Here is a 114,463-nt window from a genome sequence, read left to right as displayed (position 1 = left end):
GCGCGGCGATCTGCGCGCGGCTCAGAGACTGCGTCGGCATGCCGAACGCGTCGCCTAGCGCGAGCCCGTAGAACGCACCACGTGCGCGTTCGGCGCGTTCAGTAAGAGAAGAATTGAACGTCGACATCAGAATTCCAGGTGCAAGGCAAAGTGAGCCGGATCGAGCAGGCTCACGACGTATTCGATGATGCGTTCATCGCGATCGCGCGTGAGGCGCCGCGAACGCAGGAACGACGTGCCGGTGCGGCGCTTCAGCAGACGGGCATCGGTGGCCTCGAGCGCCACCACTTCGGCCCATTGCTCGCCGTGATGCGGGACCATCCCGTGCTCGACCAGCGTGCGGTTCAGCGATCCGCCGACGAGCCCTTCGAGCGGCAGTGCCGCGAGTTCGTCGTTGAACGGCAGACGGCTGCGCTCGAGCGAAATGCACAGCGCGTCGCGATCGATCAGGCGCATCCGGTCGATCGCGACGAACGTCGCACTATCGAGCTTCAGCTCGCGCGCGAGCGCCTTGTCCTCGACGATCGCGATCTGCAGCAGCCGCGTGCTCGCGTTGCCGCCCGCGCGTTCGAGCGCCGTGTTCCAGCCGAGCGATCCGTCGATCGCCTTGCCGTCGAACGTGACGAACGATCCGATACCGCCCTTGCGCGTGATCAGCCCGCCGTGGAACAGCAGGTCGAGCCCTTTGCGCACCGTATTGCGACTCACCGAGAAGCGCTCGACCAGTTCGCTCTCGCTTTCCAGTTGCCGGCCGAACGGCAGGCGGCCGGTGAGGATCTCGTGCTCGATCGTCGCCGCCACCATATGCGCTTTCGATCGCCCGACCTCGGCCGCTTTTCCCGTTTTTCGTACCATCTCGCGACTCCCATGAAGAAACGTCGTGCACGCTGCCGCGCGGCCATCGGCCCGCGCGGCATTGCGCCTTTTCAAAGGCACAAGTATGCACATGTTTTTGCGATGGTGGCATGAGCGGCGCGAGTGGCGCGATCTGGAGACTTGCATGGGAGGACAGTTCTAGAAGCGGTGCACGATGCCGAGCTGGAAGCCGCGTGCATCGGCGCCGGCATACGCGAGCGGCAGGCCGGCGTTCGCCGAACCGGCGAGCCGGTATGGCGCCTGGTTACGGTTCTGCAGGAACGACAATGCGCTGTAGAGATTCGTGCGCTTCGACAGCGTGTAGGTGTAGAGCGCGCCGAACTGCTGCGCGTTATTGCCGGCGCCGGTCTCGTCGTGCAGATACGTGTAGCCGAGCGCAATACCGGCTGCGGGCGTGATCTGATAGAGCGCGGACAGACCGTACACGTTGACGTCGAGATCGATGTCGCGCCACTTCGACCCGCTCCAGCCCGCGAACAGCGTCGTCTTGCCGATCTGGTACGACGCGCCGACTTCCTCGGTGCGATCGGTCGCGCTGCCGTCCGCGCTCTTCACCGCCTGCGCCGCCGCGATCGCGGAGAACGAACCGTTCGTGTAGGTCACGTCCGCCTGGTAGCTCGAACCGGCCGAGCGCAATCCGCCCGCATCGCCGAAGCCCGCATACACGCTGAACTGCAGTCCGGAAAACGTCGGTGACGTGTACGACAGCGTGTTGCTGGTGCGCACCGTGAACGTCATCATGTTGCTGAAGCCCGACGCCTGGGTCGATGCGCCGAATGCGTCGAGGCCGCCCTGATCGTTGAAGAGCGGCGAGTTCTGCCGCCCTGCCCGCACCTCGCCCCATGCACCCGATACGCCGACCCACGCCTGACGATTGAACATCGAGCCGGGCGACGCGAACGTGCCGTCGTTTGGATTGAAGCCGTTCTGCAGATCGAAATTGACCCGGTTGCCACCACCGATGTCCTCGCTGCCGCGCACGCCGATGCGGCTCGCCCACTGCCCCGACGAACCGATCGCCGGCGTATGGCCGTTGCCGGTGTTCACGTACTGGAAGAACTCGTCGACGATACCGTACAGCGTGACGCTGGATTCAGCACGAGCGGCGAGCGGTATCGAGCACACAGTCAACGCGAGCAGCGCGGCTGGCAAGCGAGGGTTCATCGGTTTCTCTGGACGTTGGATTACCGGGCGATGCGCCCAAACCTTCTTGCACCATTACAAAGGTACAAGTAGGAACATGTTCAGAAGGTTAAGGCGCCGATATTCGCCGGGTCAAGCGGGAACGGACCAGGGGAAACCAGAGGTGCGAAGCGGGAACAAGCGCGGACGCTTATGTGGATCGCGCATCGAGATGCGCGACGCTATGGGTGGCAACCGCGCGATGCGCAACGCTATGGGTAGCAACCGCGCGATGCGCAACGTTATGGGTGGCAACCGCGGCTGCGGTCGCGATCAGGAAGGTTTGTGTTGAAGCGGGTGACAGGCAGCGTCGCTGACTTCATCGAGACCGGTGACGGGTAGATCGTATTCTCGCGGCAGAGCGAGCATGTTGAAGGATGCGATATTGCCGTAGATGTTTTCCTGTACACCAAAGAAATTGGCGGGATTGAACAGCGGCGGGATGTGCCACCAGAGCCGATAGTTCTGGCTCCAGAGCCACTCGATCAAGGCCTGCGACCTATCCACCTGATCGTTCTCCAGATACAACACCGGGCGCGACTCGGCCAGAATGCGGGCAGCCCCCTGGAGGGCGCTGAGTTCGAAACCCTCTACATCGATTTTCATCAGGCCGACTGTCTGGTCCGCCAGTACCTCGTCCAGTCGAACACAAGGTACGGCGATATCCCTTTGATCAGCGGAGTCCACATGCATGGATACGCCACCGAAATTTCCGGAGGCGTTGTAATTTGGGGCAGAGAAATGGAGGGTTTCCGTGCTGGCTCCGCACGCCCATGGCCATGCACGGACATTGGCCAGGCCATTGAGCGCAAGATTGGCACACAGGTTCTGGAAAATGAACGGTTGCGGTTCGAAGGCGAACATCTCGCGTTGCTGCTCCGCCGCGTGCGTCGCGAGTGCAACCGTATGCGTGCCGATATTGGCGCCGATTTCCACGACGGCCCCCGGGCGAACCAACAACTCGCGCAGGAACTGTGCTTCGATCTCGCCATACTCGCCGTACTCGAGTATCGCTTTGCCGATGTAGTGATCGTTGGGGTTCACGAGCATCCATCCGTGCCTGGCGTGAACCAATGTGTACGGGGCGGCCACCTGGATCGCGTTCCTTGCCGACGGTGGCGTATCGGATGATGGATTCACGGCAGCGATCCTCTATGGTTTTGAACTGGAATCGATCGCGCGTCAACATGAAGCGACGCAACGCGGCCTGCCTGTGTCACTGCGGCGTACAGTCGGCCCCCAGCCTGACCGTCTTCTGATCCATCCGCAGCCGGTTGCCGGTTAGCCTGACCTTACCCGAGAAGCGCTCGCTTTCCCACATCACCTTGCAGTCCTTCGCGTCGATCGCGTAGACGATCTGCTCGCTGCCGGAATAGGTGGACACGAGCACATGCTGGCCGTCGGTGTAAATCGGACGCTCGATGATGCTGACGTTCGGATCGACCGAGCACGACTCGCCGCCTTCGCGCGCGATCGTCATCGGGCCGATCCACGCGGTCGGCCTGTCGGTGCCGTCGCTCTGGGCGAGATCGATCGACAGTTGCCGCGCCGTGACCTTGCCGGAGCCGGGATTCACTTCCGAATACCGGCACGTTTGCGCGGCCGCAACGGCGACCGCGGCCTGGCCGGCGAGCAGCACGGCAGCAGCCGTCAATAACGCATTTCTCACGAATTTCGAATTCATGGCCGGATAGCGAAATATTGAACGTTGGCGAGATCCGCATGCTTCCACGAGAAATTGATCGCCGTATTTTTACGCCCGGTGCCGCCAAACCGACCCCAGTAAGCAAGCGGATAAGGTTTCGACTGGCCTGGCATGATAATCACGACATGCCCATGATGAGTTGCTTTCAATCCGGCGACAACGAGATAACCCACGCCGGCGTAATTGACTGCCTTATCGGCGTCGGCGCCCAGTTGAATCCATGAGCTCTGACTCATCGTGTCGATGATCGCATCCGCATCACCGGTCAGCGTCAGTCCGAGATCGGCGGCGACCGCTTTCAGGAATCCGCTGCAGTCGTTCTTCCACTGATCCCATTCGTTTTCACACAGGGTTTTGATACTTTTTTGTTCGGCCATTATCGTGATCCATTATGCAAGCGACGAGGTCCGCTACTCGCCGGGGATGGAACGGAACAACCTGTTACCGCCGGAAACACGCGGATTATAACGGCCGGCGTGCCGCGTTGAATGAACGAATGATTAAAAGAAAAACCCACCAATAACGCACTCGAAGACGGCGAAATACCGGCACGTCGTCGCGCGCCCGTCTGGACAAACGGGCGCGTTGGTGTACCATCCAACAATTACATCAACCAATGTCACATTTAAAAATGCGACGGAGACTGCCATGCCCGATGCCCCGGCCCCTCACACGATCAAGGCCCGCCACGTCCGGTTCGACTGGCGCGACACGCCGATCCAGTGGATTCCCGGCGACCCGTCGAGCACGCACGTGATCAACGTACTGAACCTGCTGTTTCCCGCGGGCGAACTCTGGTTTTGCCGCGTGTACAACAAGACGCTGCCGCTCATAGACGACCCCCGCCTGCGCGAAGAGGCCGAAGGTTTTCTGCGCCAGGAGGCGGTGCATGCGCGCTCGCACGGCGGTGTGCTCACGCACTATTACAAGGTGCATGGGATCGACACGCAGCCGTTCACGAAGAAACTCGACTGGCTGTTCGGCACGCTGCTCGGCGAACGGCCGCTCGGCCTGAAGATCGGCGCGACGCGCTTCTGGCTGCGTCAGCAGCTGGGCATCATCGCGGCGCTCGAGCACTTCTTCGGCTATCTCGGCAACTGGGTGCTCAACGCGAAAGGGCTCGACGCGGCCGGCGCCGATCCGACGATGCTCGATCTGCTGCGCTGGCACGGCGCGGAGGAAGTCGAGCATCGCACGGTCGCGTTCGACATCTTCCGGCACATGGGTGGCAATTATTTCGAACGCTGCTTCCACATGTTCTCGACGATCCTGATCCTGCTGTACTTCATGACGGGCGGCGCGCGCTTCATGCATCGGCGCGATCCGGATGCGGGCCGTTATCGCGGCTTCGTGCACGCATGGCGAACCGGCGCGCGACATGGTTGCCTGCCGTCGTTCTGGAAGATGATCGCCGCGGCACTGCGCTACTTCAAACCCAGCTATACACCGCATCTCGAAGGATCGACCGAGCAGGCCCTCGCCTATCTCGCGACATCACCGGCCGCGCAGGTGGCGGCGCACGGCGGTGCGTGGGTGCGCGATTCTCAGTAGCACGCGCGAGCGCGCACCACACGATCACATCGTCCTCGGTTGCCACGGAAATCGCCATTCGCCGCTCGCGAGCCGCAGCAGACGCCGGCGCGCGCCATCCATCACGTACATCGGTGCCGCGACGAACTGCTGGTCGTACGCGCTGATGAGCGCGGCGAGCGCCGCGCCGTCCTGCTCGTCGACCGCCCATGTGTCGTCGGTCGCACACCGCGCGACACAGTGTTCGAGCACGCGCTGCACGTCGTGATAGAGCGTGTCCGGTACGGCAAAAAAACCCGCCTCACGCAGGAAATAACTAAGGCACGCGACCGCGAACAGTTCGCGCAGCAGCGCGCGGCTACCGGCCCCGCTGCGGCATGCGGCAACGACCATGTGATTGCGCAGCGAGAGTTCGCGCGCCGACTCGGGCGTCGGCGGCAGCAACATCGCCTTCGTCAGCACCTTGCGCGGCGCCTGGCGCGAAGCCGGTTTGTCCGCCCGTCGACTATTCATCGGCGTCGCCTGCGCGATCGCGTCCGCAGTCTTGGCTGAAAGAGAGCGTGATGACACGACTCATGCCGCCATGCGACGCCGACCGCTAATCGGAATCGCCTCGTACAGGATCCCGGTACAGATACCGGCTGGCCGCGTGATGCCCTTTGGACTATTCATCGATTTTCGTTCCACCGGCTGCCTTTTAACGGAATCAACACGCGTTGCAGATCCGCTTCGCGCTTCCATTCAGCAAATATCCAGACGCCGCCGCCGGATTATTCAAAAATGTTAAATCGGTCTGCACTTATTTTGGGATTCGATCTTTGCCGGGCACGCCTGATAATGAACAGCCGGACGCCGTATGCGTCGGACCGCCTTCACCATTTGAATCCACGTGTGGACTTACTGTGCGGCAGGATTACCCACACCTGCGGACAGGCGCAATTATATAGAGCGCTCGCCCGAAAAATTCATTACACGATAAAATTTTGCAAATATCAGGCGTGATTTCACCGCTGAACGTCTCACCCCTGATCGATAAAACGACCTGCGCGAAGACTTTATTAAATCCCTTTGAACATTTTGATGAAATGAGCCATCGAATTTATTACCGGGCGCGCATTTTCAGCGTCATTTTTACTCGATGATGGCAGGCGAGGCGCACATGCCGCTATTCGCAAAACCGCGGTCGGTGATGATCCTCAGATTGCGGTGCGATGCCAACAAGCGGCAGAGCGGGATCAAACGCCATCAACCGCAATCGAATGCGCCCCGCATGAGTTAGCCCACGACACCCAACGATGCCCACCAGCGTCATCGTTTCACTGTAAGTTATCGCAACCTCGCCCCCGCCGAACGTCATGAATCGCCCGAACGACACGACACGAAAACGCCGCTCCCGCTGGTTGATCGCCCTCCCTTGCGTCTTGCTTGCATTGCTCGTAGCCATCGTGACCGGCATCTGGGCGACCGTGCACGCAAGCCTGCCGCAACTCGACGGCACGCGCATCGCCGCGACGTTGTCCGCGCCGGTATCGATCGAACGCGACGCGCTCGGTGTGCCGACGCTGCGCGGCCAGACCCGCGAAGACGTCGCGTTCGCGACCGGTTTCGTCGAGGCGCAGGACCGCTTCTTCCAGATGGATCTGCTGCGCCGCGTGGCTGCGGGTGAGGTGTCCGCGCTGATCGGGCCGGCTGCACTGAAACTCGATCGCGCCAACCGCGTGCATCGCTTCCGCGAACGCGCACACGCGCTGATCGATGCCATGCCGCCCGCGCAGCGGCAACTGCTCGACCGCTATACGGCCGGCGTCAACGAAGGACTCGCGGCCCTCGCCGCACGTCCGTTCGAATACTGGTTGCTCAGCACGCAGCCGGTCGCGTGGCGTTCCGAAGACACGCTGCTCGTCGTGTACGCGATGTACTTCGATCTGCAATGGGAAGAGGCGAATCGCATCCTTTCACGCGCCGCGTTACGCGAGCGCGTACCGGCCGATCTACTCGCGTTTCTGCTGCCCACGACGAGCCACTGGGACGCGCCATTCGATGTCGCGACACCCGCGCAGGACAGGCTCGCGACCCCGCCCGCGACGCGTCCCGACTGGTTGCGTGGACCGCAGGCAGCCAGCGTCGTCGCACAGAACGCCGGCTCGCCGTACGACGACTCGATGGTCGCGCGCTCGATGACCGGCAGCAACGGCTGGGCCGTCGACGGTGCGCACAGTGCGCACGGTGGCGCACTGCTCGCCGCCGACATGCACCTCGGCCTGTCGCTGCCAAACATCTGGTACCGGTTGTCGCTGCAATGGCCCGAAGCCCATGGGCAGGATGGACAGCCTCGCCGCGTGACCGGCGTCGGCCTGCCCGGCACGCCGCTCGTGATCGCCGGCAGCAACGGACACATCGCGTGGGGCTTCACGAACAGCTACGGCCGCTTCATCGATCTGATCGAACTACAGCGCAATCCCGCCGACCCATTGCAATACCGCGTCCCGGGCGGCACGTGGGAACACGCGACTGTTCATCAGGAGCGCATCGAGGTGAAAGGTGGCGCGCCGGTCGAGTTGCCGGTCGTCGACACGCGTTGGGGTCCGCAGATCGACGTCGGTTCGCACGCGTATGCAGTGCGCTGGGTCGCGCACGACCCGTCGGCGATCAATCTGAACCTGCGGCAACTCGAAACCGTCGAGAACGTCGCGGATGCGTTGCACGTTGCGCAGACCAGCGGCATTCCGACGCAGAACTTCATGGTCGCCGATGCCCAGGGCAAGATCGGCTGGACGCTGGCCGGCCCGCTGCCGCGGCGCGACGCGGCGACGGACCCGCAGAGCGGACCGCTCAGCGATCTGCCGTTCGATCCTTCCACGTATCGCGGCTGGCAAGGCTATCTGTTGCCGACTGAATACCCGTCGCGAATCGACCCGCCGCTGGGACGCCTGTGGACCGCGAACAATCGCACGCTGCCGCCCGCCGAAGCGGCGCTCGCGGGCGACGCCGGCTGGGACCTCGGCGCGCGCGCATCGCAGATCCGCGACGATCTGCTCGCGCTGCCGCACGCGACCGAGCGCGACATGCTGGCGGTCCAGACCGACGACCGCGCGCTATGGATCGCGAGCTGGCGCGGCATCGCGCTCGCCGCACTCGATGCGGACGCGCTAAAAGATCATCCGCAGCGCGCGGCCTTCCGTCAGGCGCTCGAAACGTGGAACGGCCGCGCGGATGCCGACGCGACCGGTTACCGCCTGCTACGCGGGTTCTACTTCTCACTGTACGACGCGTGGTTCGGCAAGCTCGATGCGAGCCTCGCGCGCATCGAGCCGCGCCTCGGCTTTCGTGCCGCGAGTTCGCGTTACGGTGTAGTGATGGAATCGCTCGCCGCGCAACGTGCGTGGGTGCCCGACGGCTTCGCCGACTGGCGTGCGTTCATGCTCGACCGGATCGATCACGCGATCGCGCAGTTGCCTGCGGGCACGTCGGTTGAAACGGCCCGTTGGGGCGACCGCAACCGTGCCGCGATCGCGCATCCGTTCGCGCGGATGATTCCATCGTGGCTGCCATGGGTGCGCAACTTGCTAAGCGCCCCGCACGATCCGCTGCCCGGCGACTTCAACATGCCGCGCGTGCAGATGCCTGGGTTCGGCGCATCGGAACGGATCGCCGTGTCGCCGGGACGCGAGCAGGACGGCATCTTCGAGATGCCGGGCGGGCAATCGGGGCATCCGTTGTCGCCGTACTTTCTCGCGGGACACGAAGCATGGGTGCACGGCGAAGCGACGCCGTTCCTGCCTGGCGCGACGGTTCACCGGCTGGAGCTGGTGAAGACCATGCAGTGAAATGCCGAGTCACACAACCCTTAAGAAAATCTTAAGGGTTGCAAGCTGTTACACGTGTGCGCAATATGCAATATGGTTAGCAAACCGAAAGTACTGCTTCATCCCGACGACTTAATCCGCCTGCACATTCACGTCGCTTACGAAATTTTTCGCGACCACTTGAAGAGGACAGGAATGAAAAAGATCAGGAGATGGATGCGTGTACAGACGGCAATCAGCGCGGGTGTAGTCGCACTGACTGCGTTGCATGCAACGGGCGCCGCGGCACGCGACGAACACGACGGACACGACCGTGCGAAGGTGAAGCACGTGTTGCTGATCAGCTTCGACGGCTTGCACGAGCAGGACGTCGCACGCTGCATCGGTTCGAATGCATGCCCGAACATCGCACTGCTCGCGAAAGCGGGCCTCACGTACACGAACGCGCACACGCCGGGCCTGTCGGATTCGTTCCCGGGCCTCGCGGCACTCGTCACCGGCGGCTCGCCGAAATCGGCTGGCCTGTTCTACGACGTGTCCTATGACCGCACGCTGTATGCCCCGACCGACACGAACTGCACGGGCAAGCAGGGCTGGAATGTCGTGTTCGACGAAACCACCGGCATCGATGGGGAGAACGGCGGCGCGCTGATCCACCTGAACGGCGGCGGCGCGTTCAATCCTCAGGCCATTCCGCACGCGCTGATCAACGGCGTCTGCACGCCGGTCTATCCGCATAACTACGTGAAGACCAACACGGTCTTCGAAGCGGTCAAGCAGAACATCAACGGTGCGCGCACCGCCTGGGCCGACAAGCACGCGTGGGGCTACGACTGGCTGAACGGTCCGTCGGGCACGGGCGTCGACGATCTCGCCCGCACCGAGATCAACTCGATCGATCCGGCAACGCAGACCAACTACCTCGACACCTATACGCACACGGAAAAGTTCGACAACATCCACGTGCAGGCATTGATCAACGAGATCGATGGCAAGGATTCGACCGGTCAATCGCAGGCCGCCGTGCCGACGCTGTTCGGCGCCAACTTCCAGACACTGAGCGTCGCGCAGAAAGCCACGGTCGCGAGCGGCGGCGGCTATCTGGATGCGGACTTCACGCCGGGACCGCAGGTCACGGGTGCGATCGCGTATATCGACCAGTCGCTCGGCCGCGTCGTCGCCGAACTCAAGCAGCGTAACCTGTACACGTCGACGTCGATCATCGTCACCGCGAAGCATGGCCAGTCGCCGACCGATCACACGAAGCTCGTGAAGAACGGCGACACGCTGTCGAAGCTGCTCGAAGCGAACAACTATCTCGACCCGAACGGCAACTTCGGCCAGAACGCCACGAAGAGCGGCAACCTGAACGACGGTACGGGCCTCGTCGATACCGGCATGGTGCAGACCGACGACGTCGGCCTGATCTGGCTGCGCGATCAAAGCCAGACGGCCGCGGTCGTGAAGACGCTGAAGGACAACCTGAGCTGCAACGCGCCCGGTATCTGCGCGGACGGTCCGCAAGCGTACATCCTGTCCGGCCCGCGTCTCGCGCAGTGGTTCGGCAATCCGGCGCAGGGCCGCACGCCCGACATCGTCGTGCAGCCGAACCCCGGCGTGATCTATACGTCGAGCACGGCGAAAGACGAGGAGCACGGCGGCAACGCGCCTGACGACAGCCATCTCGGCCTCGTGGTCTACATCCCGGGCGAAGGCCACGCGGGACGCACCATCGACGACCGCGTGACGACGACCCAGGTCGCGCCGACGATCCTGCACGTACTCGGCCTGCAACCCGACCTGCTGCACGCGGTCGCAGCCGAGGAAACGCGGACGCTGCCGGACACGGGCCACTCGCACTTCTAAGACGAAGCGCGTAGCGCCGCCGCGATCTGACGCGGCGCTACGCCCTCTCGAGCGGCAATGAGACACCCCGGCGTAGTCGATCGCGCCGGGGTGTCGCTACGTGGAGGGTCGCTTTCGCGCCGGGTCGGACGAACAGCGACGCACCGCGGACGAAACAGCGCTATAAAAACATCGCCGCATCGTGCCACTTAAACCGCGGCGGGCGCTCCACCCGCTCCGTGCCGCGCGACCGCCCGCGCCGCGAGACCGAGCGCGTCGTAGGCAAGCACTGCGAGCAGCCCGACGATCACCCCGCCCTGCAGGATGAACGCGGTGTTCGACGTCTGCAGCCCGGCGATGATCACGTCACCGAGCCCTTTCGCCGCGACTGTCGAGCCGAGCGTCGCGGTGCCGAGATTGATCACGACCGACAGCCGGATACCCGACAGGATCACCGGCAGCGCGAGCGGCAGTTCGACCGAAAACAGCTGCCGCAGCGGACTCATCCCCATGCCGCGCGCCGCGTCGATGGTCTCGTCCGGAATGTCCTTCAGCCCGGTGATCGTGCTTTCGAATACCGGCAGCAGCCCGTACAGGATCAACGCGATCAGCGTCGGCTTCACGCCGAAGCCGACCGCCGGCACCGCGAGCGCGAGTACCGCGACCGGCGGAAAGGTCTGCCCGATGTTGACGATGGTGCGCGCGAGCGGCAGAAATTCGGCGCCGGCTGGCCGCGTGACGAAGATGCCCAGCAGCAGCGCGATCACCGAGCCAACGATGCTCGCGCCCGCGACCATCGCAAGATGCGCGAGCGTGAGATCGAGCAGACTCGCGCGATCGTAGATCGCCGGTGCGCCGTTGTCGGCGAGCGGTGCGAACAGCGGTGCGAACCACTGCGGCCGGCACAGCAGTGCGAGCAGCAACGCGAGCGCCAGAATGCGGGCGAACGCGGCGGGCTTCATGCGGGCCGCTCCGCGTGCGCGAGAATCGCGGCGAGCGACACCCGCGTACTAACCGTGCCGTCTTCCTGCGCGACCGGCAGACTCTGCACACCGCGCCACAGCAATTCCGACAGCGCGTCACGCAGCGTCTGCGTCGCGGCGATCGGCTCGCCGTCGGTCGTACCCGGCTCCGCGATCTCGCTCACCTGGGTCAGCGACAGCAGACGCAACGGCCGGTCCGTACCCGCGACGAGGCGCTCGACGAAACCTGGCTCGGGCCGAGCGAGCAGTTCGGCGGGTGTCGCGGCCTGCAGCACACGGCCGCTGTCCATCACGACGATGCGATCGCCGAGCCGCAGCGCTTCTTCCATATCATGCGTGACGATCACGACCGTGATACCGAGCCGGCGCTGCAGCGCGAGCAGATCTTCCTGCGCCTGCCCACGGATGATCGGATCGAGTGCGCCGAACGGTTCGTCCATCAGCAGGATCGCGGGCTGCGCAGCGAGCGCCCGCGCGACGCCGACGCGCTGCTGCTGCCCGCCCGACAGCTGATGCGGAAACTTCGCGCCGTACGTATCGGCGTCGAGCTTGAACAGCACCAGCAGTTCGCGTACACGCGCGTCGATCTTCGCCGTGTCCCAGCCGAGCAGCCGCGGCACCGTCGCAATGTTGCGCGCGACGCTCCAGTGCGGAAACAGCCCGTTCCCCTGGATCACGTAACCTATGCCACGCCGCAACGCTTCGGCAGGCACGCTGGCGGTATCGCGACCGTCGATGCGGATCGTGCCCGACGTCGGCGCAATCAGGCGATTGATCATCCGCAGCAGCGTGGACTTGCCGCTGCCCGACGTACCGACGAGCGCGGTGATCGTGCCGGTTGGAATCGCGAGCGACACATCGTCGACGGCGACGATATCGCCGAAGCGGCGGCTGACCTTGTCGATTTCGATCATGTGCGGCGTCCTTTGACGACTTCCGTAACGGCGTCGAACACGACGGCCGCGGTCAATGCGAGCGCGATGGTCGGCGCGGCGCCGAGCAGCACCAGGTCGATCGCGGCCTGGCCCACTCCCTGGAACACGAACGTGCCGAACCCACCGCCGCCGATCAGCGCGGCCACTGTGGCGAGCCCGATGTTCTGGACCAGCACGATACGCACGCCAGTCAGCACGACCGGCAACGCGAGCGGCAGTTCGACCGAACGCAACCGCTGACCCAGCGTCATGCCCATCGCGACCGCGGCCTCGGCGGTCTGCGGCGGAATCTGCGCGAGCCCGACGACGACGCTCGCCGTGACCGGCAGCAGCGAGTACAGAAACAGCGCAATCAGTGCAGGCGCGACGCCGATGCCGCGGATGCCGAGCTCGGCAGCGAGCGGCACGTGTGCTGCGAGCAGGCCGAGCGGCACCATCATCAGCCCGTACATCGCGATGCTCGGAATGGTCTGCACAATGTTCAGCACCGGCAGCGCGACCGCACGCAACGCGGGGAGCTTCGCGCACGCAATGCCGAGCGGCACGCCGACGATCACCGCCGCCGCAACCGACCCAACGACGAGTTCGAGATGCCGCGCGGCTTCCTGCCAGAAAGTGTCAGCATGTACCGCGTATTCCTGCATCACCGACAGACCGTCCCAACGTCCGCTGCCTAGCAATGCCGCGAGCGCGACCAGCGTCAGCGCGAGCAGCGCGACGCGTGCGGCAGGCCCAAGCGCGAGCTTCGCGATCGCGTCGGCGACGAGCATCGCGAACGCGAACGAGAGCACCCAGAAGCCTGCGGCCGGCGATACGCGCGCGAGCGGATGGTCCACAGTGACGAGATGCGCGGGAGCAAGACCAACGACGATCGCGAGCGCGACGAGCAGCACCGCACCGACCGCGAGGCGCCACGCGGCACGGCTGCGCAGCAGCGCGAACAGCGCGGCGCCGACCAGCACCGCGACGATCGCGCGGGCCTCGCCGGCTGTGAAGATGTCGAGCAGGCCGAGGCCTTTGCCCGACACGATGCGGTTCGCGCGAAACGTGACGAATGGTTCGAACGCGAGCGCGAAGCCGATCAGCACCGCGATCAGCGCACCGACCCGATCGATCTGCCAGACCACGCCCGCACGCCGCGCGACGAACGCGAGTGCGCGGCTATCGTGCGTCCGTTGCGTGTGCAAGTCGCCTCCCGCACCCACCGTCGCTTCCCACCGTCACTTAACGAAGCCTTTCGCTTTCAGATAGCTCGCCGCGACCGCCGCCGCCGGCTCGCCATTCACCTGGATGCGGCCATTTAGCGTCTGCAGCGTCTTCAGGTCGAGGCTCGCGAATACCGGCTTCAGATAGCCCGCGATTTCCGGATGCGCTTTCAGCACGGCCTCGCGGATCACCGGCGTGGGTGCGTACACGGGCTGCACGTTATGGTCGTCTTCGAGCACGACGAGACCGGCCGCGGTAATCGCGCCATCCGTGCCGTAGACCATCGCCGCATTCACCTTGTCGGTCTGTTCGGCAGCCGCCTTGATCGTCGCCGACGTGTCGCCGCCCGACAGCACGAGCAACTGGTCCGGCTTCAGCGTGAAGCCGTAAGTCTTTTCGAATGAAGGCAGCGCACCCGCGCTATTGACGAATTCCGCCGACGCCGCGAGCTTCACCTGCCCACCCGACGACACCCACTTGCCGAAGTCCGAGAAGCTCTTGATGTGGTTCGCCTGTGCGACCGTGCCGAGCAGCGCGACCGCCCACGTGTTATTGGCCGGCGCGGGCGTGAGCCACACGATGTGGTTCGCCGCATAGTCGAGCTTGCGCGCTTCCTCGTAGCCCTGCGCCGCGTTCTTCCACAGCGGATCGTTGGCCTTGTTGAAGAAGAACGCCGCGTTGCCCGTGTACTCCGGATAGATGTCGATCTCGCCGGTGGTAATCGCCTTGCGCACGATCGGCGTGGTGCCGAGCCCGATCTTGTCCGTCACCGCGATGCCGTGCGACTTCAGCACCTGCGCGATGAGGTTGCCGAGCAGGTTGCCTTCGGTGTCGATCTTCGATGCGACGGTGACCGAACCGGCCGCGTGCGCGCCGATCGATGTGAACAGCAGCAGCGCGGCAGCGCCCTTGAGTGTCTTTGCGAATGCCATCGGATGCGTGACTCCAGTGGAGAGGAAAAGGATTGGATGTCGTCGAAAGGCCGCACGCCATTATCGCTCACCGTGATGGTTCACGGTTCGCGACTGTCCACGCGACAGAAAATCGGCTGCAATAGCTGCGCAGAATAACGATAGTCGCATACGCGGCAAACCAACAAATTCAGCTTTCCAAATGGGTTCGGGTAAAAACAGATGGCGGTTACGCCCCGTCGGTGGCGATCTCGCGCCACTAAAAAGCATTTCAGTTCTTCATCGTTTGAATCTCGCGGGACCGATCCGATAATCCGCCGACGCCGTGTGGAGCGGCGTGCTTTGTCCACGCGCTTTGTCAACCATTCGTCAACGATTTTCAGAACAACCATAACCCATTACAACGGACACCCGATGAAAAAAAACCTGGCCGCGGCCGTCCCCTTCCTGGTCGCCGCGTGCGCCGCGCATGCACAAAGCGCGGTCACGCTATACGGCATCGTCGAAGACGGCGCCGATTTCGTCAGCAACGTACAGGGCGGACACCTGACCCAGCTCGCGTCCGGCGTGACCGCAGGGAGCCGCTGGGGCGTGCGCGGCACCGAAGACCTGGGCGGCGGACTCGCGACGATCTTCCGCCTCGAAAGCGGCTTCGATCTCAACTCGGGACGTCTCGGCAGCGGCCTCGCATTTTCGCGAAATGCGTACGTCGGCCTGCGCAGTAACACGCTCGGCACGGTGACGCTCGGCCGCCAGTGGGATTCGATCGTCGACTTCGTCGAGCCCTATACCTTGAACGGCAACATCGGCGGCTACTACTTCGCTCACCCGAACGACATGGACAACACCGACAACGGCTTTCCGATCTCGAGCGCGATCAAGTACGCGAGCCCGTCGATCGGCGGCCTGACGTTCGGCGGACTGTATGCGCCCGGTGGCATCGCGGGACAGTTCTCGAACAACGCGGTGGTCAGCGCGGGCGCGAACTACTCGGCCGGTCCGTTCGGCGTGGGTATCGGCTATTTGCGGATCAACGATCCGCAGGTGTCCACCCAGGGCTACCAGAACTACCCCGGCTTCACGAACGCGGTGTACGGTGGTTTTCTCGCGAATGCGCGCGCGCAGAAAGTGTTCGGTGTCGGCGTGTCGTACCGGGTCTTCGAACCGCTGCGCCTGCTCGCCGACTTCACGAACACGATCTTCCAGCAGGGCAGCGCGGGCCACGACGCGACGTTCCAGAACTACGAACTGTCTGCCCTCTACAACCCGACGCCGGCCGTGACGATCGGCGCAGGCTACACGTACACGACGGGCCGCGATCATGCGACCGACGGCGAGCCCAAGTACAGCCAGTTCAACTTCACCGTCGAATACGCGCTGTCGAAGCGCACGTCGGTGTACGTCCTCGGCGTGTTCCAGAAAGCGGCCGGCGACGCGCAGTTCGCGCAGATCGCGGGCTTCAATCCGTCGTCGAACCAGAAGCAGGCGGTGGGGCGTGTGGGGATTCGCAGCGTGTTCTGATGCGGTTATAGCTGCCACGACGCGACGGGTATGCGCGTTCGCGTCAGTCGGGTCCGCGCGGCACGATTAGCGCCGCAAAGCGGTCCGCGAGCGCGGGCCGCGAACGATGCGGCCAGATCGCGCTCAGTTCGAACGACGGCAGCGCATCGCCGTCCGAGACCTCGCATAGCCGCACGCCGGCGAACTGCAGCGTACGGACCGACTGCGGCAGCAGCGACACGCCGCAGCCCGCCGCGACGCACGCGAGCACCGTCAACGAGCGGTTCGCGTCCTGCACGATGTCCGCTTCGCAGCCGGCCTGACGGAACGCACTCAGGATGCCGGCGCGGATCACCGGCAGCTGGTCCTGCGGAAACCACACGAGCCCGCGCTCCGCGAGTTCGCGCAGCGTGACGCGCCCATCCTGCGCGACCTGAAACGACGTCGGCAGCACGGCAATGAGCCGTTCGCGCACGATCAGTTTCTCGCGCATCCGGCCGCCGACCGTGACCGGCGTATGCAGCAGTCCCAGATCGATCTCGCCGCGCTCGAGCGCCACCGCCTGCTCCGCATTGCTCATCTCGCGCAGCGCCAGTTGCACGTCCGGCACCGCTTCGCGCAACGCGGCAATCGCACGCGGCAACACGTCGAACAGCGCCGCCGATGCAAAACCGACCGTCAGACGGCCGCCGCGCTGCGCACCGATTTCGCGCGCGCGATGCGACGCCGCGTCGATGCGCGCGACGCTCAACCGCACGTCCTCGACGATCGCCTGACCCGCGGGCGTCAGTGCGGCGCCCCGTCGCGTGCGTGTGAACAGCTTCACGCCGAGGTCGCGTTCCATCCGCGTCAACGCCTGGCTCAAGGCCGGCTGCGCGACGCCGAGCGTGTCGGCAGCACGCGTCACGCTGCCCGCGTCGGCGATGGCGAGGAAGTATTTGAGGTTGCGCGTTTCCATCATCGCCCGATCGTTGATATACGAAAGACCTATGAAAAATGATCTTTCCCATAATACAACGCTATCCCCTGCGTCCCTAGAATGCGAGGACAAGCTGGACACAATCAAACGGTGCATGGAGACAGGCAATGAACTGGTATCGGGAAATCTCGCCGACGGAAAAGCGCACGCTGTGGGGCTGCTTCGCCGGCTGGGCACTGGATGGCATCGACACGCAACTGTTCAGTCTCGTGATCCCGACGCTACTCGTCACCTGGGGACTCGGCAAGGGCCAGGCCGGACTGATCGGCGGCGCGACGCTCGTAGCCGGCGCGCTCGGCGGGTTGCTCGCGGGCTGGCTGTCGGACCGGATCGGCCGCGTGCGCGCGTTGCAGATCACCGTCATCTGGTTTTCGCTGTTCACGTTTCTCAGCGCGTTCGCGCAAAACTTCGAGCAGTTGCTCGTGCTAAAGGCCTTGCAGGGGCTTGGCTTCGGCGGCGAGTGGACCGCAGGTGCCGTGCTGCTGAGCGAGACGATCCGCGCGCAGCATCGCGGCAAGGCGATGGGCATCGTGCAGAGCGCGTGGGGATTCGGCTGGGCCGGCGCGGTGCTGCTGTACACGGTGGTGTTCTCGTGGGTATCGCCTGAATGGGCCTGGCGCCTGCTGTTCGCGATCGGTGCACTGCCCGCATTGCTGGTGCTGTACGTGCGCCGTTCGATGAAGGAGCCGCCACGTGAAGTGCCTTCGCGCAGCGCAGCCGAACCTCGCGAAGCAGCGACCCATATCTTCGATCGCAGTGTGATCCGCACGACGATCGTCGGCGGGCTGATCGGCGTCGGCGCGCACGGCGGCTATCACGCGATCACCACGTGGCTGCCGACCTACCTGAAAACAGAGCGCCATCTGTCGGTGCTCGGCACCGGCGGCTATCTTGCCGTCGTGATCGTGGCGTTCATCGCCGGGTGCTTCGTCAGCGCGTGGCTGCAGGACCGCATCGGTCGGCGCCGCAACGTGATCCTGTTCGCGGTGTGCTGTGCGGCGACCGTGAACCTGTACACGTTCCTGCCGATGGGCGACACCGCGATGCTGATCCTCAGCTTTCCGCTCGGCCTGTTCGCGGCGGGCATTCCCGCGACGCTTGGCGCGCTCTTCAACGAGCTGTATCCGCAAGGCATTCGCGGTACCGGCGTTGGCTTCTGCTACAACTTCGGACGCATCGTGTCGGCGGGTTTCCCCGTGCTGGTCGGGCACATGGGCAACTCGATGCCACTTGGCGCGGCACTCGGCATCGATGCCGGGATCGCGTACGGCCTCGTCGTGCTCGCGGCGCTGATGCTGCCGGAAACGAAGGGCCGCAAGCTCGCGGCGGTTGAAGCCTCCGCTAACGACACGGCGGCCGACGCTTCCCGCCGGGCTGCCGCGCCGGTCGCGCGACGCGTATGAGCACGCCCGCCGGCCCAGTCATTCGCACGATCCGCTCATGAGCCATACGCCTTCCGTTCCCACCGTCGACGACGACCTGCATGACCCTGCCGCGCGCCGCTGGCTCGACGCCACGCCAACGCACGTCGCCGCAATCGATTCGCATGCGCACGTGTTCGTGCGCGGTCTGCCGCTCGCGGCACAGCGCCGCCATGCACCGGACTACGACGCCACACTCGACGCGTACGCCGCCCATCTGTCCTCGCACGGCGTGTCGCATGCGGTGCTGGTGCAGCCGAGTTTTCTCGGTACCGACAACCGTTTTCTGCTCGACGTCTTGAGACGCTATCCGCAGCGCTTTAGTGGCGTGGTGGTAGTCGATCCTTCGATCGATGCCGCGACGCTCGACTCGTTTGCGCGTTGTGGCGTTGTCGGTATCCGGTTGAACCTGCTCGGCTTACCGCTGCCCGATCTACGCCATGCACGCTGGCAACCGCTGTTCGCGCGGGTGAACGCCCTCGGCTGGCACGTCGAAGTGCATCGCGAAGCGGCGGATCTGCCTGCTGTCGTCGGCGCGCTGCTCGATGCGGGCTGCACCGTCGTCGTCGATCATTTCGGCCGCCCCGATCCGTTGCTCGGTGAACGCGATCCGGGCTTTCGCTATCTGCTGTCGGTCGCGGCGACTGGTCGTGTGTGGGTCAAGCTGTCGGCGGCATACCGCAGCGTGGATGCGAACGACGGTGCGATGCTGGGCGTGCGGCTCGCGCAGCCGCTGCTCGAACGCTTCACGCCGGCGCGGCTCGTCTGGGGCAGCGACTGGCCGCATACGCAGCACCGGCACCTCGTCGATTACGCGGCAACCCATGCGGTGCTCGCGCAGTGGGTGCCGGACGCGGGGCAACGCGCGACGATTCTCGCCGGATCTGCGCGCGAGCTGTTTCGCTTCGGCTAGCCGCGCACGCGATCGGCCTGCCGTACGCGCTGACGACAGCCATCCTCGGCGGCACGATCGAATTCGTAGCGCTGCGCCTCAAGTCGGATGGACACGAGTCGTGGTTCTACTGGTACGTGACGATCTGGGCAGCCGTGTCTCTGCTCGTCTACCCCGGCATGCCGGAGACGCGGTTTCGCGCGGAACGCGACGCGTGAATGTACGGCGACGCACGCCTAACATGATTCGCCGCCCTGGCCTGTGCGAAGGCCTACGATGCCCGCCCCGCCGAATGCGGTTCGTTTCTCGCGCAGCGCGTCACGCAAACAGTCGCGGGCTGCTTATGATGGCTGTTCACCGCTTCGCACAGCCTCATCGTCACCGCTCATGGAATTCGATACCAAAGTCGTCATCGTCGTCCTCGACGATCTCCCGGTCTGGCAAAAACTCAACGTCACCGCCTTTCTCGCTACCGGCATCGTCGACATCGCGCCCGACGCGATGGGCGAGGCACCGTACGAAGACGCGCAGGGTCGCCCGTACGCACGCCTGCTCGGTCAGCCGATGATCATTTACGCCGCGGACTCAGCAGGCTTGCTGCGCGCGTGGCGCAAGAGCATCGAGCGCGAACTCGCGCGCGCCGCCTACGTGCGCGCGATGTTTTCGAGCGGCCACGATGCCGCGAACCGCACGGTGTTCCGTGCCGAACCCGCCGATGCGCCCGACCTCGTCGGTCTCGCACTGCGCGGTCCACGCAACGCGATCGACAAGACCGTCAAAGGACTCGCGCTGCATCCGTGATGCGGCACCGCGCGATTCATTCGGCCGGGCTCGGTCCACGCTCCAGATACGTCGACAGCGCGATATAGCTGCGCGTGCCGGTGAATCCCTCGATTGAATGAATCCGCTCGAGCAGGTCTTCGAGCGTCTGCGTGTCGCGCGTGCGCACCTTCAGCAGCATCGCGCTTTCGCCGGTCACGGTGTGAATCTCCTCGACGTCGGGCCATTCCTTTAACGCCAGCAGATGCCGCGTGACGGCCCAGCTCGTCGTGTCGACGTGCACGAACGCAAGCAGTGGTCGTCCCAGCCGGCCACCGTCCAGCGCGGCAACAGTGCCGCGGATCACGCCGTCGCGTTTGAGCCGCTTCACGCGCTCGTGGACCGCGGGCGGCGACAGATGCAGCGCCTGCCCGAGGTCCGCGTAGCTGCGCGTCGCGTCCTCGGACAGCAACGCGAGCAGACGACGATCCGTATCGTCGAGCTTCGCTGCCGGCGACGCCGGTTTGCGCAACGTGCGCGCCGGCGTCTGCACGATCGGATCGACGGCGCTGGGGGAGGCTTTAACCGGGGATTTCGCGGGAGTTTTCATCGGACGTCGGGTGGGTCAAGGGTGAATCTCGCTGTCGCGTACCGATAAAAATTACCACAGTCCGGGCGTTCGGGATGCGGTCTGCCATACCGGAGGTGTCGCTCCGGGCAGGCAATTCCTGGTAGTTAACATATGTTGCAGAGTTTTTTGTCATGGCAACATATGGTTAAACCGGTTGACCTGACCGGTCATCTCCTCGCCATCCAGGACGCCCGATGAAACGCTTCGCCCCGCCCGCTCTCGTGTTGTGTGCCGCGCTCGCGTGCGCTGCGCTGTCGCCGTCCGCTGTTGCCGAGGACCTCGGTCCGACGCTCATGAAAATCCAGTCGGCCAATCTGATCGCGATCGGTCACCGCGAAACGTCGGTGCCGTTTTCGTATGTGGATGCGAACAATCGCGTGATCGGCTTCTCGCAGGATCTGTGCGACCGCGTGATCGACGCGGTGAAAGCGCGCACCGGCCGCTCGGGCCTGCAGGTGCGTTTCATTCCCGTCACGTCGCAGAATCGCATTCCGCTCGTGCAGAACGGCACGGTCGACCTCGAATGCGGCGTGACTACCAACCTGACGTCGCGGCAAAATCAGGTCGCGTTCTCCGACACGTTCTTCGTGGCGACGACGCGTCTGCTGACACGCAAGGACTCCGGCATCAAGGACTTTCCGGATCTCGCGGGCAAGACCGTGGTGACGAACCAGGGCACGACGTCCGAGCGCATCCTCAGAAAGATGAACGAGGAGAAGAAGATGAACATGCAGATCATCAGCGCGAAGGACTACGGCGAAGGCCGGCTCACGCTCGAAACGGGACGCGCGGTGGCCTACATGATGGACGACGTGCTGCTTGCTGGTACGCGTTCGTTGACCGCGAAGCCGTCGGACTGGACCATCGTCGGTACGCCGCAATCGTCGGAGGCCTACGGCTTCATGATGCGCAAGGACGACCCGGCATTCAAACGGCTCGTCGACGATGTGATGAGCCACACGATGAAGAGCGCCGATATCGCCACGCTATACGACAAGTGGTTCATGAAGCCCGTGCCGCCGAAGAGCCTGAGCTTCGATTTTCCGATGAGCGATTCGCTACGCGCGCTGTACGCGAATCCGAACGACAAGGCGTTCGAATAGCCGCCGGAACTCACAGCGGCGCGCTGCCGAACTTGCGCCGGTATGCGCCGGGGCTCGTCAATGCGATGCGCCGGAAGTGCCGGCGCAACGACTCTTCCGACCCGAAGCCGGCGCGCTCCGCGATGCGCGTCATCGGCATCCGGGCATGCGTCTCGAGCAGCTCGCGTGCGATTGCCACGCGTTCTCGCAGCAACCATTCGTACGGCGCCATGCCGGTCGCGTCGCGAAACTGGCGCTGCAGCGTGCGCGGACTCATCGCCGCTCGCTGTGCCAGCGACGCGAGCGTATGCGGTGCCGCGGGATGCGTACGCACCCAGTCCATCAGTTTCGCGAGACGTCCGCTGTCGTCCGGCGGCAGCGGGCGCGGCACGAACTGCGCCTGACCGCCCTCGCGATGCGGCGGCACGACGAGACGCTGCGCGACGCGGTTCGCGACCGCGCGGCCGTAATCGCGGCGCACCAGATGCAGCAGCATGTCGATGCCCGCCGCCGATCCCGCCGACGTGATGATCTGCCCTTCGTCGACATACAGCGCATCGGGCTGCACGCACAACTGCGGGTAGCGCTTCTGCAGCCGGTCCGCATAGCGCCAGTGCGTCGTGACGGTCTTGCCATCGAGCACGCCCGCGGCCGCGAGCACGAACACGCCCGAACAGATCGAACACAGCCGCGTGCCGCGCCGGTACGCCGAGCGGATCTTGCGCAGCAGCGGCTCGGGCGGCGTTTCGTCCGGATCGCGCCAGCCGGGCACGACGATCGTTGCCGCGCGATCGAGCATCCGCAGCGTGTACGGCGCAGCGAGCGTGATGCCGCCCGCCGCGCGAATCGGCCCAGGCTCGGCCGCGCACACCGCGAAGCGATACCAGTCGACGTCGAGCTCCGGACGTTCGAGCGCGAACAGTTCGGTCACGCAGCCGAATTCGAAAGTGCAGAGCCGGTCGTAAACCAGCGCAACAACTAGATGATCGTTCATGGCGCGATGTTACCGGAGATTGTCGATTGCGCCACTGCCGCGCGAAGCGTTCGGGCACGACAATGAGCCTGTCAATCGCTCAATGGAGACCTCGCATGACCGCCACTGCATTAGCCCAGCACAACCCCGTCACTGCCGTTCCCGCCGCCAGCAGCGACGCCGCGCTCGCGCATTTCCAACGCTCATTGCAGTTCGAAACCGATTGCTCCGACGTCGCCGCGGCGCTCGCCATGCCTTCACCAGGCTTCGTGCTGCTCGACGTACGCGGCCCCGCGCTTTTCGCGCAGGGTCACGTGCCGGGCGCGGTGAATCTGCCGCACGGCAAGATCGTCGTATCGAAGCTCGCCGCCTATTCCGCCGACACGCTGTTCGTCACCTATTGCGCCGGGCCGCACTGCAACGGCGCGACGCGTGGCGCAATCCGACTCGCACAACTCGGGCGACCGGTGAAGATCATGATCGGCGGAATCACCGGTTGGGTCGATGAGGGCTTTGAACTGGCAACGTGACCGGCACCCCGCCACCGATCACATCGCGACAAGTTGCGCGAGCCGTCTTCGCAAATCGTCGGTGACCGATGTCATCGGCGCGCGCAGTTCGTCGCGCAGCAACCCTTGTGCCGCGAGCGCCGCCTTCACCGGCCCGGGGTTCGGCTCCGCGGTCAACGCCTGGATCAGCGGCACGAGCCCGTGATAGATCGTGCGCGCTTCATCGAGCCGCCCTGCCACGACCGCGCGATAGAGCGCGACGAAGCGCTCGGGCCGCAGATGCGCGGACGCCGAGATCGCCCCGCTACCGCCGAGACACAGCGTCGGAAAAATATCGATGTCGTCGCCGGCGAGCACCTTCAGCCGGCCATCGAGAATCAGCGCGAGCCGCGTTTCGAGCGACCCCGCGCAATCCTTGATCGCCTCGATGCGCGGATGCGCCGCGAGCGTCAACAGCGTGTCGGTCTCGAGCCGTACACCGGTCCGCGACGGAATGTCGTACAGCACGACGGGCTTCGTACTCAGATCGGCCAGCCCTGTGAAGTAATCGATCAGCCCGCGCTGCGCGGGCCGGATGTAGTACGGCGCGGACACGAGCACGCCGGCCACCGGCAGTTCGTTCAGATGGCGGATGCGCTCGCGCACGCTCGCCTCGCGGTTACCCGACACACCGGCGAGCACCGGCAACGAACCGGCCGCGTCGAGGACGGTCGCGAGCACCGCGTCCTGTTCGCGCGCATCGAGCGCGGCCGGCTCGCCGGTCGTGCCAAGCGCGACCAGCCCCGACACGCCCGCATCCGCAACTACGCCGACCAGTTGCCGCAGCGCCTCGTGATCGACGGCACCGTCGGCGAACGGCGTGACGATGGGAATCCAGATACCCGAAAAAATGGACATGACTAAACCTCGAACGCGACCGTATCGATTCCGTTCAGCGGTGCGGGGAGAGTGACGAGGCAGGAGAAAAACGCGGGCCCGGCGAGTCGTTCCGTCGCACATCTGACGACGGAACAGCGGGCTCCGGTCAGATGAGCAGCTGTTTTTTGGCTTTGGCCCAAGCGGCTTCGCACGCGCACGCGACGCCGGCCGTGGAGGCGGGCATCGGGCTGCGGACAAAGTCGAGGGCGGTTTGCATGTCGGGCAGTGTAACCGGACTTTCCGCAGACACGCACGCCAAACCGCGCAAAAAGCTTGACTTCCAGCCGCAGCGAACTAATATGCGCAAAGCGTATATATTAACCACCGCAACGACCGACCGAGGTGCCCCGCATGAGCGTCCCGCAACAAGCCTTTCTCCGCGACGCGATGCGCCGCATGAACATGACCCGCGAAGCGTTCGCCAGCCGTATCGGCGTGTCGCGACGGGCGCTCGACACCTGGCTGCTGCCGGACGACTCGCAGGAATCGCGGGCGATGCCGGAGATCGTCGAGCGCTTCGTGTCGGAGATCGTTGTGCATGGCGAGCCGGGCGAAAAGCATACGCAAAGCGTAGACTCCCAGTCGCTCGCGAGCCAGATGCTGTTCGAAGGCAAACCGCAACTGCTGTCGGTCGACCAGTTCTCGCGCGATTCGGTCGAAGCGCTGTTTCGCGTTGCCGACATCATGCAGCCCATCGCGCGGCGCCGGAAAATCTCCCGCGTACTCGAAGGCGCAGTGCTCGGCAATCTGTTCTTCGAAGCGAGCACGCGCACGCGCGTGAGTTTTGGCGCCGCGTTCTGCCGGCTCGGCGGCTCGGTATGCGACACGACCGGCTTTACGTTCTCGTCGATGGCGAAGGGCGAATCGATCTACGACACGAGCCGCGTGATGAGCGGCTACGTCGACGCGCTCGTGATCCGCCATCCGGAGCAAGGCTCGGTCGCCGAATTCGCGCGCGCGACCAACGTGCCCGTGATCAACGGCGGCGACGGCCCCGGCGAACATCCGAGCCAGGCGCTGCTCGACCTGTACACGATCCAGCGCGAGTTCTCGCGGCTCGGCAAGATCGTCGACGGTGCGCATATCGCGCTCGTCGGCGACCTGAAATATGGGCGCACCGTGCATTCGCTCGTGAAACTGCTCGCGCTGTATCGCGGCATCAAGTTCACGCTGGTGTCGCCGCCGATGCTCGAGATGCCCACGTATATCGTCGAGCAGATTTCGCGCAACGGCCACGTGATCGAACAGACGCACGATCTAACGGCGGGGCTGCGCGGCGCGGACGTCGTGTACGCGACGCGCATCCAGAAGGAGCGCTTCGCCGACGAGTCGTTCGAAGGCTATACGCCCGACTTCCAGATCAACCAGGCGCTCGTCGACACCGTGTGCGGCACCGACACGCTGATCATGCATCCGCTGCCGCGCGACAGCCGGCCAGGTGCAAACGATCTGAGCACTGACCTGAATCACGACTCGCGCCTCGCGATCTTCCGTCAGACCGACAACGGCATCCCGGTACGGATGGCGATTTTCGCGACGCTGCTTGGCGTCGAGAAACTGGTCCAGCATTCGATGCGCGATGCGGCGTGGCGTCCGCCTGTTTATCTCGGCCCGGACGATGCGGTTTTTCATGGGATCGATTGAAGCCGACGAAACAGGCAAGCACTTCGGGACTTTGGGCGTTATCTCTAAATGTCGCCGATACAGCAAGTCAGCCTTGTTAGAATAATGAGGTTGATTAAGGTGTCGCGTGAATGATGCCAATCAGATAATGCCCAGGGAGAAGATATGCCATACGTTGCAAACGTGAGTGAAGCGAAGGCTCTTGTCGGTCAGCTTGTAGGGAATGGCCAGTGCGTCACGTTTATTCATGCGGTAACGGCCGCGCCTGCGTCTTCGTTCTGGCAACAGGGGGCGAAAGTAAAAGGCGCCACCGGAATTGCTCCGGGGACGGTTATCGCGACGTTCGATCCGAATGGCAGTTACGGTAATCACCAGGACGGTCGAAGCCATGCAGCGATATATTTAAGTCAAAGCAACCTCGGAATTCGTGTGCTCGACCAGTGGAAAGGACATACTACCCAGCCGGTGCACGAGCGCGTTATCGCTTTCCGGAACGGCGTCGGAGTGAAGGTAAATGACGGGGATCAGTTCTATGTCGTTAAGTAAGATCTTTTATCTCGCGTTGTGTGTCATTCCGGTGGCCTGTGCGGCAAAGGTTTCGTGCCCGACGAGCGTGTCCGACGGCGGTGTTGGTCATGCGCTCAACAACGCATCGCTCTTTGACGGGCCGCCCGATAAATTGGTAAGTCTTGTGCCTGATTCGAGCGGTTCGGTCGATCGATGGGACTTGACCGGCCTCGATCCGTATCTGGTTTGCCGGTTTGAGAATACGACGAAGACTGTCACGCTTCACGCGGCAGCGTCGAAAAGCTGCGTGGCCGGGCATAAGCCGTTTACTGCTTATTGCAAATGAGTGAAGCAGCGTCAAGAAAGCCTCGCATTGCGAGGCTTTCTTTTTGGTGCGTTGCGGATACGTCAGTGACACACCATCACTGCGCAAGCGGTTCAAGCCCGGTCTTGCGGATTACAGAAGCCGCGGCCGGCGACGCAAGAAAACGGATCAGCGCCGCAGCACCCGCCGGATCCTTCGAGCCTGTAGCGATACCCGCCGAAAACATCGTGTACAGCTGCACGTCGTCGGGCAGCTTGCCGACCACCGTCACACCTTTTATCGGCAGCAGTTCGCTAACCTGCTGAAAGCCGATCTCCGCTTCGCCACGCGCGACGACGTTGCCGACCGGCTCGGCGGGAATCATCCGGCTCTTGTCCTTCACCTGATCTTCGATGCCGAGCTTTTTGAACAGCTCGTTGCCGACGTAGACGCCGCTCGCGCTGTCCGAATACGCGATCGACTTCGCATCGAGCAACGCGCGTCGCAGTGCGTCGTCGGAGTGAATGTCGGGCTTCGGCGCGCCGTCGCGCACCGCCATGCCGATCGGCGAGCGCGCGAAGTCGACCTTGCTGCCGGGCACGACCTTGCCGGCCTTGACGAGATCGTCGAGCGCATAGCCGACCATGATCAGCACGTCGGCGGGTTCGCCGCGTGCGAGCCGCACGGGAATCGCGTTCTGCGTCGTGCCCATCGATGGCCCCCACGCGGTGACGAGCGTATCGCCGCTCGTGTGCTCGAACTGCGGGCCGAGCTCGCGATACGCAGCCGCGAAGCCACCGGAAATCATCACCCTGACTTCGTCCGCGTACGCCGCGGCCATCGTGCCGAACCATGCCCATCCCAGTACGCACAGCATCAGCGCGCGTCGGCTTGTGCAGGTCGTTTTTTCGTTGATGTTCACTGCTTCTGTCTCCATTGGTTTATCCGGCCGCTACTCGTGGGCTTGCTTGCGGAAGCGGCGACCCTGTCACTCGCTGCGATGGTAGCCGACCCGGCCGCGACGGGTCGCGAGGCCGGCGTATCCGCGACAACCTCCGCGCAATGCCCTCGTTCGCATGGCACCCCACGCGTCCGGCGCAGTCCTGGTATCCACCTGGTTTAGCAATACCGTTTTGACAGCCCCATACTTTACTTTGCTCCTTTTTAAGCGCAACTTGCAACGCGTCACACGCGCGCGCAACGCATCGCCGATGACGTTGATGACAGTGCGATGTCGCGCAGCCTGCATGATCTTTCACGGAGCAAGCAGAACGTCATGTCCAGTCATTCGAATCGTCAGGGTCCCGCCGACGACACCGGCCCCTCCCCCACGTCTTCTTCGCCGCGTCCCGAGCAACCGTCGCGCCGACGTTTTCTGCAATCGGCGGCTGCGGCGGCCACGGTCGGCGCAGTGCCGTACGCGCATGCGCAGACAGCGACGCCTGCACCGCAAACACCACAAACTCCGCATCCCGTCACGCATCCGCCGGTACCCGCGCGAACAGTAACGCTCAACGTCAATGGCCGCGAATACGCACTGCAACTCGAACCACGCGTGACGCTGCTCGACGCACTGCGCGAATATATCGGCCTCACCGGCACGAAGAAAGGCTGCGACCGCGGCCAGTGCGGCGCATGCACGGTACTCGCCGACGGCCGCCGCATCAACGCATGCCTCACACTCGCGGTAATGCACGAAGGCGAAGCGATCACGACCGTCGAAGGGCTGGCACGCAACGACGTGCTGAGCCCGATGCAGCGCGCGTTCATTGCGCACGATGCATTCCAGTGCGGCTACTGTACGCCGGGGCAGCTGTGTTCCGCGACCGCGCTGCTCGGCGAGTTCGACGCGGGCACCGCGAGCACGGTCACGGCGGACGTGCGTCGCCGTCCGCCGCAACTGAGCGACGACGAAATCCGCGAACGGATGAGCGGCAACATCTGCCGCTGCGGCGCGTACCCCAACATCGTCGCGGCGGTACGCGCGGTGCACGCCGGCAAGATCGGCGAAGCATAAGGAGACCATCATGGATGCGATCTCCTACGAGCGCGCCGGCGACATCGCCGGTGCGTTGCGTGCGGCACAGCAGCCGGGCACGATGTTCATCGGCGGTGGCACGAATCTGCTCGACCTGATGAAGGGCGGCGTCGCTCGGCCCGCAAGGCTCGTCGACATCACGCACATTCCCGGGCTCGACGCGATCTCGACGCTGCCGGACGGCGGCCTGCGCATCGGTGCGCTGGTGCGCAACAGCGATGCGGCCAATCATGCGTGGGTGCGCGAGCGCTACCCGCTGCTGTCGCAGGCGCTGCTCGCCGGTGCGTCCGCGCAGTTGCGCAATATGGCGACGGTCGGCGGCAATCTGATGCAGCGCACGCGTTGCCCGTACTTCTACGACACCGCGTTCGCCCAGTGCAACAAGCGCGCGCCTGGCAGCGGCTGCGCGGCGATCGACGGCCACAACCGTATGCACGCGATCCTCGGCGCGAGCACGCAATGCCTCGCGGTCAACCCGTCGGACATGAGCGTCGCGCTCGCGGCGCTCGATGCGCTCGTGCGCGTGAGCGGCCCCGGCGGCGAACGCGTGGTGCCGTTCACGAGCTTCCATCGTCTGCCGGGCGACCGTCCCGAACTCGATACGACGCTGCAGTCCGGCGAACTGATCACCGCGGTCGATCTGCCGCCGCCGCTCTTCAGCGAACACGCGCACTACCTGAAGGTGCGCGACCGCGCGAGCTACGCGTTCGCGCTGGTATCGGTGGCGGCGGCGCTGCAGCTCGACGGCGATACGGTGCGTAGCGTGCGCATCGCGCTCGGCGGGGTTGCGCACAAGCCGTGGCGCGCAAGCGCGGCGGAGGAGCGTCTCACGAACCGGCCGCTCACCGACGCGACGCTGCACGATGCAGCCGCCGCCGCGCTGCAGGATGCGCGCGCCCAGCGCGATAACGGCTTCAAGATTGCGCTCGCGCAGCGCGCGATTGTCCGTGCCGTCAACCAGGCCGCCGGCCGGCAGGGGGGTGTTGCATGACGACCGCCGCTCCTTTCGTCGGGCAACCGCTCGACCGCACCGATGGTCTGCTGAAGGTCACCGGCGAAGCCCGCTATGCCGCGGAATTTCCCGAAGCGCGGCTCGCGCATGCGGTGCTCGTCACGAGCACGATCGCGCGCGGGACGATCGAGTCGATCGATGCCAGCCGGGCGCAGTCGCTGCCCGGCGTGCTGCTCGTGATGACGTACGCGAACGCACCGCGTCTGCCGAACGGCGGTCGCCCGCCAATCGCGCCGCCCGCCGGACGCAGACTGTCGCTGCTGCAGGACAACGAGGTGCACTACAACAACGAGCCGGTCGCGGTGGTCGTCGCCGACACGCTCGAACACGCGACCGATGCCGCGCGCCAGTTGCACATCTCATACCGCAGCGTCCCCGCGACGCTCGATTTCGCGCAGGCCCGCGCGCACGCGTATGCGCCCGACAGACCGCAGGGCCGGCAGACCGACACGCAGCGCGGCGATCTCGAGGCCGGGCTGCGCGACGCCGACGTGCGCATCGACGCGACGTACACGACGCCGATGGAACATCACAACCCGATGGAGCCGCACGCGACGATGGCCGTATGGGACGGCCCGCATCTGACGCTGTACGACTCGACGCAAGGCGTGAGCGGCGCGAAGACCGCGGTCGCCGCGATGCTCGGCCTCCCGCCCGACGGTGTTCACGTGATCTCGCCGTTCGTCGGCGGTGGCTTCGGCGGCAAGGGCTCGTCGTGGTCGCACGTCACGCTGTGCGCGATGGCCGCGAAGCAGACCGGACGTCCGGTGCGTCTCGCGCTCGAACGGCCGCAGATGTTTGGACCGGTCGGCGGTCGGCCGTTCACCGAGCAGCGCTTCACGCTCGGCGCGCGCCACGACGGCACGCTCACGGCGATGCGGCACGACAGCTTCTCGAACACGTCGATGATCGAGGACTGGACCGAGACCTGCTGCATGGTCACGCGGATGTCGTACGCGGTGCCGAACCAGGTGACGACGCACCGTCTCGTGCAGTTGAACGTCGGCACGCCGACGTTCATGCGTGCGCCAGGCGAAACGACCGGTTCGTTCGCGCTCGAATCGGCGATGGACGAACTCGCGTGGGCACTGCGGATGGACCCGCTCGCGCTGCGCCTGAAGAACTACGCCGAAGCCGATCCGCAGGAACACAAGCCGTGGTCGGGCAAATCGCTGCGCGAGTGCTACCGGCGCGGCGCGGAAAAATTCGACTGGTCGCGCCGCACGCCCGAGCCGCGCTCGATGCGCGCGGGCAATACGCTGATCGGGCTCGGCATGGCAACGGCGACGTACCCGGCAAACCGCAACGAAGCGTCCGCGCTCGCGCGCATCCTGCCGGACGGCACCGCGACGGTCGCGTCGGGCACGCAGGACCTCGGCACCGGCACCTACACCGTGATGACCCAGGTCGCCGCCGATGCGCTCGGCTTCGATCCCGCGAACATCAGCTTCGCGCTCGGCGATTCGTCGCTGCCGCGCGCGCCTGGGTCGGGCGGCTCGCAGTCGGTCGCGAGCGTGTCGCCAGCCGTGCGCGACGCGGCCACCCAGGTGCGCAACCAGTTGATCGCGCTCGCACTGGCGGACCCGGCCTCGCCCGTGCATGGCGCAACCGCCGACGATGTGACCGTCGAGAACGGCTGGGTCGTGCGCCGGTCGGATCCATCGCGCCGCGATCCGGCTGCGGCGATTCTCGCGCGCGCAGGCGGGCGGCCGATCGAAGCGCAGGTCACCGTCAAGCCCGGCGACGAGAAGGCACGATACGCGTTCCACTCGTTCGGTTCGGTGTTCGCGGAGGTGCACGTCGACGCGGACCTCGGCACGATCCGCGTCGCGCGTATCGTCGGTACGTATGGCGTCGGGCGGCTGCTCAACGACAAGACCGCGCACAGCCAGCTGATGGGCGGCATCGTGTGGGGCATCGGCGCGGCACTCGAAGAAGCGACGTTGCTCGATCTGCGCTATGGACGCTTCATCAACGCGAATCTCGCCGAGTACCACGTGCCGGTCAACGCGGACATCGGCACGATCGACGTCGCGTTCATCGACGAAGTGGATCCGCACATCAACTCGCTCGGCGCGAAAGGGATCGGCGAGATCGGCATCACCGGCGTGTCCGCCGCAATCGCGAACGCCGTGTTTCATGCGACCGGCGTGCGCGTGCGCGATCTGCCGATTACGCTCGACAAGGTGCTCGTGCAAACGTAGGTGTGACAAGGTGAGGCAGTCATGCGCAGAGTCCTCGTGCGCGTGACTACCTATGGCGCGGACAGCACGGCGCTTGCCTCGTCGACGCTTGCACCGCACAATCGACGCGTACGTCCGGTTACCCCGGCTCCTCCTCTTCTCAGGGCGCGTCATGACCTATGCATCGCTCGCCACCGGCGTGCTGCTTGCGGCCGGCTACGGGTCGCGCTTCGATCCCGATGGCCTCCACAACAAACTGCTCGCGCGTCTGCCGGAAGGCACGTCGGTCGCGCACGAGTCGGCGCACCGTTTGCTGCGCGTCGTGCCGAAAGTCGTCGCAGTCGTGCGGCCGGGCTCCGACGTGCTCGCCCGCGAACTCAACGACGCGGGCTGCGACGTGGTGTTCTCGGCGGCTGCGGAGCGCGGCATGGGCGCGAGTCTCGCCGCGGGCATCGAAGCATGCGACGACGCCGAAGGCTGGATCGTCGCGCTCGCCGACATGCCGCGTATCGCGCTGGCCACGATCGAAGCGGTCGCGGCCGCGATGGGCGCCGGCGCCTCGCTCGTCGCGCCGTTCTACCGCAACCAGCGTGGACATCCGGCGGGTTTCGGCAGCGTGCATCGCGCGGCACTGCTCGCGCTCGACGGCGATGCCGGTGCCCGCGCGCTGTTCGCGTCGCAGACGGTGACACGCGTCGACGTCGACGATCCGGGCATTCTGCGCGACATCGATACGCCGGCGGATCTCGACACGCTCGACGTCGGGCGCGCGTGATGCAGGCACACGGTTTGCGAAACCACACGCATAACCCTCTCGTCGACACCTCGCACCCATGAGCGAAACCAGTCCGCGCCTGCTCGTTGTCTCCCCTCATTTCGACGATGCCGTGTTCGGCTGCGGCACGTTGCTCGCCGCGCATCCGGACGCCGCGGTCTGCACGGTATTCGCCGCGCCGCCCGAGCGCGACATGCACACCGAGTGGGACACAAAGGCAGGATTTACCGGCGCGCACGCGGCCGTCCACGCGCGCACGATCGAGGACGACCACGCGCTGTCGATCCTCGATGCGATTCCGCTGCGCATGCCGTTCCGCGACGGCCAGTATCTCGACTCGCCTTCGATCGACACGCTCGCGACCGCGCTCGAGGAAGTGATCTACGGCTCGACCGCGAACACGCTGCTGATGCCGCTCGGCCTGTTTCACGCCGACCACATCCTGGTCTATCGCGCGTGCTGCGAAATCCTGCCGCGGCTCGCGCATCTGTCGTGGTTCGCGTATGAAGACGCGCTGTATCGCCGGACGCCCGGCATCGTGCAGGAACGGCTCGTCGATCTCACGCGGCGTCGTATTGTCGCGACGCCCGCGCAGCCGGCCGAACTGCATACGCTCGATCCGGAGCGCCGCGCGCTGCTGAAACGCGAGGCAGTCGACGCGTACGCGAGCCAGTTGCACGCGTTCGGCCCGGATGGCTACGACGATGTGTTCGCCGCCGAACGCTACTGGCAACTCACGGTTTCGCGGTCTGCGGCGCGACGCAAGACGGTCTGACGGCACGTGCGCAGACGCACAGCGCATTCACGCAGGATCGCCTACGCTATCCGACAGGGGCACGAATGCGCGCCTCGTTCGCAGGGGCCACGCCATGAACCTCGAGATGCACACCAGTCCGGTTCCCGATCCGCTTGCCGATCCGACCCGCGATCCGGAGGGCGACCCGCTGACGCCTCCGCCGCCGGGGCATCACAACGACGAGCCGCAACGGCCTGAAGGTCCGCCTGATAAAGATCCGGTGTAACGCGTTTCCCGGTCGTCAGCCCGGCCGGCAGGAATAAAAAAACGCCGGGCGAACCCGGCGCTCACGAACGGGGAGCCGGTGCCACCGGCACACGCTCCCCCGGACCACGACCGGCGCTACTGCACGAATGCGCCGATCGTCAGGAACGGATTTACTTTGCTCACGTTGGCCGGACTGTTCGTCGTGAACTGCTGGTTGAAGCCGTTCATCAACAGAGCGAACACCGGGCCTACCTTGACGATCACACCCGTGTCGCCTGTCTGAAAGATCGGCGTCGTGCCACTCAGGAGGTCTTTGGTCGCGGTGACCTTCACGACGCCGGGCTGCGTCTGTGTGTAGTCGAGCGTGAAGCTGGACGTCACCGTCGCGGTGAATGGCGTGAGCAGCGAGCCGTTCGGATTCTGGAACAGCGTCGCGGTCGAGTTCACGCCTGCGTTAAACGACGCACTGCCGTCGATGCATGCCCCGGCCGATGGATAGATGGTCGAAGACGTGCCGTCCGGGTTAGTGACGAGACGACCTTGCGGCGACTGCCCCGCGTATTCGACGATCCCGCACGCCGACGTGCTGTTCGCACCGATGTAGCCGCCCGACAGCGCGGACTGCGCGATCGTCGTCGCCGGCGCGAGCAGCGAAATGCCAATCTGGTCATCGAGGATCGACGCAAACAGGTTACTCGGATCCGCATGGCCGTCACCGACCCGCACGATCACAGGCACGAGCGTCCCGTTCACCTTGCCGACAATCATCACGCCGTGCGCCGTGTCGCCGCCAAACGACAGCGGCTGGACGCCGATCCCGACCACCGGATACGTCGCCCCCGACGCAATGCCGCTCGTGAACACATTGTCGGCAGAACCGTCGGCATTGGTCCGCAGCTTCCACGGCGCACCCGTCGAACCGCACGAATACTTCGACGTATCAGGCACGCACGAACCATCCGCAGCAAACGTCTCCGACGCCTGAATCGCGTCGGGCTGCCAGCCGATGTTGCCGGCCGCCAGTTGCGCCGGCGTCTCGTTGGGAATGGTCTGGTACTGCGTGCCTTCCGGCGTAACCCGGAAGCCGAGCTCGTTATACGTGCCCGCGATCTGCGAGAAATCGGTCACCGTCTCACTGAAACCGATGAACGGGTACGAATCGAACACGCGGCCCGGCACAACGCCGATAAACAAGCCCGGGGCGAGCTGCACCCCAGCGAACTGGATCGTCGCGCCCGGGATCGAGCCGCCCATGATCCCCTGCCCGACGAACAGCAGCGGCGGATCCTGCGGATTCACCGTGATCTTGTAGCTGCCATCCGCCGACGCGCCGTCCTTCAGCACGATCGCGCAGCGGTTCTGCTCGGCGCTCGGCAACACGAGGGGCGTCGACGTCCCGCCGCTGGCATTCGTGACCTGGTAGAGATCGGGTGTCGTGTACGACCCGGTGATCGTGATGCCCTGGCGCGTGTTGTTCACCTGCCCCGCCGAGGTCGGCACCATCGATTCGACGAAGGTCATCTGGTATTGCTTCGTCGCCGAATTGAACTTCGCCTTGATGTATTCGCCGCTGCCCGAGCCGCCGGTGAAGGTGGTCGTGTAGTCGAGCGCGTCGGGGCACAGCTTGAGCGTCGAAGGTGCCGACGGCGGCTGACCGGACGGTCCACAAGTACTGCCGGAACATTGCGACACGTTGACCGGGCCGGGCGAACCCGGATTACCGCCGCTACATGCAACCACCAGCACGGCAACCGCCGCGATGCCAACCAGGTTTGCGACGGCAAAACCGTCGCGCACGATGCGCGCCATCTTCTGTCTCCTCCGGATTTATCGTTTGAATAATGCAGCTACTCCGTGCCGTCCGGATTCAATCACCGTTCGAAGCAAAACGGGTATGCCGATGAATATCCGGACCGCGCAAAATGCGTACTATTTTATTTATGGCGGTAGAACGAGGCGATATGAATATCGCGAAACGCAGCCTCGCATGAGGGTCTCCATTGGCCTGATATTTACTGCTATGTGGTCGCGCAGAAGTTAAACCGGTTAACGGAGAATGTACATAGAGGCGCCCGTCCAAACCCCGGAGAAAGGCGCTGACGGCCTCCACGCGGGCCGCTCAGGGCGTTTCAAACGGTCGTCCATGCTTAATGGATGACCGTAAATCCGCATGCCGCATTGCACCAGGGCGGCTATTGCGCCGGGTGCAAGCTCTTTATGACCCGATATGGGTCGATTCACTGGTCGCAAAACCTCCGCTGTTAAACGCCAACTCCACCCCGATCAGACGGATTGTCGTGGATCTGGTAAAGCGCGCGATAACGCCGCACCCAATGCCAGTAATCCGGCCGTACAGCCCGGCGTGACATTGAACGCATGCGCGTACGCGTGCAGATCCTGACGCTCGCAGCGCCCATGTAGGGATCGAAGTGTTCGTGGGAGGTGGGATGGCCGCGGCCGCACCGCTAGCGGCGCGCGGCTAGCACTACAACGAAGTCAGCGCGACAGTTCGCCGAATGCCTGCAGCAACCGGTCGATGTCGGCGGCGTGGAGGTCGCCCATCGTCGAGATGCGGAACAGTTCCGCGGAGAGACCGCCCTGCCCCGCGTAGATCACGAAGCCGCGCGCCTTCAGCGCATCGTGCAGCCGCGGGTACGGCACACCGTTCGGCAGGCGATACGCGCGCAGCACGACCGACGACTGTTCCGGCGGCAACGCGCTGCCGATGCCCTGGGCCGCGAGCCCCGCGCGCGCCTGCTCGGCGAGCGCCGCATAGCGCGCATGACGCGCGCGCCAGCCGCCTTCGTCGTGCATTTCGCGCAGCGCCTCGACGAGCGCGTAATACGCGTGCACCGACGGCGTGAACGGCGTATTCCGCTGATCCTGCAGACGTGCGAGCCGTCCGAGATCGAGATAGAACGTGCGACTCGCCGCCTGCTCGAGCGCATCGCGCCGCACGATGACGAACGCCGCGCCGGGCACCCCGTGCAGGCATTTGTTCGCGGTAGCCGCGACGGCAGCGATGCTGCCGTCGTCGAAATCGATCGCTTCCGCGCCGAAGCTGCTCACGCCGTCCACCAGCAGTTGCACGCCGCGCTCGCGGCATGCAGCGCCAAGCGTGCGCAGATCGTTCAGGCGGCCCGTCGTGGTCTCGTGATGAATCACTGCGACGTGCGTGAAGCTGCCGTCCGCGTCGAGCCGTTCGACGATGCGTGCGAGGTCCGGTGCCTCCATCCACTCGTGCGTCACGACTTCATGCGCGATCCGGTACTGCGCCGCGATGTGCGCGATGCGTTCGCCGTACACGCCGTTCTCGACGATCAGCAGCTTGCCGCGCTCCGGCACCAGCGCGGCGATCATGCTCTCGACCGCCGCGGTGCCCGAACCCGTCATCAGCACCGCTGCCCACTGCGCGGGATCGAGCCCGTACACGTCGACGAGCCGCGCACGCGCCTCGTCCTGCAGATCGAAGAATTCGCTCTCGCGATGGCACAGATCGGTTTGCAGCAGGCTGCGGCGCACGCGTTCGGTCAGCGTGACCGGGCCGGGGTTGAGCAGCAGCATCAACGCTCTCCTTGCGCGGCGCCGATGTGGCGCATCAGACGCGTCTTCACATCGGGCGGGGTGATGGTGGGACGCGGCAGGCCGTCGGGCGTGCCGCGTTTGATTGCGAGCCGCACGAAGCGCGGACCGCTTGTCGTCGTGAGCGCAGCAGGTGCATCCAATGCTTCGTCGAGCACCGCGAGGTCGTCGCCTTCGACCGCTGACGCATAGCCGCACGCCGCGGCCACCCCCGCGAACGACACCTGTGGCGATACGGTCGCCTGGCCGCCGGTGGAATCGTGCGCGCCGTTGTCGAGCAGCACGTGCGTGAGGTTCGCCGGACCGTACGCGCCGAGCGTCGCGAACGCGCCCATGCGCATCAGCGCGGCGCCGTCGCCGTCGAGCGCGACCACCCGCAGGTCGGGCCGCGACATCGCAAGCCCAAGCGCGAACGGTGTCACGCAGCCCATCGAGCCGACCATGTACAGCTGGTTCGGCCGGTCGTCGAGTGCATAGAGTTCGCGGCCGCAAAAGCCGGTCGACGCGAGCACGACCGTCGAATCGGCCGGGGTCCGCGCGATCACGCGCTGCAGCGCCTGCTGACGCGTCGGCAGCGCATCGGCCGACAGACCGCGCGACACATCGCGTGCGGCGATCGCGGGCACGCGCACCGGTGCCGCCGTCTTTTTCAGTTCGACCGGCGCGACGCTGCCCTTTTGCATCACGAGCGCGTACGGCCGGCCGGTTTCATCCATGTGCGCGATCGCACGATCGAGCGCGGGACCGATCGCACCGGCCTCGGTCGGGAACGTCTCCCACGGAATCTCCATCGTGTCGAGCATCGCCGGCGTCACGGGACCCATCAGCGCGTGCTGTGGTTCGTCGGGCACGCCGGGCTGGCCGCGCCACGTGACGATCAGCAGTTGTGGCAACCGGAACGTCCATGTGAGCGACGTCAGCGGACTCACCGCGTTGCCGAGCCCGGAGTTCTGCATCATCGCGATGCCGCGCCGACCGTTGCGCGCGCCGAGCGTGACGCCGGCGATCAGCGCGACCGCGTCGCCCTCGTTCGCCGCCGACACGTAATGCAGCGACGGATCCTGCAGCACGTAATTGATGAACGGCGTCAGGTAGGAGCACGGCACGCCCGCATACCAGTCGAAGCCACGCGTGCGCGCGGCCTCGACGAACTGTGCCGCTTCGATCATCGTGCCGCTCCGCTCGCCGCGTCGCCCGACACGAGCGGGGTCTGGGCATGCGCGAAGTCACCTGCGCGACGGAAGTCTTCGAGATCGTTGACGCCGCGCCAGTGACCATGCACGTACTGTACTTCGACTTCCTCGCCGGCTTCGATCAATGCGTTGAGCAGTGCGGGGATGTCGAGCGAATCGAAATCGGGGCGCTGCTGCAGTTGCGCGAGGACCGTCTTCAGCCGTTCGATGCCGGTCCCACGCACGTTCAGAAGACCGATCCAGCGACCGTTCGGTGCTGCGTCGCCCGGGTTGGACACATCATTGGACACGCGGCGCAGCAGCACCTTGTTGCCGAACAGGCCGCGATCATCGGCAGTCGAGCACCATGCAAAATCGCGCACGCTGCTGTTCTCAGCCTGCGTCAACGACGAATCGACGACGACGCTGAACGCCGCTTCGCTCTCGACCAGATCGCGCACGATGTAGCTGCGGAACAGCAGATCGCCATACGAGATCACCGTATCGTTCTGCAGGTTGCCGATCGCGCACGCGAGCGACGCGAGTTCGCCGGTCTGCGCATGGCGCTCGTTGACGACGAGCTTGATGCCGGCCGTGTCGATCGCATCGGCGCGATAGCCGCCGACCACGGTGATGTCGTTGACGCCCTGCTTCTTGAAGCCGTCGACGAGCCAGCGCAGCAGCGGCTTGCCGGCCACCGGCAGCATGACCTTCGGACGTTCTTCGGTCAGCGCTTCGAGCCCGGCGCCGCGGCTCGCGGCGAGCACGATCGCCGAGCCGCTCGCGCGCGACGACGACAGATAGCGGCGCTCGGCTTCCGAATACTCGTCGGCGTCCTGCAGACGGAAAATCTCGTTGACCGAGGCAATGCGGTCCTCGACGTCGACGAGCGTTTCGTTGTCATGGATTTCCTTCACGACGGCCTGCATCGCGGTGGTCGCGGCGCGCAGCAGATGGTTCGCCCAGATCACCGCGCTGATGCCGGCCTTGCGAAACACTTCGGTCGGCGTGCTGTAGTACTTGGTCGGCACGATCACGAGCGGGCCGCGGCCGGCCCATTCCTTCGCGAACGCGAGGATCTCGTCGGGACGCGACAGCTTGCTGTGAATCAGGATCGCGTCCGCACCCGCCTGGCGGTAGGCTTCCGCGCGGCGCAGCGCTTCGTCCATCCCCCAACCCGCGATCAGCGCCTCGACGCGCGCGACGATCGAGAAATTCTCGTCGGTCTGCGAGTCCTTGCCGGCCTTGATCTTGCCGCAGAACTCGTCGATCTCGGCGAGCGGCTGGCGCTCGCCGTTGATGAAGCTGTTGGTCTTCGGAAATACCTTGTCTTCGATGCAGACGCCCGCGATGCCGCGCTGCTCGAGCTTGCGCACGAGACGGCGCATGTTGTTGAAGTTGCCGTAGCCGGTGTCGCCGTCGAGCAGGATCGGCAGGTCGCTCGCGTCAGCCATGAACTCGAGCGTATCGACGACCTGGGTCCAGCTCGCCTCGTTGTTGTCGCGCACGCCGAACTGCGCGGAGATCGTGAGGCCCGACCCCCAGATCGCGCGGAAGCCCGCTTCGCGGACGATGCGCGCGGACAGGCCGTTGTGCGCTTCCATCAGGAATTCGAGCTGGTTGCTGGTGAGCATCTGACGCAGCCGGCTGCTGCGCGAAGCGGTAAGGAGAGCGGTGTCGCGTGCGTTCATCTCGTCGTGTACTCCAGTGGCCGCCGCATCGTCGGCGGCATGTTTGCGGGCCGCGCGGGCGGCCGCTGCGCCGCTCTTCCGCGCGTGTCGCACGGGTTTGGAGAGCGCCAAAAATCGCGACTATAGCGGAAATGAAAGGTCAGCGTCGTCCACGTGCCTTATTTATGGCAATTGATGGAAATGGTGGGAAAAATGTGGTGTCCGACGGGTCATTGACGGGTCGCGGAGCCCCTGTGCATGCGGTTCTTCGATCATTCGCGAGGTGTCGTCCGCGGTCACTTTTATTTTGCTTTTGATGAGGCTTTCGCGGTGCTGGCTGGAGTCTCGAACCCGTCACACCCGTTACGTCCACCGGGCACGCCAAACACCAGAGGAATCAGGGCTTACCCGCTCTGCGCCGCGGACGGCATGCGCCGTAAACGAAACAAGGAACCCCCTTTTTCCGTTTTCCGCTTGCGACTGATCGCCATGACCCTGAACAAGAAACTTGCCTCGATGATCGCCGTGCTGTGGATCGGTCTGATCCTGATCGGCGGATTTGGCGCGTGGCAGAACCGCGCGTCGATGATCGCCGACCGGCGCGACCAGTTGACCGCGCTGATCCAGCAGGCGTCGACGATCGTCAACCGCTACTACGCGCTGTCGCAGCAGCACGCGATGTCCGAAGCGGACGCGCAGAAGCAGGCGCTGGCAACGCTCGAGGCGATGCGCTACGGCAAGGACGGCTACATCTCAGTGAACAATTCGCAGTCGGTGATGCTGATGCATCCGTTCAAGAAGGAGCTGATCGGCAAGAACCTCGCGCAGTTCACCGATCCGGCCGGCAACCATCTGTTCACCGACATCGTGAAGGCCGGCAATCTCCCGGGCGGCGGTTTCGTCGACTATCTGTGGGCGAAGCCGGGCCATGACCAGCCGGTCGCGAAGACGAGCTACTCGCTGCACTTCGCGCCGTGGGACTGGGACCTCGTCACCGGCATGTATATGGACGACGTGCAGCAGGCGTTTTTCGCCAACCTGCTGCGCTGGCTCGCGATCACGGTCGCGCTCGGCGCGGTCGCGACCGTCGTGATGATGCTGGTGCTGCGTAGTGTGCGGCGCACGCTCGGCGGCGATCTCGAAGTCGCGGTCGAAGCGGCGCAGCGGATGGCGCGCGGCGATCTGTCGACCGGCGTGCCACTGCGGCGCGACGATCGCGCGAGCCTGCTGCATGCGCTGCACACGATGCAGCGTGGGCTCGTCGAGACGGTGTCACGCGTGCGGGCAGGCACCGAGAACATCAACGTTGGCGCGTCGGAGATCGCGAGCGGCAACACCGACCTGTCGCAGCGCACCGAGCAGCAGGCTGCCGCGCTCGTGCAGACCGCGTCGAGCATGGACCAGATGACCGCGAACGTGAAGCACAACGCGGACAGCGCGATGCAGGCATCGCAGCTCGCGGGCCAGGCCGCGGACGTCGCGACGCGCGGCAGCCGCGTCGTCGACGACGTCGTGCGGACGATGGGCGAAATCACGACGAGCTCGCGACAGATCGGCGACATCATCGGCGTGATCGACGGCATCGCGTTCCAGACCAACATCCTTGCGCTGAACGCGGCAGTCGAAGCGGCCCGCGCGGGCGAACAGGGACGCGGCTTCGCGGTCGTCGCGTCTGAAGTGCGCAGCCTCGCACAACGCTCGGCGACCGCTGCGAAAGAGATCAAGGCGTTGATCGAAACGTCGACGCACACGGTCGAATCCGGTGCGACGCTCGTCGCGAACGCGGGCTCGACGATGACGGAAATCGTGCAGTCGGTGCGGCGCGTAAACGAAATTCTCGAAGAGATCAGCCACGCATCGCGCGAACAGAGCGCGGGCATCGAGCAGGTGAATCGCGCGGTCGGCGAGATGGATCAGGTCACGCAGCAGAACGCCGCGCTCGTCGAACAGGCCGCGGCGGCCGCGCATTCGCTGAAGGACCAGGTGGACGTGCTGCGCGAAGCGATCGCGAGCTTCGCATTGCCGGCCTGATGTCCAGGAAATGTCAGAGGTGTGTGAGGTGCAAACCTCATACGAACGCGGATAAAAAGAAGGCGCCCGCGGGAGCGCCTTGAAACACGCCGCGTCGGAGACGACGCTCTTATCGAACGATCCGCCGGCACGGTTTTTCAATCAGACCACCCGGATGTGACAGGCGCTTGGCGATGTGCGCTCGGTGCCGCACACGGCATCGCATTCGCGCACGCAGATGAAGCCAAATTTGGCATCAACAAATTCTGCTTAATCCGGTTTCATCGGTAGATGTGCCTGCCGATAATCGCGGCTTTCGATGCACGGCTCCCCGCCGTGCCACCACGAAGGCCGCCTGATGCTGCTCCATTCGCTCTACCTCCTCGCCATCGTCGCCGAAGCGATGTCCGGTGCCCTGATGGGCATGCGCCGCGGCATGGACCGCTTCGGACTCTGTCTCGTCGGCACCGTCACCGCGCTCGGCGGCGGCACCGTCCGCGACGTGCTGCTCGGTCACTACCCCCTTGCGTGGATCGCCCATCCAGATTACGTTCTTATTACAATTGGGGCTGCGTCGGTAGCGGCGGCCTGCGCGAAGCCGCTGCGGCACCTGCAGGGCCTGTTCGTGACCGTCGATGCGATCGGGCTGATCGCGTTCACGGTCATCGGCTGCGACATCGCGTCGACGCTGCAGACGAGCCCGCTGATCGTCGTGCTGGCAGGCGCGATCACCGGCGTATGCGGCGGGATGCTGCGCGACCTGCTGTGCAACGAAATGCCGCTCGTGCTGCGCGAGGATCTGTACGCGAGCATCGCGCTCGCCGCGGGCGCGTTGTACCTCGCGCTGCAATCGGCGGGCATGGGGCGCGGCGCGGCATCGCTGGCGGTGCTCGTCGCGGGCTTCACGGTGCGCATGCTGGCGGTGCGCTTCCGGTGGCGACTGAAGCGCTTCAGCGCCGCCGATACCGATACGGGCGGCCTGCACTGACGCGTTCGCTGCGTCGGTCGGGTGCCGCGGAATGCATTGCGCCACACGCTTGAATTCGTCTTTCCGTCCGTTTCACGTTTTTGTCCGGCATCGCACACATGGCACACAAGAAGCAACCGCAGTCTCACGATTCCTACTCGCCCGTCGCGCGCAACGCCGTGCTCGATCCGCGTCTGCCGATGTGGCGCTCGAAATTCGTCGTACTGCTGGTGTTCGCGGCGTTCGCGGCGCTGGTCGGTCGCGCGTTCTGGGTCCAGGTCGTGAATCAGGATTTCTATGTCGAGCAGGGGCAGAGGCGCTATCAGCGCACGCTCGAACTCGACGCGACGCGCGGCCGGATCGTCGATCGCAATGGCGCGCTGCTCGCCGTGAGTCTCGCGACCTACGAAATCTGGGCCACGCCGAAGCTGCTCGACGACAGCACCTACGCGCCGCTCGCGAAACTGCTCGACGTACCGCTTGCCGAACTGCGGCGCAGGTTGAGTCCGGACAAATCGTTCGTGCTGCTCAAGCGCCAGGTCGACGCCGACACGGCCTCTCATATCGAGAAGCTCGGTCTCGCTGGCATCACGCAGATCGCCGATTCGAAACGTTTCTATCCTGAAGGCGAATCGGCCGCGCACGTGGTCGGCTTCACCGACATCGAGGACAACGGCCAGGAAGGCGTCGAACTGGCGGCGAACACGCAGCTCGTCGGTTTGCCGGGCCAGCGCGAAGTGATCCGCGACCGGCTCGGCCGTGTCGTGTCCGAAACGCGGCCGCTCGTGCCGCCGCGCAACGGCGCGACGATCCACCTGACCATCGATCGCCGCGTACAGCAGCTCGCGTATGCGCAGCTGAAGGCCGCGGTCGCGAAGCACAATGCGCAGGCCGGGAGCGTCGTCGTGCTCGACGCGCGCAACGGCGAAATTCTCGCGCTCGCGAACTATCCGAGCTTCGATCCGAACGATCGCGCGCGCCTCACCGGCCGACAGTTGCGCAATCGCGCGGTGGTCGATACGTTCGAGCCGGGTTCGACGATCAAGCCGATCGTCGCCGCGCTGTCGATCGACCTGGGGAAGGTGCGGCCGCAGACCGTGATCGACACATCCCCGGGGTACTACAAGATCGGGCCTAGCGTGATTCACGATACGTCGAATCATGGACAGATCACCGTCGCGCAGGCGATCCAGAAGTCGAGCAACATCGCGCTCGCAAAGCTCGCACTGAACCTGCCCGCCGAAACGATCTGGACCAAGTACCAGGAATACGGCCTCGGGCATGCACCCGAACTGACGTTCCCCGGCGTCGCCACCGGCCGCGTGCGGCCCTACAAACGCTGGCGTCCGATCGAACAGGCGACGATGGCCTACGGCTACGGACTGTCGACGTCGCTGCTGCAGATGGCGCAGGTCTACACCGCCTACGCGGGCGACGGCACGCTGCATCCGGCGCATCTGCTGATCGACGACAGCGCCGCTGCTGCAACGACAGCCGGCCGCCAGGTGACGACGCCCACGACCGCCGCGGCGATCCGCACGATGCTCGAGATGGCGACGGGCGAAGGCGGCACCGGACGCGCGGCGGACGTGGCCGGCTACCGGATCGGCGGCAAGACGGGCACTGCGCGCAAGCAGGTCGGCGCGTCGTACGCGAAGAACCGCTATCGCGCGCTGTTCGTCGGCATGGCGCCGATGAGCGATCCACGCGTGGTGGTCGCGGTGATGATCGACGACCCGGCGGGCAAGGCGTTTTATGGCGGCACGGTCGCGGGTCCGGTGTTCTCGGCGGTGACGGGCGGCACGTTGCAACTGCTTGGTGTGCCGCCGGATGCGTGATGTTTCATCGATCCACGCGACTGTCGCAAAGCCTTGCCGGGCTGGACCTTCGCAGACGCCCACGTGCACGCCGGTCGCACGTATCGACTGGATCAACTCCTGTTAATCGTTCGCGTTAATGTTGTTAACGGCTGTTTTCAGCTCGCGCTTGAGCGACAACCGCAGCGATGCCGCTCAAGCGCACATTTCACATCCCAGGCTTGCCGTTTCTCTCCCTCACTCGACGTTTAAATTCCCCGTCCTCACCGCACGTTTTTCGCGCCTGTGCTTCAGGCATGCGTTGGCTCGCAAGCCGCGCCACTCCGTCGTTTTAAACGTGCTTCACGCCTAAAGTCCCCCGCCCCCCACGCCGATAACAGGTTCGAGGCTTGCACCTCGCCGGCTTCGACGATCGACCCCGGCCAACGGAATGCCCGGCCGCACGCCTCCATGCGACGGCCCGAAGCAAACCTCCCGAACTGCCCGCATGGCCCGCAAGGCCGTGCCGTTTTATCCCGGCATCGCCGGGGACTGGAGATCTTCCATGCGCAGCGTGCGTTCGAAATCGATGGTTGCATGCGCGGCCCTGCTGTTCGCTGCCGGTCTGGCCGGATGCGGCGGCGGAGGCGGCGGCGATTCCAGCCCCGCCGCCAGCGGCACCGCCAAAGGTACCGACACCTCGACCACCACCGCCGCCACGACAGCGACCACCACGGCAACCACGCCCGCCCTCGCCGACGGCAACATGCACGCGGCCTGTACCGGCTGCGGCGCGAGCGACGATTCCACTTACTCCGGCAGCGGCACCGGCATCTGGCAGGCGCTCAACACGAGCGCGGCCGCGCAGAACGTCCCGGTGTCGATCAAGGGGCTCACGGGGCAGAACCTCACCTTCGTCTTCACGAACGAAAGCACCGCGACGCAGACCCTCGCCTCGCTGAAGCTCAATGCGTCACAGTCGTCGGCTGCGTCGTTGTCCGCCGTGATGCGCGCGCAGTCCGAACCGAATGCCGCAACGGCGGGCACCGGCGAGAACGCGACACTCGCCGCGATCCGCGACTTCAACTATCGCGGCTGGACCGCGTACGCTTCGAGCGCACCGACAGGCGCATCGTCGGTTGCGCGCTTCTCGTCGACAGGCACGCCATCCGCGTCGGTCGCGACGTACGCGCTCGGCGCGCAACGCACGTTTTACTATTCCGACTTCTCGGTCCGTCAGACGACACTCATGAAGACGATGACAACGTCGGACGGCACCACCGTGAACCTGTGGGTCGAAAACGGCGAACTCGGGTCGAGCAAGATTTCGTCGGCGTTGATCAACACGCTGATCACGCGCTACGCGCAGGCCGGCGGCGTGTACGACATGCTGACGCGCATCGGCGGTCCGCTGTACGGTCCAAACTCGCATTCGGAACTGATCGACGGCAACGGCCAGCCGATCGATCTCGTCGTGATGAACTTCGATCACAACGGACAACCGTTCGGACTGCTCGGCTACTTCTGGGCGCTCAACGATTTCAAGACTGGCTCAGGCCAGCTCGCGTACAGCAACCAGTCGATCTCGCTGTATCTGGATTCCGAAACGCTGTATCTCGGCGGCGCCGCGGGACTCCAGCAGATCACGACGACGATGGCGCACGAAAGCATGCACATGCAGAACTTCTACCGGCGCTCGGTGCTGATGGGTTCGCAGTACGCATTCGATTCGTGGCTCGAAGAAATGACCGCGATGATGATGGAAGACTGGGCGAGCACGAACCTCGACCCGAGCTACAACGCGATCCGCGATCTGCGCTTCCCGACCTACCTGGATTACGCAGGCCACGGCAGCTACGATTGCAGTCTCACGAACTGGCAGCCGTTCGGCACCGATTGCGAGAGCTACTCCGTGTCGGGCTCGTTCGGCGGTTTTCTGAACCGGCAGCTTGGCCTGAGTTTCTACAAGACGCTGCTGTACGATAAAAACCAGACCGATTCGCTCGCGATCCTGAATGACGCGATCGGCCAGATCCGTTCGGGCTCCAGCGTGCCGCAGGAACTGCGACACTTCGCCGCGGCCGCGGCCGGCCTCGTACCGACCGGTGCGGCAGGCGTGAGCGATTACCTGTTCGCGGCACGCAGCGAAGGTGGCTTCAATCTGCCGGCCATCGATCCGTCCGCGTATCAAAGCTCGCGTGATCTGCCGTCGACGATGCCGGCCGCACTGCCGACACTCGGCAATTTCCCGGCGCTGCGACCGGCGGTCAACGGGACGTTCAGCGAGACCGTGCAGGTGCCGGCGGGGACGACGCTGTCGGTCGTCGTCAACTAACCGCGGCACAATCGAAGCGGTAGACTCGAAGCGGCGCACTGCGCCGCTTCATCGTTTTCATCATAGTGAATTTGATCGTCGGCCCGGCACCCTCATGCTCAAACGATTTTTTCCGCTCGTCGTACTCGCGACCACATTGCTGATCGAAGCGGCGTGTGCGGTTCAGCCCACCACGGTCGGCCAGGCGATCGAGCTCGCCGGCAAGCTGGTGCTGCGCGGCAACGAGCCGTTCGTGTATCCGGTCGTCTATGACCGGCGTGGCGTGTGGCAGCTCGACGGCGTGCCGTCCGCGCGCGCGTCGGCGCTGCAGAATCAGCAGGTCATCGTTCGCGGCACGGTCGTGCGGCTCGACCCCAGTGGCATCCAGCTGCCGATGGTGCATGTCGAATCGCTGACCACACCCTGATTCACCTCCGGCAAGCGTGATACACGCGGATACATGCCGGCGCCGCGTTTTAAGTCTGGCTTAATTCTTCCCTGCAACCATATGCTCGACATCCCCTGTTGAGCCGCCGGAGTACAGGCGGCACTTTTTTACAGGCCTGTCGCCGCAGCACCGCTGCCATCACACGTATTCCTGCAGGAAAGGAGTCAAACCATGACCGAAAACGCGGTGTTCACCCATCTGCAGGCCATGTCCGGCAACCTCCATGCACAGCAGATCCATTCGTGCACGGTCTCGGCACCGCAGCAGCTTCCATGGGGCCGGTCGTATCGCGTCGTCGAATGGACGTTGAAACACGATCCCGAATGTCGCCGCCGCGCAGTGCCCGCCGAATACACAGCACCCGAAATCGCCGAACTGGTGATCTCGCACGTACCCGGACGACGCTTCTGCCAGTACACCGAAAACGTGTAACCCTCATTTCCCCTTATGCCTGTTTGCGGCGTGCCAGTTCCTCGCGGAACAGCGCGAGTTATTCTGCGAGCGCCCGCGCCACCGCCGGCCATTGGACCGGTCGGCGGTGAGCGCTCCGCTTCCGGCCATTGCGCCAGATCGACGCCGCTGTGCGATGCGCTGTAGAGCACCGTTACCAGGTACGCGTCCACCACACTGAACTCCTCCACCAGAAACGCATGCCCGGTCAGGTGCCGCTGCAGCGCGTCCATCCGCGAGCCGGTCTTGTCGCCCGCGTAGCGCTTCACGTCGTCCGGTGCATGCCGGTCGAGCAGCGGAACGAACACCGCCTTGCGTAATTCCGTGCTGACGAAACCTGGCCATTGCTGCATCTTTGCGCGTGTCGGCGTCGCGATGCTGTGCGATACGGCGTGTGCAGCCACGTCCTCCGAAAGCGAAGAACCGTGGCCTGCTCGACGGAAGACATCCCATCCCCGATAATTCACCGACAACCACAGGAGGAGACCCCAGACCATGAACGACACGCATGCGGCATTGATCGTCCGCTTCTACGAAGCGTTCCAGCGACTCGATGCCGACGCAATGGCCGCGTGCTACGCGCGCGACGTCGTGTTCAGCGACCCCGCGTTCGGCGAACTGCACGGCGACGAGGCCCGCGACATGTGGCGCATGCTGGCGCAACGCGCGCAGGACTTCTCGCTGACGTTCGATGACGTCGTCGCCGACGATACGACCGGTAGCGCGCAGTGGACCGCACGCTACGTGTTCACGCAGAGCGGTCGACGTGTCGTGAACCGGATTCACGCGCGCTTCGTGTTCGCGGACGGATTGATCGCGGAGCACCGCGACACGTTCGACCTGTGGCGCTGGTCGCGCGACGCGCTCGGCGTCAAGGGCGCGCTGCTCGGCTGGACCCCGCTCGTACAGAACGCGATCCGCCGGCAGGCAAAGAAGGGACTTGCCGCATTCCGCGCGAAACGCGGCAACGCGAACTGACCGAAGACGTCAGAGCAGCAGCTTGAGCCTGCGGTCGAGCGGAATCACCACCGTGCACGCTAGCAGGCTCAACACGATCGAGATCGCGAACAGCACCGTTCCCGTATGCATACCCGCGAGCCCCATCAGCGCGAAGACGAAATACGGGTGAATGAAATAGATGACCGTCGATATCTTCGCGTAGCGATCGGTCGCGACCGTGCCCTTGCGGCGCAGGACGAACAGAAAGATCGCCGGGCACGCGATCAGCAGCGAAGCGCAGTTGTCGAAGTGGTCGCGTACCGGGTGCAAGAAGTAGATCGCCGAACTCTCGGCAAGCAACGCGACGATGCCCACGATCATCCATGCGAGTATCGCGCCGTCAGACAATGCAGCCGCGCGGCCTTTAGCGATCAGATAGCCGATCGCGTACATCGGAAAGCCGAGCAGCAGGAAGTTGCGGAACAGCCAGTAGTTGTTGAACAGCTTGTTCAGATAGAGATGGCTGCTGTTCACGTAGTTGAATACGTACTGTGCAATCGCACCGATGACAAACAGCAGCACCGCCACGGTGAGCAGCTTCGCATCGGACCAGCGCCGCACCGCGTAAAGCACGAGGCCCGCGCCGAGCGACCCGGCCAGATACCACAGATGGTGATAGCCGATCACGAGCTTCAGCACGAACTCCGCATCGTCCTTGATCGAGCGCGGATGATGCGGGTAATAGAACGGCAGGTACAGCACCATCCAGACCGCATACAGCATCGCCATCCGCTTGACCCACGGCATCAGCGGCTTGCCCTTCGCGACGATGTTGTAGAAGTAGTAGCCGTTGATGATGAAGAACACCGGCACCGCGACCCGCAGCAGCCCGTTGACGAAAACGAAGCTCAGATAATCCGAGGTTTCCTTGAAGATCTCGGTATGCAGCGCGACCACCATCGCCGCCAGGGCGATCTTGGAGAAATCAATGCTGGCGCTCCGCTGCATACGGCTCCTCGATCGGGTCGGTAGGACGTGCGATCTTAGCCCAGTCGATTCGACGAAATATCGAACAAAAATAGGAAAAAATGCCGAAAGGGGCCTCTGCGGCCCACCGGCACGTCAGGTGCGGAGAGGCGTATGCGTCGACATGCAGCGCGCGAGTGCGTCGTCGAGACGGTCGTTACCCCAGAACATCTCGTCGCCGACGAAGAACGTCGGGGCACCGAAAATGCCCTTCGCCTGCGCTTCTTCTGTCGCGTGACGCAACGCGAGCTTGTTTGCATCAGTGAGCGCGTCGGCGAGCATCCGCTCTGCGGGCAGGCCTAGTTGCGCGAGCACCTCGGCGATGTCGGCCGGCGCTTCGATGTCGCGATCTTCGGCGAAATTGCGCAGCATCACCTGACGACAATACGCACCGATCCATGGTTCACTCGCGCCGAGCGTCGCAACGCGCGATGCAAGCAGCGACGCACGCGGAAACACGCTCGGCCGGACCCACGGCAAACCGTACTTGTGGCATTCGCGCACCATGTCCTGCCACACGTACGCGCCCTTCTCCTTCTGCTCGACGAACGGCGACGTATGTTGGCCAAGTGCGCGAAAAATCGGCCCCAGCAGGAACGGGTGCCAGCGGACCTCGACGTGCTGCCGCGTCGCGGCTTCCTCGATGCGCATCACGCTCAGATAGCTGTAGTTGCTCGCGAAGTCGAACCAGAAATCGATTGTGGCCGGTGCGCCGGATGAAGCGGTCTGCATGAGAAGTCTCCTCGACGTCGTGTGCGGGTCATCGGTTCACGCATGACTATCGTAGACGATGACACACCGCAACGCAGCGTACCGCGGAGAACCGATTAGAGGAGAGAGAGGGGAAAGCGTGACGAACCGGCAGATGAGGAGTCCACCTTCGCCCCCAGCCAGGAGCTAGATTCGTCACGGGATTCATTATCCGGGGCGATGACGGTTTCGTCATCGCCCCGCTTCGCAAGAAACCGTTGCCGGATCCGCAGCAATCGCAACGCAGCGCGAGCCCGTGCAGACGGCTTTACAACGACTGCAACGCCAGCACGATCGCCGCCACCAGCGACACGACGAAAATCGTCGCGCCGATCGTGCGCCGGCGATTCAGTTCGGTCCACAGGATCACGCCCGTCAGCGACAGCAGGATCATCGCGCCCGCGATCGAGTCCGCGAACAGAATCCATCCGACGCCCGCGCCCTGCGAACGATGCAACCCCTCGAGCGTCGCGATCAACCCCTGGTCGCGGCGTTCGACGTCGACGAACGTGCTGCCCTTCCAGTACTCCGCCTGAATCAGATAGCCCGGCGAGACGAAGCGCACTTCCCAACGCTCCGGCTGGATCACCGATTGATCGCCCCACGTCACCGGCTGCGAAGCCTCGCGCAACGTGCGCAGCGGCGGCCGGTCGAGCTTCAGTTCCTCGCGCAGGAATTCGCCGAGCGCCTTCGGATTCTTCGGAGGCGGGCTCGGTAGCGCCACGTGCACCGTCGATACGATCGGCCCGCTGACCTTGATCTTCATCGTCGCGCGATGGTTCTGCAGCAGACCGGTCACGCCGAACAGTAGACCGATCACCGCGCCCCATAGACCGACCCAGCCGTGAATCTTGCGCAGCCATTTGAGAAACTGGCTGCGCCGCGAACGCGTCCGTTCCGCAGCCTGCCTGGATGAAACGGCTTCGCGCGGTCTGGTGTCAACGCGCGTCACGTTGGTGTTCATGCTTCTCTCCTGCAACCGTCCTTGATTAATGAGTCAGTGGCGTGTGTCAGAACGTCAGAACTCGAGCGTCGAACTCAGTTCGAGCGTGCGTCCGAGACCGACGCCAAGCTGGTTCGAACCGGCCGCGCTCCAGTAGCGCTTGTTGGTCGCGTTCTCCAGATTCGCCTGCAGCGACACCTTCTTGCCGTACACACGAGTCGAGTAACGCAGCCCGGCCGTGAACAGCGTGTAGCCGCCGATATACGCCTGGTCCGCGCTGTTCACCGCACGCGGTCCGATGTAGTACATCCCGCCGTTGACCGACAGTCCCGCGAGGGCCGGCACGCGATATTCGGCGAACAGGCTCGCGGTGACGTGCGGCGTGTTTTCGGGCGTCTTGCCGCGCAGCGTCGGGTCCGACGAATCGACCTGCTTCGCGTCGAGATAAACCGCCGACGCGATCAGCGACAGGTCCTTCGTCACATCGCCCTGCGCGGACACTTCGATCCCGCGATAGCGCGCGTTGCCGTCCATCACATACACGTTGTCGGCGTTCGTTTCGGCGGCGGGCTGCCGCAGATTGAACAGCGCCAGTGACAGCAGCATGCGATCGGCGATCCGCGTGCGCACGCCGATCTCTTCCTGCCGGCTCAGCGCGGCGGGCAGGATCTGGTTCGCGTTCGCGGCCGTCGCGGGCGCGCTGCCTGCGGACTCGAGCGCTTCGACGTAGCTCGCGTAAACGCTCGTGTCCTGCGTGAGCCGGTAGCTGAGGCTGCCCGACGGCGACGTGCGGCTGATGTCCTGCTTCGGCGTGCCCGCCTGCGAACTGATGTACTCCGAGCGCCGCACACCCGCGACGAACTGCAGCCGCGACGTGAGATCGATCTGGTCGAACGCATAGACGCCGCTGTTGCGCACGTGCTGCGCGTAGAACTGCTTCGGCGTGCCGCTTGCCGTGAGCCTCGTGATCTCGATCGGGTTGTACAGATTCTGGTTCGCGGTGAAGAAGTACGTCGTGAAATCCGGCTGGAACAGCCAGTTCTGCACGACGCCGGCCGTCAACGTGTGATCGATCGAGCCAGTCTTGAACGCACCGTTTACTTCGAGCCGCACGTTCTTGTTCTCGTACATCTGGCCGTTCTGCTCGCTCGCCTGCAGGCTGCCCGCCCCCGTCGCGACGTTGTACTTCTGGAACACCCATGCCCAGCGGTCGCGTCGCGTGATCGACTGGCCGAGCGTGAAGGTCGCGCTCCAGTTGTCGGAGAACGCATAGTCGGCGCGCAGCAGTTGCGTGTTCGCGCTCGCCTTCGTGGGGTGCGCGTTGCTGACCAGCAGCTTCGACGGATCGGGCAAGCCGGGCAGCGAAATCACGCCGTTCTTCGCCGCGAGCGGCGCGATGCCGGCCTGCTCGACGATGCTCGTCTCGATGTGCTCGAAGTCGTACTGCAGCTTCAGCTTGTTGCTGATCTTCCAGTCGAATGCCGCGCTGATGAACTTGCGATAGCCGCGATCGCCATCGATCGGTGTTTCGACGTGCTCGTCCATCGCGTTGACGCGAATACCGAACTGGTCGTCCTTGCCGAAGCGCCGCGCAATGTCCGCGCTCGTGCCGTACGAGCCGTTCGAATCGCCGAGCACCGATACGCTCGTCACCGGCTCGGCACCTGCGCGCTTCGTGACCATGTTGACGATGCCGGCCGGTGCGCCGAAACCGTAGTACAGCGCGGATGCGCCTTTCAGCACCTCGACGCGCGACTTGTCTTCCATCGGCATCCAGATGTTGTTGTCGATGGGCAATACGCCGTTGAAGTAGAAGCTCGTGCGATTGTCGAGCGCGATGCCGCGCACCGACAGGTTGTCGTACGCGAGGCCACTCAGCTGCTGGCGCGTGACGCCCGCGACGTTGCGCAGCGCGTCGTAGAGGCCAGTGTCCCCCTGCGCGTCCATCACGTCGCGTGTGACGACGTTGACGGTGGCCGGCACGCTGAGCGCGTCGAGCCCGCGATATGGACCGGTTTCGACGGTTGCCGGCGCGAAGCGGCGGGTCTTCTCGCCGGTGATTTTCACGGGCGCCAGTTGCTTGCCGTCGGTGGATTCCGTGCCGGGGTCCTTGCTGGAATCGGCCGGGTCCGTGCTAGATACACCAGCGGCGGACGCCGCCTGCACCGACAAACCGATCACCCCCGCCGCCAGCATCGTCCTGTACGACAGCTTTCGCCGCACGCCCGATGAAGCACCTCGAAAAGCCGCGCGCCGCTGTCTGTTCCCCGCCATGAAACCGATCCCCGATTGAGTGTAAAAGCCGTCAACAGGGCCGCTCGTGATGCGGAACCGGCATTCAGGCAGCCCGAAAGGCGCCTATATTAATGCGAATCATTATTATTTGCATCGAAAATTTACCGACAGAATCCTTTCCGATGTGCGACAGGAATGGCGCCGATGGAAGAATTTCGAAAGCAGCCGCGAGCGCGGCTCTCAACGCGATCTGGAGAAAAACGGGTCTTACGAACAACAGAAACGCGACGCTTCGACGATCGATGCGCCGCGCCCTCCGCTCTTACTTCGACGACTCCAGATATTGCTTCACGTCGTCGAGCGACACCTTGCCGCTACCGCTGCGGTCGATCGCATCGAAATGCTCGGCGACGTAGCCGAGCCCCGCCTGCTTCGCCTGCGCGCGCGTCATCGCGCCCTGTCCCAGCGCGGTGGATTTGAGGCTCGTGGCAAGCCGCGCGTTCGCCTGCTGGTCGAGCGCGTCGCCGGTCGACGGTGTCTGTCTTGCCGTCGCCAGACGCGACGGAAAAAACGGACCGTCGACACCACCGTGCACACCCGCGTTGGCCGGCGCGATCGCCTGCGTATCACCCGCCGCATGCGCGGCCGGCACGGCTGCGGTCAATCCCGCGAACAGGCCCGCGGTCACGCACGCTCTTACCTTCATATGCATCTTCATGCTGTCTCTCCATTGAGCGGCGAATGCGCGACGTCGTGCGTCGATGTGCATTCGCCGATGTTCAGTTCGTCTTCAGTTCGCCGCTTTCGCCGCAACCTGCGTCGTAGCCGGCGTGTTCGCGGGCGTTGCATCAGGCCATGCATTGCCGAGGCCAGCGAGCGTCGTCGCACCCGTTACCGCGCCCTGCTGGTAGTACTGCACCAGGTCGGGCATCAGTTGCTGACGCGAACCGTCGTCGAGATAGATCATGTGACCGCCGGTGTACTCCTTGATCTGCACGTCGGCCTGCAGATTCGCCACCGTTTTCAGGCGTGCGAGTTCGTGCTCGGTGTTGACGTAGGGCGTAGCGAGATCGTGCCAGCCGTGCAGCGTCAGCACCTTGAGCGCCGGGTTGAGCTTGATCGCGGCCAGCAGGTCCGGCACCGTGTCGGGCAACACCTGTCCTGCATGCGAGAAGTCCCACGCGTTGATGATGTCGTTGTTCAACGGGATGTAGGTCGCATTCGGTGCCGTGTACTTCAGCTCGTTGGGCAACTGCGTGGCGAGCACGTTCGTGAACGGCGTCGAGATCAGGATGTCGGACGGATCCGAATCGCTCGTCAGCCGCGGGTCGTTGCTCGGCAGCGATACACGTCCGTCGTAGCGGCCGATCGTCGAGCCCGGCACCAGCGCCGTGCCGAAGAAGTTCTGCCCAAAGTACGCGTCCAGTGCCGACACCGACATGCCGGTCAGACTGCTCCACTGCGTATAGGTGGCCTGATCGGGAAAGACCGGGTTCGACACCAGCGGCGTGCCGTTCAGCTCGAACGTCTGCCCGTACTTCGCGAGCGTCGTGTACTGGTTCGTCACGAACGCGCTCAGCTCCGGCGCGTAGCTGAGCGGATTCGACGGCGCGGGACTCACCTGATTGAAGAACGAGGCCACCTGCGCGAACGACGGAAACAGACCCGCCATCGAATCGGTGCTGTACTTAAGCGCCGAACTGTTGTCGCCGAAATTCGCTGCGAGATTCGGCATGCCCGAGAAGTAGTTGAGGATCGGCGACTGCAGCACGATGCCGGTCAGCGGCACGCCTGCCGTTTCCAGCGCGAGCGCGAGCATCGCGGTACGCGGTCCGCCGTACGATTCGCCGTACAGATAGGCCGGCGAGCCGTCGCGATGATTGACCGCGATATAGCGCTTGATGAAATCGCGCATCACGTTGACGTCCGGGTCCGCGCCCCAGAACGTCTTGTTGGTGTTCGGCTGGATCGCTTCGGACAGACCGGTGCCGGGCGGGTCGATGAACACCATGTCGGTGGTCGCGATCAGGCTTTCCTTGTTCGCCACTTCCGGAAAGTTCGGCCAGCTGGTCAGGTACGGATCGGGCGTCGCGACGCGGGTCGGTGCAAACGAACCGAGACGCAGCCAGATCGATGCCGAGCCGGGACCGCCGTTATAGAAGAACGTCACGGGACGACTCACGCCGTTCTGGGCGGGCGCCGTGTACGCGACGTAGGACATCGTCGCTTCGGGATTGCCGGATGCGTCGCGTGCGATCAGATGGCCGGTCGTCGTCGTGTACGCGAGGTTCTTGCCGCTCGCATCCGTCCATTGCTGGTTTGTGATCGCGACCTGCTCGTTGGCCTGCGACACGCTCAGGCTGTCACCGGCTTTGCCGGAATAGGCCGTGTTGTCGACGGTCGGTTGATCGGTGGACGCGTTGTTCGCCGTCGTCTGGCCGGCGGGCGTATGGACGCCGTCGCCGCATCCCGCGAGCGCGAACAGCAACGCGGCTGCGCCCAGGCTGCCTTGCACGGCTCGCCGCAGTTTCAGGGGGTGTCGCGTCTCCACAGTGCTTCGCTTCACATCGTCTCTCCTCGTTGGCGTGCCTCGATCGCCCGGCACTTCGGCGGGTCCGTGTTTATGGTTTGATCCGGGTTGCCTTGCACGCGCGACGGGCACCATGTTTAGCAACATCGACTAAACCGGTTGCATCGTTGCGCGCATCGGGTCACCCGGCACGGATGGCGCAGCTTAAGCGGGCGTCCAGCGGGAGTGGGTACTTTTGAGCATCTTTGATGAATTGTGCGAATTGGTTTTGCGGTGGGCGGGTTTGCGCCCGGCTTTTACGTCGGGCATTCGTCGCATCGCATACCATTGGACGATACCGAGCCCCTTCCCCAACCCGACATGCCCCACTCACTCGCCGCCCCCACCACCCACGAACTCGACATCCGCAAGAGCCGCTTCATCGCCCATGCGATTCCGGTGGACGACCGCGAGGCCGCGATGGTGGAAATACGCCGGCTGCGCGATACGCATCCGGCGGCGACTCATGTGTGCTGGGCGTTGCTCGCGGGCGGTCAGTCGGGTATGTCCGACGACGGCGAGCCGTCGGGCACAGCCGGGCGACCGATTCTCGAAGTGCTGCGGCATCACGATCTGGAAGGCGTGCTCGGCGCGGTGATCCGCTACTACGGCGGCATCAAGCTCGGCGCGGGGGGCCTCGTGCGCGCGTACACCGACGCGATCGCGGGCGCGTTGCTCGACGCGCAACTCGTCGAGCGCATCGTGCAGGTTCGTCTGGAGGTCGAAGTCGGGTATGCGGATGAGGCGCGCGTGCGCCGCTGGATCGAACAGCAGGGTTATGTGCTGGAAGCCGGTGTGCACGGGATGAACGTGCGCCTGTCGATCCGTCTGCCGGCAACGGCGCTCGATAGCGCCCGCATCGCGCTGCGCGACCTCACGCAAGGCCGCGCGATCCTGCTCGAGCAAGCTTAGATAAGCGCCTGACAAAAACGCGCGACGCTGCGTCACGCTGCGTCGGCGTTGTCGAAGCGATCTCGGTGCGACTACGTCGCCACGCAGCAGACATGCGTCTGCGATGCCGTGGATGATGTTGCGATTGCGTCGGTGTGCCTGTCGGTTCGCTGCCAGGCAACTAAGCCTTCGAAGGCGACGCACCCACCTGCGCATCGGCACGATCCAGATCGATGCGCAACCGCCCAGCCACCGCCCGCACGCGCAGATGCCGGTACTTGACGAGGTAGTGCAACCCCATCCCCGCCGCCCCGAAACCGGATGCGGCACCCACGCACAGTGCCCAGCGCGGCCCTGCGGTATCCGCGATCCAGCCGACGAGCGGCGCGCCGAACGGCGTCGTGCCCACCGCGATCGCGAGGCGCAGCGCCATCACGCGGCCGCGCATCACGGGCTCGGTGGTCAACTGCATCAGGCTGTTCGTCGAGTTGCTGAAGGTCAGTGCCGACACGCCGATCGCGACGAGCGCCGCACCGAACCACCATACGTTCGGCGCGCCCACCGCGAACGCGAAGCCGCCGCCGAACACCGCCGCGCCGACGAGCAGAAAACCGAAGCGCGGCCGGTCGCGACCCGCCGCGAGCAGCGCGCCGACGAGCGTCCCGACCGCCATCGTCGAGGTCAGCAAGCCGTACTGATGCGCGTCGCCGTGAAAGACCTTGACCGACATCGTCGAGATGTAGATCGGGAAGTTGAGCCCGAACGTACCGAGCAGAAAGAGCATCCACAGGATCACCCGGAGATCGGGACGCGACCGCACATACCGGAAGCCTTCGACGAGACCGCCGCGCGCCCGGCTCGCGCGCACACCCGCGTGCAGATCGGCGACGCGAAGCAGATTCAGCGAGCCCAGCACGGCGAAGAACGACACCCCGTTGATCACGAATGCCCAGCCCGACCCGGTCGCGGCGATCACGACGCCGGCCACCGCCGGACCAACCATCCGGCCGAGATTGAACGACGACGAATTCAGCGCAACCGCATTCGCGAGATCGGTATCGCCGACCAGATCGGAGACGAAAGTTTGACGCGCGGGCGCGTCGACCGCGGAGACGCATCCGGACAGAAACGCGAACACATAGACGTGCCACAACTGGACCCATCCGCTCACCGTGAGCAGCCCGAGTCCGAGCGCCAGCACGCCGAGCGCCGCCTGCGTCGCCATCAGCAGCTTGCGCCGGTCGAAGCGATCCGCGGCGTAACCGCTCAACGGCAGCATCAAAAGCTGCGGTCCAAACTGCAGACCCATCACGACGCCGACCGAGGTCGCGCTGTGGTGCGTAAGCTGCGTCAGCACCAGCCAGTCCTGCGCGGTCCGCTGCATCCACGTGCCCACATTCGACACGAGCGCGCCGATCGCCCACACGCGGTAGTTGTAGACGCGCAGCGAGCGGAACAACCCTGTCGCCATCGCTCAGGAACCCTTCGTTGCCGTTATCGAGGTGGGTGCGGTGGGTGAATTGCCGCCATGAAAGCGGCCGAACAGCCGCGCCGCGATCAGCCCCATCGCGAGCAGGCCAAGCCCGGCTGCGGCCGCATCGCCGGGGACGTGCAGATCGAAACTACCCCTGCCAACGAGCAGCACATAGGCGAACACGAGGTTCGCGAAGCCCCACACGATGTTGACCGTCGACGACGAAAGTCCCTCGCCACGCGGATTCGCGAACGGACTCTGAAACGGGCGCCCCATCGTGCCGCTGACGAAATGCGGAATGGCGTTCGAGAGAAACGCGCCACCAAAAAAGTACCCGACTAAATGAAGCCAGTTCATGGTCACGCTCCTTTAGCGAGCAGGTCGAGGATCTGCTGCGTCGTACCGGTTTCGCCGAACTTCGGAAAGATTCGCATGACGCTGTTCGCGTGCGCGTCGGCATCGAGATCGGTCATCGCATCAATCGCCAGCGTGACGTTCAAGCCAAGTTCGAATGCATGGCGCGCCGTCGCCTCGACGCCGCTGCTGGTCGAGACGCCGACGATCACGATCTGCGTGACGCCCTCTTTGCGCAGATACGCTTCGAGATCCGTATGCGTGAACGCACCGGGCGTGCGCTTCGTGACGACGTGGTCCTGAGGCTGCGGGGTCATCTCCGGAATGAAGTCGGCGAAACCGGGCGGCAGGTCGACGATGCGGCGCGGCCGTTCGGTGCGGCCCTTCGGCACATCGATCACGTTCACGAGTACGACCGGCAAGCCGCGACGGCGGAATGCATCGGCAAGCGCAGCGGCGCGCGACACGATTTCCTCGACAGGATGCGCAACCGGCATCGAGACGATGCCCTTCTGCAGATCGATGACGACGAGCGCGGTCTTTGGATCGAGTGTGGTAACGGCCATAACGGGGTCCTTCGTGTGGAGTGCGAGGTGTGGACAGGACAGGAGCGCGCGTGTCACGCGCGCTTACGGCTCGCCCAGATGCTTGAACAGCGCGACCGCGTCGGCGAGGGTCTGCTGCTGGTCGGGGTCGAGTTTCGCGACCGCGGCGATCAACCATTCATGTTTCGCGAGACTGCGCCGGCGCCTGACTTCAGCGCCCTTTTCAGTCAGCGAGAACAGCACCTGCCGGCCATCCGTCGGATGCGATTGACGCTCGATCAACCCGTCCTGCTCAAGGTCGGCAAGCGTCGCGCCCATCGACTGCGGCTTCACGAGTTCGATACGCGCGAGTTCGGCGGTCGTCATCGGACCAGTCTTGTCCAGCCGGGCCAGTGCCGAGGTCTGCGACCAGCTCAGGCCGCCCGTATCCGAGCCCTGGCGCAGGCGGCGTAGCAACTGACCGAGCGCAAGCGACAGCTCGGTGACGGTGTGTTCGAGATCGACGGGTTTTTTGCGGGTATTGGACATGGCGTCACTATAAATATAAGCAGCTAGACTTGCAAGTTTACCTGATCAAATGGTCTGCGGCGGCGAAGCGCCACCGGCAAGCGTAGTGCGCACGGTTTGCGGGCCCGCCGCACCGTCGCGGGTCATCCGGCAGCGTACTCCCGAGAGCTTTCGTCGCGTTCGCGGCGGCCGTCAAAAATCGTCCGGTCGAATCCGGACATGCATTCCTGCGTTTCGCGCCAATCATTCGACCGCCGCGGACAGTCGGGTTCGTTCGGCGCGAAAGTCGCTAGTAGTGGCCGTCACCTTACCTCGCCCATCTGAAGGAGCAGCCATGAAACAGTCCGACGCGTACACGGTCAGCATCGGCGTTCTTGCCGTCGTCGACACATGGATCACCGCGACGATCTTCCCGATTCCCGTGTGGGTCACGTTCATCGCATGGGCCTCGTTCTTCGTGCTCGGCGGCGGCACCGCCGGCTTCGTGAAGAGCGTCGCGTCGAATCTGACCGGTCTCGCGATCAGTTCGCTGACGCTGCTCGGCATCGCGACGACGAGCAATACGGCGCTCGCAATCGCGATATGCGTCGGGATCGGCAGCGCGGCGATGGTGCAGGCGTCGAAGATCAAGCTGCTCGACGTGCTGCCGGCCATCGTCTGGGGTTTCGCGTCGACCGTCGGCACAACTGTCGCCACCGGCAAACCAATCACGACGCCGGGCCTCGCGAATCCCGCGCTCGTCGCGGCCGCGGCACTCGTCACCGGTGCGGTGTTCGGTTTCGTGTCGGAACGGCTCGGCAATGCGCTGACCGTGAAGCACGCGCGCAGCCTCGGCTAGGAACGACGGCAGATGTCCGTTTGCGCCGGTTCGATCGTATCGCGCCGTTCGAACTCGCACTTTCCGCCAATGTCGGGTGCCGCTCGGCCAGTCCCAGTTGCGTGACGAAAAAGCCGCTATGTTGCTGATATATCAGCACGCCACCCGTTGAAAAAAGGAGCGAATCCCATGCGCATCAGGAAGATTCCGACCACCGTCGTCACCGGTTTTCTCGGCGCCGGCAAGACCACGCTCGTCAACCATATCCTCGACGGCACGCGGCCGATGCCGATCGGCATCGTGGTCAACGAGTTCGGCGAAGTCGGCATCGACGGCCAGTTGATCGTCGCCGACGAAGACGCCGTGATCGAGATCAACAACGGCTGCGTGTGCTGCACGGTGCGCACCGATCTCGTCGCGAGCGTGATGGTGTTGCTGCAGCGTTTCGGCGACCGGCTCGAACGGCTGATCGTCGAAACCTCGGGCCTCGCCGATCCGGCGCCGGTCCTGCAGACTTTCCTCGCCGACCCGGACGTGCGCGAGCGTGTCGAGCTGGAATCGGTGGTGACCGTCGTCGATGCGTGCCATGCGCGCGACCAGTTGCGCGACGACATCGCCCGCGAGCAGATCGTCTTTGCCGACCGCATCGTGATCAACAAGACCGACGTGGCGCCGCCGGCCGAAGTCGATGCACTGGTCGCCGCGATCCGCGCACTGAATCCGACTGCCGCACTCGACTTCGCGACACGCTCCGCCGTCGCACTCGATTCGCTGCTCGGGGTGCGCAGCTTTTCGATCGACAACCTGCTCGCCATCGAGCCCGGCCTGCTCGACGAAGGCGAGCACGATCACGAGCACGAGCACGACACGTCGATCGTCTCATGTGCGTTCGTCGTGCCCGGCGCGCTCGACGCAACGCGCTTCAATCGCTGGGCCAACACGCTCGTGCAGTCGCAGGGGGCATCGCTGCTGCGGATGAAAGGCGTGCTGAACCTGAGCGGCGAAACGCGGCGCCTGTATTTCCACAGCGTGCACATGCTGATGGATACGCGCTTCGGCAAACCATGGACCACGGACGACACGCGCGAGAGCCGCTTCGTCGCGATTGGCCGCGGCCTCGATGCCGCGGCGCTACGCGATGGACTCATGGCGTGCGTCGTGCCGCAAGTCCCGTTCGATCCGCAGTCGACGCAGGCGGTCGCATCCGCACTGCCCGGTTAGCACCCCGTCGCACCCCTTTCTTACCCATTCGGAGCACATCTTGAAACTACAGCACCATCTTGGAGGCATCGAGAATCTCGGCCCCGTCAGTCTGGAAACGCGAGTCTTCGTCGAGCCGTGGGAGCAGCGCATCTTCGGCATCCACACCGCGATGATGGCCGAGAGCACGCATCTGGCCAATGCATTGCACGCGTATCCGGTCAAGGATCTGCCCACCGCATTCAGGAACGACTGGACGTGGGCATCGCTGCGCACCGGCGCGGAAGACATGCAGCCGTTCGAATACTTCAAGTACCGCTACTACGAGAAATGGCTCGGCGGCATCGCGCAGTTCTTCGTCGACCAGGGCTACGTCACCGCTGACGAACTCGAAGCGAAGACCGCGTTCTATCGCGCGAATCCGGACGCCTCGCTGCCGGACCAGCCGAACGCCGCTATCGGCACACAGATCGATGCCTATCTGCGCCAAGGCGATTCCGGCTATCACCCACCCGGGCACGCCGCGCAGTTCGCCTCGGGCGACGCGGTACGCGTCGCCGATCCGCAGGCCGTCGATCACACGCGCCTGCCCGGCTATCTGCGCAACAAGCCCGGCAGGATCGATCTCGTCTACCCGGGTGCGTATTCGTACTTTGTGTCGACGGGCGTCGACGGGATCGGCGAGCCGATGCCGGTCTACCGCGTCGCGTTCGACGTCGCCGACATCTGGGGCCCCTGCAAGAGCGAGCCCCACACCACGATCTATGCGGACCTGTACGAAGCGTACGTGCAGGCTGCCCACTAAACCGAAGGAACTCCCAAATGAATTCCCTCTTCGATTTTCCCACCGACCGCGAAGCGTCGAGCGCCGCAAAAGTCCGCGCGCTCGAAGCGCTGCTGATCGAGAAAGGCGTGATCGGCAGCGATTCCGTCGACACCGTACTGCAGCACTTCGAAACGATGGCCGGTCCGTTCAACGGCGCGAAGATCGTCGCGCGTGCGTGGGTCGACCCGGACTACCGGCAGCGTCTCGCGGCGGACACCCCGGCCGCGATCGCCGAACTCGACCTGCCGGCCGGCATGACCGGCGCCGAGGGCGAGCACATGGCCGCGGTCGTCAACGACGACGACGTGCACAACCTGATCATCTGCACGCTGTGCTCGTGCTATCCGTGGCCCGTGCTCGGCCTGCCGCCGTACTGGTACAAGGATCCCGTGTTCCGCGCGCGCGGCGTGCGCGAACCGCGTGCGGTGCTGCGCGAATTCGGCGTCGACGTGCCTGCATCGAAAGAGGTGAAAGTGTGGGACAGCAGCGCGCAGATCCGCTGGTTCGTCGTGCCGCAGCGGCCCGCGAACACCGAGGGCATGAGCGAAGCGCAGCTCGCCGCGCTCGTCACGCCGGAATCGATGATGGGCGTCGCGCTCGTTGCCGCACCCGCCGCGCCTGTCGCACTCACCGCGCCTGTCGCGTAGGAGCACGCGATGTTCACACGCTTCGAGGAGTATGCCGCCGCGTCGATGCTCGGCGACACGGACTCGCCGCCGCGGCTCGACGGCAAACTGCTGTTCACGAACCGCTGGGAACGCGACGTGTTCGGGCTCGCGCTGTCGCTGTCGAAAGCCGGCTGCTTCGAGTGGGAGGATTTCCGTCAGAGTCTGATCGCATCGATCGCGAAATGGGAAGCCGCCGACTGTACGAACCCGCCGCGCTGGGACTACTATGAGCGCTTTCTCGAGGCGCTACTGGACGTCGTCGAATCGAGCGGCACGCTGTCCGCGGCAGAACTTAAAGCCGTGCTGACCGCGCGACGCGCCACGGCCCAACTCTGAAGCCTCCACGCGAACCGAACCCGAACCCCTCTCACAGGACACTCACCATGAGCACCGTGTTTTCTGTCGCGCCCGCTTCGTCGACGCGCCGCAAGATCGTGACGATGTACGGCGCGCTCGCGCTGATCAACGCACTCGCATGGGTGTGGGCGTGGATGGTGTTGCGCACGTCGCCGACGCTGATCGGCACCGCGTTCCTCGCGTACAGCTTCGGCCTGCGTCACGCGATGGACGCCGACCACATCGCCGCGATCGACAACGTCACCCGCAAGCTGATGAACGACGGCAAGCGCCCCGTGTCGGTCGGCTTCTTCTTCGCGCTCGGCCATTCGCTGACCGTCGTGGTCGGCGCCGCCGTCGTCGCGCTCGCAACCCGCGCGCTGTCCGACCACTTCACCGCGTTCCGCGAAACCGGCGCGACCATCGGCACGCTCGTGTCCGCGTCGTTCCTGATCCTGATCGGCATCGTCAACATCGTGCTGCTGGTCGATATCTTCCGTGCGTTCCGCCGGATGCGCGACGGCCACGACACGCGCGACGGCGACCTGCGCCTCACACAGTTCGAAGGCAATGTGCTCGCGCGGCTCTTCAAGCCGCTGTTCCGGCTCGTGCAGTCGAGCTGGCTGATGCTGCCGCTCGGCATCCTGTTCGGACTCGGTTTCGAAACCGCGACTGAAGTCGCGCTGCTCGGCACGTCGGCTGCACAGGCGTCGGCCGGTCTGTCGATGTGGACCATTCTCGCGTTCCCGTGCCTGTTCGCGGCCGGCATGCTGACCATCGATACCACCGACGGCATCCTGATGCTCGGCGCGTACGGCTGGGCGTTCGTGAAGCCGCTGCGCAAGCTCTACTACAACCTGACCATCACGCTGATCTCGACGGCCGTCGCGCTGCTGATCGGCAGCATCGAAGCGCTCGGACTCGTCAGCGGCGCGCTGAGCCTGAAGGGACCGTTCTGGCATCTGATCGACGTCGTCAACGACAATTTCGGTTTGCTCGGCTTCGGGATCGTCGGAATCTTTATCGTCGGGTGGCTCGTCTCCGCACTGCTGTATAGACTGAACGGATACGACCGCGAACCCGCCGCCGCGTGACCTGCACACCGTCGTCGAGCTTTCGTATTGCAGCGAGTGACCCGCGATGAAGCGCATCAAGATCGGCATGGTGGTTTTTCCGGGCTTCCAGCTGCTCGACATTGCAGGCCCGCGCGACGCATTCGCCGAGGTGAAAATCCTGAGCCGCGGCGAATGCGAGTACGACATGCTGACCGTCGGCACGACGCGCGGCAGCGTGCAGTCGTCGAGCGGATTGACGGTCATGCCGGACCGGACCATCTTCGACGTGTGTCCGGAGTTCGACACGATCATCGTGCCCGGCGGCCTCGGCATCTTCGATACCTTCGACGACCCCGCGCTGAGCGAATGGCTGCGCAGCCAGTACCGGCGCGCACGACGCATGTCGGCGATCTGCAACGGCCTGTTCGCGCTCGGCCCCCCGGGCCTGCTCGACAATCGCGTCGTGACGACGCACTGGATGGACGTGCCGCGGCTCGCGGCCACGTTTCCGAAAGCGCGCATCGAGCCCGACCACATCTACGTGAAGGACGGCAGCATCTATACGACGGCGGGCGTGACCGCGGGTATCGATCTGTCGCTTGCACTGATCGAGGAAGATTTCGGCAAAGCGATGGCACTCGACGTCGCGAAGTATCTGATCGTCTATCTGCGCCGCGCGGGCGGTCAGTCGCAGTTCAGTCCGCTGCTGGAATCGCAGGCGGCGCCCGGTTCGCAGACCGTGTCGCTGCAGCAATACATGCTCGACCACCTGCACGTCGACCATACGGTTGCGTCGCTCGCCGCGCGCGTGCACATGAGTTCGCGCAATCTGGCGCGCACCTTCGCGAAGGAATGCGGCATCACGCCGATGACGTTCCTGAACAACGCACGCATCGATGCGGCGCGGCGCTATCTTGAGGCGACCGAGCTGTCGCTGAGAGAGATCGCACAGCGCTGCGGGTTCGACAACACCGATGCGTTGCGGCGTGCGTTCAACCGGACGTTGCAGATCAATCCGGCGGAGTATCGGGAGAGGTTTCGGTCGAAGGGGGTGACACCGACGAACAGGCAACCGGCGCGGGACCAGCGATCTGATGCAGGTATGGATGGGCGGGGGTAGCGCCAACCACTCCTCACGGCGGGCGATGGAACGCCCGGGATAGCCCATGGACGTATCTGGTTTTCGACGCAGTTGTTGTCTATGGGCACGTGCCCGTCGTCGAGATAGCGCGTAAGCGCTTCCCAGCGTTTAAGGCTGTAATCCAGCGCTTTCGCAATCGCCGAACCTTCCGGAACCAGCTTGCGCTGCGCCACCATCCATTCGTACAGTGCGTCGCACACCGGTTTGTGCCCAGCAACGCCTCCGACAGCAGCGGAGTTTCATCGAATTCGTCCGTTGATGTCATGAACCATTGGCACCGTAGTCCATCAGTTCCTTGATGACCTTTTGTGCGGAGGCGACCGGCGCGTCACATGCCGCATCCAGTTCATAACGCGACTTGAGCGCCGCCGGATTCGTTGCGCCGAGCCAGACCTGTCCGTCCTTGTCTTGCCATGCGAGCGCTTTCAGAGGCAGATCGATTCCGATGCGCTGATCGCATCGCATCAGTAGCGTACCGGCTTTCGGGTTGCCGAAGATCAGCAGCGTCGTCGGCCGAAGCGTGAGCCCGACCTTCGCCGCTGCGGCCGCGTGATCGACCCGTGCAACGATCACAAAACCTTGATCTTTTGCTGCCGCCTCAACCCGATCGATTGTCTCCGAGACCGATCGGGAGCTTTTCTCCATCAACAATTCGTCCGCCTGCGCCACAGAGTGCAGCATCAGGACGAGCCAAAACAAGATCGCTTTCTTCATCATAGATACCTTCATCTGCTGATTTACAAGGACAGTACTATCTGACCCGCTGTACTCGCCGGGCAGCACGGGGACCATAGTTAGCGGATCGTGTCATACCACGGAAAGGCTTCCGCCATCTCGATCAGACTCCGATACGCAACGATTTCCGGCATTCTGAACTCCCGGACCAGCACGTCACGCATGAGGGTATCGTAGTCGGTGACTGTATGCAGTGACCCCAAGGCTTCACGGATTGCTGCGATTTCGCTTTCGGGTCGCGCCGAAGACGCGACCAAGCCTGATGAAGGCGACGCCATGCTTTCCCCGGGGCACAAATGTGACTGTGTCCACAAAGGAATCATGGACACAGTGACTGAATTCACCGAAGTCAAGGTCGCCCGGAAGTATCGCCGGCGTACCGTGGACGAGAAACGCCAGATCGTCGAAGAGACGTTATCCAGTGGACGTTCGGTGGCGGAGATTGCACGCAGTCACGAAGTGAACGCGAATCAGCTGTTCGTCTACGCCTTCGGCACCGGCGCCCGGCAAGATACGTATCCAGTTGCCACGAGGCGAGATACACGTTGACGCGCTCAGGGCACTCCAGCGCTCCGATCGTTTTTCGACGGGTCAGCCGAAACAGATCGCGTTTGTCGCGTCGTCTGCGGGAGCCGAACTGGTCGTCGAATTCGACTCGCTAAAAATCGAGACGAGCCAAGCAATCCACTCACGGGCATCAGCCTCCCGCACGACCGCTGCCGGTCGGGATCGGCTAGCATAAGCACTCCGCAAAACCGCCCCCCTTGCTCGTGACGACACTCGACACCGTAAAACGGCTCGTCCTGCCGCAAACACTCGCCGTGTTCATGCTGCTGGGCCTGCACACCGGAACGGCCACGGCGGATTGTCTGGACCCGGGCGACGCCGCAACGGATGCCGTGCGCGGCCAGATCGGCGCCTTCCCCGGTACTTCACCCATCGCGTGGCGCGCCATGCAGGAGAGCGCGGGCCTCGATCACTCGCAGGTGAGCGTCGACGTCGCGTGGATCGATCCCGCGGGACGACGCCAGCACCAGGCCCTGATGATGGGCGAGGTCGCCGGCCGGATGCCGACCGTCACTCACGAGGGGCCGCTTCTCGTTGTCCGCCTCCGTTACTGCGACTTCCAGGGCCCATGTCGCTCGGAGAACATTCCCTACGCGTGGGATCGCCAGGCACGACGTTTTGTCGGCACGACCACCGTGGGTCAGCGGGCGATGGCCAACGCGGAGTCCTGCGAAAGCGGCCAGGAATGAACCTCCGGGCGCCGCGATAAAAAAGCCGGCGGCCCTGAACGCGCCGCCGGCTCCATTCCTTCAGTCAAACCCCGTTACCCAATCCCCACCAACGACCCCGACGGCACCACCTTAAGCGCATCCGGCCGTCTAGCCAGCGGGTTCGACCACATCAGGTGCATGCTCGCCGGGCCCGTGTTGTGCACGTACTCGACCTTGATCGACACCGGCCGCCGCGCATTCAGCCACGTCGTTCCGCTGACGGTCGACAGCGACGAAGTCTTCTTGTTGACGATCTGCACGCCGTTGATCCACAGCCGCGCGACGTTGTCGCTGTTGATCGAGAACGTATAGAAACCCGGCACCGCCGCTTCGATCGCCCCCGTCCAGCGCACGCCGTAACCGGTCGCATTGACGCCCGCCGACGCATCCGGCGAATCGGTCCCGCGCTCGGTGTTCAGATCGAAGTCGATCAGCGGCGTGATCGAGCTCTTCACCGGTGCGCTGTTGAACGTCGGATCGTTGTAGTAAGCGACATTCAGCACGGGCAGCTTCGCATAGAAATCGCCCGTCAAGGCCTGCATTTCCGACGTCTGCCACGGGTGACCATCCGGGTAGATGGTGCCCTGGAACGGCGTCGCCGGTTCGACGGTCGCGGGCGCACCCGGTACCTGCCCCCAGTGGAAGCGCGTATTCGTGCGGCCGATCATCAGCTCCCAGATGATGAAGCCGGTCGTGCCGCCGTAGTTCGCGACGATCCCCTGCATGGTCTGTCCGGCCGTGCCCGGGAAGCCGCGTTCCAGCGTTTCCGAATTCAGCGCGTTGACACTGCTGCCGTTTACCGGGCCTGCGTAGGTGATGTACGGATGGAACGCATAGAAGTCGGAGAAGTACGTGCCCTCGTCTTCCTGCACTTGCGGCGAGTTGACCGGCTGCGTCGCGCCCGCATTCAGGATTGCGATGCGCGCGTCGTTCATCATCACCGCACGCGTCTCCTGCAATCCGCCGTTGCCGCTGCATCCCGGCTCGTTCATCGGCTCCCAGAAAATGATGCGCGGATCGTTCCGATGCGGCGCGACGAAGTCGGTGATGTAGTTCGCGAGGCTCGCCTTATACGTGACGTTCGCATTCGACGCGCTCGGCTGGAAGTACGCCTGCTCGATCGGCGTGCCCGGCGACTGCACCCACTGGCTGTTATGCACGCCCCAGACCGGCGCGGGCTGCGGACCGTATTGCGGCGTCGGGTTCCAGCAGTCGTCGTAGAAGATCGGCGACACCTTGATGCCGTGCCGTGCCGCGATCTCCAGCAGGTTCTCGAACTTGCTCAGGAACGCGACGCGATCGTTGGCCCACTCGAGGTAGTGCAGGTACACCGCGATCGTGTTGATGCCGTAGGTCTGCGCATAGGTCAGTTCGCGGTTGACGAGCACGGGATCGTAGTTCTCCCAGAAGTCGATCGCATTCACCGCGCTCGACTGCGTGTACACCATGCCGACGACCTTCGAGAAATCGTAGACCGGCGACTTCACCGTCGGATACGTCTTGATCGTGATGTTGCTGAACGTCGCGCCGACGCCGAAGCGCCGCACGCCGAAGCTGCCCGACGCGAACGCGGCGGGCAGCGCGTTGGTCGCGTCGTTGACGCTGATCACGCGTTGCTGGTCGAGATCGACGGTGATCGCGGTGCCGCTCGTCGTCACTTTCAAGTGGTGCGTGCTGCCGCCGACCACGCTGCTCACCGGGTAGTCGATGAAGTTGGTCCAGTTGTTGTTCTCGCGACCCACCACGAGCGTATGCGCGCTGGTGTCGAGGCCGATGAAGTAGCCGGTCAGACTATCGGGACCACCGGCCGTCGGGTTCGTCGTGCGGACGATGAAGCCCGCGTTCGCCGGCCCGTTGCCGACCGGCGCGCTGACGGTGATGTCCGCTTCATACGATGCGGTCGCATAGGTGCTCGCCAGCGCGACGGCCTTGTCGCCGGCACCGGTGCCGTTGGTCGCCGGGGGCGGAATCGTGATGCTGCCGGACGCGGTGCCGGGTACCCAGCCCTGCGTCGAACCGGCCGCGAGGTAGCTCGTGAAATCGCCGTAGCCGAGCGTCACCGTCGACAGTGCGGCGGGCAGTGGAGGCGGCACGTAGGGCGGTAGATGCTGGTCGGGATCCTTGATCACGACGGGTGGCGTCGTCACCCTCATCCCGAGCGGAATGGCCTTCGCCGCCCGGAATTCGTTGTCGGCACTGGACGCCGCTGCCGCCGAAGCCGCCGCATCGGCGACCGGCACCTGATTGTTCGCCGTCGGGACGGCGGAAGGCGAATCGCCACTGCCGCCGCACGCGGTCAGCATCGCTGCTGCTGCCGCAAGCACCAGATAATTGCGCACCTTTTGTCTCCTAAGTCCCCGTTAGGGAAGCGGTCTGAATTATTATTAATTTCTTCTGAATGCAACCGTCCATCCCGTCAAAGCTAGACAGGATTGAACGGGAAGATCTGGTAATGAATTCGCCGATGAATAATATTATTAGTAAACAGCATCTCTATCGGGACTTACCCTGGCAAGGGGAAGCGAACGCAAAAATCTTCGTTTCGCAATGGATGCGCTGTCGATTTCCGCCCGCGCCGTTCGTCGTGCCAACAGGAGCGACGCGTGCGACGATGCAGCGAGGCCACGACGCGCAGCCCTGTCCCAGTCCATCCAGAAGGAGATCGTTCATGACTTCGGCAAACGGATCCACACCGACGTTGAAACCCGCTCACGAGCTGGCCCAGTCGCCGCTACGTTTTCCGGGCGAAAGCGCGGAGTACCGGCGCGCGCGCAATGCGCTGCTGGCGGAGGAAATCGAATTGCGGCGACACACCGAGCGCGTCGCCGCGCAGCGCCGGGCACTGCCGCCCGGCGGCGAGGTGCCCGAGGATTACCTGTTTCAGGGCGAGCACGGTCCGGTGAAGCTGTCGCAGATGTTCGGCAAGTTCGACACGCTCATCTCGTACAACTGGATGTACGGCCCGCAGCGCGAGCGGCCGTGCCCGATGTGCACGTCGATGCTGAGCGCCTTCGACGGCGAGATGCCCGACATCCTGCAGCGCGTCGCATTCGCGGTGATCGCGCGCGGGCCGATCGAACGACTCGTCGCGTTCGCGCAGGAACGTGGGTGGCGCTATCTGCGGCTGTACTCGTCGGGCGGCAACACGTTCAACCGCGACTACGCGCACGAAAAACCAGAGGGCGGCGACAATCCGGAATTCAACGTGTTCACGCGTTCGGGCAATGTCATACGCCATTTCTGGGCGGGCGAGATGGGACCCGATACGGCCGACCCGGGCGAGGATCCGCGCGGCGCACCCGAGCCGATGCCGATCTGGACGATCCTCGACATGACGCCCGAAGGCCGCGCACCGGACTGGTATCCGAAGCTGGAGTACGGCGCGTCGGCCTAGTGCGTCGTCGGCATGCGATGACGCTGCGTCGGTCAATGCAGCGACGGCGGCCTTCGACATAGGGATGGAATCGGCGTCTGAACCTGTCTCACTCCACTTTCACCCGCGCCATATCCGCCGCCGAAACCATCTCTCTGCCGACCAGTTCGATCTTCAATGGCACGTCGGCGGACAACTTCTTCTTCGGGATCACGCGACGCCATGCGCCGTCCGGATCCGGGTCGCGATAGAACGCGACGACCGCGACGTACTCGGTGTCGGCCTGCATCGGTTGCGACAGACTCGCGGACGCACCGGGATTGACGACCGTCGCGATGTTCGCGCGCAAGTCCTGCGCGAGGACGGTCTTGTCGTTCTTCAATAGATCGTCGTACGAGGCCGCGTCGAAGAGTTTTCGGTCTTTCAGCTGGTACACGCGGACCGACACCGAACAGGGGCGGTTCGCTTCGTCCGGGTTGATCGACGCACGAGCATTCAGATCGACGTCGAGCTCTTTTACCTCCTTGAAAAACACCGCGTGAACCGCGCTCGTGGTGGTATCGGACACGGCCTGCCACGCGCCGCATGCGGACAGCAGCACACAGAATGCGATCGCGGCAGCAATGGAAATCAGGGTGCGGGCCATAAGGTCTCCGGAGTCAGGCAACGCGGCCAGAATGAAGGTGGCGGTCGAGATACGGATTCGGAGCCGGCGTGGGAAACGCTTCATGGCAACCGAGCGGAACGACCAGTGTGCGTGGCGTATCCGACGGCAGCACGGTCGTCCATGACAGTCGCGGTGGCGGGTCCTCCGTCGCGGTACCGATGCGCGGCGCGGGAATGAATGCCGACGGCACTTCCATGCGCAGGAATACGTCGGCCTTCGTGCCGATATAGAGCCTCAGGAACGCGATAACCTCACGATGCATCGGCGCACCGGGCAGCAAATCGTGAGCCTGAGCGGCGTCCATCGGTCGCAGCGTCGCTCGCACCGCGCGGCTGCGATACGTAAGACGCGTGCCCAGCACATAGCCGCCGCCGAGTCCTTGCCCCCCGCTCGCTCTGCCCGACGTCAACGGCTGCGAAGCGCTCGCCCGCCGCAACGTCGGATAGAACTCATCGACGCGCACGCCGACGCCCGGCACCGCGAGCGCGACGACGCCCGCAAGCCCTTCGGCGGTGCGCGTGCGCTGGATCAGCAGCCCCAGCAGTGCCAGCACGCGCGAATCGGGCAAACCGGCCCGTGCGGGTTTGTCGCCCCAACCAAAGCCAGCGGCACATAGCAGATTGCGCGAATGCGCATCCGTGCCGCCGGCACGAAAACCGACCGGATAACGGTACTTCTTCCACGTGCGATACAGCAGCGCGACGAAGCGATGATTGAACAGATCGAGAAACGCCTCGACCGCTTCGTGGCCCTCCTGACGCAGCACGATGTCGTCGATCAGATGCGACGGCATCGCCGCATCGACGCCATATAGCCCCATGAACGTCGTACGCACGGTCGGCGGAGCATCGGGTTGCATATCGTCGAATTCGACCCCGGCCACTTCGCCGGCTGGGAAGCCGACTCGTGGCCTGGGCCTGAATCGCACGGGCTCGTGTGCGGGGGTATCGCGTGTGCCGAAGCCGGGGCTATGCGGCGCGCGTTCTTCCAGCAGCCGGCACAGCTGCATGAAGTTCATCGCTGGCGCACGCGCGAGCAGCGACCGGACGAGCGGCTCGACCGTCTGCGTGAAATCAGCCGATGGTGTCATAGCGGCGCGCGCGATGCTTTGCTGCGCGGCCATTCGGTGCGCACCTGCGAAGGCAGGCTGACGATCGCGAGCCTCGTGAACAGATTGATCTCCGCGTACAGGCCGAAGAACCGGTGCAGCAGTTCGCCGAACAGCATCATGTCGCCGACGCCCGCGAACGCATGACTGTCGAGCGTCACGTCGATCAACACACCCCGTTCGACCGCGCCGCGCGACACTTCTTCGATCAATTCCTCCGATACATGCAGGATGCCTGCGAGACGACGGCGGTTGAGTTCGTCGTCGGTCCAGTCGTACAGCGCCAATGCACCGCGCAGCACTTCGGCGTTCATCATCGACAGGAAGTTCGGCGCAAGATGCGACAGCACGCGCCACTGGAAACGGTCACCGGTCGGCGGATAGAGCGGCAACGTGGGGGCCGCGAGATTGCGCACGCCCGCGACGTTCGGCGTGCTCGCGCCCAGTTCGTCGAGTCTCGCTTCGCGCAGTCCTTTTCGCGGCAGCATGCCGTTCGTGCCGGTTACGCGCAGCGACAGGCTTTCTTCGGGCAGATCGTCGAGCGTTTCCCACGCATGACCGCCGAGAATCACCCACGTGTCGTGCAGCCCCGTGACGCCCTGCCGCACGCGCGTATGGAAATAGCGTTCGGGTGCTTCGTGGCGAAGCATCCCGCCGCGATGGCGAAACGTGGCGAACGGCACGTACTCGTAGCGCTCGGCGGTGTCGTGATCGAACGACTCGATCGCATCGACCGAATAGGTCTCGACGTGCTCGCCCTGATGGCCGGCCGGCACGACGCGGTATTCGGTCTCGTGATGATCGACGTGGATCGGCTCGGCATCGAGCGCGAACAGATTGATGACCGGCGAGCAGAACAGACGCACGTTGTCGGCTGTGAAGCGCTGGTCCGACGGATAACCATGCTGCAGCAGGATCTCGAGATCGAAGCCCGTGGACTGCGCGGGCAATGCCGTCAAGTCGAGGCCGCACAGATCGACGAAAAGAAATTTCTCGCGGAACGTGAAATATTCGAGCAGCAGTTGATACCCGGAAAACGCGGCCTCCGCTTTCGGCCACAGACGCTCCTCCGCCGCGAAACCCGCGGGCTCGAAGTGCACGCCGGCAAGCGGCAGCGCGTCGCCGTCACGCACGCCGGGAATGCGCCACGCAACCGAATCGACCTCGCGCGTGAGCGCGAGATGCATCGCGAACGCGGTCGGCAGATCGGCGTTCAGGTAGAGCCGCAGACGCGACAGATCAGTGGCCTCGCGACGCGCCGAGCGATCGACCTCGAAGCGCAGACGGATCAGCGACCGGCCGTCGTGACGCACCGCCGGCTCCGCGTGCGTGAGGCGGACCGGCTGCAACGCCACCGGCTGCGTCGTGCGGTAAAGGCACTGCACGGTCTTCGTGCGGCCACCTTCTACACCACCGTCTACCGATGTCGGGATCGGGATACGCGCGGAGCGCACCGGCACGCCCGCGGGCACGATCTCGGTTTTCTGCAGCTTCTCGGCGAGCGGGATCAGCTCCACCACCGACAGCGACGGAATCATCCGCAGATAGTGCGGCCACAGCAGACTGACGAGCCCTTCGGTCAGCTCGGGCAGTTCGTCGTCGAGCTTCTGCTGCAGCCGGCCGGTCAGGAACGCGAAGCCTTCGTGCAGACGCTCGACATAGGGATCGCGATCGCCGACGCGATCGAGGTTGAGCATCCGCGCGCGGTCGGGATGCGTCTTCGCAAACGCCTTGCCGGCTTCGCGCAGATAACGCATCTCGGCTTCGTAGTAACGCAGGATCGGATCGTCGTGGTCGGTGGGCATTCGTTCGTCGTGGTGTGTTGTTCTGGATTGTTCTGGAGCGCAGCGTTTACGGCAGGCTCAACGTGCGAGCCGGATCGAGCACGGTCAGTTCGTCCTGCAACCGGTCGATGCGCCGCGCGAGCGCGGGCCGGTCCGCATCCTTGCGATGGCTGATCGTCCTCAGCGCCTTCACGAGCTGGTGCTTCACTTCGAACGCGAGCGCCGGCTCCCAGCGGATGAGCGGCAACGTCTGCGCTGTGGCATCGAGTTCGGCAAGCAATGGCAGCGCGGTATCGGTCCGGCCCGCGTGATCGGCGAGGCGGGCCATCACGAGACGTTGCAGATAGCGCTGCCGTTCGGTCCGAACGCCGGGCAGCGCGTCGAGCCATACGAACGCGGCGTCGAGGCTCTGACTCGCGGCGAGGTCGCGCGCCTGCGCCTCGATTTCAGGCCAGTCGCCGGCACCGCTGTCGTCGTTCGCCGCCGACACCGGCAACGGCGCGACGCTCTCGCCGGACTCGAGATCGCGCACGACCGCATGCCGCGCAATCCATTCGAGCGTTGCATCGTCGGCGAACGGCGTACCGTCGCTGAACCCCAGGCGTTCGATGCCTGGCAGACGTTCGAGGAACAGTGCGAAGTCCGCACGCAGCAGTTCGCGCCATGTCGCATACGGTGTACCGACGTGATCGAGCGCGACATGCTGGAAATACTGCAGGTCGAACCACAGATGATTCACGCCCTCCATGAACGCGCCTTCGACGCGTTCGAGCAGTTCGTGCCACTGCTTCTGCAACACGAGGCGTTTCATCTGCTGGCGCAACTCGGGACGCGGGGGTGCGAGACGCGTGCGCGACTGCACGTCCGACGGCGGCAATTCATGCAGCGTGTCCCAGCGGACGCTGCGCACGAGCCGCACCGACGGTAGGTAGCCGTTTTCCTGTTCGCGCAGCCACGCGGCCATCGTGCGTGCGTGTTCGAGCAGTTCGCGGGTGGACGAGAGGGAGCTTGTGATTTGACCTGCGCTCGTTCCGGTTCCTGTATCTGTACCCATGCTGCCCGACGCAGTGGACACAGATTCGCGTGTCGGGGTCGGCTCGGCTGTGGGCTCGAAACGGGACACAAGCGGCCGCAGATTCGGACGCGCGGCTTCGGGCCACTGGCCGGTGAGCGCGACGAGCAGATCGAGCGCAGCAATCGCACGCTCGAGATCGGCCGGCGCGAATTCGCCACGGCTGTCGAGCAGATCGACGATGCGGGTGGTTGCGAGCATGTCGAGCGCGGCTTTCTTCGCTTCCGCGCGCGCGGGCAGCAGCGCTTCGCCGAAACGGTCGACGAGCGCCGCCGCGAGTTCCAGACCGTCCGCGAATCCCGCCGGCCCCGCCTGACGCAACCGCGCAAACGCGTAATAGCCGACGACGCGCAGATCCTTGCCGGTCTCCTTGATGAGTTGCTCCGCGAGGCGAACGATCAGCGCATCGTCGATGCCGGATAGCTTCGAGGCTTCGTCCTTGAGCGTGAAGAACGCGTCTTCATAGCCGGGATCGCGGCCTGTGCCTTCGTTCGCGTCGTTCACCTCGTTTACGCCCGGCAGCGGCACGAGCCACGCACTCCACGTATCCACGCGTGCGCGAACCAGTTGCTCCGCGTCGCGCGACGGAAACAGCGTCTTCAGCAAATTGGGCAGCATGCTCACTCCACCTCGGGTAATGCGCCTTGCGGCAGCGGGGTCGCCGCATGCTTCGCGGCGGCGATGGCCGCGGGCGGCAACGGCGGCGGTCCCGACGATGTGTGCTTCCATGACGCTTTCGCCGACGCAGTCACGAAAATGCGCGACGGCAGGATGAAGTGGCGCAGCGTCAGGACGTCGAGTGGACCGGCACCCGCTTCGCTGCGCAACTGCACCCGCAACGGAATCCCCTGACTCTGGTCGGGCATCCAGGTCAGCAGGTAGCGGGCGCTGTCCTGCGACATCACGGTCGCGCGTTCGAGCAGACGCACGAGGCCAAAGCGGCCCTGCGTATCGAGCGCGGAGCGCAGCCCGCCTTGCGCCGTCTGCCACTCCACGTGCGTGATGTTTTCCAGCGTATCGCCCGGCCAGATGAACGGCGTCCACTCCTCTTTCTGGTTGAAGTAATGCAGTTCGCGACCCGATAGCAGGAACCTCATGTCGGTAACGCCCGGCGTCGGCACGGCGCGCAGTTCGTAACGCACGTGTGCGTCGCCGGACGGGAACAGCACCGTCGACGCGTGCGTCAACCGGTTCAACGCCGCGAGAAACGCGGGATCGACCGTCAGCGCACCACCGGTCGCATGCTGACCGCCGCCCTCGGCCAGCACCCAGCGGTCGCCTTGCCGCTCGACGATGCCCGCAAGCTGCGACGTGACGAACTGCGCGATCACCCCGTTATCCGGACGCATGAAGCGCGCCATCTCGGGCAGCGATGCATCGTTGTCGGAATCGGCGAACGGATAGCGGCCGCCGAAGGTCTTCGCCCAGTCGGCGACGATCGCCGTGCGCCACGTGTCGTTCAGACTCGACGCTGCCGGCTGCAGCACGACTTGCCAGGTCTGGTCGAGCGGCGCTTCGAACAGCGCGCCGAGACCGGCCCACTGCTCGCCGAGGCTGGCCGCAACGCGGCTCGCGTAATCGCGGCTGTCGGCGATGCCGGAGGTCTTGCCTTGCAGCACGGCCTGGGCTGCGGCACGCGACAGCGCGTCGGGGTCGTTGCCGAGCGAGATCTGCTGCAACTTCAGACGCATCGCGGTCACGCGTTCGAGGAAGCGCGCGAGGCTGAGGTCGCCGGTCGCGGCCATCGGCACGGCCGTTTTGCTGCTGCCCCGGACTGTGCCGTCACCGGCCGCGATATCGCTGCCGGTCAGCCGTAGCAACGGACCGAATGCGGGCGCGAGCGGCGCGGTGTCCTGCGGCGGCAGTCGCTTCGCGAGGTTCTTCGCGCCGTTGCTGTTGTCGTTGCCGACAAGCTGCTGCGCCTTCGTGATCAGCGTGTCCGACAGTGACTGCGTCGCCACGCCGGCTCCGGCCTGATACACGACGACGTTCATCAGCGCAACGAGCGGCGAGCGCTGCGGGTCGGCGAGCAGGATCAACTGGTCGACAGTACCGGACAACGTCGGCGTCGGCTGCCAGCGGATGCTGTTCAGAAATTGCTGCCACGCGCGCGCGTAGTCGTCGAAATAGCGTTGCCGCAACTCTGCTTTCAGCGACGCAGTGGGCTTCGCGTCGGTGCGGTTGTCGGACAGCACCCAGTCGCCGACGACGCTGCGTTGTTCGCTGGCATCGTCGATCGCGTTCGAGATGCGCTCGTCCCACGCGGTGCGCGTGAACACGCCCGGTAACGTTGCGGCGGTGTTGAACAGGCCCCGGCTGCTCGTGCTTCCTGACAGAGATTGCTGCGCGGCCTCCCCTAGCACGGTCGCCAGCGATAGCGGCGGGTATTTCGGTTTCGCTTCGTCGAGGATCTGCTGATACAGCGTGTTGGTCGAGTTCTGGATACCTCGAACGCCGATCACGGTTTGTCGCGCGGCGTTGACTAGCGACGCGTCGGGGATGATCGCGAGGGAGGTGCCGCCGGTTGAGAGGCGTTGCCGGAGATGATCTGCATAGAACGCGATCAGATGCGCGCGCAAATCTCGCCACGCGCCGTCGGTCAATGAGGAATCGGCCGGGCGGGCGGGTGCCGATGTAGCGATTAGCTGCTGCGTGAGGAATGCGGCATCGGCCCGTTCGGGTCTGGCTAGCATCAGATACGACTTCAACGTGTCGTAGATCAGATTGACCTGCGCATCGCCACCGCTCGCGATCTCCGCGTCCGACAGCGACGCGAACTGCCGCAGATGTTCCTCGAGCTTCACGCGAACGGGGCCTGCAACGATACGGCCCGCGCCTCTTTCATAGGCCGGCCACAATGCGGCAAACAGTTCCGCGTCGCGGTTCAACCCGAAGCGCCTGTACCACGGCGCGCCGTCGCGCTGCCGGATTTCGGTCGTGTCCAATTGCTTCTGCAGGCCGTAGAGCGTGAGCGCCGCCTGCGTGCGATCCTGTTCGGTCGACAGTTTCGCAATCGTATCGGTCGACGCCCGGATCGTCTCGCGGTTCGCCAGTCCGGACAGCATCGTCCCCACGATCCAGAGTCCAACGAGCATTGTCGTGACCCACGCGGCCATCGCGGACGGCGAAAACCCGACGCGCCGGCCATGAATATGACGACAGTGCCCGGCGACAGCGTGCCAGACCGTCTGCTGCGGCGCTATTGCGGCATCCTCTTCACCGGACTCCGCTCCCGCGCCGGTTGCCGGCAAAGTTGCACCGTACTCGTTGAATAGTGGTCTGAAGAAAACGCCCTGAATCGCATTGCGCCAAACCCGCGACCGGTCAATCTGCGTAACCAGATTCGCCAGTGCATGCCCGTATTGCGCCATATGCTGCGATAGTTCCGCGAGATAGTGGTCCGTCGCGTCTTTCATGAGACGCATCACACCGGCGTCAGCGAGTTCGCCCGACAAACCGCCTAGTAACGCGTCGACATCATTCGCGCGCGGCCGCGCATTGGACCATGTGCAACCAACCACATCGTCGGGGATCGATGTCACACGCCCCGACTCCGTGACGTTCAGCACGTAGGCAGGAGCAGCCCAGCGCAACGCGCGGGCGTGTTGCGTCAGACGCTGCGACGCGCGGTCAGTATCGAAAACCTGAGCACCAGCTGTCAGGGTACGAACTACTGTCACGATTGCATCGGCAGGACGCCTGCGCCGCATGCGCCGGATCTGATCGAGCCACGCGGTATCCAGTCGGCCCCCAATCTGCCTGGCGTACAGCAGCACGGCATCACCGGTAATCACATAGCCGGTTTCGACGAGACGCGGTGCGAGGCGCTTGACTAGCGGTTCGTCGCCTGCGAGCACGATCCACCGATCGCGATATCGCCAGCGCCAGCCGTGACGTTCACGAAGGACCTCGCGCAGCTCGACGGCTTTTCCCGGCACAACGCCCTGCGCGAACGCCGGCCCTTCGCTCGGATCCGACACCTGCTTCTGCGAATCGTAGTGCATCAACCATCGCGTCGCGCGCATCGAGGCAACCCAGAGCAGCACAGCCTCAAAATACTTGACGAACATCAACGCCAGGAGCATGCCCGAAAGCAAACACAATTCGATGATGATCCGTGTATCAAACGACCACCCGCGCGACGAACCCTCAGTCCAGGCGGCAGCCCCCAGCGCCACGAAGAGGATGCCAATCGCAATGCCAATAAATAGCGCGGCCGGTTCGGACCTGGGTTCGTTCATGTTTGTTTTCTGCACACGAGCGCGATAAGGTCGCTGTCTTCCTGTGTAAGCACGAGTTGCGGATCGCCGGTCAACTCCGTGAGTTCAGCCGCAAGCGCTATTGCGAGCCACCCTCCCGCCTCCCCGCAGTCCCCGACCGTGGTCTCAAGGTCGATCCTCGATCTCCTTTCGTCGAGTTGGGACGCCGACTCGACCGCTACCTCGAGATCCAGAGAAAGCCCGTTCCGCCAGATGGTTCCGATGCGCGCCGATGTGGCTTTCCCCCAACGCAACGCATGTTCGAGTGTCTCGTCAATAGCGCCTGCCGGGCCGCGTACCGGACGATGCAGGTATACCGATGGCTTGCCTGTCATTCTTTGGGCAACACTCGTGTGCCCTAGCAGCAGCGCCACGCCCGCCTCCGCAACGCCGTCCTGCAGGCGCTCGCTGACTGCGTTCCGCAACTGAATCGCGACCAGCAGATGAGCGGCCTGCGGTTTCATGCTGTCGAACCATTCGTCGGTCTGAAACACCGATGAACGTTCCGCGAGTGGCTTCATCATCACGCGCGGAGTTGGTGACCTCGCGAAGACAAGCTGCTGCAATCGGGTGAGCACTTCGTCGTCTTCGACGGCACAATGCAGACACGATTCGACGTGGAGTGCGGTATGTGCAGGAAGGGCTGCCAGTTGTGGCGCCAGTTGGTCGACCAGACGGCCCATGAGCCAATCGCAAATCACCTGATGGCGAGCATGCTCCGTTAGTTCATTCCCACCATAGAACGGCCGATCCGGGACCTCTATCCAACGGGCTTTGACACTGACGTTGGGTTTCGCCGCACTCGCCCGAACATGCAAGGCCAGACTGCCGTCGACGAGCCCCTCGATACCGTTCTCGTTGTAATCGGAGGAAAAACACCACGCATGACCGAGCAGCGCAAGCGGCACGCTGGCCAGGGTGTGACATTTCCCGGTTTCCCGGTCACTGACGCGGTTTACCGCGATTGCCCCGCTGCGGCGCGCATATAAGTACCCCAGGCGGCAGCATAGTAAAAACGTCCGCCCAAGCACCGGATAACCCATCGCACAGAACCAGAACCAAACCGTGTTTATCTGCCTGCCTTTCGGCCATAGAAAAATCGTCAGCGCCGCACCAAGACATGCGACGGCACCAAACAGCACCGCCCAAACGGGCTTCGAAAGTTGCGGCGGCGGAGGTACAGCAATCCGCGGTGGTACGCGAGCGAAGTCGATCGTCATCTATCGAACCCTCGCCGTATCGAATACGACAATGGACGCACTCCCGCTTCGCACCCAATCTTCATTGCGAAACAGCGATGTAGCCGCGTCTTTAACGAAGCGCCCCGGAACCATGGATTGGTCTTTGCCGTGGACCCGACAGGATCCGCAATTTCCAATACGTGCCGTGTGATGACACTTGATCGTGATCCGACCGGCATCCGCAGGAATCCCTGCTGCGTGACTCACGCCGGCAACGTATGCCATTTTCATCGATGGTCCGATTCAAGAAGAAATTCGGCCAGTGTGCCGAGCCAGGATCGTCGCTCTTCTATGGCTTCGGCTGCCACTGACGTAGCGTGCTCAACAGAGAATTCAAGTTTTTCCTGTCGCGAGTCGATACGCTGTGCACAGCGTGGTCGGGATCGTGTCGCGTTACCCCGTCAACACTGATTTCGATAGCAAGCTTGCCGCTTTTAAGCGTCAAGTAGGTTGGGGCATAGCAGTATGGGTTGTCGTCCTTATCGGTCGGCCTCTTGTCGAGCAGTACAAAATCACTGGACTCGAGCTTGTTCACGTCGATTGGATCGCAAAGATTTCGCGCACGAAACTGGTCTGGAATTTCCACATCCGGATTCTTTTCGAGTGTGCTTTTTTTTATGAACCGACCGTAGTCCAATCTACCGAAGAATCCCGCCCTCGTATCCACAATCCACACAACGTTGTCCTCGGCGGTGTCCCCACCTCTGCACTGGATCAGATATTTTTCGCTCCCCTTGATCCAGAGGGTCGAAAGATTGGCGGACTCGCACAGTCGATCCTTTCGCGAAATCTTACCGTTCGCGGTAACTACGCATTCGTTTCTTCCGTTGCAGTCCCCGACGAGATTTCCATAGCTCCCGCCGTTCCCCGCGAAAACTGCGCATGACGAACTTCCTATCAAGACCAGCAACACCTTTTTATACACCGCATACATAGGTCGAAGCATCCTTTGAAAGGAGGTGGAAATTTGGATTCGTGCGAGTCATCGTGATGCCGTACGCCGTGTACGGGAACACACTCTGCTGAAGGATGCCGATGCGCCTGCTAAAGCAATCCGCGACCGAACTATGATTTGCCGTCCTGGCTCGTTCCTCAACCGCGAGCTTGACTAACGCGTACTGTGTCGCGGGCTGATCGGTCGCGATCCTGTTCTGGATCTGGTGCGCGGCCTTTTTGAGACTGCCCTGCTGAACCGCAAGATCATAAAACACGCAATACGTGACGAGTTCGACCTCGTTCATCAAGTCAGGGGAAAGTGAGCGGAGGAATTCGACGCAGGACATTGCCTTAGCGTGGTAGCTGCTTGTAGCTTCATTGACTTGTATTCGCTGAAATTTCTGCACCTCGCCTAACTTCCTGAACGGCTTCTTCCAGTTGAGATTATTAGCCTGCTGACCGACTGCCCAATTGACTAGAGCTTGCTGATTTCCGCTAGAAATGGCCGACTCCAGCACGGGGTAGTTCGCACTTGAGTCGAAACACGCCTCGAAAGAAGCCTGGTCTGTTGCTCTCATGCGCTCAAGCAGTGGACCGAGACCGCCTTGGGCCGCAGCCCATTGAATGACCCCGAAGGACATTCCCTGCCCGTCTCCGTTATCCGCTACCGCACCGTAGTTCATCGCGGTGGCCCCTTCAAACCCAGACGTGATAGTCAGGGCAAGTTCCTTTGCCTTCTCAAGGGGGATACAAGTAGTACCAGCGGAAAAATTCCCGACCAGCCCGATCGGATGAATATGAAATACGTCCGAAGCCGGAAAGTCAGTCAGCTTGGCCTTTACAGCGTCCCACCACACGAGCTTTTCGATACGCTTCTGTTCCTCGGCGTGCTCCGGCCGGGGCCCCGTGCGCTCTTCGATTGCCGCAATCAATTGCTTCCACTTGTCCGTATTTGACCACTCGCTCTCGTGCCGTACGATCAGCCTCGACATACGCAACGCTGTCCACGGGTCGCTCGCCGCATTCCGTAAATCGTCAGCCGCCTGGGTACCATCTCCTGTCGGATACAGCGCCTGATAAATCGCAGTCGTGAGAGGGCTGAGCTTGTCCAGTGATTCCGGCTTAGATACATCTGCACCGATCGAGTAGTCGACAAACCCCTTCGCGGTCGCAAACATCGTATGCGCCGGATCGTAGCTGTCATCGAAGGTCTGGAAGTCCACCCATTTCTGGGTAAACTCTCGCGTAACCACGCCGCCCGCAAAGTTCTCTTCGCGCACCCACCCATCGACGGGTTGATGTCGAACATCCGCGCTGTCTACCTTCCACCAGTGCCGTTTTTCACCGTCGCCGCCAGGCGCTGTTTCCATGTACTGGCGGTCTGTACTTCCCTTCGCCAGTGCCGCGAGAGGAAAAACCTCGAGCACGCCGGTTTGTCTTGCACCGGTCCCGTCCTGATTACACTGCTCGTACAGCGTGGTCTGATTTTCAATGCGCAGGATCGTCGGCTGCACGGGAAGGTTCAATTGCTTCCAGGCGTTGGCGTGCGCGCCATTCTGTCTGACCCAGGTACGCCCCTGTTCCATGAACGACATGATGCTGTCGTCGCAGAAGACCTCAATGTGCACCATCCGGTTGCCCGAGGTCTGCTGCGACAATGACTCGTAGCGCCCAGGATGGCCGATCAAACCACCCGCCTTGATTGGGAACACCTCGGAGGGATCGGACAATACAATCACCTCGTCCAGCGACGAATCAGGCATGACCTCTCTCGCGACCGGAGCCCCACGTTTTTCGCCAAGGAATATCCATCCGTTCACCGCGGAAGAAGGCTGAGAGGTAGCACTCGCAACCGGCGGATACAACGTCACCCCGCTTGCGTCCTTAATTTGGCCCCAGTCGCCCTCGCGCTTCCCGATGCTGACCCTTGCCCCGTGCGGAAGAATGCCGAGCACCGCGCCGTGTGGCTTGCTTACCCTAACCCTCAATCCCCGCTGACTAGCAGGTACAGACTGGCTACCCGGTCCGGCGGCAGGACGGTCCTGCGCGTGAGCGGTTACCTCGAACTGTGTGATCCAGTACTTCGGCCGGGATAAGGACGTATCAACCTCATAGTTCGCGAAATCCTGCAGGTGCGCATACAAGCTATAGAAAGTTAGCTTTGTGCCCTTCGGAAACTCCATCGAATGCCGTACAAGAGCAAATCCAGTGCTGTATGGCGCGCTGATTGCTGGTTGGTCATCCCGCGCGGGAATCTCGCTAACGGGGTAAATACGGTTCACGCGCCAGGCCACTACGTCGCCATCTGCGATGCAGCGGACGCCGTTTTTCAGATCCAGTGATGCGCCTGCCCCGGCCTCGGTAATGTGTATCCCGCCGTGCCACATCCCCTTCCCGCTGACAGCATAGGTACCCGACGACTCCTGTTTCAACACTTCGTGAAATTCATGTTCGTCAGCGAAATCCGTGGACTCACTTCCCGCGCCTTCGCCTTTCTTGCGAAACGGAAACGCAAAAGAGAGTCGCTTTAGAGGGGAGATAGCCGGACCCGCCGGTATCGTATTTGCCATGTCGTATTTATTCAGAAAATCCGAAATCCGCGTTTCCCTTTACATCTTTCGGCGGCTTGCTCGACCAGGCGGGGAAAGTGAAATTACCCTTTGCTGGATCGGCGACATTCAGACCGCCTTTGATCTGTACCTCTGTCGGACTCACAATTTCGACTCTGCCGTTTGCGATCTTTAGATATGCTCCAGCTCCGTCACCCAGGGTGATCCCCTTTGAACCGGTAATCACCACTTCGCCTGCTGACGAACTAACCGCAACGTTGGTGAGTGCCATCAGCTCCATCGCATCGCCCTGCGCCTGAATCTGCACCTTGCCTTTTGCAGCGAATATCCGGATACCGAGTTTCGCGGCAAAGAGCGAAATTGCTTCGCCCGCTGCAGCAGTAATGCGTTTGAGCGCACCGATATCGAACCCGCCTCCCGCTGTTACGAATAGCTGTTTGCGCGCGGCCAACTGCATGTCCTGGCTGCTCACGATACCCACGCCTTCTGGCGCGCTGGCCACGATTGCAGGCGCTTGCAGATTTGTCAGCTTTTGCTCGATTAACCTTCGTTGCTGATCGACTTCCGCCAGCCACGCCTTTGCCGCGTTGGCGGAATCATTCAGGGTGCGCATCATGTCGATCGCTTGCCGGAGCGTGGCATCCGCTTCTGTCGCCGCCAGTTGCTGACCGCTCGCATTGGATTGCAATTCCGCGCTGATCAATACCCCCTTCGCGCCCCGCACCGCCACATGCCCATCTGTGCGCAACTCCGCCCCTCGCCCGCGTTCCGCAAGCTCTCCGTCGACCATATGCCCGAGATTCAACTCGCTCGTCTGGAACGGCGACGTCAAATGGATATGCTCGTTGCCGGCCTTGTCCTCCATCCGCAACTCGTTCTGCGCTGCTGTACGGATGATGTTCCGTGTGTGGTTCAGGTTGTTCACCAGATCCGGATGCAGACTGTCGTGCATCGCACCGATGATCACGGGCCGGTCCGGATTGCCCTGCGTGAAAGCGATCGCGACTTCCGCACCATCGATCAGCGGGAAATGATGCCCATAGTTGTCACCGCTGTACGGTTTCGCGAGCCGCACCGGTCGACTGGTGCCGCCAGGGCTCCACACATCGAGATCGAACGGCAGTTTGACGACGTACCAGCCCTCGGGCGTCAGGTAAGCACGCGTGTAATCGCCGGGCGATGCGACGCGGGCCGGCAAGATGCCGCTGATGACGGGACGGGCCGTCGGATCAACCGGCGTGCGCCAGCATCGATCCGACGGAATCGCGGTGAATGCGTTCGTGTATGCATCGCTGCGTCCGCCGCTCGACTTGACCGAAGTAACTAGCAGACCGTGCGGCGCGTGCCCCGGATTGCGATCGAGGCACAGCACTTCACCTGCTTCCAGCGCAAAGACGTTGCCCGTACCTTCGTATGTGATCTGTTGCGCAAAATGCGCTTCATGGCGCAACTGCGCGAGACGTTGGCCTTCCTCGGGCGTCTCGTAGTGTTCGCCCCAGCGGGAATCGATCGCGCTCGTCGTGCTGTCGTCGCGCGCAACGCTTTCTTCCACCAGCAGCGCGACGCCTGCCTGACGATGGTTGTAGTCGTTCAGCTGTACGGATTCCGGTACGCGCCGCGTGTGTCGCTCAAGAGAGCTGACCGTCTCTGTGCCGACACTTTCCAGACCCGCGTCGCGACGGAACGGCACGTTGCCCCGCTGGCGGGCGTACGCGTCGAGATCGTCACCGAATACGATCACCTCGCGATCGGCGGCCTGCTCGAAGCGAAACCAGATGCCTTCATCCGCTGCGATGCGCCGCATGAACGCGAATGTCGTCTCGTGATACTGCGTGATGTATTCGTGACGCCTGTAGGTGGCACGCAACGTCAGCCTGAAATCGACCCCTTCGCGGAATCCCTCATGCCGCAATGTATCGGCGATGATCTCCGGTACCGATTGCTTCTGGAACAACCGGCTCTTCGCGCCGCGCGCGAGATCGGCCATCCGAGGTTCGATTAACAGCCGGTAGCCCGTCTCATCGGCCGACGTCTCGAACTGATCGAACTGCGTGACGATGCCGTGTATCGTGCGCGCCGGCAGCTTGTCGCTCAGCTTCTGCGCATCGTCGCCGAGCATCTTGCGCAGGTAGGCCGCATTGGGATCGACAGGATCGACGATAAATCTTGCCGGGCGTCCGAGCACGTGATCCATCGGAATATCCGCAACGGGGCTCGTCAGTTCGATCTCATAGCTGAACAGCCGGCTGATCGCTTCATAGCCGGCGAACCGACGCACGGAGAAAGGCGCCGGATGTGGCACCAACTCGACCTCGTATGCCTGCGACGGCAAATCCATCTTTCCCATTCGTCCCTCCGATCCGAAACAACCACGGGGATGGCGGCGCCGTCGGCACTCGCCCTACCTGCGGCACCCCACCTCACCGACGACTTACGTCCGATCAACTCCTGGCCTTCGGCATCTGCGACACCAGCGACAAGCCGATGTCCATTCCCTCTACCTGGAAGTGCGGGATGACGAACAGCTTGATGCGGAAGAAGCCTGGGTTGTCATCGATGTCCTCGACCGTGACGCGCGCCTCACGCAACGGATGCGATGCCTGCAGCTCGTCGCCAGGGTCCTTCATCTCCGTCACGAGCCCCTTGATCCAGTTGTTCAGTTCGAGTTCGAGCAAGCGACGGTCCTTTGTCGTGCCGATGTTCTCGCGCTGAATCAGCTTCAAGTAATGCGCAATACGCGAAAGCAGGAAGATGTACGGCAGGCGCGCATTGATCCGGCTGTTCGCTGTCGCTTCCTTCGTCTCGTAGAGCACGGGCTTTTGCGTAGAGTTTGCCGAGAAGAAACACGCGAAATCGTGATTCTTGTAAAACGACAGTGGGATGAAACCGAGGTTGGCGAACTCAAACTCGCGCGTCTCGGGAATCAGTACCTCAGTCGGAATCTTCGGCTGAGCACCGGTGCCAAGGTCGTACAGATGGACCGGCAGATCCTCGACCTTTCCCCCTGCCTGCGGGCCGCGGATCTGCACACACCAACCGTTGCTCGTGAAGCTGCGCACCATGTTGGCAGCGAACGCGAACGACGCATTGACCCACAGATAGCGGTCGTGGTCGGGACCCTTGACGGCCTCCTCGTAATTGAAGGCCCGCACCGGCGTCGTATCTTTGCCATACGGCAGGCGGCCGAGCACCCGTGGCATGGTCAGACCCACATAGCGCGCGTCATCGGTATCCCGAAAACTCTTCCATTTGATGTACTCCGCGCGGTCGAAGTAGTTGCCGATATCCTGAATAGCGGCCACCTCCTCCATCGACTGTTTGCCGAAGAAGGCCGGCCCCACCGATCCAATGAACGGCATATGTGCAGCCGCCGCCACCTTCGAGATATTGCGCAGCAACGCGACGTCCCGAGGCGAATTCGCAAATTCGAAATCGCTGATCAGCGCGCTGACAGGCTGACCGCCCGGCGTGTCGTACTCCTCGATGTAGGTGAGGCGATAGAGGCCGCTCTGAATGATCTCGGGCGTATCTTCGAAATCGCGCGTCAATGCGTCCTTCGACACGTCGAGCACTTCGATGCGCGCATTCTTGCGAAAGTCGGTGCGGCCGACCAGCATCCTGAGCCCCCGCCAGCGTCCCTCGAGCGCCTGGAACTCAGGCGTATGGATGACCGCGTCGAGCTGGCGGCCAATCTGCCGGTCGAGCTGACCAATGTGGAAGTCCAGCAGCGATTTGTCGAGGCGGTCCACGGGCCGGCTGGCCTCGCCGACCAGTTTGAGAAAAGCGCTCATTCCGCGCGCGAGCCGTTCGTCGGCCGATGACTCGGATAGCAGATCGTTGTCGCGGAACGCCTCCAGCGGCCGTGCCACGCTGACCGGCTTCAGGTTGATCTTGTTGCACAGCGACTCGTACACGCTGCTGCGCTCGAGCACGACGGTTTCGGTCGCGCCGCTTTGCCGGGATTCGTTGTTTGTCACGGAATGTCCTCTCGCTGCCATCCTGCGTAAAAGCGCAGGGATCGGTGATGGGTCTGTCTATCTGAAGGCGCGTCTATCTCACGTACTGCGCGCATGAAATGCGCCGCACCTACCGTCACTACGCATGACCTTCAGGCTGCGTAGCCGCGGTCGCAATTTGCGCCAGTTCGCCACGCAACTGCTGGGAAAGCGCGTTGTCCTTGAGGATCCTCTCGAACTCCCGACGAAACGTCCCGTTGTCGAGCAGGTTCGATTTGAGGTCGCGCAACAGATTGCGCATGGCCAGCATGGCCTGCAACTCGGGAATCTGGCGGGCAACCTGTTCCGGCTCGAAGTCTTTCATCGAACGGAAGCTGAGCGAAACGGGGAGCTCGGATCCGTCATCGGCCAGCGTGTTTTCGGCCGCGACCTTGATGTCGGGTGCGAACTCGGCCAGCACCGCGTCGAAATTGTTCTTGTCGATGTTGGTCTTCTTGCGTTCCGCGAGCGGCGCTGCTTCCTTGCCCGCGCTGAAATCGCCAGCGACGAGCAGTTTGAGCGGCAGTTCGACTTTCTTCTGCGCGCCACCGGTGTGGAGATCCAGGGTGATCGAAACCCTCGACTTCGGAATTTCGCGTTGGAAACTGTCCATTGAGTAGTCCTGGAAAAAGGAAGGATCGGAGGGGCACGCCAACCGCACGATGCAGCGTCTTCACTAGCTTGAAAGTCGAACCCTCTCGAGAGGATCGACACACACGATCTTTGAAATCTTATGTCTCAAGCCGAGACTTTATTAAACACATCGACAGCCTGACGAGTCAAATACTTCCTTCTATCTCAATCAATTAATTGAAAAATAAATTACCTTTAAAATTTCATTTGCGAATAATTGTGAAGTAGCCAGAACAAGCTATCACCCCCGGAAACGCACGACTAGAATGATCCCGTGAATATCGATCTTGCAAAGGTCGACAAGGTTGATACAGCGGGAACTCATGTCGGGTTCCGGTGCAACACGGGATTCGCATTTATGTGAATAACATCCCTTCAGTTTAATTTTATAAATGTCAATTTAATTACATTTATCTCGCAAACCAAATATTGTTATTGAATAACAAATCATGAAAATATCGAACTATCTTTAAATAAAGTTTTCCCGACACCGCTCACAATCGCAATAACACGGCAGATATCACGTATGCGGATCGATAAACCGCTCTGGCACGACGGTCTTATTCTCAGTCAGCAGCATTTCCAGCAGCAGGAGCGATGGACCGATTTCGTACATCGGCAATTCGCGGCGGCGGCGATCGCCGAGCCATGGGGGACGTGCGGTGTCGGTATCGACGAGGAAGCGCTCACCAGTCAGCGCCTCAAGCTGACCAGCTTGAAGCTGCGTTTTCCGGATGGCACGTCGGTCGATACATCGGTCAGCGATACGTTGCCGCCTGCGCGCGATCTGTCCGAGGGGCTACCGGATCTGCAAAGCGTGATCGTGCTGGCGGCGTTACCGCTCCTGAACGCCACCGGCGATAACTGCCGGTTCGACGAGACGACCCTTTCGCGGCCGCGGCGCTCGTATCGTGAGTTCGTCAAGGTTGCAGATCTGAACGGCACCGGGGAAACGGAGATCGCAGCGGAACGTCGCGCCGTGCGCCTGCTGTTCGATTTCGAGTCCCGTGCTGACGACACTCTCTGTGCGATCGCACGGCTGACACGGGGAACGAATGGCCTGTTCGAGGTCGATCGACGTTATGTGCCGCCGTGCCTGATTCTGGCCGCGCATGCGCTGCACGTCGAACGTGTTTCCCGCCTCGCCGACATCCTGCAGGCGAAAAGCACCGTACTCAGTACACGCAAAAGCGAGCGCATCGACGACGTCGCCGACTACGGCGTTGCGGACGTGTCTCTATTCTGGCTGCTGCACGTCATTCATACGTACTGGCCACAGTTGCGGCTCTTTGCCACGCACCCGAACCAGCCGCCCGAGCGCCTTTATTCGACGCTCGCGCAACTGACCGCCGTGTTGATGACCTTCTCGACCGGTGCACGGCTTACCGACATTCCGTCCTACGAGCACGCACGCGCAGACGAAATCTTCGCGACGCTCGAAACCTTGATCCGCGATCTGCTCGACGCGATCATTCCGTCACGCGTCGTACCGATCGGACTCACACGCAGGAGTCCGACCACCTGGAGCGGCCAGTTTCTCGACGAACGGCTGCGCGCGGGCGCCGACTACTACCTGTCGGTCAATGCCGCGCTTACGCCGTTCGAACTGGTCGAGCGTCTGCCTCGCCTGTGCAAGATCGGTGCGCCGGACGACGTCGAACATATCGTCAATTCCGCCCTCGCCGGTATTCCGCTCAGGGCAGTGCAGCGGGTGCCCGCGGCTGTTCCAGTGCGTGTCGACAATCATTACTTCGCGCTCGACGCGAGCGCTCCGGCATTCGATCGCATGCTGGCCGCACAGGCGTGCCAGATCTATCTGCCGACGACGGTGCCCGAGGCGTCGCTCGAACTCTACGCGGTGCTGCGCTCATGAAACCGTTCGTTCAGACCGGATCGGAGGACCGTCGTCATCCGGGCAGCGGCATACGAGCGCTGCTGCGCGATACCGCACTACTCGTCACGATGCTTTCACAGGGCAGCCGCACCGAATCGGTGGCTGCGCTACGCCAGCGTTGCGAGCAGTTGATGTCGACATTTTCCACGGCACTCGAGGCACGCGGCATCGCGGCAGACGTGCGGGAAGACGCGCTCTACGCGCAATGCGGGTTGCTCGACGAAGCGGTCCTGCGAGCCTTGCCAATAGACGACAAACCAGAGTGGGACGCGCAGCCTTTGCAGGTCGAGCGCTACGGCAAGCACGACGCGGGCGAGCGCGTATTCGAGCGCTTGACAGAGCGCATGCACGAAGCCGCGCCGAATGCGGATCTACTTGAAGCATACGCGGCAATTCTCGGCCTCGGCTTCACCGGCCGCTACGCATCGCCCTCGGCAAATCCGTCGGGCGCGGCCGGGACACATAACGGTCGAATACAGCGTGCAGCGTTGATCGCATCGCTCGACACGCTGTTGCAAAAACTGCGCCCCGCGGAGCCCCGGACGTTCGTCGCCGATCGCCGTGCCACACGGCTGGCAGATACGTTCTATCGACTCTCGCCGTGGGCAATCGCAGCGGTCTGCTGCGTGACGGCCGCGCTTGTCTATCTGGTCTGGAACCAGGCGCTCGACGCGCAGCTCGCACACCTGTCGTCATCAACTCCGCCGGCCCGACCGTAATGCCCGAATCGCGCATGTCGAACGCCATTCCGTTGACCACTCCCGGCTATCCGCTGCGTACCGTCACGCTTCTCGCGGCCATGCTCGCGACCGCGTTGCTGTTCTTCGTGCTGCCGGTCGAACACGGTCTCAAGTGGACGCTTGCGTCGATCATCATGGCCTTCGCGATTGTCGCGATCGTGTTGCGCAGCCGTCGCGCCGCGTGGGTCTGCAAGCAGAGCGCACAGATACTCGCCGCGCTCTGCACAACAGCGGTGGATCTGCCCGTGAGCCTGCGCACACGGATCCCGCTCATCATGCTCACGGGCGACGCACTACCGCAACTTTTCGATCGCGGCGACAGCGGCACGCACTTCGCCCATATCGGCGACGGAGCAATCTGGGTGCGTGTCGATCGGCCGCAAGACCTGCCGCGGCTCGCGGCGTCGATCAAACAATGGCGTGACGGACGTGCTCCGGATGGTGTCGTGCTGTCCATCGCGCCTGCGCTGCACGCTAGCGAAGACGCGCTGGCGCAGATGCTGCGCGTCGTACGCCAGGCTGTCGGCGACGCGTCACGAATGGTCGGTACCCGGCTCCCCGGGTATGTGGCTGTCTACCAGCGGTTTGCCAACCATGTCCACGACATCCACCATATCGATGCAGCCGGAGCGTCGCGGAGCGCATGGCACGGCATTTCCTCGGCCGTCCCGCTCACGAACACCCGGCGTTTCGAAACACCGCTGCGGGCCGTCGAACTCGAGGTCCAGCGTGCACACGGCGATCCTCGCGCCGCTGTCCACGCTGCCTGCCTTGCCGCACTCGCCGGCTGGACGCAGCGCGTCGTGCTCGGCGTTCTGAACGACCGCCGGCAACCCACGATGCCGTGGATGCTGTTCGGTGCTGGCTGGATCGACTGCGGGCCGGCCAGTGGACCGGACACGTCATGGACCCGCGACGTCGAGCAGCAGACGGGAATCGCGCCGCCCGTCGTCGCGGCTTCACCTACGCCATGGCCGTTGCCGCAGCCGTTGGTGGAGGCACTGCCGGCGCAACCGTGGACGTCGCATCGTGTGGCCGGCTTCGCACATGCGATCGCGCTCGTCGCCTGCGCCTGTGCACTGGCGTTCTGGGGTGCCGCGAAAAACAATCAGGCGCTGCTCTCGCGTATCGGTACCGATCTTGGCCGGTACTTTGCGATTCCGTCGGCCCATGACGATGCGCGGCGCGACGCGTTGCAAACGCTCGTTGCCGATCGCGATCAGATCGATCGCTATGCGCGAACCGGCGTGCCGCTGCGTCTGTCGTTCGGACTGTACCGCGCATCTGCACTGATGCCCACAGTCGACCACGCCATCGCTTCGTATCGGGCGCCTCCTCCACCGCCTTCGGTTGTAACGCTCGACAGCATGTCGCTATTCGACAGCGGCCGCTCGGAGTTGAAGCCCGGTTCGACGCGCGCAATGGTCGGTGCGCTCGAGTTGATCAAGGCCCATCCGGACAAACGCATTCTCGTCGCGGGCTACACCGACAACGTGGGCCAGCCGGACCGCAATCTCAGGCTGTCGATCGCGCGTGCAGGTGCGGTGCGCGACTGGCTGATCGAAGCGTCGGGACTCGCCGCAACGCAGTTCGCGATCCAGGGCTACGGCGATACGCGCCCGATCGCGGACAACAGTACTACCGACGGCCGCGCGAAAAACCGGCGCGTCGAGATCACGCTCGTACCCGACACGCGAGGCGATTGAAGAATCGCGGGTCAATAACGCGGGTTAATAACGATCAAGCCCCCGAGGCCCAGCGCTTCGGGATTTCAGGGCTCGGGGCCTACTCCGGGCAGCGATCGCAGTAGCAGAAGGGAGTAAAGCAATGGCAATTCCGGCCTATATGTGGCTCAAGGACGATGGTGGCGCCGATATCAAGGGTTCGGTGACGGTGCAAGGTCGCGAGGGCAGCGTCGAGATCGTCGCGTTCGATCACGGCGTGCACATCCCGACCGACGGCAACACCGGCAAGCTCACCGGCACGCGCGTACACAAGCCGATCACGCTGACGAAAGATACGGACGCGTCCACGCCCTATCTGTACAAGGCCGTGACGAGCGGCCAGACGCTCAAGTCGGTCGAGATCAAGTGGTACAGGATCGATGACGCCGGCAAGGAGAAGGAGTACTTCAACACGAAGCTCGACAACGTGAAGATCGTCGCAGTGCGTCCGAAGATGCTCGACATCAAGGTGCCCGACTACGAGAAGCACAACCACATCGAAGAAGTCGAGCTGCGCTACGAGACGATCTCGTGGTCGTACAAGGACGGCAACATCATTCACAAGGACACGTGGAACGAGCGGTCATGACGGGTTGAGCCGTCGTGCCGGGGCAGCGTTCGTCCCCGCCCGATCGATCCTGTTTCTGTTGTGCCGGCCTGCGCTCCAGGTCGGCCTTTTTGCAAGCCGCCGGTGCTGTCGTCCGGCTTATCATCGGTAAACTCATGACGTTGCGCGACGACCGAAGGAAGTCCCCGTGGGACTCCACCTACCTGCTTCGCAAGCTCAATCCACATTGCGCGAGCGCGCTCGAGGCAGCCGCCAGTCTCTGTCAGGCGCGCCTCGCTGGCGAGATTTCCGTCGAACACTGGCTGCTGAAGCTCATCGAAGCGGGCGACGGAGACATCCCTGCGATCCTGCATCGCTATGCTATTGACGGCGACGGCGTGTGGAACGCGTTGCTGGCAGCGATCGACCGCGCCCCTCGCGATTTGCGCGGCAAGCCCGCACTGTCCCGGTCGCTTGCGAATCTGCTCGAGAGCGCGTGGCTGCACGCATCCGCCAGCGATGCGCCACGAGCGATCCGCTCGGCAAACCTGCTGCAGGGCATCGCGGATACGCCGGGTCTTCTGCGCACAACCGATGCATGGCCGCTGCTGACGATCAGTTCAACCCAGATCCAGCGGACGATGCGCGAACTCGATCGGCGTTCGGTCGAAAGCACGCAGCCAGACGAGCAGGCCGCCGCGGCTGTGAGCGACGCAACGCATCGTGCTGCGCCAGGCCCGAATGTCACCACGCCGGAAACCAATCCGGCGCTCGCGCGCTTCTCGATCGACCTCACCGCGAAAGCCCGGCGTGGCGAGATCGATCCGGTGTTCGGCCGGGAGCGTGAAATCCAGCAGACAATCGACGTGCTTTCCCGGCGACGCAAAAACAACCCGATCCTCGTCGGCGATCCTGGCGTCGGCAAGACTGCACTGGTCGAAGGGCTCGCGCTGCGCATCGCGGAAGGCAACGTGCCGAACGCGATTCGCGATGTGCGTATCCTCACACTCGACCTCGGGTTGCTGCAGGCAGGCGCTGGCGTGAAGGGTGAATTCGAGCAACGGCTGAAGAACGTGATCGACGAGGTACAGTCGTCGACCGAGCCGATCCTGCTCTTCATCGACGAAGCGCATACGTTGATCGGTGCCGGCAATGCGGCCGGCGGTGCTGACGCGGCGAACCTGCTGAAGCCCGCACTCGCGCGCGGCGAGTTGCGCACGATCGCGGCCACCACATGGTCGGAATACAAGGAGTATTTCGAGCGCGACGCAGCGCTCGAACGCCGCTTCCAGCCGATCAAGGTCGACGAACCGGACGATGCCGCCGCGTGCCTGATGCTGCGTGGCCTCGTCAGTCGCTATGCGGTGTACCACAACGTGCACATTCGGGACGAGGCGGTCGTCGCAGCGGTAAAGCTGTCGCGACGCTATATCCCCGCGCGTCAGTTGCCCGACAAGGCGGTCGATCTGATCGACACGGCGGCCGCACGCGTGCGCATGGGACTCGAGTCGCCACCGGCTGCATTGCACCGGGCACGGGCATCGGTGGTCGCGCTGCAAACGGAGCGCGCGGCACTCGACGCCGATGCGCGAGCCGGCGTCGAAGATCTCGACGCACGCCGCGAAAGCCTCGCGCGCACATTGGCCGACGCGCAAACCGCACTCGACGATCTTCAGGCGCGATACGAGTGTGAACTCGAACTGGTCAATGCGCTGCATGCGCAGCGCGAAGTGTTCCCCGATCTGCATGCATCCGGCGCCGCGCTCGTTGCTGCGCACCGTGCGCTTGCGGACGCGCAGGGGCACGCGCCGCTAATATCCGCCGACGTCGACGCGCAGACCATCGCGGGTATCGTCGCCGAGTGGACCGGCGTGCCGGTCGGCAATCTGGTCGACGACGAACGCCGCGGCTTGCTGACCCTCGAGCAGACTCTCACGACGCGCGTCGTCGCACAAAATGACGCGATCGCCGCGCTCGCGGAAAGTCTGCGTACCGCGAAGGTCGGGCTCACGAACGAGCGCGCGCCGCTCGGCGTGTTCCTGCTGGCCGGTCCATCCGGTGTCGGCAAGACGGAAACGGCGCTCGCGCTGGCCGATCTATTGTTCGGTGGCGAGGCGGCGTTGACCGTCATCAATATGTCGGAGTATCAGGAGTCGCACACGGTGTCGCAGTTGAAGGGGTCGCCTCCGGGTTACGTCGGCTATGGCCGCGGCGGCGTACTGACAGAAGCCGTGCGCCAGCGCCCCTATAGCGTCGTGCTGCTCGATGAAGTCGAGAAAGCGCACCGTGACGTGCTCGACCTGTTCTATCAGGTCTTCGATCGCGGCACGATGCGCAACGGCGAGGGACGCGAGATCGACTTTCGCCACTGCGTGATCCTGATGACATCGAATCTCGGCAGCGAACAAATCGACGACGCCACCCGCGAGAATCCAGCCGCATCGCAAAGCGAGCTGCTCGACGCGATTCATCCGTCGCTCGTCGCCCATTTCCAGCCGGCGCTGCTCGCACGATTCCAGACGCTCGTCTACCGGCCGCTCGACGCCGACGCGCTCGCATCGATCGTGCGGCTCAAGATCATGAAAATCGCCGAACGCCTGTGTCGTCAATATGAAGTCGATCTGATCTTTGACGATGCATTGACCGTATCGCTGGCGCAGCGATGCCTCTTGCGCGAATCCGGCGCGCGCAACGTCGACGCGCTTCTGAATCAGCACGTGCTGCCCGCTGTCTCGCGCGAATTGCTGGTACGGATGGGATCGACCGCGACCAGCAAAACCGGTCGAGGCAGCATCCCGTCCTGCATCCATCTATCGGCGACGGACGACGGCAATCTGACGATCGATTTCATCGACATCCATCGCGATAAAGACGATGCGCGGGACGAACGGGACCCCGCGGCGCCTGAGTCCACCGCCGGTTAGGAGGCGACACATGCCCGCTGGCCCTTCCCTCTATGACATGCTGCTCGGGCACATCGGCGGCGTGCCGCTCGGCACCTACGACGACAGGACGCTCGAAATCCTGAGCATCCAGCAGAACATCGCGCGCGTCCTCAACACGCGAGCAGGCTCGTTGAAGCATCTGCCCGATTACGGCCTGCCCGATCTGACGAACGTCTACCAGGCTCTGCCCGCGTCCGCGCATCTGCTGAAGAAGCAGATGGAGTTCACGCTGCTCAGGTACGAGCCTCGCATCCGCGCAATCGACATCGATCTCGACGACGTGCCGGATCCCGGACTCAAGATCAGCTACGTGATGATCTGCCATCTGAAAAAAGCGGGACTCGTGCGGTTCGGCACGTACTTCGAACCGCCCGGCCGCCTGCGCGTGGACATCCGCGAACAGCAACGGCGCGCACGGAGCGGCGATGCGATTCGCCCAGTTCCTCAGTTCCCGGGTGCATATCGTTAGAATGATCGATAGATAGACGTTCGCGGCACGATTGAGCGACCATTCCGCTGCGGACATGGATTCGCACCGGCGGAGAACCTGGAGGAAGGAGACATGGAGAAGAGCGAAAACGCGTCGCAGCCAGGCAAGTCTGCTTCGCAACTGATCGATGCGAAAATCAGGGAGCTGAACGACTGGCGGGGCGAGATGCTCGGCCGGCTCCGTGCGCTCATCAAGGAAGCCGATCCGGAAGTCGTCGAGGAATTGAAATGGCGCGGGGTTCCCGTATGGTCGCACGACGGAATAATCTGCACGGGCGAAACCTACAAGAGCGCCGTGAAGATGACCTTCGCGAAGGGCGCATCGCTGGCGGATCCGTCGAATCTCTTCAACGCGAGCCTCGATGGGAACACCCGGCGTGCGATCGACGTCCACGAGGGCGAAACCATCGACGACGAAGCATTGATGGCGCTCATTCGCGCCGCCGTGGCCTTGAACCGGTCCAAGGCCCGTCGCTAGTTCACGGAACGGGGTATTTCCAGAGGGGTCAGGAAAAGCCGCCGCTCCACGATTCCACGATTCCACGATCGAATCGACGTTAGTAGCCCACCAGAACGCTCGCCCGGATCAAGGCCTGAATCGATGCCTCGAATCGAGGCATCAATCACACGTCAACCGCGAGCGCCTGGCACGAACACCCGCCGGACGCCCAAAGAAACCCAAAGCCTGGACCACCCAACGCGACGCCACCTCACCCGCCCAACAGACCCTCACCGCGCCACAGCCGCGACTCTGGCCGGCACCCCGGACAGAATCGTGAACACCGCGACGATCAGCGCCGCGACGGCGCCCATGAACACCCCTTTCGCGCCGCTCGCATCGAAGACGACGCCACCGACCGCCGCGCCCGTCGCGATCGCCAGCTGGACTGCGGCGACGATAAGACCACCGGCGCTCTCCGCTTCGTCCGGGACGGTGCGCGTCACCCACGTCGACCACGCGACCGGCACGCCGCCGAATGCCATGCCCCATAGCGCGATCAATACGGCATCCGCGATCGGCGCGCGGCCGAGCACGACAAGTGCCACGCCAATCGCGGCCATCGCGGTCGGCATCACGATCAGCGTCAGCCGCAGACTACGCTCGAGCATCCGCGCCGCCAGCGACGTCCCGACAAAGTTCGCGACGCCATAGCCAAGCAGAATTGCCGACAGCCCATTCACACCGACGCCCGCGACGCCCTCCAGAAACGGCCGCAGATACGTGAAGAACGCGAAGTGCCCGGTGAACACGAGAATCGTGCCGAGAATGCCGAGGCCGACCGTCGGACGCATCAGCACGTCGATCAGCGTACGCAGGCGCGTCAACCCGTTCGGCGCCATCTTCGGCAAGGTCGCGGCCTGCCAGACGAGCGCGAGCACGCCGAGCGCCGCCGCAATCAGGAACACGTTGCGCCAGCCGATCAGATTGCCGAAATAGCTGCCGAGCGGCGCCGCGGCAATCGTCGCGACGGACACGCCGCTGAAGATGATCGACAGCGCGCGCGGCACCATCGCTTCGGGGACGAGCCGCATCGCGGTTGCCGCGGACATCGTCCAGAAACCGCCGAGCGCGACGCCAAGCAGCACGCGGCCGATCAGGATAGCGGGCAGATTCGATGCAAACGCGACGAGGAAATTCGACGCGATCAGCAACACCGAGAACGCCAGCAACACGCGCCGCCGGTCGATGCTGCGCGTAGCTGCGGCGATCACGAGGCTCGTCACGAGCGCGACCGCCGCCGTGACCGTGACCGCCTGGCCGGCGACGCCCTCCGTCACGCCGAGGCTCGACGCCATCGGCGTCAGCAGGCTCGCGGGCAGGAATTCCGCTGTGACCAGCGCGAACACGCCGAGCGTCATCGAAAAGACGGCGCCCCACGCGGGCTTGTCTGAAGGTTTATCGGCGGGCGCATCGTGGGTTGCCGACACCGTGTCGCCAGTGGTGATACAGGTATCGCGGGTATTCATTCTTCGTTCCGTTCCAAGAAGCGATTTCCAGGATTTCCTGAGAAACGACAGAGTACGGGGCAAGGGCAAGACGGTCTATGACATAAAATCCGCTATTCTTGATCCATCGTCCGAACCATACGGGTAACCGACATGTCGTCCCCTTCCGATGCTCACGATCTGATCAGCGAACTGCTGCTGGGCATGCGCCTGCTGGGCGTTCAATACCGGCGCATCCAGGTCGCGCGTCCATTCGGCGTGAGCTTCGGCCACGCGCCGGGCCGCGCGCAGTTCCACTTCGTCGGGCGCGGACCCGTGCTGCTGCGCAGTACGAGCGGTACGCTGTACCCGCTCGAAACCGGCGACGCGCTGCTGCTGCCGCACGGCGGCGCACACGAGCTGCTGTCCTCAACGGACGTCCCAAGCCGCGCGATCACCACGTTCGAGATGGCGAAAATCTGCGAGGCGGTCGCATCGGTCGAGAACGCGAAGCATTGCACTACGTCGGCCGCGTCGGCCACGGCAAGCAGCGCAGAAGACAAGACGAACAACTTGACCTCGCCCGCGCCTTCCGGCGACGCGCTGATCTTCAGCGGCTGCATGGAGTTCGACCTCGGCAGCATGCAGCCGCTCGTCACGTCGATGCCCGAGGTGATGCATGTCGGCACGCTGCTGGAGCGATATCCGGAGATCCAGCCGATGCTCGACGCGATGGAGCGCGAATCGTGCACCGAGCGCGCAGGCTATGCCGGCATCCTGGCCAGGCTCGCGGACGTCGTGGCCGCGTTCATCGTGCGCGGCTGGGTCGAGTGCGGTTGCGGCGACGCGATGGGCTGGGTGCAGGCATTGCGCGATCCCAGGCTCGGCCGGGCGATCGTCGCGCTGCATCGCGATCCTGGCCGCAACTGGACCGTCGCCGAGCTGGCTTCCGAGATGGGCAGTTCGCGCTCCGTGTTCGCCGAGCGGTTCCTCGCGGCAACCGGCATGACGCCGGTCCGCTACCTGACCGAATTGCGCATGCGCCTCGCCGCGCGGTGGATCGAGCATGATCGCGAGGTGATCGAGACCGTCGCATATCGTCTCGGATACGGCTCGCTCGCGGCGTTCAGCCGCGCGTTCAAACGAGTGGTCGGACATTCGCCGGGCGCGATGCGCACACAGGCCACTGCGCGGAGCGGACAAGGCAAGGCGGTGCCGGCGTAGACAGGTGGTAGCGCGTTTCCGCCGTTCGATCGCTTCGCATGGGAACGGGGTAAGCGCTAAAGTGCCAACTCTGGTCGACACGCGAACTCTGGTCGACACGCGAACTCTGGTCGACAGCTGAAGCGCTAAGTCCGTTCGACATAGGAGACTCCGATGAGAAAACTGATCGTACAGATGCAAATGTCGGTAGACGGTTACGTCGGTGCAGCCGACGAATCGCTCGACTGGCAAGTCTGGAACTGGGGCGACGACTGGACCTGGGACGACGCGCTCAAACGCGACTTCAACCGGATCTTCGAATCGATTGGCACCATCCTGCTGAGCCGGCCGATGATCGAGGAAGGCTATCTGGATCACTGGGGCCGTGCCGCCACGCGTTTCCCGGCCGACCCGAGCTACGCATTCGCGCAGCGCATCGTCGACGTCCCGAAGGTCGTCCTGACGGACAAGCTGAGCGTATCGAAATGGGAACGGACGACGATCGCTCACGGCGGTCTGGCAGCCGGCGTTCACGCACTGAAGCAACAGCCTGGCGGCGACATCATCTCGTTTGGCGGCAGCGGGTTCGTATCGGCGCTGATCGCCGAAGGACTCGTCGACGAGTTTCAGTTCTTCGTGAATCCGGCGGCGGTCGGCGATGGCGATGCGCTCTTTCACGACACGCGGCGCGGCACGAAACTTCGGTTGATCCGCTCGGACAGCTACGCGAGCGGGATCGTCGTGAACCGGTACGCGCCGGCGGCATGAACCAACCGATGCATGCGAAGTACGCAAAAGAAAACCCCGCAGCGGATAACCGGTGCGGGGCAAAGGAATGAGAGCATCATTCCGAGGGATGCATCCCGGACGTTCGGACCGGAATGCATGCCAGATCATTTCATGCCCCTCGGCAGAATGTGCAAAGAACTCTGAAGTGACGATGCGAAATGCGAACCTCGGCAAACGCAATAACTAAAGCCGCACGCCGCCTTCCGGACCAAAGAAAATCACCCACGTCCGGAAATCGTCGGTGAAGCGCTCGAAGCGATGCTCGACGTGGGCCGGCACGAACAGCAGATCGCCCGCATGAAACTCGCACGTCTCGTCGCCGCGACGGAACGTGCCCGATCCTGAAGAAACGATGTATAGCTCGTCGCGCGTGTGAGGCGTCTGTGTATCGACGCCGCGCGGCGCGAACAGTTCGACGGATATGTCACCGCGTTCGAACAGAACGGCGAACGGTTCCGGCAACCTGGCCAGCCTGAGCGCGGCGGCGGCTTCGTCGAGGTGAAGCAGATCAGATGTAGCGGCAGTCATGTGATTCTCCGTGTGGGGACGGAAACAGCGAAACAACAAAACAGCGCACGATTCTAGCGAAGGCTTCGCTGTGCAGGACAGGTCAGCTACAACAAGACAGAAAACCACCGGACGGACCACACACCGTCTGCCCAGAATCCGTACCGGATATCATCCCCAGAATCGTACCGGTACTGTACAGGCCAACCCCGTTAGACTGCATGCAACGACTCTCACTGGAGCCTTTTCATGCTGTCCATCGAAACCCTGAGCGCGCTGCCCGCCGGCATCCTGTTCGCGCTCGTCACCACGATCACACCCGGACCGAACAACACGATGCTGCTCGCGTCCGGCGTCAACTTCGGTTTTCGCCGCACGCTGCCGCACATTCTCGGCATCAGCGCGGGCGTCGTCCTGCTGATGCTCGCGGTCGGCTTCGGTCTCGGCGAAGCGTTTCACCGCTGGCCGCTGCTGTACACGGTGCTGGAAACCGCAAGCGTGGTCTATCTGCTGTATCTCGCGTGGAAGATCGCGACGTCAGGCGAAATGCAGGTACGCAAGGGCAACCGCCGCCCGATGCGCTTTCACGAAGCGATCGCGTTTCAGTGGATCAATCCGAAGGCATGGATGATGGTGCTGACGGCCGCGACGACCATTCATCTGAGCGCCGACTACGGCCTCAACGCGACACTGATGGCCGTGCTGTTCTACGTGATCGGGCTCCCGTGCATCTGCCTGTGGGCCGCGTTCGGCACAGCAATGCGACGTCTGCTCGCGAAGCCATTGTGGCTGCGCGCGTTCAATCTCGTGATGGCGTCGCTGCTCATTGCAACGCTGTATCCGGTTGCGCAGCGACTGCTGGCCTGAGCGAGCAGCAACTCAACTAACCCGCCCGCTAGCGAATCCGCTCGATGAAACGCCACAACGCGTCGTCGGTCGAGTACGGTGCGTTGAAACGAAACCACGCGCTCGGCGCATCGTCGGGACGGAAGTAGGAGCCCGGCGCGAGCCAGATGCCATCGGCGAGCGCGGCGGTCGCGATATCGGCGGCCCGCTCGGGTTCGACCGGCAACCGCGCCCACAGAAACAGCCCCGCGCGCGGCCGGTGAAACACCTCGAGCCCGAGCGCATCGAGCCGCGCCTCGACGGCGAGATGCGCGGCCTTCAGCCGCTCGTTCACCGCATCGACATGGCGCGCGTAGCGCCCTTCGAGCATCACCTTGTCGACCATCCGCTCGATCGCCTCCGACGACGTGAGTCCCACCGCCATCTTCGTCCGCGCGAGTTCGCGCAGCACATCACGCTCGGCGACGACGTAGCCGCAGCGCAGTGCGGGCGTCACGGTCTTCGAGAAACCGCCCACGTACAACACGCGCTGCAGACCTTCGAGCGCGGCGAACAGCGGTGCGCCCGGCGGGGCGAGTTCGCGGCTCACGTCGTCCTCGATCACCCACATCCGGTGCCGCTCGGCCACCTGCAGCAGACGAAACGCCGCGGCCATGTTGAAGGTCGCGCCGGTCGGATTCTGCAGCGTCGTGTTGACGAAGATCGCCTTCGGCCGATGCGCGGCGACCAGCGTTTCGAGCACGTCGGTATCGATGCCGGATGGCGTGCGCGGTACGCCGTGCACGTTCAGTCCGGCGAGCTTCAGGATCTGCAGCAGATTGCAGTAGCCCGGGTCTTCGACGATCACTGCATCGCCGGCTCGCAGAAGTGTCCGGACGATCAGGTCGAGCCCCTGGGTCGCGCCCTGCGTGAGCAGGACGTTTGCAACGTCGACCGGCAGTCCGCGACGGTCGAGCTGTTCGGCAATCCGCTCGCGCAGCGGCACGAAACCATACGGCTGCCCATAGTCGCCGAGACGCGCCGCAGGCACGCGGCTCAACGCGCGCAGCGCATGCTGCAAGCCGGTCTCGTTGACCCATTCGTTCGGCAGCCAGCCGCCGCCCGCCTTGATCGGCACCGAGCGGTCGGCGAATACGTCGGACAGCAGCCACGTCGCGGTCAGGCTCGGCGGCTGCCAGTCCTGCCATTGCCCCGCGCTCGCACGCGGCGTGTCGCGCGGCGCCACCCGATAGCCGGAGCCGCGACGCGCGACCACAAGGCCCATCGAAACGAGACGGTTGTATGCTTCGGTAACGGTGAACGTGCTCAGCCGGTGGTGCTGCGCCAGCTGCCGCACCGACGGCAGCAACGCGCCCGCGCGCAGCGTGTGCGCGTCGATCGCGTGCGCGAAGCCCTGCACCAGTTGCTCGACGAGCGTCGGTGCGGTACGGCGGTCGCGATCCAGTTCAAGTTCCATCATGGCGAAATAAGTCGATTGAGCAGCACAGTTCACGTGGTTTCGCCAGCACAGTCAGCAGCACAATGAGTGAACTGTTTATGTCCGCCATTTAACCCCGGACGCTACAGTTGCGCAACGCCCCGAAGGACGTCTCCTTGGGGGATCAACTCGAGGAGAATTTTCATGACTTCGCGCCCCGTCATCGACGATCTGTCGTCGTTCTGGATGCCGTTCACCGCCAACCGCCAGTTCAAGGCCGCGCCGCGCCTGCTGGAATCGGCGAAGGGCATGTACTACCGCACGACCGAAGGTCGCGAGGTGCTCGACGGCTGCGCCGGTCTGTGGTGCGTGAACGCGGGCCACAGCCGCGACGAAATCGTCGCCGCGATCACGCAGCAACTCTCGACGCTCGACTTCGCGCCGACCTTCCAGATGGGCCATCCGCTCGCGTTCGAAGCGGCGTCGAAAGTCGCGGAGCTGATGCCCGCGGGCCTCGATCGCATCTTCTTCACGAACTCGGGTTCCGAATCGGTCGATACCGCACTGAAGATCGCGCTCGCGTACCACCGTGCACGCGGCGAAGGCCAGCGCACCCGGCTGATCGGCCGCGAGCGCGGCTATCACGGCGTGGGCTTCGGCGGAATTTCGGTCGGCGGCATTGCGCCGAACCGCAAGACGTTCTCGGGCGCGCTGCTGCCGTCGGTCGATCATCTGCCGCACACGCACAACCTCGAACACAACGCGTTTTCGAAGGGCCAGCCCGCGTGGGGCGCGCATCTCGCGGACGAACTCGAGCGCCTCGTCACGCTGCACGACGCATCGACGATCGCCGCAGTGATCGTCGAGCCGGTCGCCGGTTCGACCGGCGTGCTGATTCCGCCGCAGGGCTATCTGCAGCGCCTGCGCGACATCTGCACGAAGCACGGCATCCTGCTGATTTTCGACGAAGTGATCACCGGTTTCGGCCGTCTCGGCAAGGCGACGGCGAGCGAGTATTTCGGCGTGACGCCCGACCTGCTCACAATGGCGAAGGCGATCAACAACGCCGCGATCCCGATGGGCGCGGTGGCCGCGAGTCGCACGATCTACGACACGGTCGTGAACGGCGGTGCGCCAGGCGCAATCGAGCTGTTCCACGGCTACACGTATTCGGCGCACCCGGCCGCGGCCGCCGCCGCGGTCGCGACGCTCGACCTGTATCGCCGCGAGGACCTGTTCGCACGTGCCTCCGCGAAAGCCCCCGCGTTCGAAAACGCCGCGCACGCATTGCGCGACGCGAAGCACGTGAAGGACGTCCGCAACCTCGGTCTCATCGCGGGCATCGAGCTCGAATCGCGCGACGGCGCACCGGGCGCACGCGCGTACGAAGCGTTCGTGAAGTGCTTCGAGGCAGGCGTGCTGGTCCGCTTCACCGGCGACATCCTCGCGTTCTCGCCGCCGCTGATCGTCAATGAAGAACAGATCGCGCGCATCTTCGGCACCGTGCGCGAGGTGCTCGCGACGGTACAGTAACGCGGGCAAATGCGGCGGGGCACCCGTGCCCCGCGTGCATCGGCCGCGTCGACGGCGTATCGTGACGGAACCGGCCGGCGCATTGTCCGGCGCAATCGGGAGACTCGGGAGACGCCGCATGAAAGCACCGTCAATCAGGGTGGGCGCCCATATCGAAGGGATTCACTGGATCGCCGAGTACGCGGAGGGCCTGCACGAGATCCGCCTCTATCGCGAAGGGTACGAGGTGGACGTCCACGATGCACCGCCGTCGCTGTTCGGCGACGAGGAGAACGCGGGCTCGAAGGGCGTCGCCGATCATCGCGCGGCGGAAGCAGCCGTGCTCGCGTATCTGCGACGCTTCGTCGCCGAGCACGATGCGGAGGAGTGACGAATCAAAAGATTGAATGCACGCGGCGTCACGCACGCCGCGTGCAGTACTACGTGTACTGTCTCCGCCCGCTCACTCCGCCGGACGCAGCTTCTTCACTTCCTCATCCGACGGCTGCACGCTCGCGCCGTCGATATAACGGAACGACGTCATCAGCCCCTTGCCGTCCTTCACGCCGGTCACGCCGACATACGCGCCCATCGTCGACTGGTTGTCCTGCGCGCGGTACACGATCGGACCGAACGGCGTGTTCACGCCGAGCCCCTTGAACGCCGCAGCCAGCTTGTCAGGATCGGTCGAGCCGGCCTTCTTGATCCCGTCGGCAATCGACATCAGCGCCGAATAACCCACCACCGACCCGAGCCGCGGATAGTCGTGATACTTCGCGCGATACGCATCGACGAAGGTCTTGTTCGCCGGCGTGTCGATCGAATACCACGGGTAGCCCGTGACGATCCAGCCGGTCGGCGCCTCAGCACCTAGCGGATCGAGATAGTCGGGCTCGCCGGTCAGCAGCGACACGACACTGCGGTCCTTGAACAGACCGCGCGTGTTGCCTTCGCGAACGAACTTGCCGAGGTCCGCGCCGAACAGCACGTTGAAGATCGCGTCGGGCTTCGCGTCGGCGAGCGCTTGCGTCACGGCGCCGGCGTCGAGATTGCCGAGCGGCGTCGCCTGTTCGGAGACGAACTGCACGTCGGGCTGCGCGGCCTTTAGCAGCCGCTTGAACGTCGCGACCGCCGACTGCCCGTACTCGTAGTTCGGATACACGAGCGCCCAGCGCTGCTTCTTCAGCTTCGCCGCCTCGGGCACGAGCATCGCGACCTGCATGTACGTCGAAGGCCGCAGACGGTATGTGTATTTGTTGCCGTCGGCCCAGACGATCTTGTCGGTCAGCGGCTCGGCAGCGAGGAAGAAAATGCGGCGCTGCTTCGCGAAGTCGGTCAACGCGAGGCCGGTGTTCGACAGGAAGCCGCCGAACAGCAACTGCACCTGCTCGCGCGCGATCAGTTCCTGCGCGACGCGGATCGTGTCACCCGGATTGCCGTTGTCGTCACGCGACACGACTTCGAGTGGTTTGCCGAGCACGCCACCCGCCGCGTTCACCTGGTCGAGCGCCAGATTCCAGCCATTCTTGTACGGCCCGAGAAAGGCGGGCTGTGCCTTGTAGCTGTTGATTTCGCCGATCTTGATCGTCTGCTGCGCGAGCGCGCACGTGGCGGCTAGTGTCAGCGTCAACGAGATAGTCAGGCGGGTCATCCATCGTGCGCGCGTGGTCATGGTTTTCTCCGTTATCGAAAGAATTGCGGGAAGGCGAGGTACGAACTGCAAAAACGGAACGGCGGCTCGCGCGGTGAGCGGTACGGTTACGGATGCACCGGCAGGCGCGACGGCGAATGCGACCGTAACAGCAGGCGCGGCATCTGGTGCAACGACAAACCCTGCGCTCAATCCGCGCGCGGCACCGCACGAATCCGCGCGACGCTCGCCTCGATGTTCTGCCACGCGGGCTTGCCACCCGCGAACTGGCCGCGCATATACGACACAAGTTCGGCGATCTGCGCATCGTTGAAACTGTCGCGGTACGCCGGCATCGTACCGAGTTCGGGACGCGCAGGCGAGCCGATGCCGTCGAGGATCACGCGGATCAGATTGTCGGGCGCGGCGCTATGCACATTCGTGTTGAGCGCAAGCGACGGATGCGCGCCGAACAGCTGCGGGCCGCTGCCAGCGTGATGGCACGCGGCGCACGCGCCGTCGAAGAGCCGTGCGCCGACGCCGGTCGACATCTCGACCGCGACGCGGCTGCCCGCCGCCTGTTCGTATTCCTGCGCGAGCGCATGCGGATTCGCGTTCGGCTCCGCGGGGTTGAACGACGCGAGGTAGGTCGCCATCGCGCGAACGTCGCTGTCGGGCAACCCGGCCAGTTCGCTGACGACCGGTGCCATCGGCCCGGCCGCGACGCCGTGCAGCGGCGCGTGGCCGAAGCGCAGATAGCTGAACAGTTCGTCTTCGGTCCACGGCACCGGTGCATCCGACAGCGACGTCAGCGCCGGCGCGTGCCAGCCGTCCGCTTCGCCACCGCCGAGGAACGCAGCGCCGGTCCGCTCCGCACCGAACGCATTACGCGGCGAATGGCACGCGCTGCAGTGACCGAGTCCGTTCACGAGATACGCGCCGCGGTTCCATTGCGCGCTTTGCGCAGGCTCGGGTGCGACCGCCGTGCGGCGCAGAAACAGGCCGTTCCACGCGGCCATCAGCGGACGCACGCTGAACGGAAACGCAAGCGACGTCTGCGGCGGCCGCGCGCGCACCGGCGTCTGCGCCATCAGGTACGCGTACAGCGCCTTCATGTCGTCGTCGGAGACGTTCTGGAACGCCGTGTACGGAAACGCGGGGTACAGGTGCCGTCCATCGCGATGGATGCCGTTGCGCATCGCGCGCGTGAACGCTTCGAGCGACCAGTTGCCGATGCCGGTCTGCGAATCCGGCGTGATGTTCGTGCTGTAGATGATCCCGAACGGCGTCTCGAGCGGCCGGCCGCCCGCGTTCGGCACGCCGCGGGTGGCGGTGTGACACACGGCGCAGTCGCCGGCCGCCGCGAGCAGCTTGCCGCGCGCGATCAGGTCGGGCGCGAATGAGCTCGCGAGCGGCGGCGCGATCGGGGCAATCGGCGCGGGCGCAATCGACCACGCGCCGAGCCAGCCAGCGGCGCCCGCCGCAAGCGCGCCGAGAAAACCGAAACGCCAGCGTTTGCGGCGACGTGCTTTCGCTTCGTCGGCCTGCGCGTCGGCGAGCGCGGCGCGGATCACGTCGGGCGTAAACGGCGGCCGGCGAAAGCGCACGCCGGTCGCATCGAACAGCGCGTTCGCGATCGCTGCCGCGCCCGGCAGCGACGCCGATTCGCCAGCGCCCATCGGCGGCTCGCCGTGGCGCGGCATCATCACGACGTCGATCACCGGCACTTCGCGGAACGTGAGGATCGGATACGCGCCCCACTCCTGGCTCGTCACCGCGTTGTCGCCGAACGTCACGCGCTCCTTCAGTGCGCGGCTCGTCGCCTGGATCACGTTGCCGTGAATCTGGTGACGCACGCCATCCGGGTTCACCATCGTGCCCGTGTCCTGGCCGACCACGACGCGCGTCACCGCCAGCTCGCCGCTGCGCCGGTTCACCTCGACGTCGGCGACCCACGCGGACCACGCGGCGCCGAAGCCGGGAAACTTGCTGTGCACGTAGCGCGCGTACGCGAAGCCGCGGCCGCGCAGGATGTCAGCAGGTGCTGCCTCGTCCACGCTCTCATCGTTCTGCGTAGCCTCGCGCGGCGTCCATTCCGCCTTCTCCGCGACGGCCTTCACCAGATCGATCGCACGCGGATCGGTCAGATGCCGCAGCCGGAATTCGACCGGATCGACGCCCGCCTGCCCGGCCAGTTCGTCGATGAACGATTCGTGCGCGAACGTATTCGGCAATGCCGACACGCCACGCAGCCACGACGCGCGCACGATCGGCGGCATGTCGTCGCAGACGATTCGCAGGCTGCGGTAATCGTACGGCGGCACCGCGGTGCGGTCGCCCATTTCGAACACCTGAGGCTGCGGCGAGATCGCGCCGGTCAGCAGCAGTGCAAGCGTCGGCGCGTCGTTCGACGGATAGCGCGTCGCGAAGTCATAGCCGGCCAGTTGCCCGTCCTTGTCGAGCGCGCCGCGCACGTCCATCAGCTGCGCGGCGCCCTTCGGCTCCCACGCATGCTCGTCCTCGCGCGACAGCTGCACGCGCACCGGCTGCCCGACCGCGCGCGACAGCAGCGCAGCATCGGCGGCGACGTCGTCCGCGCAGTTGCGCCCGTAACACCCGGATGCGTCCTTGCGCACGATGTCGATGCGCGCTTCGTCGATGGCGAGCAACAGCGCGAGATCGGCGCGCAGCGAATGCGGGTTCTGCGTACCGGACCAGACCGTCAATGCGTCGTCGCGATAGTCCGCGACCGCGCACGACGGCCCGATCGACGCATGCATCTGGAACGGCCACACGTAAGTGCGTTCGAGCGTTTGCCCGGTCTGCGCGAGCGCCGCGTCGACGTCGCCTTCGATCACCAGATCGCGCCGCGTCGATGGATTCGCGCGCAGTGCGGCCTCGACCGCTTCGCTCGTGTCGAGCGGCGGCAGCGCATCGTGCGCATCGTCTTTCCAGCGCACGTCGAGATGTCTTGCGGCCTGCTGCGCGATCTCTTCGCGCTCGGCGACCACGCCGACGAAATCGCGGATCACGACCACCTTCACGATCCCCGGCAGATGCGCGATCGACGCCTCGTCGACCCGCAACAACGAATGCCCGATGAAGTCGCCCTGCGCGACACCCGCGTACGGCGGCCGCACGACGCGTCCATGCAGCATGCCCGGCACGCGCACGTCGTGCACGAACGCCGGTTCGCCGACGGCCTTCGCGGGAATGTCGATGCGCGGCGCACGACGTCCGACGATGCGGTAGTCCTCTGGCGCTTTCACCGGCGTATCGAGCACGAGCGGCAGTTCGATGCGCCGCCCCGCGATCAGCTCGCCGTAACCGATGCCCTGTGCCGGCGTCGCGTCGCGCGGGTACACGATGCCGTCGCGCACGTCGAGCGCTGCGGCATCGCACGCGAAATGGGCGGCCGCTTCCGAGACCAGATAACGGCGCGCCTGCGCGGCGGCCGCACGCAGCGGCACCGCGGAAATCTGGATCGTCGCGCTCGCGATCGTCGGCCCCTGGTTCGGTACGTCGCTGGTGTGACCAAGCACGATCGATACGCGCGTCAGCGGCACATCGAGTTCTTCGGCGACGATCTGCGCGAGCGCGGTGCCGATGCCGGTGCCGAGATCGACGTGTCCATTGAACGCGACGACGCTGCCGTCGCCGCACACGGCGACGAACCGTTCGGCGACGGTCGGCACATACGACGAACGCGAGCCCGGCTGACCTAGCGCGGGCTTCACGGGCGCCTGCGGCATCCGCGTGACGATGAGCACGTTCGAATCGAGGTCGAGGCGACGTGCGCCCTGCGCGTCTGGCTGCTTCGGCCCGCGCGACATGCTGAAGTCGGGGCCGGTCATGAGCGGCCTCCGGTCGCGTTTTCGACTTCAGGCGGCTGCACCTCCGTTAGCCCCCCATCCGCGAGCAACTGAATGGCACGCTGCACCGCCCGCAGGATCTCGACATGCGTCCCGCAGCGACACAGATTGCGCGACAGCTCGCGACGGATCGTCTGGTCGCTCGGATGCGGATCGCGATCGAGCAGCGCCTTCACGGTCATGATCATGCCGTTCAGACAGTAGCCGCACTGCGCGGCATCCTCGTCGATGAATGCCTGTTGCACCGGATGCGGCGCCGCGCGCGTCCCGAGCCCTTCGAGCGTGACGATCGCGCGGCCCTGCGCGACCCGCGCGGTCGTGACGCACGAACGCGTCGGCATGCCGTCGAGCAACACCGTGCACGCACCGCACTCGCCGAGTCCGCAGCCGAACTTCGGACCGTTCAGCGCGAGGTCGTTACGCAGCAGGTACAGCAGCGGCGTATCGGGATCGACGGCGAGCCTGTGCGTCGCGCCGTTCACGTCGAGCGTCAGGGGCACGGTGGGGTTCATCGGAGCGGACGCATGGCGCGGGGCACGCGGTGCGTTAAAGCACGACCGGTACTTCGGTCGCGGGCGGCGTGTTGCGGCTACGGCGACAGCGGATCAACCCGTCGATCATCACCATGCCGACGCCCGGAATGTCGCCAAGCTCCACGCTTTCGAGCAGCGTATCGGCGGCCGTGTGCTGCGCGCGATCCATAAACACGAGGTCCGCGGGACGGCCCGTTTCGATCAGCCCCTGCCGCAGATTGCGCTGCCGTGCCGTGTTGCCGGTCGCGAAGCAGAACGCGATTTCGGTGGGTATGTCGGCGAGGCTCGCGATCAGCGCGATCATCCGCAGAATGCCGAGCGGCTGCACGCCGGAGCCGGCCGGGCTGTCGGTGCCGAGGATGATGCGATGCGGGCACTTCAGTTCGATCGCGTGGCGCGCGGTCAGCAGCGCGATGCGTTCGTTGCCGTTGTGGACGATTTCGAGCGCGCGGGTGGACTGCTCGCACAGATCGCACACGTGCCGGTACGACAGCGACGTGTGCCCGCCGTTGATGTGGCCGATCACGTCGGCGTCGGCTTCGAGCACGACGTCGCGATCGATCAGCCCCGAGCCGGGAATCGACGGGCCGCCGGTGTGAATCGTGCTCTGGATCCCGTACTTGCGCGCCCACGCGACCATCTGCGCCGCTTCCTCGCCGGCCTTCACGCTGCCGAGCCCGACTTCGCCGAGCAGCTTCACACCCGCGTCGGCGAGTTCCTTGAAGTCGGCTTCGACCATGCCCTTCTCGATCACCGGCGCGCCGGCCAGCACCTTCACACCGCCGCCGACGCCCGCGCCACGCATCCCTTCGAACGAACGCTGCGCGGTGATCGCGAGCGCCTTCAGACCAACAATATCCTTTGGACGGCCGGGCAGATGCACTTCGCCGGCGGAGATCATCGTCGTCACGCCGCCGTTCAGATTCGATTCGATCCAGCCCATCTGGTTTTGCCGCGGCGTCCAGTCGCCGAACACCGGGTGCACGTGCGAATCGATCAGCCCGGGCGCGACCGTCGTGCCCTTGCAGTCGATCGTCGTGCGTGCGCCTTCGGTGTCGCAGTCCTTCTCCTTGCCGACCGCGACGATCGTGCCGTCGTCGATCACGAGCGTGTCCGCGTCGAGCACGGGGTTGTCGATGTCGCCGGACAGCAGCAGCCCGATATGCTTCACGACGACCTTGCCCGATGTGCCTGCCAACGTTTCTACCGCCATCTGTCTCTCCTTTGAACAGTCGCCTGGGTCAGACGCTCATTCAGACACTGAGATACGCGCGCCTGACCGTTTCGTTCCGCGCGAGTTCGCCGATCGTGCCGCCGAAGCGGATCTGCCCTTTTTCGAGCACGTACGCGCGGTCGCTTACCAGCTCGGCGAAGTGCAGGTTCTGTTCGGACAGCAGGATCGACAGCCCCTCGCGCTTCAGTTCGAGAATCATGTTCGCCATCTGTTCGACGATCACCGGCGCGAC

Annotated in this window: 100 protein-coding genes and 1 pseudogene (2 of these 101 cut by a window edge); 49 read left to right on the top strand and 52 right to left on the bottom strand. The window is 64.1% G+C overall.

Annotation, left to right across the window (positions count from 1 at the left end):
* From ACREXZ_RS12775 to ACREXZ_RS12750, 6 genes are all read right to left on the bottom strand, one after another.
* Positions 1-127: the 5' portion of an ADP-ribosylglycohydrolase family protein gene (locus ACREXZ_RS12775; RefSeq protein WP_431764437.1), read on the bottom strand. 908 nt of this gene lie to the left of the window's left edge; 127 of the gene's 1,035 nt are visible here — the first part of the coding sequence; the start codon lies at positions 125-127; its stop codon lies off the left edge, out of view.
* Positions 127-804: a GntR family transcriptional regulator gene (locus tag ACREXZ_RS12770; RefSeq protein WP_431764436.1), complete on the bottom strand. Its 678-nt coding sequence runs from the start codon at positions 802-804 to the stop codon at positions 127-129. Before ACREXZ_RS12770 ends, ACREXZ_RS12775 begins: the two co-directional genes overlap by 1 nt.
* A gap of 210 nt (positions 805-1,014) precedes the next feature.
* Positions 1,015-2,040 carry a porin gene (locus ACREXZ_RS12765; RefSeq protein ID WP_431764435.1) on the bottom strand — a complete coding sequence of 342 codons (1,026 nt, stop codon included), beginning with the start codon at positions 2,038-2,040 and terminating at the stop codon, positions 1,015-1,017.
* 291 nt (positions 2,041-2,331) lie between these two features.
* On the bottom strand, positions 2,332-3,108 hold the full coding sequence (locus tag ACREXZ_RS12760) for an FkbM family methyltransferase (protein WP_431764497.1): 777 nt from the start codon (positions 3,106-3,108) through the stop codon (positions 2,332-2,334).
* A 166-nt stretch (positions 3,109-3,274) separates the two neighbouring features.
* Positions 3,275-3,742 (bottom strand): hypothetical protein, encoded by a 468-nt coding sequence (locus ACREXZ_RS12755; protein ID WP_431764434.1) that lies wholly within the window; start codon positions 3,740-3,742, stop codon positions 3,275-3,277.
* Entirely contained in the window at positions 3,739-4,140 is a 402-nt protein-coding gene (locus ACREXZ_RS12750; protein ID WP_431764433.1) for a hypothetical protein, read from the bottom strand. Before ACREXZ_RS12750 ends, ACREXZ_RS12755 begins: the two co-directional genes overlap by 4 nt.
* A gap of 271 nt (positions 4,141-4,411) precedes the next feature.
* Between ACREXZ_RS12750 and ACREXZ_RS12745 the strand changes: the two genes are divergently transcribed.
* Positions 4,412-5,314: a metal-dependent hydrolase gene (locus tag ACREXZ_RS12745; RefSeq protein WP_431764432.1), complete on the top strand. Its 903-nt coding sequence runs from the start codon at positions 4,412-4,414 to the stop codon at positions 5,312-5,314.
* Between the two features lie 24 nt (positions 5,315-5,338).
* On the opposite strand, the gene ACREXZ_RS12740 is transcribed toward ACREXZ_RS12745, so the two are convergent.
* Positions 5,339-5,806: a hypothetical protein gene (locus ACREXZ_RS12740; protein ID WP_431764431.1), complete on the bottom strand. Its 468-nt coding sequence runs from the start codon at positions 5,804-5,806 to the stop codon at positions 5,339-5,341.
* Positions 5,807-6,648: 842 nt separating this feature from the next.
* Between ACREXZ_RS12740 and ACREXZ_RS12735 the strand changes: the two genes are divergently transcribed.
* Both ACREXZ_RS12735 and ACREXZ_RS12730 read left to right on the top strand, forming a co-directional pair.
* Positions 6,649-9,120, top strand: coding sequence for a penicillin acylase family protein (locus ACREXZ_RS12735; protein WP_431764430.1), 2,472 nt, complete (start codon positions 6,649-6,651; stop codon positions 9,118-9,120).
* Positions 9,121-9,294: 174 nt separating this feature from the next.
* On the top strand, positions 9,295-10,965 hold the full coding sequence (locus tag ACREXZ_RS12730; protein ID WP_431764429.1) for an alkaline phosphatase family protein: 1,671 nt from the start codon (positions 9,295-9,297) through the stop codon (positions 10,963-10,965).
* A 188-nt stretch (positions 10,966-11,153) separates the two neighbouring features.
* On the opposite strand, the gene ACREXZ_RS12725 is transcribed toward ACREXZ_RS12730, so the two are convergent.
* The 4 genes from ACREXZ_RS12725 to osmF all read right to left on the bottom strand — a co-directional run bounded on the left by ACREXZ_RS12725 (position 11,154) and on the right by osmF (position 15,000).
* Positions 11,154-11,906 carry an ABC transporter permease gene (locus tag ACREXZ_RS12725; RefSeq protein ID WP_431764428.1) on the bottom strand — a complete coding sequence of 251 codons (753 nt, stop codon included), beginning with the start codon at positions 11,904-11,906 and terminating at the stop codon, positions 11,154-11,156.
* A complete protein-coding gene (locus ACREXZ_RS12720) occupies positions 11,903-12,841 on the bottom strand; it encodes an ABC transporter ATP-binding protein (RefSeq protein ID WP_431764427.1) in 939 nt (312 codons plus the stop codon). Before ACREXZ_RS12720 ends, ACREXZ_RS12725 begins: the two co-directional genes overlap by 4 nt.
* Positions 12,838-13,989 (bottom strand): ABC transporter permease, encoded by a 1,152-nt coding sequence (locus ACREXZ_RS12715; protein ID WP_431764496.1) that lies wholly within the window; start codon positions 13,987-13,989, stop codon positions 12,838-12,840. The genes ACREXZ_RS12720 and ACREXZ_RS12715 overlap by 4 nt, the downstream gene beginning before the upstream one ends.
* Before the next feature lie 93 nt (positions 13,990-14,082).
* Positions 14,083-15,000, bottom strand: a complete 918-nt coding sequence (osmF, locus tag ACREXZ_RS12710) for a glycine betaine ABC transporter substrate-binding protein OsmF (protein WP_431764426.1) — start codon at positions 14,998-15,000, stop codon at positions 14,083-14,085.
* Positions 15,001-15,393: 393 nt separating this feature from the next.
* Here osmF and ACREXZ_RS12705 point away from each other — a divergent pair, with 393 nt between their 5' ends.
* Entirely contained in the window at positions 15,394-16,500 is a 1,107-nt protein-coding gene (locus tag ACREXZ_RS12705; RefSeq protein WP_431764425.1) for a porin, read from the top strand.
* A gap of 43 nt (positions 16,501-16,543) precedes the next feature.
* Here ACREXZ_RS12705 and ACREXZ_RS12700 read toward each other — a convergent pair whose 3' ends face one another.
* Positions 16,544-17,437, bottom strand: coding sequence for a LysR family transcriptional regulator (locus tag ACREXZ_RS12700; RefSeq protein WP_431764495.1), 894 nt, complete (start codon positions 17,435-17,437; stop codon positions 16,544-16,546).
* 128 nt (positions 17,438-17,565) lie between these two features.
* Between ACREXZ_RS12700 and ACREXZ_RS12695 the strand changes: the two genes are divergently transcribed.
* From ACREXZ_RS12695 to ACREXZ_RS12685, 3 genes are all read left to right on the top strand, one after another.
* A complete protein-coding gene (locus ACREXZ_RS12695; RefSeq protein WP_431764424.1) occupies positions 17,566-18,861 on the top strand; it encodes an MFS transporter in 1,296 nt (431 codons plus the stop codon).
* 37 nt (positions 18,862-18,898) lie between these two features.
* A complete protein-coding gene (locus ACREXZ_RS12690; RefSeq protein WP_431764423.1) occupies positions 18,899-19,792 on the top strand; it encodes an amidohydrolase family protein in 894 nt (297 codons plus the stop codon).
* A 366-nt stretch (positions 19,793-20,158) separates the two neighbouring features.
* Positions 20,159-20,572 (top strand): DUF2000 family protein, encoded by a 414-nt coding sequence (locus tag ACREXZ_RS12685; protein ID WP_431764422.1) that lies wholly within the window; start codon positions 20,159-20,161, stop codon positions 20,570-20,572.
* Positions 20,573-20,588: 16 nt separating this feature from the next.
* Here ACREXZ_RS12685 and ACREXZ_RS12680 read toward each other — a convergent pair whose 3' ends face one another.
* Positions 20,589-21,140 carry an AsnC family transcriptional regulator gene (locus tag ACREXZ_RS12680; protein WP_431764421.1) on the bottom strand — a complete coding sequence of 184 codons (552 nt, stop codon included), beginning with the start codon at positions 21,138-21,140 and terminating at the stop codon, positions 20,589-20,591.
* A 215-nt stretch (positions 21,141-21,355) separates the two neighbouring features.
* Here ACREXZ_RS12680 and ACREXZ_RS12675 point away from each other — a divergent pair, with 215 nt between their 5' ends.
* Positions 21,356-22,264, top strand: a complete 909-nt coding sequence (locus tag ACREXZ_RS12675; RefSeq protein WP_431764420.1) for a glutamate/aspartate ABC transporter substrate-binding protein — start codon at positions 21,356-21,358, stop codon at positions 22,262-22,264.
* Between the two features lie 10 nt (positions 22,265-22,274).
* On the opposite strand, the gene ftrA is transcribed toward ACREXZ_RS12675, so the two are convergent.
* Positions 22,275-23,237, bottom strand: coding sequence for a transcriptional regulator FtrA (gene ftrA / locus ACREXZ_RS12670; RefSeq protein WP_431764419.1), 963 nt, complete (start codon positions 23,235-23,237; stop codon positions 22,275-22,277).
* A gap of 95 nt (positions 23,238-23,332) precedes the next feature.
* Between ftrA and ACREXZ_RS12665 the strand changes: the two genes are divergently transcribed.
* A complete protein-coding gene (locus ACREXZ_RS12665; RefSeq protein ID WP_431764418.1) occupies positions 23,333-23,746 on the top strand; it encodes a rhodanese-like domain-containing protein in 414 nt (137 codons plus the stop codon).
* A gap of 18 nt (positions 23,747-23,764) precedes the next feature.
* Here ACREXZ_RS12665 and dapA read toward each other — a convergent pair whose 3' ends face one another.
* Entirely contained in the window at positions 23,765-24,622 is an 858-nt protein-coding gene (gene dapA / locus ACREXZ_RS12660) for a 4-hydroxy-tetrahydrodipicolinate synthase (protein WP_431764417.1), read from the bottom strand.
* Positions 24,623-24,994: 372 nt separating this feature from the next.
* On the opposite strand from dapA, the gene ACREXZ_RS12655 reads away from it, so the two are divergent.
* The 3 genes from ACREXZ_RS12655 to ACREXZ_RS12645 all read left to right on the top strand — a co-directional run bounded on the left by ACREXZ_RS12655 (position 24,995) and on the right by ACREXZ_RS12645 (position 27,119).
* Positions 24,995-26,287 (top strand): aspartate carbamoyltransferase, encoded by a 1,293-nt coding sequence (locus ACREXZ_RS12655; RefSeq protein ID WP_431764416.1) that lies wholly within the window; start codon positions 24,995-24,997, stop codon positions 26,285-26,287.
* 144 nt (positions 26,288-26,431) lie between these two features.
* Complete coding sequence (locus ACREXZ_RS12650; protein ID WP_431764415.1) at positions 26,432-26,812, top strand: BPSL0067 family protein; 381 nt, start codon at positions 26,432-26,434, stop codon at positions 26,810-26,812.
* Positions 26,781-27,119 carry an STY0301 family protein gene (locus tag ACREXZ_RS12645; RefSeq protein ID WP_431764414.1) on the top strand — a complete coding sequence of 113 codons (339 nt, stop codon included), beginning with the start codon at positions 26,781-26,783 and terminating at the stop codon, positions 27,117-27,119. Before ACREXZ_RS12650 ends, ACREXZ_RS12645 begins: the two co-directional genes overlap by 32 nt.
* 76 nt (positions 27,120-27,195) lie before the next feature.
* On the opposite strand, the gene ACREXZ_RS12640 is transcribed toward ACREXZ_RS12645, so the two are convergent.
* Positions 27,196-28,014: a substrate-binding domain-containing protein gene (locus ACREXZ_RS12640; protein WP_431764413.1), complete on the bottom strand. Its 819-nt coding sequence runs from the start codon at positions 28,012-28,014 to the stop codon at positions 27,196-27,198.
* Between the two features lie 339 nt (positions 28,015-28,353).
* On the opposite strand from ACREXZ_RS12640, the gene ACREXZ_RS12635 reads away from it, so the two are divergent.
* From ACREXZ_RS12635 to ACREXZ_RS12610, 6 genes are all read left to right on the top strand, one after another.
* Positions 28,354-29,094 carry a 2Fe-2S iron-sulfur cluster-binding protein gene (locus ACREXZ_RS12635; protein WP_431764412.1) on the top strand — a complete coding sequence of 247 codons (741 nt, stop codon included), beginning with the start codon at positions 28,354-28,356 and terminating at the stop codon, positions 29,092-29,094.
* 10 nt (positions 29,095-29,104) lie between these two features.
* Entirely contained in the window at positions 29,105-30,106 is a 1,002-nt protein-coding gene (locus ACREXZ_RS12630) for an FAD binding domain-containing protein (protein WP_431764411.1), read from the top strand.
* Entirely contained in the window at positions 30,103-32,331 is a 2,229-nt protein-coding gene (locus tag ACREXZ_RS12625; RefSeq protein ID WP_431764410.1) for a xanthine dehydrogenase family protein molybdopterin-binding subunit, read from the top strand. The genes ACREXZ_RS12630 and ACREXZ_RS12625 overlap by 4 nt, the downstream gene beginning before the upstream one ends.
* A 151-nt stretch (positions 32,332-32,482) precedes the next feature.
* Positions 32,483-33,085, top strand: coding sequence for a nucleotidyltransferase family protein (locus tag ACREXZ_RS12620; RefSeq protein ID WP_431764409.1), 603 nt, complete (start codon positions 32,483-32,485; stop codon positions 33,083-33,085).
* A gap of 58 nt (positions 33,086-33,143) precedes the next feature.
* On the top strand, positions 33,144-33,860 hold the full coding sequence (locus ACREXZ_RS12615; protein ID WP_431764408.1) for a PIG-L deacetylase family protein: 717 nt from the start codon (positions 33,144-33,146) through the stop codon (positions 33,858-33,860).
* 94 nt (positions 33,861-33,954) lie between these two features.
* Entirely contained in the window at positions 33,955-34,107 is a 153-nt protein-coding gene (locus tag ACREXZ_RS12610) for a hypothetical protein (protein ID WP_166653536.1), read from the top strand.
* Between the two features lie 116 nt (positions 34,108-34,223).
* Here ACREXZ_RS12610 and ACREXZ_RS12605 read toward each other — a convergent pair whose 3' ends face one another.
* The 4 genes from ACREXZ_RS12605 to aepX all read right to left on the bottom strand — a co-directional run bounded on the left by ACREXZ_RS12605 (position 34,224) and on the right by aepX (position 40,533).
* Positions 34,224-35,897, bottom strand: coding sequence for a DUF2957 domain-containing protein (locus tag ACREXZ_RS12605; protein WP_431764407.1), 1,674 nt, complete (start codon positions 35,895-35,897; stop codon positions 34,224-34,226).
* A 687-nt stretch (positions 35,898-36,584) separates the two neighbouring features.
* On the bottom strand, positions 36,585-37,652 hold the full coding sequence (locus ACREXZ_RS12600) for a 2-aminoethylphosphonate aminotransferase (protein WP_431764406.1): 1,068 nt from the start codon (positions 37,650-37,652) through the stop codon (positions 36,585-36,587).
* Positions 37,652-38,839, bottom strand: a complete 1,188-nt coding sequence (aepY, locus tag ACREXZ_RS12595) for a phosphonopyruvate decarboxylase (RefSeq protein WP_431764405.1) — start codon at positions 38,837-38,839, stop codon at positions 37,652-37,654. Before aepY ends, ACREXZ_RS12600 begins: the two co-directional genes overlap by 1 nt.
* Positions 38,836-40,533 (bottom strand): phosphoenolpyruvate mutase, encoded by a 1,698-nt coding sequence (aepX, locus tag ACREXZ_RS12590; protein ID WP_431764404.1) that lies wholly within the window; start codon positions 40,531-40,533, stop codon positions 38,836-38,838. Before aepX ends, aepY begins: the two co-directional genes overlap by 4 nt.
* Positions 40,534-41,001: 468 nt before the next feature.
* Here aepX and ACREXZ_RS12585 point away from each other — a divergent pair, with 468 nt between their 5' ends.
* From ACREXZ_RS12585 to ACREXZ_RS12555, 7 genes are all read left to right on the top strand, one after another.
* Complete coding sequence (locus ACREXZ_RS12585; RefSeq protein WP_431764403.1) at positions 41,002-42,543, top strand: methyl-accepting chemotaxis protein; 1,542 nt, start codon at positions 41,002-41,004, stop codon at positions 42,541-42,543.
* Positions 42,544-42,880: 337 nt separating this feature from the next.
* Positions 42,881-43,510, top strand: coding sequence for a trimeric intracellular cation channel family protein (locus tag ACREXZ_RS12580; RefSeq protein ID WP_431764402.1), 630 nt, complete (start codon positions 42,881-42,883; stop codon positions 43,508-43,510).
* A gap of 98 nt (positions 43,511-43,608) precedes the next feature.
* Positions 43,609-45,327, top strand: coding sequence for a peptidoglycan D,D-transpeptidase FtsI family protein (locus ACREXZ_RS12575; RefSeq protein WP_431764401.1), 1,719 nt, complete (start codon positions 43,609-43,611; stop codon positions 45,325-45,327).
* A 466-nt stretch (positions 45,328-45,793) separates the two neighbouring features.
* Positions 45,794-47,620: a M30 family zinc metallopeptidase gene (locus ACREXZ_RS12570; protein WP_431764400.1), complete on the top strand. Its 1,827-nt coding sequence runs from the start codon at positions 45,794-45,796 to the stop codon at positions 47,618-47,620.
* A 94-nt stretch (positions 47,621-47,714) separates the two neighbouring features.
* Entirely contained in the window at positions 47,715-48,026 is a 312-nt protein-coding gene (locus ACREXZ_RS12565) for a hypothetical protein (protein WP_431764399.1), read from the top strand.
* A gap of 192 nt (positions 48,027-48,218) precedes the next feature.
* Positions 48,219-48,479, top strand: a complete 261-nt coding sequence (locus ACREXZ_RS12560) for a DUF2866 domain-containing protein (RefSeq protein WP_431764398.1) — start codon at positions 48,219-48,221, stop codon at positions 48,477-48,479.
* A 513-nt stretch (positions 48,480-48,992) separates the two neighbouring features.
* Positions 48,993-49,475, top strand: a complete 483-nt coding sequence (locus tag ACREXZ_RS12555; RefSeq protein WP_431764397.1) for a nuclear transport factor 2 family protein — start codon at positions 48,993-48,995, stop codon at positions 49,473-49,475.
* Positions 49,476-49,484: 9 nt separating this feature from the next.
* On the opposite strand, the gene ACREXZ_RS12550 is transcribed toward ACREXZ_RS12555, so the two are convergent.
* The 6 genes from ACREXZ_RS12550 to ACREXZ_RS12525 form a co-directional block, all read right to left on the bottom strand.
* Positions 49,485-50,444, bottom strand: coding sequence for an acyltransferase family protein (locus ACREXZ_RS12550; protein WP_431764396.1), 960 nt, complete (start codon positions 50,442-50,444; stop codon positions 49,485-49,487).
* 114 nt (positions 50,445-50,558) lie between these two features.
* On the bottom strand, positions 50,559-51,194 hold the full coding sequence (locus ACREXZ_RS12545; protein ID WP_431764395.1) for a 2-hydroxychromene-2-carboxylate isomerase: 636 nt from the start codon (positions 51,192-51,194) through the stop codon (positions 50,559-50,561).
* A 286-nt stretch (positions 51,195-51,480) separates the two neighbouring features.
* Entirely contained in the window at positions 51,481-52,176 is a 696-nt protein-coding gene (locus ACREXZ_RS12540; RefSeq protein WP_431764394.1) for a PepSY-associated TM helix domain-containing protein, read from the bottom strand.
* A gap of 54 nt (positions 52,177-52,230) precedes the next feature.
* Positions 52,231-54,378 (bottom strand): TonB-dependent siderophore receptor, encoded by a 2,148-nt coding sequence (locus tag ACREXZ_RS12535; RefSeq protein ID WP_431764393.1) that lies wholly within the window; start codon positions 54,376-54,378, stop codon positions 52,231-52,233.
* Between the two features lie 334 nt (positions 54,379-54,712).
* On the bottom strand, positions 54,713-55,108 hold the full coding sequence (locus tag ACREXZ_RS12530) for an EF-hand domain-containing protein (RefSeq protein WP_431764392.1): 396 nt from the start codon (positions 55,106-55,108) through the stop codon (positions 54,713-54,715).
* A 72-nt stretch (positions 55,109-55,180) separates the two neighbouring features.
* Positions 55,181-56,905, bottom strand: a complete 1,725-nt coding sequence (locus tag ACREXZ_RS12525; protein WP_431764391.1) for a S10 family serine carboxypeptidase-like protein — start codon at positions 56,903-56,905, stop codon at positions 55,181-55,183.
* 375 nt (positions 56,906-57,280) lie between these two features.
* Between ACREXZ_RS12525 and ACREXZ_RS12520 the strand changes: the two genes are divergently transcribed.
* On the top strand, positions 57,281-57,871 hold the full coding sequence (locus ACREXZ_RS12520; protein WP_431764390.1) for an IMPACT family protein: 591 nt from the start codon (positions 57,281-57,283) through the stop codon (positions 57,869-57,871).
* 160 nt (positions 57,872-58,031) lie between these two features.
* Here ACREXZ_RS12520 and ACREXZ_RS12515 read toward each other — a convergent pair whose 3' ends face one another.
* The 4 genes from ACREXZ_RS12515 to ACREXZ_RS12500 all read right to left on the bottom strand — a co-directional run bounded on the left by ACREXZ_RS12515 (position 58,032) and on the right by ACREXZ_RS12500 (position 60,751).
* On the bottom strand, positions 58,032-59,321 hold the full coding sequence (locus ACREXZ_RS12515) for an MFS transporter (RefSeq protein WP_431764389.1): 1,290 nt from the start codon (positions 59,319-59,321) through the stop codon (positions 58,032-58,034).
* A gap of 3 nt (positions 59,322-59,324) precedes the next feature.
* Positions 59,325-59,681, bottom strand: coding sequence for a hypothetical protein (locus tag ACREXZ_RS12510; RefSeq protein ID WP_431764388.1), 357 nt, complete (start codon positions 59,679-59,681; stop codon positions 59,325-59,327).
* Between the two features lie 2 nt (positions 59,682-59,683).
* On the bottom strand, positions 59,684-60,244 hold the full coding sequence (locus tag ACREXZ_RS12505) for an isochorismatase family protein (RefSeq protein ID WP_431764387.1): 561 nt from the start codon (positions 60,242-60,244) through the stop codon (positions 59,684-59,686).
* Between the two features lie 63 nt (positions 60,245-60,307).
* On the bottom strand, positions 60,308-60,751 hold the full coding sequence (locus ACREXZ_RS12500; protein WP_431764386.1) for a MarR family winged helix-turn-helix transcriptional regulator: 444 nt from the start codon (positions 60,749-60,751) through the stop codon (positions 60,308-60,310).
* Between the two features lie 313 nt (positions 60,752-61,064).
* On the opposite strand from ACREXZ_RS12500, the gene ACREXZ_RS12495 reads away from it, so the two are divergent.
* From ACREXZ_RS12495 to ACREXZ_RS12465, 7 genes are all read left to right on the top strand, one after another.
* Positions 61,065-61,568, top strand: a complete 504-nt coding sequence (locus tag ACREXZ_RS12495) for a DUF1097 domain-containing protein (RefSeq protein ID WP_431764385.1) — start codon at positions 61,065-61,067, stop codon at positions 61,566-61,568.
* Positions 61,569-61,736: 168 nt separating this feature from the next.
* On the top strand, positions 61,737-62,768 hold the full coding sequence (locus ACREXZ_RS12490; RefSeq protein ID WP_431764384.1) for a CobW family GTP-binding protein: 1,032 nt from the start codon (positions 61,737-61,739) through the stop codon (positions 62,766-62,768).
* A 40-nt stretch (positions 62,769-62,808) separates the two neighbouring features.
* The gene (gene nthB, locus ACREXZ_RS12485) at positions 62,809-63,552 is read left to right on the top strand and encodes a nitrile hydratase subunit beta (RefSeq protein WP_431764383.1); all 744 of its coding nucleotides are present in this window, start codon (positions 62,809-62,811) and stop codon (positions 63,550-63,552) included.
* A 17-nt stretch (positions 63,553-63,569) separates the two neighbouring features.
* Entirely contained in the window at positions 63,570-64,220 is a 651-nt protein-coding gene (gene nthA / locus ACREXZ_RS12480; protein WP_431764382.1) for a nitrile hydratase subunit alpha, read from the top strand.
* A 9-nt stretch (positions 64,221-64,229) separates the two neighbouring features.
* Positions 64,230-64,577 carry a nitrile hydratase accessory protein gene (locus ACREXZ_RS12475; RefSeq protein WP_431764381.1) on the top strand — a complete coding sequence of 116 codons (348 nt, stop codon included), beginning with the start codon at positions 64,230-64,232 and terminating at the stop codon, positions 64,575-64,577.
* 47 nt (positions 64,578-64,624) lie between these two features.
* Positions 64,625-65,671 (top strand): HoxN/HupN/NixA family nickel/cobalt transporter, encoded by a 1,047-nt coding sequence (locus ACREXZ_RS12470; RefSeq protein ID WP_431764380.1) that lies wholly within the window; start codon positions 64,625-64,627, stop codon positions 65,669-65,671.
* A gap of 46 nt (positions 65,672-65,717) precedes the next feature.
* Positions 65,718-66,752 carry a GlxA family transcriptional regulator gene (locus tag ACREXZ_RS12465; protein WP_431764379.1) on the top strand — a complete coding sequence of 345 codons (1,035 nt, stop codon included), beginning with the start codon at positions 65,718-65,720 and terminating at the stop codon, positions 66,750-66,752.
* Here ACREXZ_RS12465 and ACREXZ_RS12460 read toward each other — a convergent pair.
* The 3 genes and pseudogenes from ACREXZ_RS12460 to ACREXZ_RS12450 form a co-directional block, all read right to left on the bottom strand.
* Positions 66,749-66,976: pseudogene (locus ACREXZ_RS12460) on the bottom strand (IS66 family transposase); the annotation flags it as partial. The gene ACREXZ_RS12465 and the pseudogene ACREXZ_RS12460 overlap by 4 nt on opposite strands.
* A 58-nt stretch (positions 66,977-67,034) precedes the next feature.
* The gene (locus tag ACREXZ_RS12455; RefSeq protein WP_431764378.1) at positions 67,035-67,490 is read right to left on the bottom strand and encodes a DUF302 domain-containing protein; all 456 of its coding nucleotides are present in this window, start codon (positions 67,488-67,490) and stop codon (positions 67,035-67,037) included.
* 77 nt (positions 67,491-67,567) lie between these two features.
* Positions 67,568-67,786: a hypothetical protein gene (locus ACREXZ_RS12450; protein ID WP_431764377.1), complete on the bottom strand. Its 219-nt coding sequence runs from the start codon at positions 67,784-67,786 to the stop codon at positions 67,568-67,570.
* A 43-nt stretch (positions 67,787-67,829) separates the two neighbouring features.
* Here ACREXZ_RS12450 and ACREXZ_RS12445 point away from each other — a divergent pair, with 43 nt between their 5' ends.
* Positions 67,830-68,057 carry a transposase gene (locus tag ACREXZ_RS12445; RefSeq protein WP_431764376.1) on the top strand — a complete coding sequence of 76 codons (228 nt, stop codon included), beginning with the start codon at positions 67,830-67,832 and terminating at the stop codon, positions 68,055-68,057.
* A 221-nt stretch (positions 68,058-68,278) separates the two neighbouring features.
* On the top strand, positions 68,279-68,764 hold the full coding sequence (locus ACREXZ_RS12440) for a hypothetical protein (RefSeq protein ID WP_431764375.1): 486 nt from the start codon (positions 68,279-68,281) through the stop codon (positions 68,762-68,764).
* A gap of 74 nt (positions 68,765-68,838) precedes the next feature.
* Here ACREXZ_RS12440 and ACREXZ_RS12435 read toward each other — a convergent pair whose 3' ends face one another.
* Positions 68,839-71,124 (bottom strand): PA14 domain-containing protein, encoded by a 2,286-nt coding sequence (locus tag ACREXZ_RS12435; protein ID WP_431764374.1) that lies wholly within the window; start codon positions 71,122-71,124, stop codon positions 68,839-68,841.
* 329 nt (positions 71,125-71,453) lie between these two features.
* Here ACREXZ_RS12435 and ACREXZ_RS12430 point away from each other — a divergent pair, with 329 nt between their 5' ends.
* Positions 71,454-72,179, top strand: a complete 726-nt coding sequence (locus ACREXZ_RS12430) for a DUF899 family protein (RefSeq protein WP_431764373.1) — start codon at positions 71,454-71,456, stop codon at positions 72,177-72,179.
* A gap of 88 nt (positions 72,180-72,267) precedes the next feature.
* Here ACREXZ_RS12430 and tssJ read toward each other — a convergent pair whose 3' ends face one another.
* Genes tssJ through ACREXZ_RS12400 form a run of 6 tightly spaced genes read right to left on the bottom strand, consistent with a single transcriptional unit; the run spans position 72,268 to position 82,268 of the window.
* A complete protein-coding gene (gene tssJ / locus ACREXZ_RS12425; protein ID WP_431764372.1) occupies positions 72,268-72,804 on the bottom strand; it encodes a type VI secretion system lipoprotein TssJ in 537 nt (178 codons plus the stop codon).
* Between the two features lie 13 nt (positions 72,805-72,817).
* The gene (gene tssG, locus ACREXZ_RS12420) at positions 72,818-73,915 is read right to left on the bottom strand and encodes a type VI secretion system baseplate subunit TssG (RefSeq protein WP_431764371.1); all 1,098 of its coding nucleotides are present in this window, start codon (positions 73,913-73,915) and stop codon (positions 72,818-72,820) included.
* Positions 73,912-75,738: a type VI secretion system baseplate subunit TssF gene (gene tssF, locus ACREXZ_RS12415; protein WP_431764370.1), complete on the bottom strand. Its 1,827-nt coding sequence runs from the start codon at positions 75,736-75,738 to the stop codon at positions 73,912-73,914. Before tssF ends, tssG begins: the two co-directional genes overlap by 4 nt.
* A 46-nt stretch (positions 75,739-75,784) precedes the next feature.
* Positions 75,785-77,407, bottom strand: coding sequence for a type VI secretion system protein TssA (gene tssA, locus ACREXZ_RS12410; RefSeq protein ID WP_431764369.1), 1,623 nt, complete (start codon positions 77,405-77,407; stop codon positions 75,785-75,787).
* A gap of 2 nt (positions 77,408-77,409) precedes the next feature.
* Positions 77,410-81,030 (bottom strand): ImcF-related family protein, encoded by a 3,621-nt coding sequence (locus tag ACREXZ_RS12405; protein WP_431764368.1) that lies wholly within the window; start codon positions 81,028-81,030, stop codon positions 77,410-77,412.
* Positions 81,027-82,268, bottom strand: a complete 1,242-nt coding sequence (locus tag ACREXZ_RS12400; protein ID WP_431764367.1) for a hypothetical protein — start codon at positions 82,266-82,268, stop codon at positions 81,027-81,029. Before ACREXZ_RS12400 ends, ACREXZ_RS12405 begins: the two co-directional genes overlap by 4 nt.
* 406 nt (positions 82,269-82,674) lie before the next feature.
* On the opposite strand from ACREXZ_RS12400, the gene ACREXZ_RS12395 reads away from it, so the two are divergent.
* Positions 82,675-83,175, top strand: a complete 501-nt coding sequence (locus ACREXZ_RS12395) for a hypothetical protein (RefSeq protein ID WP_431764366.1) — start codon at positions 82,675-82,677, stop codon at positions 83,173-83,175.
* Between the two features lie 31 nt (positions 83,176-83,206).
* On the opposite strand, the gene ACREXZ_RS12390 is transcribed toward ACREXZ_RS12395, so the two are convergent.
* The 4 genes from ACREXZ_RS12390 to tssB form a co-directional block, all read right to left on the bottom strand.
* A complete protein-coding gene (locus ACREXZ_RS12390) occupies positions 83,207-85,795 on the bottom strand; it encodes a chitinase (RefSeq protein ID WP_431764365.1) in 2,589 nt (862 codons plus the stop codon).
* Between the two features lie 7 nt (positions 85,796-85,802).
* Entirely contained in the window at positions 85,803-88,133 is a 2,331-nt protein-coding gene (locus ACREXZ_RS12385) for a type VI secretion system Vgr family protein (protein ID WP_431764494.1), read from the bottom strand.
* Between the two features lie 103 nt (positions 88,134-88,236).
* Positions 88,237-89,772 carry a type VI secretion system contractile sheath large subunit gene (gene tssC / locus ACREXZ_RS12380; RefSeq protein WP_431764364.1) on the bottom strand — a complete coding sequence of 512 codons (1,536 nt, stop codon included), beginning with the start codon at positions 89,770-89,772 and terminating at the stop codon, positions 88,237-88,239.
* 118 nt (positions 89,773-89,890) lie between these two features.
* Complete coding sequence (tssB, locus tag ACREXZ_RS12375; RefSeq protein WP_431764363.1) at positions 89,891-90,403, bottom strand: type VI secretion system contractile sheath small subunit; 513 nt, start codon at positions 90,401-90,403, stop codon at positions 89,891-89,893.
* 546 nt (positions 90,404-90,949) lie between these two features.
* Between tssB and tssK the strand changes: the two genes are divergently transcribed.
* The 7 genes from tssK to ACREXZ_RS12340 all read left to right on the top strand — a co-directional run bounded on the left by tssK (position 90,950) and on the right by ACREXZ_RS12340 (position 99,240).
* Entirely contained in the window at positions 90,950-92,296 is a 1,347-nt protein-coding gene (gene tssK / locus ACREXZ_RS12370) for a type VI secretion system baseplate subunit TssK (RefSeq protein ID WP_431764362.1), read from the top strand.
* Positions 92,293-93,036 (top strand): DotU family type IV/VI secretion system protein, encoded by a 744-nt coding sequence (locus ACREXZ_RS12365; RefSeq protein ID WP_431764361.1) that lies wholly within the window; start codon positions 92,293-92,295, stop codon positions 93,034-93,036. The genes tssK and ACREXZ_RS12365 overlap by 4 nt, the downstream gene beginning before the upstream one ends.
* 14 nt (positions 93,037-93,050) lie before the next feature.
* Positions 93,051-94,763, top strand: coding sequence for an OmpA family protein (locus ACREXZ_RS12360; RefSeq protein ID WP_431764360.1), 1,713 nt, complete (start codon positions 93,051-93,053; stop codon positions 94,761-94,763).
* Positions 94,764-94,884: 121 nt separating this feature from the next.
* On the top strand, positions 94,885-95,370 hold the full coding sequence (locus ACREXZ_RS12355; protein ID WP_431764359.1) for an Hcp family type VI secretion system effector: 486 nt from the start codon (positions 94,885-94,887) through the stop codon (positions 95,368-95,370).
* A gap of 134 nt (positions 95,371-95,504) precedes the next feature.
* Positions 95,505-98,252, top strand: coding sequence for a type VI secretion system ATPase TssH (gene tssH, locus ACREXZ_RS12350; RefSeq protein ID WP_431764358.1), 2,748 nt, complete (start codon positions 95,505-95,507; stop codon positions 98,250-98,252).
* A 10-nt stretch (positions 98,253-98,262) separates the two neighbouring features.
* Positions 98,263-98,742, top strand: a complete 480-nt coding sequence (gene tssE / locus ACREXZ_RS12345; protein ID WP_431764357.1) for a type VI secretion system baseplate subunit TssE — start codon at positions 98,263-98,265, stop codon at positions 98,740-98,742.
* A gap of 93 nt (positions 98,743-98,835) precedes the next feature.
* Complete coding sequence (locus ACREXZ_RS12340; protein ID WP_431764356.1) at positions 98,836-99,240, top strand: DUF1801 domain-containing protein; 405 nt, start codon at positions 98,836-98,838, stop codon at positions 99,238-99,240.
* A gap of 251 nt (positions 99,241-99,491) precedes the next feature.
* Here ACREXZ_RS12340 and ACREXZ_RS12335 read toward each other — a convergent pair whose 3' ends face one another.
* On the bottom strand, positions 99,492-100,730 hold the full coding sequence (locus ACREXZ_RS12335; RefSeq protein WP_431764355.1) for an MFS transporter: 1,239 nt from the start codon (positions 100,728-100,730) through the stop codon (positions 99,492-99,494).
* 132 nt (positions 100,731-100,862) lie between these two features.
* Between ACREXZ_RS12335 and ACREXZ_RS12330 the strand changes: the two genes are divergently transcribed.
* Together ACREXZ_RS12330 and ACREXZ_RS12325 are read left to right on the top strand one after the other, a co-directional pair.
* The gene (locus ACREXZ_RS12330) at positions 100,863-101,912 is read left to right on the top strand and encodes a cupin domain-containing protein (RefSeq protein ID WP_431764354.1); all 1,050 of its coding nucleotides are present in this window, start codon (positions 100,863-100,865) and stop codon (positions 101,910-101,912) included.
* Positions 101,913-102,065: 153 nt separating this feature from the next.
* The gene (locus ACREXZ_RS12325) at positions 102,066-102,659 is read left to right on the top strand and encodes a dihydrofolate reductase family protein (RefSeq protein WP_431764353.1); all 594 of its coding nucleotides are present in this window, start codon (positions 102,066-102,068) and stop codon (positions 102,657-102,659) included.
* A gap of 204 nt (positions 102,660-102,863) precedes the next feature.
* On the opposite strand, the gene ACREXZ_RS12320 is transcribed toward ACREXZ_RS12325, so the two are convergent.
* The gene (locus tag ACREXZ_RS12320) at positions 102,864-103,208 is read right to left on the bottom strand and encodes a cupin domain-containing protein (protein WP_431764352.1); all 345 of its coding nucleotides are present in this window, start codon (positions 103,206-103,208) and stop codon (positions 102,864-102,866) included.
* A gap of 231 nt (positions 103,209-103,439) precedes the next feature.
* Here ACREXZ_RS12320 and ACREXZ_RS12315 point away from each other — a divergent pair, with 231 nt between their 5' ends.
* The gene (locus ACREXZ_RS12315) at positions 103,440-104,054 is read left to right on the top strand and encodes a LysE family translocator (protein WP_431764493.1); all 615 of its coding nucleotides are present in this window, start codon (positions 103,440-103,442) and stop codon (positions 104,052-104,054) included.
* 28 nt (positions 104,055-104,082) lie between these two features.
* On the opposite strand, the gene ACREXZ_RS12310 is transcribed toward ACREXZ_RS12315, so the two are convergent.
* On the bottom strand, positions 104,083-105,492 hold the full coding sequence (locus tag ACREXZ_RS12310; RefSeq protein WP_431764351.1) for a PLP-dependent aminotransferase family protein: 1,410 nt from the start codon (positions 105,490-105,492) through the stop codon (positions 104,083-104,085).
* Positions 105,493-105,654: 162 nt separating this feature from the next.
* Between ACREXZ_RS12310 and ACREXZ_RS12305 the strand changes: the two genes are divergently transcribed.
* The gene (locus ACREXZ_RS12305; protein ID WP_431764350.1) at positions 105,655-106,983 is read left to right on the top strand and encodes an aspartate aminotransferase family protein; all 1,329 of its coding nucleotides are present in this window, start codon (positions 105,655-105,657) and stop codon (positions 106,981-106,983) included.
* A 118-nt stretch (positions 106,984-107,101) separates the two neighbouring features.
* Entirely contained in the window at positions 107,102-107,353 is a 252-nt protein-coding gene (locus ACREXZ_RS12300; protein ID WP_431764349.1) for a hypothetical protein, read from the top strand.
* A gap of 72 nt (positions 107,354-107,425) precedes the next feature.
* Here ACREXZ_RS12300 and ACREXZ_RS12295 read toward each other — a convergent pair whose 3' ends face one another.
* The 5 genes from ACREXZ_RS12295 to ACREXZ_RS12275 form a co-directional block, all read right to left on the bottom strand.
* Positions 107,426-108,634: an ABC transporter substrate-binding protein gene (locus tag ACREXZ_RS12295; protein ID WP_431764348.1), complete on the bottom strand. Its 1,209-nt coding sequence runs from the start codon at positions 108,632-108,634 to the stop codon at positions 107,426-107,428.
* A gap of 167 nt (positions 108,635-108,801) precedes the next feature.
* Positions 108,802-112,446, bottom strand: a complete 3,645-nt coding sequence (locus ACREXZ_RS12290) for a molybdopterin cofactor-binding domain-containing protein (RefSeq protein WP_431764347.1) — start codon at positions 112,444-112,446, stop codon at positions 108,802-108,804.
* Positions 112,443-112,976 carry a (2Fe-2S)-binding protein gene (locus tag ACREXZ_RS12285; RefSeq protein ID WP_431764346.1) on the bottom strand — a complete coding sequence of 178 codons (534 nt, stop codon included), beginning with the start codon at positions 112,974-112,976 and terminating at the stop codon, positions 112,443-112,445. Before ACREXZ_RS12285 ends, ACREXZ_RS12290 begins: the two co-directional genes overlap by 4 nt.
* Positions 112,977-113,010: 34 nt before the next feature.
* Positions 113,011-114,210: an amidohydrolase family protein gene (locus tag ACREXZ_RS12280; protein ID WP_431764345.1), complete on the bottom strand. Its 1,200-nt coding sequence runs from the start codon at positions 114,208-114,210 to the stop codon at positions 113,011-113,013.
* A 40-nt stretch (positions 114,211-114,250) separates the two neighbouring features.
* Positions 114,251-114,463 carry the end of an ABC transporter ATP-binding protein gene (locus ACREXZ_RS12275; protein ID WP_431764492.1) on the bottom strand. 519 nt of this gene lie beyond the right edge of the window, so the window shows 213 of its 732 coding nt (coding positions 520-732); the start codon falls outside the window, past its right edge; the stop codon is at positions 114,251-114,253.

It is taken from the genome of Paraburkholderia sp. (genome assembly GCF_050742655.1).
Classification (GTDB): Bacteria; Pseudomonadota; Gammaproteobacteria; order Burkholderiales; family Burkholderiaceae; genus Paraburkholderia.
The sequence above is the reverse complement of the archived record's forward strand: the minus strand, read 5'-3'. Positions and strand labels throughout refer to the sequence as shown.

Excerpts from the sequence above, each read along its gene's own strand:
- ACREXZ_RS12580 (WP_431764402.1), top strand. The coding sequence starts at position 42,881 with ATGCTGCTCCATTCGCTCTACCTCCTCGCCATCGTCGCCGAAGCGATG.
- ACREXZ_RS12285 (WP_431764346.1), bottom strand. The coding sequence starts at position 112,976 with ATGAACCCCACCGTGCCCCTGACGCTCGACGTGAACGGCGCGACGCAC.
- ACREXZ_RS12495 (WP_431764385.1), top strand. The coding sequence starts at position 61,065 with ATGAAACAGTCCGACGCGTACACGGTCAGCATCGGCGTTCTTGCCGTC.
- ACREXZ_RS12630 (WP_431764411.1), top strand. The coding sequence starts at position 29,105 with ATGGATGCGATCTCCTACGAGCGCGCCGGCGACATCGCCGGTGCGTTG.
- ACREXZ_RS12600 (WP_431764406.1), bottom strand. The coding sequence starts at position 37,652 with ATGCTGCTGCTCAACCCCGGCCCGGTCACGCTGACCGAACGCGTGCGC.
- ACREXZ_RS12300 (WP_431764349.1), top strand. The coding sequence starts at position 107,102 with ATGAAAGCACCGTCAATCAGGGTGGGCGCCCATATCGAAGGGATTCAC.
- ACREXZ_RS12555 (WP_431764397.1), top strand. The coding sequence starts at position 48,993 with ATGAACGACACGCATGCGGCATTGATCGTCCGCTTCTACGAAGCGTTC.
- dapA (WP_431764417.1), bottom strand. The coding sequence starts at position 24,622 with ATGTCCATTTTTTCGGGTATCTGGATTCCCATCGTCACGCCGTTCGCC.
- ACREXZ_RS12530 (WP_431764392.1), bottom strand. The coding sequence starts at position 55,108 with ATGAAGATGCATATGAAGGTAAGAGCGTGCGTGACCGCGGGCCTGTTC.
- ACREXZ_RS12455 (WP_431764378.1), bottom strand. The coding sequence starts at position 67,490 with ATGATGAAGAAAGCGATCTTGTTTTGGCTCGTCCTGATGCTGCACTCT.
- ACREXZ_RS12465 (WP_431764379.1), top strand. The coding sequence starts at position 65,718 with ATGAAGCGCATCAAGATCGGCATGGTGGTTTTTCCGGGCTTCCAGCTG.
- ACREXZ_RS12540 (WP_431764394.1), bottom strand. The coding sequence starts at position 52,176 with ATGAACACCAACGTGACGCGCGTTGACACCAGACCGCGCGAAGCCGTT.
- ACREXZ_RS12445 (WP_431764376.1), top strand. The coding sequence starts at position 67,830 with ATGGACACAGTGACTGAATTCACCGAAGTCAAGGTCGCCCGGAAGTAT.
- ACREXZ_RS12665 (WP_431764418.1), top strand. The coding sequence starts at position 23,333 with ATGACCGCCACTGCATTAGCCCAGCACAACCCCGTCACTGCCGTTCCC.
- ftrA (WP_431764419.1), bottom strand. The coding sequence starts at position 23,237 with ATGAACGATCATCTAGTTGTTGCGCTGGTTTACGACCGGCTCTGCACT.
- ACREXZ_RS12340 (WP_431764356.1), top strand. The coding sequence starts at position 98,836 with ATGGAGAAGAGCGAAAACGCGTCGCAGCCAGGCAAGTCTGCTTCGCAA.
- ACREXZ_RS12505 (WP_431764387.1), bottom strand. The coding sequence starts at position 60,244 with ATGGCCGTTACCACACTCGATCCAAAGACCGCGCTCGTCGTCATCGAT.
- ACREXZ_RS12500 (WP_431764386.1), bottom strand. The coding sequence starts at position 60,751 with ATGTCCAATACCCGCAAAAAACCCGTCGATCTCGAACACACCGTCACC.
- ACREXZ_RS12765 (WP_431764435.1), bottom strand. The coding sequence starts at position 2,040 with ATGAACCCTCGCTTGCCAGCCGCGCTGCTCGCGTTGACTGTGTGCTCG.
- ACREXZ_RS12390 (WP_431764365.1), bottom strand. The coding sequence starts at position 85,795 with ATGGCAAATACGATACCGGCGGGTCCGGCTATCTCCCCTCTAAAGCGA.
- ACREXZ_RS12510 (WP_431764388.1), bottom strand. The coding sequence starts at position 59,681 with ATGAACTGGCTTCATTTAGTCGGGTACTTTTTTGGTGGCGCGTTTCTC.
- ACREXZ_RS12605 (WP_431764407.1), bottom strand. The coding sequence starts at position 35,897 with ATGGCGCGCATCGTGCGCGACGGTTTTGCCGTCGCAAACCTGGTTGGC.
- ACREXZ_RS12720 (WP_431764427.1), bottom strand. The coding sequence starts at position 12,841 with ATGATCGAAATCGACAAGGTCAGCCGCCGCTTCGGCGATATCGTCGCC.
- ACREXZ_RS12725 (WP_431764428.1), bottom strand. The coding sequence starts at position 11,906 with ATGAAGCCCGCCGCGTTCGCCCGCATTCTGGCGCTCGCGTTGCTGCTC.
- ACREXZ_RS12615 (WP_431764408.1), top strand. The coding sequence starts at position 33,144 with ATGAGCGAAACCAGTCCGCGCCTGCTCGTTGTCTCCCCTCATTTCGAC.
- ACREXZ_RS12490 (WP_431764384.1), top strand. The coding sequence starts at position 61,737 with ATGCGCATCAGGAAGATTCCGACCACCGTCGTCACCGGTTTTCTCGGC.
- ACREXZ_RS12400 (WP_431764367.1), bottom strand. The coding sequence starts at position 82,268 with ATGACGATCGACTTCGCTCGCGTACCACCGCGGATTGCTGTACCTCCG.
- nthA (WP_431764382.1), top strand. The coding sequence starts at position 63,570 with ATGAATTCCCTCTTCGATTTTCCCACCGACCGCGAAGCGTCGAGCGCC.
- ACREXZ_RS12515 (WP_431764389.1), bottom strand. The coding sequence starts at position 59,321 with ATGGCGACAGGGTTGTTCCGCTCGCTGCGCGTCTACAACTACCGCGTG.
- ACREXZ_RS12325 (WP_431764353.1), top strand. The coding sequence starts at position 102,066 with ATGAGAAAACTGATCGTACAGATGCAAATGTCGGTAGACGGTTACGTC.
- ACREXZ_RS12330 (WP_431764354.1), top strand. The coding sequence starts at position 100,863 with ATGTCGTCCCCTTCCGATGCTCACGATCTGATCAGCGAACTGCTGCTG.
- ACREXZ_RS12360 (WP_431764360.1), top strand. The coding sequence starts at position 93,051 with ATGTCGAACGCCATTCCGTTGACCACTCCCGGCTATCCGCTGCGTACC.
- ACREXZ_RS12305 (WP_431764350.1), top strand. The coding sequence starts at position 105,655 with ATGACTTCGCGCCCCGTCATCGACGATCTGTCGTCGTTCTGGATGCCG.
- tssH (WP_431764358.1), top strand. The coding sequence starts at position 95,505 with ATGACGTTGCGCGACGACCGAAGGAAGTCCCCGTGGGACTCCACCTAC.
- ACREXZ_RS12545 (WP_431764395.1), bottom strand. The coding sequence starts at position 51,194 with ATGCAGACCGCTTCATCCGGCGCACCGGCCACAATCGATTTCTGGTTC.
- ACREXZ_RS12405 (WP_431764368.1), bottom strand. The coding sequence starts at position 81,030 with ATGAACGAACCCAGGTCCGAACCGGCCGCGCTATTTATTGGCATTGCG.
- ACREXZ_RS12640 (WP_431764413.1), bottom strand. The coding sequence starts at position 28,014 with ATGGAGACAGAAGCAGTGAACATCAACGAAAAAACGACCTGCACAAGC.
- ACREXZ_RS12685 (WP_431764422.1), top strand. The coding sequence starts at position 20,159 with ATGGAATTCGATACCAAAGTCGTCATCGTCGTCCTCGACGATCTCCCG.
- ACREXZ_RS12320 (WP_431764352.1), bottom strand. The coding sequence starts at position 103,208 with ATGACTGCCGCTACATCTGATCTGCTTCACCTCGACGAAGCCGCCGCC.
- ACREXZ_RS12705 (WP_431764425.1), top strand. The coding sequence starts at position 15,394 with ATGAAAAAAAACCTGGCCGCGGCCGTCCCCTTCCTGGTCGCCGCGTGC.
- ACREXZ_RS12745 (WP_431764432.1), top strand. The coding sequence starts at position 4,412 with ATGCCCGATGCCCCGGCCCCTCACACGATCAAGGCCCGCCACGTCCGG.
- ACREXZ_RS12385 (WP_431764494.1), bottom strand. The coding sequence starts at position 88,133 with ATGGATTTGCCGTCGCAGGCATACGAGGTCGAGTTGGTGCCACATCCG.
- ACREXZ_RS12430 (WP_431764373.1), top strand. The coding sequence starts at position 71,454 with ATGACTTCGGCAAACGGATCCACACCGACGTTGAAACCCGCTCACGAG.
- ACREXZ_RS12650 (WP_431764415.1), top strand. The coding sequence starts at position 26,432 with ATGCCATACGTTGCAAACGTGAGTGAAGCGAAGGCTCTTGTCGGTCAG.
- ACREXZ_RS12365 (WP_431764361.1), top strand. The coding sequence starts at position 92,293 with ATGAAACCGTTCGTTCAGACCGGATCGGAGGACCGTCGTCATCCGGGC.
- ACREXZ_RS12645 (WP_431764414.1), top strand. The coding sequence starts at position 26,781 with ATGACGGGGATCAGTTCTATGTCGTTAAGTAAGATCTTTTATCTCGCG.
- ACREXZ_RS12560 (WP_431764398.1), top strand. The coding sequence starts at position 48,219 with ATGACCGAAAACGCGGTGTTCACCCATCTGCAGGCCATGTCCGGCAAC.
- ACREXZ_RS12750 (WP_431764433.1), bottom strand. The coding sequence starts at position 4,140 with ATGGCCGAACAAAAAAGTATCAAAACCCTGTGTGAAAACGAATGGGAT.
- ACREXZ_RS12355 (WP_431764359.1), top strand. The coding sequence starts at position 94,885 with ATGGCAATTCCGGCCTATATGTGGCTCAAGGACGATGGTGGCGCCGAT.
- tssK (WP_431764362.1), top strand. The coding sequence starts at position 90,950 with ATGCGGATCGATAAACCGCTCTGGCACGACGGTCTTATTCTCAGTCAG.
- ACREXZ_RS12520 (WP_431764390.1), top strand. The coding sequence starts at position 57,281 with ATGCCCCACTCACTCGCCGCCCCCACCACCCACGAACTCGACATCCGC.
- ACREXZ_RS12635 (WP_431764412.1), top strand. The coding sequence starts at position 28,354 with ATGTCCAGTCATTCGAATCGTCAGGGTCCCGCCGACGACACCGGCCCC.
- ACREXZ_RS12280 (WP_431764345.1), bottom strand. The coding sequence starts at position 114,210 with ATGGCGGTAGAAACGTTGGCAGGCACATCGGGCAAGGTCGTCGTGAAG.
- ACREXZ_RS12735 (WP_431764430.1), top strand. The coding sequence starts at position 6,649 with ATGAATCGCCCGAACGACACGACACGAAAACGCCGCTCCCGCTGGTTG.
- ACREXZ_RS12730 (WP_431764429.1), top strand. The coding sequence starts at position 9,295 with ATGAAAAAGATCAGGAGATGGATGCGTGTACAGACGGCAATCAGCGCG.
- ACREXZ_RS12310 (WP_431764351.1), bottom strand. The coding sequence starts at position 105,492 with ATGATGGAACTTGAACTGGATCGCGACCGCCGTACCGCACCGACGCTC.
- ACREXZ_RS12610 (WP_166653536.1), top strand. The coding sequence starts at position 33,955 with ATGAACCTCGAGATGCACACCAGTCCGGTTCCCGATCCGCTTGCCGAT.
- ACREXZ_RS12755 (WP_431764434.1), bottom strand. The coding sequence starts at position 3,742 with ATGAATTCGAAATTCGTGAGAAATGCGTTATTGACGGCTGCTGCCGTG.
- ACREXZ_RS12475 (WP_431764381.1), top strand. The coding sequence starts at position 64,230 with ATGTTCACACGCTTCGAGGAGTATGCCGCCGCGTCGATGCTCGGCGAC.
- ACREXZ_RS12695 (WP_431764424.1), top strand. The coding sequence starts at position 17,566 with ATGAACTGGTATCGGGAAATCTCGCCGACGGAAAAGCGCACGCTGTGG.
- tssA (WP_431764369.1), bottom strand. The coding sequence starts at position 77,407 with ATGCTGCCCAATTTGCTGAAGACGCTGTTTCCGTCGCGCGACGCGGAG.
- aepX (WP_431764404.1), bottom strand. The coding sequence starts at position 40,533 with ATGAACGCACGCGACACCGCTCTCCTTACCGCTTCGCGCAGCAGCCGG.
- ACREXZ_RS12680 (WP_431764421.1), bottom strand. The coding sequence starts at position 21,140 with ATGAAAACTCCCGCGAAATCCCCGGTTAAAGCCTCCCCCAGCGCCGTC.
- ACREXZ_RS12655 (WP_431764416.1), top strand. The coding sequence starts at position 24,995 with ATGAGCGTCCCGCAACAAGCCTTTCTCCGCGACGCGATGCGCCGCATG.
- ACREXZ_RS12740 (WP_431764431.1), bottom strand. The coding sequence starts at position 5,806 with ATGAATAGTCGACGGGCGGACAAACCGGCTTCGCGCCAGGCGCCGCGC.
- ACREXZ_RS12700 (WP_431764495.1), bottom strand. The coding sequence starts at position 17,437 with ATGGAAACGCGCAACCTCAAATACTTCCTCGCCATCGCCGACGCGGGC.
- tssF (WP_431764370.1), bottom strand. The coding sequence starts at position 75,738 with ATGCCCACCGACCACGACGATCCGATCCTGCGTTACTACGAAGCCGAG.
- ACREXZ_RS12450 (WP_431764377.1), bottom strand. The coding sequence starts at position 67,786 with ATGGCGTCGCCTTCATCAGGCTTGGTCGCGTCTTCGGCGCGACCCGAA.
- ACREXZ_RS12290 (WP_431764347.1), bottom strand. The coding sequence starts at position 112,446 with ATGACCGGCCCCGACTTCAGCATGTCGCGCGGGCCGAAGCAGCCAGAC.
- ACREXZ_RS12575 (WP_431764401.1), top strand. The coding sequence starts at position 43,609 with ATGGCACACAAGAAGCAACCGCAGTCTCACGATTCCTACTCGCCCGTC.
- ACREXZ_RS12760 (WP_431764497.1), bottom strand. The coding sequence starts at position 3,108 with ATGCTCGTGAACCCCAACGATCACTACATCGGCAAAGCGATACTCGAG.
- tssG (WP_431764371.1), bottom strand. The coding sequence starts at position 73,915 with ATGACACCATCGGCTGATTTCACGCAGACGGTCGAGCCGCTCGTCCGG.
- ACREXZ_RS12295 (WP_431764348.1), bottom strand. The coding sequence starts at position 108,634 with ATGACCACGCGCGCACGATGGATGACCCGCCTGACTATCTCGTTGACG.
- ACREXZ_RS12550 (WP_431764396.1), bottom strand. The coding sequence starts at position 50,444 with ATGCAGCGGAGCGCCAGCATTGATTTCTCCAAGATCGCCCTGGCGGCG.
- ACREXZ_RS12770 (WP_431764436.1), bottom strand. The coding sequence starts at position 804 with ATGGTGGCGGCGACGATCGAGCACGAGATCCTCACCGGCCGCCTGCCG.
- ACREXZ_RS12625 (WP_431764410.1), top strand. The coding sequence starts at position 30,103 with ATGACGACCGCCGCTCCTTTCGTCGGGCAACCGCTCGACCGCACCGAT.
- ACREXZ_RS12690 (WP_431764423.1), top strand. The coding sequence starts at position 18,899 with ATGAGCCATACGCCTTCCGTTCCCACCGTCGACGACGACCTGCATGAC.
- ACREXZ_RS12335 (WP_431764355.1), bottom strand. The coding sequence starts at position 100,730 with ATGAATACCCGCGATACCTGTATCACCACTGGCGACACGGTGTCGGCA.
- aepY (WP_431764405.1), bottom strand. The coding sequence starts at position 38,839 with ATGATCGAAGCGGCACAGTTCGTCGAGGCCGCGCGCACGCGTGGCTTC.
- ACREXZ_RS12470 (WP_431764380.1), top strand. The coding sequence starts at position 64,625 with ATGAGCACCGTGTTTTCTGTCGCGCCCGCTTCGTCGACGCGCCGCAAG.
- ACREXZ_RS12570 (WP_431764400.1), top strand. The coding sequence starts at position 45,794 with ATGGCCCGCAAGGCCGTGCCGTTTTATCCCGGCATCGCCGGGGACTGG.
- tssB (WP_431764363.1), bottom strand. The coding sequence starts at position 90,403 with ATGGACAGTTTCCAACGCGAAATTCCGAAGTCGAGGGTTTCGATCACC.
- ACREXZ_RS12565 (WP_431764399.1), top strand. The coding sequence starts at position 47,715 with ATGCTCAAACGATTTTTTCCGCTCGTCGTACTCGCGACCACATTGCTG.
- tssE (WP_431764357.1), top strand. The coding sequence starts at position 98,263 with ATGCCCGCTGGCCCTTCCCTCTATGACATGCTGCTCGGGCACATCGGC.
- ACREXZ_RS12585 (WP_431764403.1), top strand. The coding sequence starts at position 41,002 with ATGACCCTGAACAAGAAACTTGCCTCGATGATCGCCGTGCTGTGGATC.
- tssJ (WP_431764372.1), bottom strand. The coding sequence starts at position 72,804 with ATGGCCCGCACCCTGATTTCCATTGCTGCCGCGATCGCATTCTGTGTG.
- osmF (WP_431764426.1), bottom strand. The coding sequence starts at position 15,000 with ATGGCATTCGCAAAGACACTCAAGGGCGCTGCCGCGCTGCTGCTGTTC.
- ACREXZ_RS12620 (WP_431764409.1), top strand. The coding sequence starts at position 32,483 with ATGACCTATGCATCGCTCGCCACCGGCGTGCTGCTTGCGGCCGGCTAC.
- ACREXZ_RS12675 (WP_431764420.1), top strand. The coding sequence starts at position 21,356 with ATGAAACGCTTCGCCCCGCCCGCTCTCGTGTTGTGTGCCGCGCTCGCG.